The sequence below is a fragment of the Methylorubrum suomiense genome, from assembly GCF_022179765.1.
Classification (GTDB): domain Bacteria; phylum Pseudomonadota; class Alphaproteobacteria; order Rhizobiales; family Beijerinckiaceae; genus Methylobacterium; species Methylobacterium suomiense.
Genome location: NZ_BPRE01000007.1, coordinates 171,824 through 281,044, shown reverse-complemented (window position 1 = coordinate 281,044; position 109,221 = coordinate 171,824). Strand labels below are relative to the sequence as shown.

At 67.2% G+C, this 109,221-nt stretch carries 116 protein-coding genes and 1 tRNA gene (2 of these 117 only partly in view); 50 read left to right on the top strand and 67 right to left on the bottom strand.

The annotated features are described in order from the left end of the window. The 6 genes from MFF26_RS13560 to MFF26_RS13535 form a co-directional block, all read right to left on the bottom strand. Positions 1–661, bottom strand: partial view of a CpaE/TadZ family protein gene (locus MFF26_RS13560; RefSeq protein WP_137829974.1) — the 5' portion only. Its footprint begins 584 nt before the window's first position; only the first 661 of its 1,245 coding nucleotides appear in the window; it begins with the start codon at positions 659–661; its stop codon lies off the left edge, out of view. A 64-nt stretch (positions 662–725) separates the two neighbouring features. Continuing rightward, on the bottom strand, positions 726–1,466 hold the full coding sequence (locus MFF26_RS13555; protein ID WP_137829975.1) for a CpaD family pilus assembly protein: 741 nt from the start codon (positions 1,464–1,466) through the stop codon (positions 726–728). A 92-nt stretch (positions 1,467–1,558) separates the two neighbouring features. Continuing rightward, the gene (locus MFF26_RS13550; RefSeq protein ID WP_137829976.1) at positions 1,559–3,049 is read right to left on the bottom strand and encodes a type II and III secretion system protein family protein; all 1,491 of its coding nucleotides are present in this window, start codon (positions 3,047–3,049) and stop codon (positions 1,559–1,561) included. Positions 3,050–3,054: 5 nt separating this feature from the next. Further along, entirely contained in the window at positions 3,055–3,837 is a 783-nt protein-coding gene (gene cpaB, locus MFF26_RS13545) for a Flp pilus assembly protein CpaB (protein WP_137829977.1), read from the bottom strand. A gap of 231 nt (positions 3,838–4,068) precedes the next feature. Beyond that, positions 4,069–4,587, bottom strand: coding sequence for an A24 family peptidase (locus MFF26_RS13540; protein WP_137829988.1), 519 nt, complete (start codon positions 4,585–4,587; stop codon positions 4,069–4,071). 236 nt (positions 4,588–4,823) lie between these two features. After that, on the bottom strand, positions 4,824–5,018 hold the full coding sequence (locus tag MFF26_RS13535; RefSeq protein ID WP_137829978.1) for a Flp family type IVb pilin: 195 nt from the start codon (positions 5,016–5,018) through the stop codon (positions 4,824–4,826). A 350-nt stretch (positions 5,019–5,368) separates the two neighbouring features. Here MFF26_RS13535 and MFF26_RS13530 point away from each other — a divergent pair, with 350 nt between their 5' ends. Further along, a complete protein-coding gene (locus MFF26_RS13530; protein ID WP_137829979.1) occupies positions 5,369–5,842 on the top strand; it encodes a pilus assembly protein N-terminal domain-containing protein in 474 nt (157 codons plus the stop codon). Between the two features lie 27 nt (positions 5,843–5,869). Here the strand turns inward: MFF26_RS13530 and MFF26_RS13525 are convergent, their stop codons facing one another. Next, on the bottom strand, positions 5,870–7,372 hold the full coding sequence (locus MFF26_RS13525) for a phosphomannomutase/phosphoglucomutase (RefSeq protein ID WP_238308103.1): 1,503 nt from the start codon (positions 7,370–7,372) through the stop codon (positions 5,870–5,872). Between the two features lie 103 nt (positions 7,373–7,475). Beyond that, positions 7,476–8,144, bottom strand: a complete 669-nt coding sequence (locus MFF26_RS13520) for a DNA-binding protein (protein WP_238308102.1) — start codon at positions 8,142–8,144, stop codon at positions 7,476–7,478. A 179-nt stretch (positions 8,145–8,323) separates the two neighbouring features. On the opposite strand from MFF26_RS13520, the gene MFF26_RS13515 reads away from it, so the two are divergent. Both MFF26_RS13515 and MFF26_RS13510 read left to right on the top strand, forming a co-directional pair. After that, positions 8,324–8,992: a response regulator gene (locus MFF26_RS13515; RefSeq protein WP_137830036.1), complete on the top strand. Its 669-nt coding sequence runs from the start codon at positions 8,324–8,326 to the stop codon at positions 8,990–8,992. Further along, positions 8,992–10,323 carry an ATP-binding protein gene (locus MFF26_RS13510; RefSeq protein WP_137830037.1) on the top strand — a complete coding sequence of 444 codons (1,332 nt, stop codon included), beginning with the start codon at positions 8,992–8,994 and terminating at the stop codon, positions 10,321–10,323. Before MFF26_RS13515 ends, MFF26_RS13510 begins: the two co-directional genes overlap by 1 nt. A 57-nt stretch (positions 10,324–10,380) precedes the next feature. On the opposite strand, the gene MFF26_RS13505 is transcribed toward MFF26_RS13510, so the two are convergent. Continuing rightward, positions 10,381–11,397: an SDR family oxidoreductase gene (locus tag MFF26_RS13505; protein WP_137830038.1), complete on the bottom strand. Its 1,017-nt coding sequence runs from the start codon at positions 11,395–11,397 to the stop codon at positions 10,381–10,383. 310 nt (positions 11,398–11,707) lie between these two features. Here MFF26_RS13505 and MFF26_RS13500 point away from each other — a divergent pair, with 310 nt between their 5' ends. From MFF26_RS13500 to nfi, 4 genes are all read left to right on the top strand, one after another. Further along, positions 11,708–12,406 carry a 50S ribosomal protein L25/general stress protein Ctc gene (locus MFF26_RS13500; protein ID WP_137830039.1) on the top strand — a complete coding sequence of 233 codons (699 nt, stop codon included), beginning with the start codon at positions 11,708–11,710 and terminating at the stop codon, positions 12,404–12,406. 90 nt (positions 12,407–12,496) lie between these two features. After that, the gene (gene pth, locus MFF26_RS13495; RefSeq protein ID WP_137830040.1) at positions 12,497–13,135 is read left to right on the top strand and encodes an aminoacyl-tRNA hydrolase; all 639 of its coding nucleotides are present in this window, start codon (positions 12,497–12,499) and stop codon (positions 13,133–13,135) included. 79 nt (positions 13,136–13,214) lie between these two features. Beyond that, complete coding sequence (gene ychF / locus MFF26_RS13490) at positions 13,215–14,312, top strand: redox-regulated ATPase YchF (RefSeq protein ID WP_137830041.1); 1,098 nt, start codon at positions 13,215–13,217, stop codon at positions 14,310–14,312. 7 nt (positions 14,313–14,319) lie between these two features. After that, positions 14,320–14,982, top strand: coding sequence for a deoxyribonuclease V (gene nfi, locus MFF26_RS13485; RefSeq protein ID WP_137830042.1), 663 nt, complete (start codon positions 14,320–14,322; stop codon positions 14,980–14,982). A 61-nt stretch (positions 14,983–15,043) separates the two neighbouring features. On the opposite strand, the gene MFF26_RS13480 is transcribed toward nfi, so the two are convergent. The 8 genes from MFF26_RS13480 to MFF26_RS13445 all read right to left on the bottom strand — a co-directional run bounded on the left by MFF26_RS13480 (position 15,044) and on the right by MFF26_RS13445 (position 22,807). Then, positions 15,044–15,532, bottom strand: coding sequence for a GAF domain-containing protein (locus MFF26_RS13480; protein WP_238308101.1), 489 nt, complete (start codon positions 15,530–15,532; stop codon positions 15,044–15,046). 155 nt (positions 15,533–15,687) lie between these two features. Continuing rightward, the gene (locus MFF26_RS13475; RefSeq protein WP_137830044.1) at positions 15,688–16,575 is read right to left on the bottom strand and encodes a tetratricopeptide repeat protein; all 888 of its coding nucleotides are present in this window, start codon (positions 16,573–16,575) and stop codon (positions 15,688–15,690) included. Then, on the bottom strand, positions 16,562–18,292 hold the full coding sequence (ilvD, locus tag MFF26_RS13470) for a dihydroxy-acid dehydratase (RefSeq protein WP_137830045.1): 1,731 nt from the start codon (positions 18,290–18,292) through the stop codon (positions 16,562–16,564). Before ilvD (MFF26_RS13470) ends, MFF26_RS13475 begins: the two co-directional genes overlap by 14 nt. Before the next feature lie 612 nt (positions 18,293–18,904). Further along, on the bottom strand, positions 18,905–19,690 hold the full coding sequence (gene eutC, locus MFF26_RS13465) for an ethanolamine ammonia-lyase subunit EutC (protein ID WP_238308100.1): 786 nt from the start codon (positions 19,688–19,690) through the stop codon (positions 18,905–18,907). After that, complete coding sequence (locus MFF26_RS13460; RefSeq protein WP_137830047.1) at positions 19,687–21,069, bottom strand: ethanolamine ammonia-lyase subunit EutB; 1,383 nt, start codon at positions 21,067–21,069, stop codon at positions 19,687–19,689. Before MFF26_RS13460 ends, eutC begins: the two co-directional genes overlap by 4 nt. Before the next feature lie 178 nt (positions 21,070–21,247). Continuing rightward, on the bottom strand, positions 21,248–21,841 hold the full coding sequence (locus MFF26_RS13455) for a DsbE family thiol:disulfide interchange protein (protein ID WP_171015487.1): 594 nt from the start codon (positions 21,839–21,841) through the stop codon (positions 21,248–21,250). Positions 21,842–21,843: 2 nt separating this feature from the next. Further along, positions 21,844–21,996 (bottom strand): heme exporter protein CcmD, encoded by a 153-nt coding sequence (gene ccmD, locus MFF26_RS13450; RefSeq protein WP_137830049.1) that lies wholly within the window; start codon positions 21,994–21,996, stop codon positions 21,844–21,846. A 10-nt stretch (positions 21,997–22,006) separates the two neighbouring features. Further along, positions 22,007–22,807 (bottom strand): heme ABC transporter permease, encoded by an 801-nt coding sequence (locus MFF26_RS13445; RefSeq protein WP_137830050.1) that lies wholly within the window; start codon positions 22,805–22,807, stop codon positions 22,007–22,009. 212 nt (positions 22,808–23,019) lie between these two features. Between MFF26_RS13445 and MFF26_RS13440 the strand changes: the two genes are divergently transcribed. Beyond that, entirely contained in the window at positions 23,020–23,859 is an 840-nt protein-coding gene (locus MFF26_RS13440) for a transglutaminase-like domain-containing protein (RefSeq protein WP_238308099.1), read from the top strand. A gap of 58 nt (positions 23,860–23,917) precedes the next feature. Here the strand turns inward: MFF26_RS13440 and ilvD (MFF26_RS13435) are convergent, their stop codons facing one another. Together ilvD (MFF26_RS13435) and MFF26_RS13430 are read right to left on the bottom strand one after the other, a co-directional pair. Next, complete coding sequence (gene ilvD / locus MFF26_RS13435; protein ID WP_238308098.1) at positions 23,918–25,753, bottom strand: dihydroxy-acid dehydratase; 1,836 nt, start codon at positions 25,751–25,753, stop codon at positions 23,918–23,920. A 198-nt stretch (positions 25,754–25,951) separates the two neighbouring features. Next, on the bottom strand, positions 25,952–27,508 hold the full coding sequence (locus MFF26_RS13430) for a 2-isopropylmalate synthase (RefSeq protein ID WP_137830053.1): 1,557 nt from the start codon (positions 27,506–27,508) through the stop codon (positions 25,952–25,954). Between the two features lie 408 nt (positions 27,509–27,916). Between MFF26_RS13430 and MFF26_RS13425 the strand changes: the two genes are divergently transcribed. Continuing rightward, positions 27,917–28,246 carry a hypothetical protein gene (locus tag MFF26_RS13425; protein ID WP_137830054.1) on the top strand — a complete coding sequence of 110 codons (330 nt, stop codon included), beginning with the start codon at positions 27,917–27,919 and terminating at the stop codon, positions 28,244–28,246. A gap of 68 nt (positions 28,247–28,314) precedes the next feature. Here MFF26_RS13425 and MFF26_RS13420 read toward each other — a convergent pair whose 3' ends face one another. Genes MFF26_RS13420 through pdxY form a run of 3 tightly spaced genes read right to left on the bottom strand, consistent with a single transcriptional unit; the run spans position 28,315 to position 30,831 of the window. Continuing rightward, positions 28,315–29,046 carry an NUDIX hydrolase gene (locus MFF26_RS13420; protein ID WP_137830055.1) on the bottom strand — a complete coding sequence of 244 codons (732 nt, stop codon included), beginning with the start codon at positions 29,044–29,046 and terminating at the stop codon, positions 28,315–28,317. Further along, positions 29,036–29,962: a PhzF family phenazine biosynthesis protein gene (locus MFF26_RS13415; RefSeq protein WP_238308097.1), complete on the bottom strand. Its 927-nt coding sequence runs from the start codon at positions 29,960–29,962 to the stop codon at positions 29,036–29,038. Before MFF26_RS13415 ends, MFF26_RS13420 begins: the two co-directional genes overlap by 11 nt. Positions 29,963–29,979: 17 nt before the next feature. Continuing rightward, positions 29,980–30,831, bottom strand: a complete 852-nt coding sequence (gene pdxY / locus MFF26_RS13410) for a pyridoxal kinase PdxY (RefSeq protein ID WP_137830057.1) — start codon at positions 30,829–30,831, stop codon at positions 29,980–29,982. Between the two features lie 132 nt (positions 30,832–30,963). Here pdxY and MFF26_RS13405 point away from each other — a divergent pair, with 132 nt between their 5' ends. The 3 genes from MFF26_RS13405 (at position 30,964) to MFF26_RS13395 (ending at position 32,936) form a co-directional block, all read left to right on the top strand. Continuing rightward, positions 30,964–31,485 carry a DedA family protein gene (locus MFF26_RS13405; protein WP_137830058.1) on the top strand — a complete coding sequence of 174 codons (522 nt, stop codon included), beginning with the start codon at positions 30,964–30,966 and terminating at the stop codon, positions 31,483–31,485. A gap of 1 nt (position 31,486) precedes the next feature. Further along, on the top strand, positions 31,487–32,263 hold the full coding sequence (locus MFF26_RS13400; protein ID WP_137830059.1) for a cobalamin-binding protein: 777 nt from the start codon (positions 31,487–31,489) through the stop codon (positions 32,261–32,263). Positions 32,264–32,435: 172 nt separating this feature from the next. Further along, positions 32,436–32,936 carry an MmcB family DNA repair protein gene (locus MFF26_RS13395; protein ID WP_137830060.1) on the top strand — a complete coding sequence of 167 codons (501 nt, stop codon included), beginning with the start codon at positions 32,436–32,438 and terminating at the stop codon, positions 32,934–32,936. A gap of 34 nt (positions 32,937–32,970) precedes the next feature. On the opposite strand, the gene MFF26_RS13390 is transcribed toward MFF26_RS13395, so the two are convergent. From MFF26_RS13390 to fumC, 4 genes are all read right to left on the bottom strand, one after another. After that, on the bottom strand, positions 32,971–34,680 hold the full coding sequence (locus MFF26_RS13390) for a methyl-accepting chemotaxis protein (protein ID WP_137830061.1): 1,710 nt from the start codon (positions 34,678–34,680) through the stop codon (positions 32,971–32,973). 342 nt (positions 34,681–35,022) lie between these two features. Further along, entirely contained in the window at positions 35,023–35,268 is a 246-nt protein-coding gene (locus MFF26_RS13385; protein ID WP_137830062.1) for a ribbon-helix-helix domain-containing protein, read from the bottom strand. After that, entirely contained in the window at positions 35,265–35,453 is a 189-nt protein-coding gene (locus MFF26_RS13380; RefSeq protein WP_137830093.1) for a DUF4169 family protein, read from the bottom strand. The genes MFF26_RS13385 and MFF26_RS13380 overlap by 4 nt, the downstream gene beginning before the upstream one ends. Before the next feature lie 59 nt (positions 35,454–35,512). Beyond that, a complete protein-coding gene (fumC, locus tag MFF26_RS13375; protein WP_137830063.1) occupies positions 35,513–36,943 on the bottom strand; it encodes a class II fumarate hydratase in 1,431 nt (476 codons plus the stop codon). A gap of 122 nt (positions 36,944–37,065) precedes the next feature. On the opposite strand from fumC, the gene MFF26_RS13370 reads away from it, so the two are divergent. The 5 genes from MFF26_RS13370 to MFF26_RS13350 all read left to right on the top strand — a co-directional run bounded on the left by MFF26_RS13370 (position 37,066) and on the right by MFF26_RS13350 (position 42,824). Beyond that, entirely contained in the window at positions 37,066–38,472 is a 1,407-nt protein-coding gene (locus MFF26_RS13370) for a cytochrome P450 (protein WP_238308096.1), read from the top strand. A gap of 58 nt (positions 38,473–38,530) precedes the next feature. After that, complete coding sequence (copM, locus tag MFF26_RS13365) at positions 38,531–38,920, top strand: CopM family metallochaperone (protein WP_137830065.1); 390 nt, start codon at positions 38,531–38,533, stop codon at positions 38,918–38,920. Between the two features lie 106 nt (positions 38,921–39,026). Then, positions 39,027–39,536, top strand: a complete 510-nt coding sequence (locus MFF26_RS13360; RefSeq protein WP_137830066.1) for a (2Fe-2S)-binding protein — start codon at positions 39,027–39,029, stop codon at positions 39,534–39,536. Further along, positions 39,533–40,588 (top strand): FAD binding domain-containing protein, encoded by a 1,056-nt coding sequence (locus MFF26_RS13355; RefSeq protein ID WP_238308095.1) that lies wholly within the window; start codon positions 39,533–39,535, stop codon positions 40,586–40,588. Before MFF26_RS13360 ends, MFF26_RS13355 begins: the two co-directional genes overlap by 4 nt. Further along, the gene (locus tag MFF26_RS13350; RefSeq protein WP_238308094.1) at positions 40,581–42,824 is read left to right on the top strand and encodes a xanthine dehydrogenase family protein molybdopterin-binding subunit; all 2,244 of its coding nucleotides are present in this window, start codon (positions 40,581–40,583) and stop codon (positions 42,822–42,824) included. The genes MFF26_RS13355 and MFF26_RS13350 overlap by 8 nt, the downstream gene beginning before the upstream one ends. A 203-nt stretch (positions 42,825–43,027) precedes the next feature. On the opposite strand, the gene MFF26_RS13345 is transcribed toward MFF26_RS13350, so the two are convergent. The 12 genes from MFF26_RS13345 to MFF26_RS13290 all read right to left on the bottom strand — a co-directional run bounded on the left by MFF26_RS13345 (position 43,028) and on the right by MFF26_RS13290 (position 54,292). Beyond that, a complete protein-coding gene (locus tag MFF26_RS13345) occupies positions 43,028–44,023 on the bottom strand; it encodes a MaoC family dehydratase (protein ID WP_137830069.1) in 996 nt (331 codons plus the stop codon). 280 nt (positions 44,024–44,303) lie between these two features. Further along, positions 44,304–44,750, bottom strand: a complete 447-nt coding sequence (locus MFF26_RS13340; RefSeq protein ID WP_137830070.1) for a hypothetical protein — start codon at positions 44,748–44,750, stop codon at positions 44,304–44,306. Between the two features lie 3 nt (positions 44,751–44,753). Further along, positions 44,754–45,083, bottom strand: coding sequence for a flagellar protein FlgN (locus tag MFF26_RS13335; RefSeq protein WP_137830071.1), 330 nt, complete (start codon positions 45,081–45,083; stop codon positions 44,754–44,756). Between the two features lie 6 nt (positions 45,084–45,089). Then, positions 45,090–45,566 (bottom strand): rod-binding protein, encoded by a 477-nt coding sequence (locus tag MFF26_RS13330; protein ID WP_238308093.1) that lies wholly within the window; start codon positions 45,564–45,566, stop codon positions 45,090–45,092. Positions 45,567–45,695: 129 nt separating this feature from the next. Next, positions 45,696–46,109 (bottom strand): hypothetical protein, encoded by a 414-nt coding sequence (locus MFF26_RS13325; RefSeq protein WP_137830072.1) that lies wholly within the window; start codon positions 46,107–46,109, stop codon positions 45,696–45,698. Between the two features lie 4 nt (positions 46,110–46,113). Continuing rightward, the gene (gene fliR, locus MFF26_RS13320; RefSeq protein WP_373324472.1) at positions 46,114–46,881 is read right to left on the bottom strand and encodes a flagellar biosynthesis protein FliR; all 768 of its coding nucleotides are present in this window, start codon (positions 46,879–46,881) and stop codon (positions 46,114–46,116) included. Continuing rightward, positions 46,881–48,962, bottom strand: coding sequence for a flagellar biosynthesis protein FlhA (gene flhA / locus MFF26_RS13315; RefSeq protein ID WP_137830074.1), 2,082 nt, complete (start codon positions 48,960–48,962; stop codon positions 46,881–46,883). The genes fliR and flhA overlap by 1 nt, the downstream gene beginning before the upstream one ends. A gap of 113 nt (positions 48,963–49,075) precedes the next feature. Beyond that, positions 49,076–49,975: a cell wall hydrolase gene (locus MFF26_RS13310; protein WP_137830075.1), complete on the bottom strand. Its 900-nt coding sequence runs from the start codon at positions 49,973–49,975 to the stop codon at positions 49,076–49,078. Positions 49,976–50,115: 140 nt separating this feature from the next. Continuing rightward, positions 50,116–50,373 (bottom strand): hypothetical protein, encoded by a 258-nt coding sequence (locus MFF26_RS13305; protein WP_137830076.1) that lies wholly within the window; start codon positions 50,371–50,373, stop codon positions 50,116–50,118. 185 nt (positions 50,374–50,558) lie between these two features. Continuing rightward, a complete protein-coding gene (gene ppdK / locus MFF26_RS13300) occupies positions 50,559–53,225 on the bottom strand; it encodes a pyruvate, phosphate dikinase (protein ID WP_137830077.1) in 2,667 nt (888 codons plus the stop codon). A 229-nt stretch (positions 53,226–53,454) separates the two neighbouring features. After that, positions 53,455–53,607 carry a DUF3096 domain-containing protein gene (locus tag MFF26_RS13295; protein ID WP_137830078.1) on the bottom strand — a complete coding sequence of 51 codons (153 nt, stop codon included), beginning with the start codon at positions 53,605–53,607 and terminating at the stop codon, positions 53,455–53,457. Between the two features lie 28 nt (positions 53,608–53,635). Beyond that, positions 53,636–54,292 carry a L,D-transpeptidase gene (locus MFF26_RS13290; RefSeq protein WP_137830079.1) on the bottom strand — a complete coding sequence of 219 codons (657 nt, stop codon included), beginning with the start codon at positions 54,290–54,292 and terminating at the stop codon, positions 53,636–53,638. A 187-nt stretch (positions 54,293–54,479) separates the two neighbouring features. Here MFF26_RS13290 and MFF26_RS13285 point away from each other — a divergent pair, with 187 nt between their 5' ends. Then, the gene (locus tag MFF26_RS13285) at positions 54,480–54,923 is read left to right on the top strand and encodes a VOC family protein (RefSeq protein WP_137830080.1); all 444 of its coding nucleotides are present in this window, start codon (positions 54,480–54,482) and stop codon (positions 54,921–54,923) included. A 12-nt stretch (positions 54,924–54,935) separates the two neighbouring features. Here the strand turns inward: MFF26_RS13285 and MFF26_RS13280 are convergent, their stop codons facing one another. Further along, on the bottom strand, positions 54,936–55,382 hold the full coding sequence (locus tag MFF26_RS13280; RefSeq protein ID WP_137830081.1) for a Crp/Fnr family transcriptional regulator: 447 nt from the start codon (positions 55,380–55,382) through the stop codon (positions 54,936–54,938). Positions 55,383–55,475: 93 nt separating this feature from the next. Beyond that, complete coding sequence (locus tag MFF26_RS13275; protein ID WP_373324471.1) at positions 55,476–55,670, bottom strand: hypothetical protein; 195 nt, start codon at positions 55,668–55,670, stop codon at positions 55,476–55,478. A 208-nt stretch (positions 55,671–55,878) separates the two neighbouring features. On the opposite strand from MFF26_RS13275, the gene MFF26_RS13270 reads away from it, so the two are divergent. Beyond that, positions 55,879–56,067: a con-10 family general stress protein gene (locus MFF26_RS13270; protein ID WP_091950803.1), complete on the top strand. Its 189-nt coding sequence runs from the start codon at positions 55,879–55,881 to the stop codon at positions 56,065–56,067. Between the two features lie 66 nt (positions 56,068–56,133). On the opposite strand, the gene MFF26_RS13265 is transcribed toward MFF26_RS13270, so the two are convergent. After that, positions 56,134–56,646 carry a MarR family winged helix-turn-helix transcriptional regulator gene (locus MFF26_RS13265; RefSeq protein ID WP_238308091.1) on the bottom strand — a complete coding sequence of 171 codons (513 nt, stop codon included), beginning with the start codon at positions 56,644–56,646 and terminating at the stop codon, positions 56,134–56,136. A gap of 119 nt (positions 56,647–56,765) precedes the next feature. Here MFF26_RS13265 and MFF26_RS13260 point away from each other — a divergent pair, with 119 nt between their 5' ends. Then, the gene (locus MFF26_RS13260; RefSeq protein ID WP_137830084.1) at positions 56,766–57,545 is read left to right on the top strand and encodes a DUF1499 domain-containing protein; all 780 of its coding nucleotides are present in this window, start codon (positions 56,766–56,768) and stop codon (positions 57,543–57,545) included. Position 57,546: 1 nt separating this feature from the next. Here the strand turns inward: MFF26_RS13260 and MFF26_RS13255 are convergent, their stop codons facing one another. Both MFF26_RS13255 and MFF26_RS13250 read right to left on the bottom strand, forming a co-directional pair. Then, positions 57,547–58,488: an MBL fold metallo-hydrolase gene (locus MFF26_RS13255; protein WP_137830085.1), complete on the bottom strand. Its 942-nt coding sequence runs from the start codon at positions 58,486–58,488 to the stop codon at positions 57,547–57,549. An 83-nt stretch (positions 58,489–58,571) separates the two neighbouring features. Then, positions 58,572–59,441, bottom strand: a complete 870-nt coding sequence (locus tag MFF26_RS13250; protein ID WP_238308111.1) for a DUF2865 domain-containing protein — start codon at positions 59,439–59,441, stop codon at positions 58,572–58,574. 889 nt (positions 59,442–60,330) lie between these two features. Here MFF26_RS13250 and MFF26_RS13245 point away from each other — a divergent pair. Then, positions 60,331–60,507 carry a DUF1328 domain-containing protein gene (locus MFF26_RS13245; protein ID WP_003599466.1) on the top strand — a complete coding sequence of 59 codons (177 nt, stop codon included), beginning with the start codon at positions 60,331–60,333 and terminating at the stop codon, positions 60,505–60,507. A gap of 140 nt (positions 60,508–60,647) precedes the next feature. Here the strand turns inward: MFF26_RS13245 and MFF26_RS13240 are convergent, their stop codons facing one another. Beyond that, positions 60,648–61,085 (bottom strand): DUF3429 domain-containing protein, encoded by a 438-nt coding sequence (locus MFF26_RS13240; protein WP_137830087.1) that lies wholly within the window; start codon positions 61,083–61,085, stop codon positions 60,648–60,650. Between the two features lie 255 nt (positions 61,086–61,340). On the opposite strand from MFF26_RS13240, the gene MFF26_RS13235 reads away from it, so the two are divergent. The 3 genes from MFF26_RS13235 to MFF26_RS13225 all read left to right on the top strand — a co-directional run bounded on the left by MFF26_RS13235 (position 61,341) and on the right by MFF26_RS13225 (position 63,773). After that, a complete protein-coding gene (locus tag MFF26_RS13235; RefSeq protein ID WP_137830088.1) occupies positions 61,341–62,666 on the top strand; it encodes a chloride channel protein in 1,326 nt (441 codons plus the stop codon). Between the two features lie 70 nt (positions 62,667–62,736). After that, the gene (locus MFF26_RS13230; RefSeq protein ID WP_137830089.1) at positions 62,737–62,916 is read left to right on the top strand and encodes a DUF1328 domain-containing protein; all 180 of its coding nucleotides are present in this window, start codon (positions 62,737–62,739) and stop codon (positions 62,914–62,916) included. 17 nt (positions 62,917–62,933) lie between these two features. Beyond that, positions 62,934–63,773, top strand: a complete 840-nt coding sequence (locus MFF26_RS13225; protein ID WP_137830094.1) for an SDR family oxidoreductase — start codon at positions 62,934–62,936, stop codon at positions 63,771–63,773. A 65-nt stretch (positions 63,774–63,838) separates the two neighbouring features. Here MFF26_RS13225 and thiL read toward each other — a convergent pair whose 3' ends face one another. The 3 genes from thiL to ribH are packed head-to-tail and all read right to left on the bottom strand — an operon-like array spanning position 63,839 to position 65,866. Further along, the gene (gene thiL / locus MFF26_RS13220; RefSeq protein WP_137830090.1) at positions 63,839–64,816 is read right to left on the bottom strand and encodes a thiamine-phosphate kinase; all 978 of its coding nucleotides are present in this window, start codon (positions 64,814–64,816) and stop codon (positions 63,839–63,841) included. Between the two features lie 7 nt (positions 64,817–64,823). Next, positions 64,824–65,360, bottom strand: a complete 537-nt coding sequence (gene nusB, locus MFF26_RS13215) for a transcription antitermination factor NusB (protein ID WP_137830091.1) — start codon at positions 65,358–65,360, stop codon at positions 64,824–64,826. Continuing rightward, positions 65,357–65,866: a 6,7-dimethyl-8-ribityllumazine synthase gene (gene ribH / locus MFF26_RS13210; protein ID WP_137830092.1), complete on the bottom strand. Its 510-nt coding sequence runs from the start codon at positions 65,864–65,866 to the stop codon at positions 65,357–65,359. Before ribH ends, nusB begins: the two co-directional genes overlap by 4 nt. Positions 65,867–66,021: 155 nt before the next feature. Between ribH and MFF26_RS13205 the strand changes: the two genes are divergently transcribed. The 3 genes from MFF26_RS13205 (at position 66,022) to MFF26_RS13195 (ending at position 68,581) form a co-directional block, all read left to right on the top strand. Next, the gene (locus tag MFF26_RS13205) at positions 66,022–66,432 is read left to right on the top strand and encodes a hypothetical protein (protein ID WP_137831215.1); all 411 of its coding nucleotides are present in this window, start codon (positions 66,022–66,024) and stop codon (positions 66,430–66,432) included. Positions 66,433–66,626: 194 nt separating this feature from the next. Beyond that, on the top strand, positions 66,627–68,147 hold the full coding sequence (locus tag MFF26_RS13200; protein ID WP_137831216.1) for a UbiA family prenyltransferase: 1,521 nt from the start codon (positions 66,627–66,629) through the stop codon (positions 68,145–68,147). Next, positions 68,147–68,581 (top strand): GtrA family protein, encoded by a 435-nt coding sequence (locus tag MFF26_RS13195; protein WP_137831217.1) that lies wholly within the window; start codon positions 68,147–68,149, stop codon positions 68,579–68,581. Before MFF26_RS13200 ends, MFF26_RS13195 begins: the two co-directional genes overlap by 1 nt. Here the strand turns inward: MFF26_RS13195 and MFF26_RS13190 are convergent. From MFF26_RS13190 to MFF26_RS13135, 12 genes are all read right to left on the bottom strand, one after another. Further along, entirely contained in the window at positions 68,569–69,834 is a 1,266-nt protein-coding gene (locus MFF26_RS13190; RefSeq protein WP_137831218.1) for a hypothetical protein, read from the bottom strand. The two genes, MFF26_RS13195 and MFF26_RS13190, sit on opposite strands and share 13 nt — an antisense overlap. A gap of 120 nt (positions 69,835–69,954) precedes the next feature. Further along, positions 69,955–70,593 carry a riboflavin synthase gene (locus tag MFF26_RS13185; protein ID WP_137831219.1) on the bottom strand — a complete coding sequence of 213 codons (639 nt, stop codon included), beginning with the start codon at positions 70,591–70,593 and terminating at the stop codon, positions 69,955–69,957. A gap of 1 nt (position 70,594) precedes the next feature. Then, a complete protein-coding gene (gene ribD, locus MFF26_RS13180) occupies positions 70,595–71,671 on the bottom strand; it encodes a bifunctional diaminohydroxyphosphoribosylaminopyrimidine deaminase/5-amino-6-(5-phosphoribosylamino)uracil reductase RibD (RefSeq protein ID WP_137831241.1) in 1,077 nt (358 codons plus the stop codon). A 44-nt stretch (positions 71,672–71,715) separates the two neighbouring features. Beyond that, positions 71,716–72,267: a transcriptional regulator NrdR gene (gene nrdR, locus MFF26_RS13175; protein WP_137831220.1), complete on the bottom strand. Its 552-nt coding sequence runs from the start codon at positions 72,265–72,267 to the stop codon at positions 71,716–71,718. Positions 72,268–72,424: 157 nt separating this feature from the next. After that, positions 72,425–73,729, bottom strand: a complete 1,305-nt coding sequence (gene glyA, locus MFF26_RS13170; RefSeq protein ID WP_137831221.1) for a serine hydroxymethyltransferase — start codon at positions 73,727–73,729, stop codon at positions 72,425–72,427. 245 nt (positions 73,730–73,974) lie between these two features. Continuing rightward, on the bottom strand, positions 73,975–74,460 hold the full coding sequence (locus tag MFF26_RS13165) for a F0F1 ATP synthase subunit B family protein (protein ID WP_171015567.1): 486 nt from the start codon (positions 74,458–74,460) through the stop codon (positions 73,975–73,977). 94 nt (positions 74,461–74,554) lie between these two features. Next, the gene (locus tag MFF26_RS13160) at positions 74,555–75,157 is read right to left on the bottom strand and encodes a F0F1 ATP synthase subunit B (protein WP_137831223.1); all 603 of its coding nucleotides are present in this window, start codon (positions 75,155–75,157) and stop codon (positions 74,555–74,557) included. 116 nt (positions 75,158–75,273) lie between these two features. Continuing rightward, a complete protein-coding gene (locus MFF26_RS13155; RefSeq protein ID WP_012455237.1) occupies positions 75,274–75,501 on the bottom strand; it encodes a F0F1 ATP synthase subunit C in 228 nt (75 codons plus the stop codon). Between the two features lie 57 nt (positions 75,502–75,558). Then, entirely contained in the window at positions 75,559–76,314 is a 756-nt protein-coding gene (locus MFF26_RS13150; protein ID WP_137831224.1) for a F0F1 ATP synthase subunit A, read from the bottom strand. 87 nt (positions 76,315–76,401) lie between these two features. Next, positions 76,402–76,779: an AtpZ/AtpI family protein gene (locus MFF26_RS13145; protein ID WP_137831225.1), complete on the bottom strand. Its 378-nt coding sequence runs from the start codon at positions 76,777–76,779 to the stop codon at positions 76,402–76,404. A 165-nt stretch (positions 76,780–76,944) separates the two neighbouring features. Beyond that, entirely contained in the window at positions 76,945–77,598 is a 654-nt protein-coding gene (locus MFF26_RS13140) for a DsbA family protein (RefSeq protein WP_137831226.1), read from the bottom strand. Positions 77,599–77,742: 144 nt separating this feature from the next. Continuing rightward, positions 77,743–78,222: a DUF721 domain-containing protein gene (locus MFF26_RS13135; RefSeq protein ID WP_137831227.1), complete on the bottom strand. Its 480-nt coding sequence runs from the start codon at positions 78,220–78,222 to the stop codon at positions 77,743–77,745. Between the two features lie 266 nt (positions 78,223–78,488). Here MFF26_RS13135 and mutY point away from each other — a divergent pair, with 266 nt between their 5' ends. From mutY to MFF26_RS13085, 10 genes are all read left to right on the top strand, one after another. After that, on the top strand, positions 78,489–79,709 hold the full coding sequence (gene mutY / locus MFF26_RS13130; protein WP_137831228.1) for an A/G-specific adenine glycosylase: 1,221 nt from the start codon (positions 78,489–78,491) through the stop codon (positions 79,707–79,709). 358 nt (positions 79,710–80,067) lie between these two features. After that, positions 80,068–81,780, top strand: a complete 1,713-nt coding sequence (gene rpsA, locus MFF26_RS13125) for a 30S ribosomal protein S1 (protein ID WP_137831229.1) — start codon at positions 80,068–80,070, stop codon at positions 81,778–81,780. A 263-nt stretch (positions 81,781–82,043) separates the two neighbouring features. Next, positions 82,044–83,381 (top strand): class I SAM-dependent methyltransferase, encoded by a 1,338-nt coding sequence (locus MFF26_RS13120; RefSeq protein ID WP_238308088.1) that lies wholly within the window; start codon positions 82,044–82,046, stop codon positions 83,379–83,381. 263 nt (positions 83,382–83,644) lie between these two features. Beyond that, positions 83,645–84,613: a signal peptide peptidase SppA gene (gene sppA, locus MFF26_RS13115; RefSeq protein ID WP_137831230.1), complete on the top strand. Its 969-nt coding sequence runs from the start codon at positions 83,645–83,647 to the stop codon at positions 84,611–84,613. A gap of 46 nt (positions 84,614–84,659) precedes the next feature. Then, a complete protein-coding gene (gene ihfB, locus MFF26_RS13110) occupies positions 84,660–84,968 on the top strand; it encodes an integration host factor subunit beta (RefSeq protein WP_137831231.1) in 309 nt (102 codons plus the stop codon). 204 nt (positions 84,969–85,172) lie between these two features. Beyond that, positions 85,173–85,538 (top strand): LapA family protein, encoded by a 366-nt coding sequence (locus tag MFF26_RS13105; RefSeq protein ID WP_137831232.1) that lies wholly within the window; start codon positions 85,173–85,175, stop codon positions 85,536–85,538. A gap of 20 nt (positions 85,539–85,558) precedes the next feature. Beyond that, positions 85,559–86,224 (top strand): phosphoribosylanthranilate isomerase, encoded by a 666-nt coding sequence (locus MFF26_RS13100; RefSeq protein ID WP_137831233.1) that lies wholly within the window; start codon positions 85,559–85,561, stop codon positions 86,222–86,224. A gap of 295 nt (positions 86,225–86,519) precedes the next feature. After that, complete coding sequence (trpB, locus tag MFF26_RS13095; protein WP_137831234.1) at positions 86,520–87,761, top strand: tryptophan synthase subunit beta; 1,242 nt, start codon at positions 86,520–86,522, stop codon at positions 87,759–87,761. A gap of 122 nt (positions 87,762–87,883) precedes the next feature. Then, a tRNA-Met gene (locus MFF26_RS13090) sits at positions 87,884–87,960 on the top strand. A 938-nt stretch (positions 87,961–88,898) separates the two neighbouring features. Continuing rightward, positions 88,899–89,804 carry a glycine betaine ABC transporter substrate-binding protein gene (locus MFF26_RS13085; RefSeq protein ID WP_171015566.1) on the top strand — a complete coding sequence of 302 codons (906 nt, stop codon included), beginning with the start codon at positions 88,899–88,901 and terminating at the stop codon, positions 89,802–89,804. Positions 89,805–89,942: 138 nt separating this feature from the next. Here MFF26_RS13085 and MFF26_RS13080 read toward each other — a convergent pair whose 3' ends face one another. Next, complete coding sequence (locus tag MFF26_RS13080) at positions 89,943–90,821, bottom strand: SDR family oxidoreductase (protein ID WP_137831236.1); 879 nt, start codon at positions 90,819–90,821, stop codon at positions 89,943–89,945. A gap of 103 nt (positions 90,822–90,924) precedes the next feature. On the opposite strand from MFF26_RS13080, the gene MFF26_RS13075 reads away from it, so the two are divergent. The 3 genes from MFF26_RS13075 (at position 90,925) to MFF26_RS13065 (ending at position 93,002) form a co-directional block, all read left to right on the top strand. Next, positions 90,925–91,575 carry an SOS response-associated peptidase gene (locus MFF26_RS13075; protein WP_137831237.1) on the top strand — a complete coding sequence of 217 codons (651 nt, stop codon included), beginning with the start codon at positions 90,925–90,927 and terminating at the stop codon, positions 91,573–91,575. 40 nt (positions 91,576–91,615) lie between these two features. Then, on the top strand, positions 91,616–92,311 hold the full coding sequence (locus tag MFF26_RS13070) for a hypothetical protein (RefSeq protein ID WP_238308087.1): 696 nt from the start codon (positions 91,616–91,618) through the stop codon (positions 92,309–92,311). Between the two features lie 61 nt (positions 92,312–92,372). Further along, on the top strand, positions 92,373–93,002 hold the full coding sequence (locus MFF26_RS13065; protein ID WP_137831238.1) for a hypothetical protein: 630 nt from the start codon (positions 92,373–92,375) through the stop codon (positions 93,000–93,002). A 92-nt stretch (positions 93,003–93,094) separates the two neighbouring features. Here MFF26_RS13065 and MFF26_RS13060 read toward each other — a convergent pair whose 3' ends face one another. Together MFF26_RS13060 and MFF26_RS13055 are read right to left on the bottom strand one after the other, a co-directional pair. After that, positions 93,095–93,424, bottom strand: a complete 330-nt coding sequence (locus MFF26_RS13060; protein ID WP_137831244.1) for a YnfA family protein — start codon at positions 93,422–93,424, stop codon at positions 93,095–93,097. A 49-nt stretch (positions 93,425–93,473) separates the two neighbouring features. After that, positions 93,474–93,764, bottom strand: coding sequence for a hypothetical protein (locus MFF26_RS13055; protein ID WP_137831239.1), 291 nt, complete (start codon positions 93,762–93,764; stop codon positions 93,474–93,476). Positions 93,765–93,877: 113 nt separating this feature from the next. Here MFF26_RS13055 and MFF26_RS13050 point away from each other — a divergent pair, with 113 nt between their 5' ends. After that, the gene (locus tag MFF26_RS13050; RefSeq protein ID WP_238308086.1) at positions 93,878–95,005 is read left to right on the top strand and encodes an SPL family radical SAM protein; all 1,128 of its coding nucleotides are present in this window, start codon (positions 93,878–93,880) and stop codon (positions 95,003–95,005) included. Positions 95,006–95,139: 134 nt separating this feature from the next. Here MFF26_RS13050 and MFF26_RS13045 read toward each other — a convergent pair whose 3' ends face one another. Together MFF26_RS13045 and MFF26_RS13040 are read right to left on the bottom strand one after the other, a co-directional pair. Then, the gene (locus MFF26_RS13045) at positions 95,140–95,898 is read right to left on the bottom strand and encodes an endonuclease III domain-containing protein (protein ID WP_238308085.1); all 759 of its coding nucleotides are present in this window, start codon (positions 95,896–95,898) and stop codon (positions 95,140–95,142) included. Between the two features lie 50 nt (positions 95,899–95,948). Next, the gene (locus MFF26_RS13040; RefSeq protein ID WP_373324470.1) at positions 95,949–96,716 is read right to left on the bottom strand and encodes a GyrI-like domain-containing protein; all 768 of its coding nucleotides are present in this window, start codon (positions 96,714–96,716) and stop codon (positions 95,949–95,951) included. A 180-nt stretch (positions 96,717–96,896) separates the two neighbouring features. Here MFF26_RS13040 and dapF point away from each other — a divergent pair, with 180 nt between their 5' ends. Further along, positions 96,897–97,787: a diaminopimelate epimerase gene (gene dapF / locus MFF26_RS13035; protein WP_137828914.1), complete on the top strand. Its 891-nt coding sequence runs from the start codon at positions 96,897–96,899 to the stop codon at positions 97,785–97,787. Next, positions 97,784–99,001, top strand: a complete 1,218-nt coding sequence (mtaB, locus tag MFF26_RS13030) for a tRNA (N(6)-L-threonylcarbamoyladenosine(37)-C(2))-methylthiotransferase MtaB (RefSeq protein WP_137828913.1) — start codon at positions 97,784–97,786, stop codon at positions 98,999–99,001. The genes dapF and mtaB overlap by 4 nt, the downstream gene beginning before the upstream one ends. Before the next feature lie 208 nt (positions 99,002–99,209). Here mtaB and MFF26_RS13025 read toward each other — a convergent pair whose 3' ends face one another. After that, complete coding sequence (locus MFF26_RS13025; RefSeq protein WP_137828912.1) at positions 99,210–99,950, bottom strand: RluA family pseudouridine synthase; 741 nt, start codon at positions 99,948–99,950, stop codon at positions 99,210–99,212. Between the two features lie 46 nt (positions 99,951–99,996). On the opposite strand from MFF26_RS13025, the gene ftsY reads away from it, so the two are divergent. Further along, the gene (gene ftsY / locus MFF26_RS13020; RefSeq protein ID WP_137828911.1) at positions 99,997–101,436 is read left to right on the top strand and encodes a signal recognition particle-docking protein FtsY; all 1,440 of its coding nucleotides are present in this window, start codon (positions 99,997–99,999) and stop codon (positions 101,434–101,436) included. Further along, positions 101,433–102,083, top strand: coding sequence for a septation protein A (locus MFF26_RS13015; RefSeq protein ID WP_238308084.1), 651 nt, complete (start codon positions 101,433–101,435; stop codon positions 102,081–102,083). Before ftsY ends, MFF26_RS13015 begins: the two co-directional genes overlap by 4 nt. 10 nt (positions 102,084–102,093) lie before the next feature. On the opposite strand, the gene MFF26_RS13010 is transcribed toward MFF26_RS13015, so the two are convergent. Beyond that, positions 102,094–102,990: a carotenoid 1,2-hydratase family protein gene (locus MFF26_RS13010; RefSeq protein ID WP_171015447.1), complete on the bottom strand. Its 897-nt coding sequence runs from the start codon at positions 102,988–102,990 to the stop codon at positions 102,094–102,096. Continuing rightward, on the bottom strand, positions 102,948–104,483 hold the full coding sequence (crtD, locus tag MFF26_RS13005) for a 1-hydroxycarotenoid 3,4-desaturase CrtD (protein WP_137828909.1): 1,536 nt from the start codon (positions 104,481–104,483) through the stop codon (positions 102,948–102,950). The genes MFF26_RS13010 and crtD overlap by 43 nt, the downstream gene beginning before the upstream one ends. A 105-nt stretch (positions 104,484–104,588) precedes the next feature. Between crtD and MFF26_RS13000 the strand changes: the two genes are divergently transcribed. The 5 genes from MFF26_RS13000 to bchY all read left to right on the top strand — a co-directional run. Beyond that, positions 104,589–105,458: a polyprenyl synthetase family protein gene (locus MFF26_RS13000; RefSeq protein WP_137828908.1), complete on the top strand. Its 870-nt coding sequence runs from the start codon at positions 104,589–104,591 to the stop codon at positions 105,456–105,458. Between the two features lie 12 nt (positions 105,459–105,470). Then, on the top strand, positions 105,471–106,619 hold the full coding sequence (locus MFF26_RS12995) for a methyltransferase (protein WP_137828907.1): 1,149 nt from the start codon (positions 105,471–105,473) through the stop codon (positions 106,617–106,619). 103 nt (positions 106,620–106,722) lie between these two features. Continuing rightward, on the top strand, positions 106,723–107,661 hold the full coding sequence (gene bchC / locus MFF26_RS12990) for a chlorophyll synthesis pathway protein BchC (RefSeq protein ID WP_137828906.1): 939 nt from the start codon (positions 106,723–106,725) through the stop codon (positions 107,659–107,661). Beyond that, on the top strand, positions 107,658–108,662 hold the full coding sequence (locus tag MFF26_RS12985) for a chlorophyllide a reductase iron protein subunit X (RefSeq protein ID WP_137828905.1): 1,005 nt from the start codon (positions 107,658–107,660) through the stop codon (positions 108,660–108,662). The genes bchC and MFF26_RS12985 overlap by 4 nt, the downstream gene beginning before the upstream one ends. A 3-nt stretch (positions 108,663–108,665) precedes the next feature. Next, positions 108,666–109,221: the 5' portion of a chlorophyllide a reductase subunit Y gene (gene bchY / locus MFF26_RS12980; protein WP_137828904.1), read on the top strand. It continues 974 nt past the right edge of the window; the window shows 556 of its 1,530 coding nt (coding positions 1–556); it begins with the start codon at positions 108,666–108,668; the stop codon falls past the right edge of the window.

Sequence of the window (109,221 nt, the reverse complement as noted above, 5' to 3'; positions counted from 1 at the left end):
CGAGCAGGTTGGCGTCGAGGCGTTCGGGAGCGAACACGGCCTCGGCAATGCCCTGGGGCGGGTCCTGGTTGAAGTTGAGGCTCGCGGTTCCGAAGGCGATGTCGAGATCGGCGATCACGGTCGCGGTGCCGTGCTCCCGGGCGACTGTCCATGCCAGGTTGTGGGCGATCGTCGAGGCACCGACCCCGCCCCGAGCACCGTAGACGGCGATCGTGCGACCGACGGGCTTGGCTCCCGGCGCTGCAAACAGATCCGACACCGCCGTGATCAGCACGACGGGCTCTACCGGTGCAATCAGGTACTCGCTCACGCCACGTTGCATAAATTGCCGATAGAGCAACACATCGTTGACATGTCCGACCACGAGCACTTTCGTGCCCTCGTCACAAACCTCTGCGAGTTGGTCCAGGCATTCGAGCGGACGCGATTTCGGCCCAACAAATTCGATCAGGATCACGTTCGGCGTCGGAGCGTGGCGATAGGCTTCGACCGCGGCGGCGCCACCGCCCATCTGCACCTTCACATGCGCTTTCTGCATCCGCCGGTCGGAGACGATGCTCTCAATCATCGCCGCCGTCTCGGACGTTTCACAGAAGGCCTGGATCGTGATCCGGGGCACCGGGGCGATCGTCCGCTCTGTAGCCTCGTGAATGTCCGGCATGACGCGTGTTTCCGGTTCGATAATCGCACATCACAGGGGGGGCGAAGCGCGGGGGTGCCGCTGCTCAGTTCTTCACCTCGTTCGCGACGTTCGTCTTCCCATCCTGCCGCCAAGCGGTTGATGGATCCTTGCCATTGCGCAGATCGTCGATGTCGCGAGTGCGCCGGACGGTGTCGATGCGGCCTTCGGGGCGACCGCGGACGAGGTCGATCGGATCGGCGATTTGAGAGGCGACGTTCGATTGCATCGAGCAGCCCAGATTCCAGTGCGGCTCGTTTGACCAATCGGCACGAAGGTCGCTCGTACCGAGATCCCGGGGCCATAGCCCGCATTTGCTCGATACCTTGGCCTGCATGCGCTGGAAGGTGAGGCGGATTGGGGACGCGAGGGCGGGGTTGGCGATCGGATAACCACCGATCAACCATCCGCCCGGCGGCACGCCTAGATTCCCACCGACGCGACGAATTGCTGCGCCGGTGCGCTCAACCGGTCCGACCAGGGCCGGGGCAACGCCGCGCGGGAGTTCGAGAGTGATCAATCCGCGTCCGTAGCGGCGATACTCGACGAGAAACGCCTCGAGATCGGCCGATTGGCGGGGATCAAGATGGCCGATGCCCGTGGGAAAGACGTCGAGGGTTCGATCGGAATCCGCCAGCACGATCGGATGGCGGGTGCGAACGTCGATCGGGTAAGTCGAGCCGGTGGTGGCAACGCGGTCGGCCCGACAGGCGCTGAGCAACCCAGCGACCATCAACACCGCGACCGCGGATATCGGGCGAACAGGGAAGTGAGCGGGGAAACGCATCGGTCTCTCGATTCTGCTGAAGCGGCTCTGCGCCCGCGATCCGACTGGTCCGGCAGGGCCTTGAGTGGCCCGGCGCCGGTGCTCGCATCGACCTAGTCGGCGATGAAGCCGACACGGCCACGATAGGAGGGTCCGAGCGTGCCGCCCCCGACCGTTCCGTAGAGTTTGTTGAATCGTCCGAGCAGCACGGCCTGACCATCCGGCGCATCGACGAAGTTATCGTCCGGCCGTTGGACTTGGCGCGCTTCCATCGCCTGCGCGATGTAGGGCGTAACCATGATCATCAGCTCGGTCTCATCGCGCTGATAGTCGCGCGAGCGGAACAGAGCGCCCAAAATCGGCAGGTTCATCAGCCCCGGCAGGCCGCCGATGGCAGCGCGGTTCTTCTGCTGGATCAGACCCGCCGTCATCATCGTCGCGCCGGAAGCGAGTTCGACCGTCGTTTCCGAACTGCGCTTGGTCGTCGCAGGAATCGCCGTCGACCGCCCGTTGCCGGCGAAGGCGAAGTTGAAGCTGTTCTGCCGGTCCAATTCTGTCACGTCGGTCGCGACACGAATGGAGATGCGGTTTTCCGCCAACACAACCGGGGTAAAGGATAGGCTGACACCGTAGGGCTTGTAGACAACAGAGATTTGACAGCCCGTCCCAAGAGCGTTCGCGGCGCAGGCACCTGGGACGGGGATCTCACCGCCCGCTGTGAACTTGGCGGCTTCTCCAGAAATCGCTGTCAGCGTCGGCTCGGCGAGGATGCGCGAAACGCCAGCCTGCTCGAACGCTTTGAGCGTCGCTTTGAGCGAGAATCCACCCGCCCGCACGGAAGCGGTCAGAGCATTTCCATCCGGCGAGTAAGAGCCAGTGATTGGAAACGGCGTCGCATTGCTCAAAAAACTCCCCGGCGCTGATGCGACTGAATCGACAGGATTTAATGCCGCCCAGTTACCGGATGTACTGATGCCGAACTGCTTGATGATGGTACGCGAGACTTCCACAACAGTGACGCGCAGCATCACTTGATCTTTATTTCGCACAGTTAAGTTGTTAATGACGGCACCGCGCACACCACCGACTCCACCCGCGATGCCAACAAAGGCATTGGCGATATCAACGGCTTGCTGCGCTTCCGATGCCGACCCGACATTTCCGGATAGTACGATCGAATCGCCAACCGCTTTCACATCGAAGCGACCATTCGGCAAGCTTTGGTGAAGCGATTGCCTCAAGACGTTGATGTCACGAGCGATGGTGACATCGAGAGCAGCAATCTGGCGGCCTTCGGCATCCATGACGAAGATTGAGGTGGCGCCGTTCTCGATACCAATGAGGAAAAGTTTGCGACTCGATCGCACCACCGCGTTGGCGACGGCGGGATTTGCTACGAACACTTCTTTCGCGTCGCGGGGTAAGTCGACGATCAGGGAACGGCCCTTCGTCAGCTCAATCCTGCGCGATACATTGGCCTCAGCGGCGCCGATGGTCAGAACGGGTGAAGACGGCGCAGCTGATTGAGCGATAGCTGCAGAGCAACAGCCAGCAACAACGGTCAACGCACAGGCTTGGCTGTGAAATCGAAGGGACATCGGCATCGTCCTCACCGGCGCTGTTGCTTGGCGACGCCAAACCGAACCACCGTCATGGTTCCATCGGGCTCGGCATCCGCGACCGTGGCGGTCTGATTGGCATCCTGGACGCTGCGCAACACAAGCGAGAGCTGTCCGATCTTCTGCGCAAGCGTCACAGCCTCAGCTTGGCCTGGCGTAAGCGCCAGAGTCGCAGTCTCGGCGGTCACGACATTCGCGCCACCTTTTTCTTGGACGATCTGACCGACTGCCAGGACTCGGATGTCCGTTAACAGCGTCTCGGCGAATTGATCATTACCGCTACCGCTCTCGTCCCGGGCGGTCTTAATCACATCGACCCGATCGTTTGGCAAAATGAAACCGCCCGCTGAACTCGAACCGCGGTTATCGGTGGTGATGGCCACAGCTCGCATGCCCGGAGGTAGGATCGCCGACATGAAACCGCTGCCGGCTTTGACCAAACGTTCGGGGCGGATCGGCTCGTTGGCAGAGAACGGGGTCCGTACGATCGACCCAACTGCGTCCTCAAGACCGTGGGGAGCGGCTTTGCGCTCGACATAGGTAGACGACAAGGCCTGCTCGGGCCAGGACATCCAACGGAGGTCTTCGGGCTTCAGGGTTTGACCCATCGGGAGATCGGCCGCCGCGACGAGCACCTCGGCAAGCTGAATCTGCGGCGCGGGCTCCGCGCGAAGGACCGGTTCTGGAGGCTTCTCTTCACCGCTCATCAGTAGAGCAGCGCCGCAGCCCGCGACGATCGCGATGGCCAGTACGGCGAGACGGGCTGGTTTCATGACGAGTGCGGACCATTCGACGGCCTTACCGCCGTCCGATTCCGACCCTGAACCAAGATTCGTGTCTTTATGGTTAATTATCTATCGTCACGACGACATAGTCTGTTTCCCGCGCCGACGATCACGCAGATGATGACGGCGGACCTATCTGGCAAACACAGTCTCGTGCGTGGAATTTTATGTCAGCGCGAATTACATCTCAAATAAAAATACATATTTGCAATGCATATGCTATGTATATGCAAGCCTCTCCCAGCCAAGTGCATTTGGCATCACAATCAAGGCTGCCGTTGCCAGAGCGATGCCATAGGGAATTCCAGATGTTGAATCGTGTAGCTTGACTACAAAAGGGATGCGTAGTGTGATTTTTGGGAGCGGAAAAGTGCGAAGATACACTATCGCAAGCGTCAAGGCGCCCCCAATGATTGCTGCAACAACTAAATAGTCGACAAGACTTGACAGCCCAAGCCATAATGCTGTCGTAGCCGCGAGTTTTGCATCGCCACCCCCAACCCAACCGCGAGCAAACATCGCGAAGGCTGCTATCAGCGTCAATACTCCTGCCGCGACGTGCCAACCCATATCCTGGAACGACATATTCGAACTCAACGCATAAACGGCAAAACTCGCCGCAAGAAAGCTCGTGACCCGATTTGAGATACGCATCGTGAGCAAATCGCTTGCAGCTGCATAAGCCATGATAAATGGGAACAGCATACAGACCAAAATATAATCTAAGCTGAATGACATCACCATTTCCCCTTCATGCAGAAATTTGGGAGTTATATAGCTGTAAATGAAATATTGATCTGTACTGCATCGGCACCCTTAGATCTCGAGTGATGATTTATGTTTTACACATCGACCTGGCTACCACACTTCAAACAGTCGTAAGGGATGGAGGGCGGCCAATACGGCCTTCCACTCCATCCCATCAGACTTCCTTATACTATATAATACTGATACAGCGTAGCTGGAAATGATGCTTATTGTGCGGAAGAGATACCGCTAGCCTTAGTGTTGAGAGCCGCGCCCATCGTCGAGAAAGCAGAGGTAAGGCTTGTCTTGAAAGCCGTAAAGATCGTCACGACAGCGATGCCCATCATCGCAGCAACCAGGCCATATTCAATCGCGGTGGCGCCGGACTCGTCGGCGACGAAACGCTTGGCGATAGCTTTCATGGTACTCTCCACTTGACCTTTGTTTGACGTGTCGGTCGAAAATCTGTTCATGCACCGATCGGCGACGGGCTTAGAATTAGCTCCCATGAGTTGCTTTTGAGTTAAACCATTCGATGAACCTTGAGAAACGGGGCCCGTTTGAAAGCTGCGTTAACGGTCGGTTTCACCAATTGCATAGCGACGGAAGATGCGAAGAGGCAGCACCGCAAACGAGCCTTAGCAGTTCTTTCACCACTTTTCGGTTGTGCTGTGGGTCGCGCGCTGCCCGCTCGCCCCGCTCGTTCTTGGGGTCTGGCAGGCGGCGCATCCCGGCAATGACCCGCCGGCTCACCGGACCGGACCGACCGCCCATGCCCTGCTCGCGCCTCGCCCGCTCGACCCTTCTCGCCGCCGGTCCGGCGCTGCTCGCCCTGTTCGGTCATGCCGTCGCGAACGAGGCGGTGCCGCAGAACGTGGTGTCCGTCTCGGTGGACAACGCGAAGGTGATCCGGTTGCCCGAGAAGACCGCGACGGTGATCGTCGGCAATCCGATGATCGCCGACATCACGCTCCAGCGGAACGGGGTCGTCGTGCTGACGGGCAAGAGCTTCGGCAGCACCAACCTGATCGCGCTGGACCACAAGGGCACGATGCTGGCCGAATCGACGATCAGCGTGCAGGCGCCTCAGGCTTCGATCATCACCGTGCAGCGCGGCCTCGATCGCGAATCCTATTCCTGCACGCCGAACTGCCAGCCGTCGGTGCAGCTGGGCGACGCCCAGAAATATTTCTCGGACACCAGCGCCCAGGCCGAACAGCGACGCTCGATGGCGGCGGGCAAATAGCCCACCGTCGACGCAGCGCGGGGGACGTCAGATCGTCTGATTGTAAGCGCCCACTTCCGGGTGCTGCCGCAGCACGCCGTCGACGGCTTTGAACATCGCGTGCAGCCGCGCCTCGGAGACCGGGCTCTCCACCACGACGACGAGTTCCGGCTTGTTCGAGGAGGCGCGCACCAGGCCCCAGGTGCCGTCCTCGGTGGTGATTCGGACGCCGTTCACCGTCACGAGGCTGGTGATCGCCTGACCCGCCACCGGCTCACCTCCCGCCTGCATCGACCGGAAGCGCTCGGTCACCGCGTCGACGACGCCGTACTTCACCTCGTCGGCGCAGTGGGGCGACATGGTCGGCGAGCCCCAGGTCTTGGGGAGGGCCCGGTACAGGTCGGCCATCGTTTGGGTCGGATTGCGATCGAGCATCTCGATCACCGCGATCGCGGTCAGCAGGCCGTCGTCGTAGCCGCGGCCGACCGGCTCGTTGAAGAAGAAGTGCCCCGACTTCTCGAACCCGGCCAAGGCGCCCAACTCGTTGACGCGGCGCTTGATGTAGGAATGCCCGGTTTTCCAGTAATCGGTCTGGACCGCGCGCGATTGCAATTCCGGATCGGCCGCATAAAGCCCGGTCGATTTTACGTCGACCACGAAGGTGGCGCCCGGGTGAAGCTTCGACAGGTCGCGGGCCAGCATGACCCCGATCTTGTCGGCGAAGATCTCCTCGCCCTCATTGTCCACCACGCCGCAGCGGTCGCCGTCGCCGTCGAAGCCGAGGCCGACATCGGCGCCGGTCTCCTTCACCTTGGCCGCGATCGCATGAAGCATCTCCATGTCCTCGGGGTTCGGGTTGTAGCGCGGGAACGTATAGTCGGGCTCGACATCGAGCGGAATCACCTCGACGCCGAGGCGCTCCAGGAGGGCCGGGGCGAAGGCGCCCGCCGTCCCGTTGCCGCAGGCCGCGACGACCTTGAGCTTCCGCGAGATTGGCTTGGCCCGCGCGACCAAGTCCGCGAGGTAGACCTCTGCGAAGCCCTCGATAAACGCGTAGGTACCGCCGTCGCGGTACTGAAAGGTGCCGCCGGTGACGATCTCCTTGAGGCGGCCCATCTCCTCTGGGCCGAACGTCATCGGGCGGTTGGCGCCCATCTTCACGCCGGTCCAGCCGTTGTCGTTGTGGGATGCGGTGACCATGGCCACGCAGGGACAGTCGAGGGCGAACTGGCCGAAATAGGCCATCGGCGAGAGCGCGAGACCGATATCCTTCACCCGCAAACCGGCTGCCTGCATCCCGGCGATGAGCGCGAGCTTGATCGAGGACGAGTAGCTGCGGAAATCGTGTCCGGTGACGATCTCGGGGCGCACCCCGAGTTCGTGCACCAGCGTGCCGAGTCCCAAGCCCAAAGCCTGGACGCCCATCAGGTTGATCTCCTGCGGGAACAGCCAGCGGGCGTCGTATTCGCGAAACCCCGTCGGCTTGACCAACGGCAGCTGCTCGAACGCGAAGGTGTTCGGATCGAGCTTCGGCACGGGCTTGGGGAACATCGCGGGCCCTTCGCGTCGGTGGGTGCGGAACCGCCGATGCATGTAGCCCGCGCTACCGGCCAGGGAAAGCGCGGCGGCTCTCCCTGGCCGGGCCCTCAGCCGGTCAGAATACGCGCTTCTCGCGGATGCTGCCGTCGAAGCCGACATGGAGCAGGCGCTCGCGTCCGTCCGTGCCCTTGGCGGCCACATCGAGATGGCGCGGTCCGCGCCCCGCGATGCGGACATCCGTGTAACCGGCCGCCTCAACCTTCGCCTTGAGGCCCGGGACGTCGATCTCAGGGCCGAGACCGACCTTGTCCTTCATCCAGTCGACGCCGCCGGGGGGCGGGCCGCCCGCGGGCTTGAGACTCGTCGTGGTGCCATCGGCCCGGACCAAGGCAGCGGCGTGGAGGAAGCCGTTCTCGAAGCGGCCGCGCACCGTCACGGTCTCGCCCTTACGGACGAGATCGCCGCCTTCGCCCTGACGGCCGGTCTCGATCAGCGCCCGGCCAGACGTGTCCTGCAGGATGAACTTGTTGCCGAAGATCTCGGCCACCTCGCCCTTGGCCGCCACGGCGCCGGACGGAGCCAGCGCCGAGATCGCCACGGGCTCCAGCGGGGTCGTCGCGACGTCGCCCTTCTGGGCGAAGGAGAGGCCGACGGCGCCGAGCGCCAACGGAACGGCCAGGGCACCGACGACGAGGCCGCGGCGGGCGCCGGAGCGGCGCGCTGCACGGGCGGGCTCGGCCTCGGTGGGGGTGGTGACGGGGGTGGGGATGGGCTGCTCGGTCATCGTTCTCGTCTTTCCTCTGGGATCTCGAACATGCTCCGGCGACCGCTTCGCCGCCGGGATGCAGCGTGTTTAGGAGACGGCCCGAAATCCGGCCTGAACCTGCCGGTTCAGTTCCCGTTAAAGGTCAGCGCCTACAGCGCGCCGCCCTTCGAGATCCCGCGGGAGGCCCTTGGACGCCGATGAAGCTGCTGCTCGCCGAGGACGATGCCGCTTTGGCCGCGGAGCTGTTGCGGGCCCTGCGCGCCGAGCACTTCGCCGTCGACCACGCGGTGAACGGCGAGGATGCGCGCCATCTCGGCGAGACCGAACACTACGATGCCGTCATCCTCGATCTCGGACTTCCGGTGGTGGACGGCGTCACGGTCCTCCGCGACTGGCGGACGGCAGGGCTCACGCTTCCGGTCTTGATCCTGACCGCGCGGGACGGCTGGAGCGACAAGGTCGCGGGATTCAAGGCGGGCGCTGACGATTACCTGGTCAAGCCGTTTCGTGTGGAGGAACTGGTGATCCGCCTGCGCGCGCTGGTGCGGCGCGCTAGCGCCAACGGCGCGACGCGGATCACCTGTGGCCCCCTCGTCTACGATTCCGGTCTCGGCAGCTTCGAGCGGGACGGCCTGCCGCTGCGCCTCACCGGCCTTGAATGGCGCGTGCTGTCCTGCCTGATCCTGCGCAAGGACGTGGTGGTGCCGCGCGATCAGCTGATCGAGCGCGTCTATGACGGCGATGCCGAGGTCGATTCGAACTCGGTCGAGGTCATCATCACGCGGCTGCGCCGCAAGATCGCCCCGGCCCGAATCGAGAGCGTGCGGGGTCACGGCTGGCGCCTTCATGCGGAGCCCGACGCGTGATGGGACGGCGCAGAGGTGCCTCGCTGCAGCGGCGCCTGTTTCTCGGTGCCCTCGTCTTCGTCACGCTGGCCCTCGTGGTGGCGGGCCTCGCCATCGGTCTCGTGCTCTACCGCTTCGCCCGCGGGCAGATCGATGCACGGCTCGATGGCGAGATTTTCGCGATATCCGCTGACCTGAAGACCGGCAAAGACGGTCCCGTTCTGTCGTACGCCCATGACGGGCCGCCCTTCGATCGCCCACGCAGCGGGTGGTACTGGCAGGTTCGGACGGGGGAGGGGATCCTGCGCTCCCCCTCGCTCGGCGAGGCCGAGCTCACCGTGCCGCGCGGCCCCGAGCGGGAGGATGGCCGACCCGCTCCTGCGGACGGAACGGGGCCACGGGGTGAGGGACTGATCCTGCGCGTGCTGCGCCTAGCCGGTCCCCGCGATGCGCCCGAGACGGTGATTGTTGCCGCTGCTCCAGCGGCAACCCTGCACGGCCCGCTGCGCGAAGCGGGCAAGACGCTGACGCTGGCGCTCGGACTCCTGGGCATCTGTCTGCTGGCGGGCATTGCCGTGCAGGTGCGGCTCGGCCTGCGCCCCCTCGATACCTTGCGCCGCGAACTCGCGGCGGTGCGGGCCGGCCAACGGGACCGCGTGCCGGAGGAACAACCACAGGAGATTCGGCCGCTGGTGACCGAATTGAACCTGCTGCTGGACCAGAATGCAGCCAATCTCGAGCGTGCCCGCGCCCATGCCGCCAACCTTGCCCACGGTCTGAAGACACCGCTCGCGACCTTGGCCATGGCGGCGGAGCGCAGTGCCGAGCCCGGCCTCGCCCCGCTCGTCGCCGCCATGGACCGGCAGGTCCGCCATCACCTGCGCCGGGCCCGGGCAGCGGCCTTGGGCGGGCCCTCGCGTGCCCGAGCCGATCTCGCCGGGCAGACCCGCGATCTGGCCGCCGCCCTGGCCCGGCTGCACGCCGAGCGCGGCTTGGCCATCGAGACGGAAATCGCGCCGGGTACGAGCGTGGCCTGTGATGCCCAGGATCTCGACGAGATGCTGGGGAACCTGATCGACAATGCCTGTCGCTGGGCACGCAGCCGCGTTCGCATCGGAGCAGCGCGCAGCGGAGCCCTGATCGAGTTGCGCGTCGAGGATGACGGACCCGGCCTCTCGACCGATCAGGTTGCCCATGTCCTTCAGCGCGGTCGTCGCCTGGACGAGAGCGTGCCGGGTGATGGGTTCGGGTTGCCGATCACGCTGGAACTCGCCGAACTCTACGGCGGGGATTTGAGCTTGGAGCGCTCGGACCTGGGCGGTTTGCTGGCGCGCCTGCGCCTTCCGGTGTGAGGAAGAATCGGTTCGACCCGCCGCCGCACCCAAGCGGCGGTGGGTCGATCGGAGCCCCTACGGCAGACCGTTTCCGCCCGCGGCGCCGTAGACCTGCCCGGTCGCGTAGCTGCCATCGGAGGCGGCAAGCTGCACGTAGATGCCCGCGAGCTCGACCGGCTGACCGGGCCGGCCGAACGGTGTCTTCCCCCCAAACGTCTCGAGCTTGTCCATTGAAGCGCCACCGGACACCTGCAGCGGTGTCCAGATGGGACCGGGCGCGACTCCGTTGACCCGGATGCCCCGAGCGGCGAGCTGCTTTCCGAGGGAGCGCACGAAGTTCGTCGTAGCGGCCTTGGTCTGCGCGTAATCATAGAGGTCGGGCGTCGGGTCGGTCGCCTGCTCGGAGGTGGAGGCGATGATCGTCGAGCCGGGCTTGAGGTGCGGAAGCGCGGCCTTGATGATCCAGAACGGGGCGTAGATGTTCGTTTTCATCGTCCAGTCGAACTGCTCACTGGAGATGTCGAGAATCGAATCGTGTGCCTGTTGGCGCGCGGCGTTGCTGACGAGAATATCGAGCCCGCCCAGGCCCTGAACGGCCCGCTCGACCAGAGAACGGCAGAAGCCTTCGTCGCGCAGGTCGCCAGGGATGGCGATGCCCTTGCGCCCCGCCTGCTCGATCAGGCGGATGACCTCCTGAGCGTCCGGCTCCTCGTCGGGATGGTAGTTGATCGCGACGTCGGCGCCCTCGCGGGCGAAGGCGATGGCCGCGGCCCGGCCCATGCCCGAATCGCCGCCGGTGATGAGCGCCTTCCGTCCGGCGAGGCGGCCCGAGCCGCGATAGCTCGTCTCGCCGTGATCGGGCTTCGGATCCATGCGGCTGGCCAGACCCGGCCAGGGCTGCGACTGCTTCTTGAAGGGCGGCTTCGGGTATTTGTCGATCGGGTTGATCAACGGGTTCGATGCGGGCTCCTGCGCCGCCGCTGGCCCGGCGGCAGCGACCGTTGCGGTCGCCGCCATGGCGAGACCGCCACCGACGCCTCCCACAAGTTGGCGTCGGGAAAGGGGAATTCGGTTATGGTCGTCCGTGGCCATGGTCGCTCCTCGTGCAATGCCGATGGGAACGGCACCACCCGGTGATCGTTTCGGAGCGCGTTGCCGCAGGGCGGAGGCAAAGTCCGGATGTCCCGGGGGACACGAGCCCCGCTTGTGAACGGTGGACGCGCGATGGCGGGGGGCGGTTCGACCGGCCCGCCGTTGCCAGAATGGGTGTTTGCGTGTAAGCGCGCCTCGCGCCCTTGAGACACCCTTGGAGGCACGGGCGCGCTGGGAACGGTCGGGCCGTCCGCTTCGGGCGGCCTTTGTCGTTGGGCCCGGCTCCATTTTTTATCAGAAGGATCACGCCATGAGCGCTTCCAAGTCGCTTGAGGCCGTGGCACGCGACCGGGTCGGCAAGGGGGCCGCCCGGGCCGTTCGTCGCCAGGGCCAGATTCCCGCCGTCATCTACGGCGGCAACCAGGCTCCGCAGGCCATCGCCGTCGACCTCATCCGCACCCGCACGCTGATCTATGCAGGCGGCTTCAAGACCACGCTGTTCGACATCAGCGTCGGCGGCAAGAAGGTCCGTGCGATCCCGCGCGACTACCAGCTCGACCCGGTCTCCGGCGTGCCAATGCATGTCGACTTCCTGCGCGTCGTGGCCGGCCAGACCGTGACCGTCGAGGTGCCCGTGCACTTCGTGAACGAGGACGAGGCCCCCGGCATCAAGCAGAGCGGCGGCACGCTCAACGTCGCGCTGCACACCCTCTCGCTCGACGTGGCGCCCGACCAGATCCCCGAGGCCGTCGAGATCGATCTGACCGGCCGCCAGATCGGCGACGTGATCCACGTCTCCGACATCAAGATCCCGGCGGGCACCTACACCGGCGAGGCCACCGACACGGTCGCCAACATCCTGCCGCCGACCGTGCTCGGCGCCGAGGTCGAGGCCGAGGAGGCCGCGATCGCCGAGGCGCAGTCCGCCGAGGCCGCCGAGGAGAAGGCCGAGGCCGAGGAGACCGAGGGCGGCGAGGACGAGAAGTCCGACGCGTCCGACAAGGAGTGATCCGGTCCGGGCGCGGCAGCGCGCCCGGTCGATCAGAGAGATGCCTCGGCCGCCCGGCCGGGGCATTTTCATGTGTAACGGGGCATTCGCATGCGGCTCATCGTCGGCTTAGGCAATCCCGGCCCGCGCTACGCACGAAATCGCCACAACATCGGCTTCCTGGCGGTCGACGAGATTGCCCGCGTCCACCGAGCGAGCCCGTTCCGGCGCCGCTTCCAAGGCGAGGCGGCGGAAGTCGTGCTCGGTTCCGAGCGCGCCATTTTGCTCAAGCCGCAGACCTATATGAACGAATCCGGCCGCTCGGTCGGCGAGGCGCAGCGCTTCTTCAAAATCGCGCTGGCCGACGTCATCGTGCTGCACGACGAGCTCGATCTCGCCCCGGCCAAGCTTCGGGTGAAGCTGGGAGGCGGCAATGCCGGCCATAACGGCCTGCGCTCGATCACGGCGCAATGCGGCAACGATTACCGCCGCGTGCGCCTCGGCATCGGCCATCCCGGTGACAAGGCGCAGGTCCATGCCTACGTCCTCAACGACTTCGCCAAGGCGGAGGAGCCCTGGGTCGAAGATTTGTGCCGGGCCATCGCCGACCACGCCGCCGTGATGGCCGCCGGAGAAGATGCGAGCTTTCAGAACAAAGTGCATCTCGCCATGGTCGGACGCGGATGGGACGCGGTGAAGACGCCCGCCGAGGCCGGCAAGGCGAAGGCCGCGTCCAGGGACGCGAATTGACACGACGGCACCAGACCCCGATGGAGCCCACAACCGGGTGCGGCTCCCGACCGATCACGACGGACCTTTAGGACCAGCCATGGGCTTCAAATGCGGCATCGTCGGCCTGCCGAACGTCGGCAAGTCGACCCTCTTCAACGCGCTGACCCAGACGGCGGCGGCGCAGGCCGCCAATTATCCGTTCTGCACCATCGAGCCGAATGTCGGCGAGGTCGCGGTGCCGGATCCGCGCCTCGACAGCCTCGCCAAGATCGCCGCGTCGAAGGAGATCATCCCGACGCGGCTCACCTTCGTGGACATTGCCGGCCTCGTCCGCGGCGCCTCGAAGGGCGAGGGGCTCGGAAACCAGTTTCTCGCCAATATCCGCGAGGTCGATGCCATCGCTCACGTCGTGCGCTGCTTCGAGGACGGCGACGTGACCCACGTCGAGGGCAAGGTCGATCCCATCGCCGATATCGAGACGATCGAAACCGAGTTGATGCTGGCCGATCTCGACAGCTTGGAGAAGCGCGTGGTGGCGCTGGAGAAGCGCGCCAAGGGCTCCGACAAGGAGGCCAAGGAATTCCTCGACCTCGTCAACCGGGCGCTCCCGCTGCTGCGGGACGGCAAGCCGGCGCGCCTCGTCGAGCGCAAGGATGACGAGGAACGCCTGTTCCAGCAGCTCGGCCTGATGACGGCAAAGCCCGTGCTATACGTCTGCAACGTGGACGAGGGCGATGCCGACAAGGGCAACGCCCATTCCCAGGCGGTGTTCGATCGGGCGAAAGCGGAGGGCGCGGTGGCGGTCGTCGTTTCGGCCAAGATCGAGAGCGAGATCGCGGTGATGCCGGTAGCCGACCAGGGCGAATTCCTGGAAGCGGTCGGCCTGACCGAGCCCGGCCTGAACCGGGTGATCCGCGCGGGCTACGATCTGCTCGGCCTCGTCACCTACTTCACCGTCGGCCCCAAGGAGGCTCGCGCCTGGACGATCACCAAGGGCACCCGCGCGCCCGCCGCCGCCGGGGTGATTCATACCGATTTCGAGAAGGGCTTCATCCGGGCGGAAACCATCGCCTATAAGGACTATACCGCCCTCAACGGCGAGTCCGGCGCGCGCGATGCCGGCAAGCTGCGGCTGGAAGGCAAGGAATACGTGGTGCAGGACGGTGACGTCCTACATTTCCGCTTCGCCAACTGAAGCCGCCTTGCACCTCTATCCGCGCCACGCCTGGGACCTGACGCCGTCCGAGGCGGTGGCGCTGCAGAAGCGCCTGCGCGGGGAGGTGGCGATCGACCGGCCGATCGATCTCTCGTCCGTCCATCTCGTGGCGGGCGTCGATGTCAGCGTGAAGAACGAGCGCTCCCGTGCTGCGGTCGTGGTCGTGACGTTTCCGGGTTTTCTCGTGGTCGAGATCGCCACCGCCGAGCGCCCGACACCCTTCCCCTACGTGCCTGGGCTCCTCAGTTTCCGTGAAGGGCCGGTGCTGGAGGAGGCGTTCGGACGGCTGAGGGCCGAGCCCGACGTGTTCCTCTTCGACGGCATGGGCACAGCCCATCCCCGTCGCATCGGCATCGCCTGCCATATGGGCCTGTGGCTGGAACGCCCGACCATCGGCGTCGGCAAGACGCGCCTCGTCGGTACGCACGGACCGCTTGCCGAGGAAAAGGGTGCCTCCACGCCGCTGATCGACCGCGGCGAGACCATCGGCGCCGTCCTCCGCACGCGAACGGGCAAGCACCCGCTCTTCATCTCGCCGGGACACCGGGCCGATCTCACGAGCGCGGTGGCTCTCGTGCTTGCCTGTACGCCCCGATACCGCCTACCGGAGCCGATCCGGCTCGCTCACCGGGCGGCGGGAGATTTCTGAGGTATTCGAGAGATTTACTTCGGGCTCGAACCGGTCGTGGACCCCGCAGCGGCATCCCGCCCTACGAGGCATCCTCGGTCAGCTTTCTCCGCCCGGCCCGGACAGGTTCGATCTGCGAGGCATGACGCACCCGCGCCAACGCTTCCCCCGCCTGTCGGGCCAGAGCTTCGATGCGTGCGAGCGCGGTGGGATCCAGCCACACCATGGCGCACCAATAGGCCCCCAGGGCCGCTACGGGGTTGGGCGAGCCGATCGGAACCATCACGAGGCTGCAGATGGCCTTGTTCACGTAGCTGGCATGGGGCACGCGGGAATCGGACGCGATATCGGTGATCACCACCATCTCGTCGTTCAGCATCGCCCAACCCGAGATGCAGGCGTCGAGCGGGAAGCGGGAACCGCACCAGAGGGGTTCAATCGCGTCCTCCGCGACGTAGCGGCACGACGTACCCTCGCGCAGGACCACGGCAATGCCATCGGAACCGGCGATCCACCGGGCCGTGAGCCGCAGCACGTCGATCACCTCATCCTCGGATCCGGCTTCCGCCATCAGGGCGGCGGTTCTCGTCAGCGCCGGATCGTGCCTGTCATACGCATTCACCATGTTGGCACGCTAGCGCGCTTAGCGCGGGGCGTACAGGCGACCCCAGGCCGCCGGAACCATCCGTACGGTCCGGCACAGTGTCGATCCGCTCTCGGGTCGAGTCAACGGCGACGCCGGGTCGAGCCCGTCGAGAGCGACTGGGCCTGCGCCATCGCATCCGCCCGATCCCCCTCGCTCGCCGAGGCCCAGGCCTTGTCGTAGAGATCGACGATCCAGGCATCGGACGAGCCCTGCACGCCCGCGCGGGCCAGCGCGAGCCATGTCAGGCCCTTGACCGTCTGACGCGGCATGCCGGTGCCGTTCACCAGCAGGTCACCCAGCAGCGCCTGGGCCGGGCGATGGCCCTTCTCCGCAGCGAGATTGAACCAGCGCGCGGCTTTGCGCGGATCCTGCTCTACGCCCGTGCCTTCGAGGTAGAGCCGGGCGAGATTGTACTGCGCGTTCGGATCACCGAAATACGACGCCGCGTAGTTGAACATCTCGTAGGCACGCTCGGGGTTCGGGCGCACGTAAGTGCCCTTAATTCCCTCGAGGAAGTAGGTCCCGAGCGCGTTGAAGGCGCTCGCCAGCACCCCGGAATTCGGCGTGTCGGGCGCATCGTCGGTGGTGTCGTCGGCGATCCGCGTGAAATACTCGAACGCCTTCAAGTCGTCCTGAGGCACCCCGTCGCCCGACGCGTACATGCGGCCGAGTTTCCATAGGGCCAGGGTCTGGCCCTGGTCGGCGGCATATTCCAGCGCGCGAACAGCGCCCTGCTTGTCACCCGCATTGTAATCGCGCACGCCCGAGCGCAGGGCGTCACGGCCCGACCGGAACCCCTTCTCCGGGACCGGGGTGCGGACGGTGGCATCGAGTGCGGTCGTCGGACCATTGGCGGCGAGCATCAGCGTGAAGCCGAGGAAGCCGGCGAGAAGGGCCGCACGAAGCCGACCTGGATCGGCCCCGGCCGGCCACATGGGCCGGAACGAGACAGTCCTAGATATCGGCATAGATGTGCGTCTCCTGGGCACCGCCCGGATGCGTGACGGCGCCATTCACGGCGGGCCCCACGGTCTGCGCGTATTTCCAGAGATAGCCCGAGGTCGCGGCATTGCCCCGCGGTGTCCAGGCGGCACGACGCTGGGCCAGTTCCTCGTCGGAAAGGGCGACGTCGAGAGTGCCCTGGATCGCATCGAGGGTGATGATGTCGCCGTCGCGCAGGAGACCGATCGGACCGCCGATGGCCGCCTCGGGACCAACATGGCCGACGCAGAAGCCGCGGGTTGCGCCGGAGAAGCGCCCGTCAGTGATGAGCGCCACCTTGTCGCCCATACCCTGTCCGTAGAGGGCGGCGGTGGTCGAGAGCATCTCGCGCATGCCGGGGCCTCCCTTCGGGCCCTCGTAGCGGATGACCAGAACGTCGCCCGGCTTGTAGGTGCGGTTCTGCACCGCCTCGAAGCAGGCCTCCTCGCCGTCGAAGACGCGGGCCGGCCCGGTAAAGACTTGGCTCGAGGCCGGCATGCCTGCGACCTTCACGATGGCCCCCTCCGGCGCGAGGTTGCCCTTGAGGCCGACCACACCGCCGGTGACGGTGATCGGCTTGTCGGCCGGGCGGACTACGTCCTGATCGGGATTCCAGGCGACCTTGGCGAGGTTCTCCGCGATCGTGCGGCCGGTGACGGTAAGGCAATCGCCGTGCAGGTAGCCGTGGTCGAGCAGTGTCTTCATGAGGAGCGGGATGCCGCCGACCTCGAACATGTCCTTGGCGACATAGCGGCCGCCGGGCTTCAGATCGGCGATGTACGGCGTCTTGCGGAAGATCTCCGCGACGTCGAACAACGTGAATTCGATCCCGCATTCGTGTGCGATTGCGGGCAGGTGGAGCGCCGCGTTGGTCGATCCGCCCGAGGCCGCCACCGTCGCCGCGGCGTTCTCGAGGCTCTTCCGGGTCACGATGTCCCGTGGGCGGATATTCTTGGCGATGAGTTCCATCACCTTCTCGCCCGCCGCGGCGCAGAATTGATCGCGGATCTCGTAGGGAGCCGGGGCGCCGGCGGAATAGGGCAGGGCGAGGCCGATGGCTTCGGACACCGTCGCCATGGTGTTGGCGGTGAACTGCGCGCCGCAGGCGCCCGCCGACGGGCAGGCCACCCGCTCTAACTCGTCGAGATCGTCGAGGCTCATGTCCCCGACGGCGACCTTGCCGACCGCCTCGAACAGATCCTGCACGGTGACCGGCCGACCGCGGAACGAACCGGGCAGGATCGAACCGCCATAGATGAAGATTGACGGCACGTTGAGGCGCACCATGGCCATCATCATGCCGGGCAGGGACTTGTCGCAACCCGCGAGCCCGACGAGCGCATCGTAGGAATGGCCGCGGATCGTCAGCTCGACCGAATCGGCGATGACCTCGCGGGAGGGCAGGGAGGCGCGCATGCCGCCATGGCCCATGGCGATGCCATCCGTGACCGTGATGGTGCAGAATTCGCGCGGCGTGCCCTTGGCGGCGGCGACGCCCTTCTTCACCGCCTGCGCTTGGCGCATCAGCGAGATGTTGCAGGGCGCGGCCTCGTTCCAGCAGGAGGCCACACCGACCAGCGGCTGGTGGATCTGCTCGGTGGTCAGGCCCATGGCATAGAGATACGAGCGGTGGGGTGCCCGCTCGGGTCCCTCCGTCACGTGCCGGCTCGGCAGCTTCGACTTATCGGTCTGACGCGCGTCCATCGCTGATTGATCGCCGATCTCTGCCCCGGTCCCTGTACGCATCCGAGGTCGCGGCGCCTCCCGAGAGAGGTCTCGCGAAAACGTCGTTCGACGTCCTCGAAACTCCGCGATAAAGCGTTGGAGCGACAGCACTTACCGCGACCCCGGAAGTCGTCCCGGTTTATGGTGGGATTGCGGCGCTCGAAGGCACGCCCCAAGGCAAAGTCTGGTTGGTTTCGCGGTGTGTCGGGCCCGCAACAGCTACGCTTGCTTCAATTCACGTCCTGAAATTTCGTATCGAGCTTCATCCGCCTGCACGTTGAGCGCTCATCACTTGAAACCGCTGTGCGGCTTCATCCGGTTTTTCGGGTGATCAAATCCAGTCACACCGAGCATCAACTCGACGATTCGCCCCATCCCTGACGGATCGACCGATCGCGCGGTGACTGTGAGGATCTAGGCTCGGTCTTGGCTATCCGTTGTCGACGACGCTGAGGTCATAGGCAGGTCGCACCCGCAACGACCGACGAGCGCTGTCAACTGCCATGAAAGCTGGAGGACGAGAAGGGAGGCCGATCGGCCTCCGTTCCGATGCGGTTCCGACGCGGGACGCTGCGGCGTCGGAGCGATATGTCAGCTCGGCGGCGCCAGGGCCTCGGGTGAGTCGGCGGCCTCGATCAGCCGGTCGCTCTCGTCCTTCAAGCCGACCCCGGTCAGCCCGCGGGAGAAGGCTTGAGTCAACAACCAGTTCAGCTTGAAGGCGGCGAGGTCGTGCGAGAGACCGGCCGGACGCACATTCGAGATGCAATTGCGCTCGGCATCCGAACGGCCAACCTTGGGATCGAAGGTAACGTAGAGGCCAAGACTGTCCGGCGAGGACAGGCCCGGTCGTTCCCCGATCACCACCGCCACGGCGCGGGCCCGCAGGGCTTCCGCCGCCTCGTCGCCGAGGGCGACCCGTGCCTGCGTCGCGATCACCACCGGGGCGAGCCGCCAGCCAGCGTTGTCCGCGTGCGGTTTGAAGGCCCTCAGCATGGCGGCAGCCCCCTCATGAACCGCCCGGGCTGACAGACCGTCGGCCACGACGAGGGCGAGATCGACCGATTCATGGGTCGCCTCGGCAAGGCTGGTGCGACCCTCCGGCGAGAGGCGGCGCCCGTAATCGGGCCGGCGAAGATAGGTCGCGCGATCCTCGGCGCGGGATGTCACCGTGACGGTGGGCAGCCCGAGCGCTTCGATCTCGGCGGCAACCTCCGCCGCATCCATCGCGGTGTGCACCGCGTCCCGTGCCTGCGCATGGGCGAGACCGAACTTGAGCACTTCACGGGTCGGCAGGCCTGCGCCGGCGCGACCCAGCCCGATGCGGGCCGGCGTCAGCGCGCCGAGGCGACGCCAGAGATCGTCGGTATCCCCGATCATGCGGCGAGCTCCGGTGCGACGGATATCAATCGGGATGCCGCATTGCCGGGCAAAAGGGTGCCGGTGGCATCGGTGAGCCCGATGCGGGCCAGCCATTCCTCGAATTCCGGGGCGCGCTTCAGGCCCAGGACCTCGCGGATGTAGAGTTGATCGTGGAACGAGGTGGATTGGTAGTTCAGCATCACGTCGTCGGCGCCGGGAATGCCCATAACGTAGGTGCAGCCAGCCGCCCCGAGCAGGGTGAGCAGCGTGTCCATATCGTCCTGATCGGCCTCGGCGTGATTGGTGTAGCAGACGTCGACACCGAGCGGCACGCCCATCAGCTTGCCGCAAAAATGATCCTCGAGGCCGGCACGGATGATCTCCTTGCCATCGTAGAGGTATTCGGGCCCGATGAAGCCCACCACCGTGTTGACGAGGAGCGGCCGGTAGCGTCGCGCCACCGCGTAGGCCCGGGCTTCGAGCGTCTGCTGATCGATGCCGTGATGGGCATCCGCGGAGAGGGCCGAGCCCTGTCCGGTCTCGAAATACATCACGTTGTCGCCCAAGCTCCCGCGCTTGAGGGCGAGCGCAGCCTCGTGCGCCTCCTTCAGGATCGGCAGCGTGACGCCGAAGCTCGCATTGGCCTTCTGGGTGCCGGCGATCGACTGGAACACGAGATCGACCGGCAGACCTCGGTTCATCGCGTCCAGTGTCGTGGTCACGTGGGTCAGCACGCAGGCTTGCGTCGGAATTTCGAGGCGGTCGATGATTCCGTCGAACAGGCGCAGCAGGCCGGCCATCGTCTGGATCGAGTCGGAGACCGGATTGATGCCGATGACCGCATCGCCGCAGCCGTAGCTCAATCCGTCGAGAATCGAGGCGGTGACGCCGGCGGGATCGTCGGTCGGGTGGTTCGGCTGGAGCCGCACGGCCAGCGTTCCCGGCAAGCCGATGGTGTTGCGGAATTTCGTCACCACCCGGCACTTGCGGGCGACGAGGATGAGATCCTGATTGCGCATGATCTTGGAGACGGCGGCCGCGATCTCCGGCGTCACGCCGGGCGCGATGCGGGCCAAGGTCTCGGACGTGGCGGTGAGCAGAAACTCGCGAAAATCGCCGACCGTCAGGTGAGCGATGTCGGCGAAGGCCGCCTCGTCGTGATCGTCGAGGATCAGACGGGTGACGTCGTCGTCCTCGTAGGGAATGAGCGGGCGTGCCAGGATCTCCTTCAACGGCACGTCGGCGAGGCACCAGCGCGCGGCCATGTTCTCCTCGGCCGATTCCGCGGCGATGCCCGCGAGGCAATCGCCGGAGCGGATCGGCGTCGCCTTGGCCATCAGCGTCGCCAAATCGGCAAAGACATGGGTCCGCGGGCCGACGGTATGGCGATAGGGCATTCAGTGGCTCTCCTGCTCCGATCCCAGGATGCAAGGATCGGGGGAGATGTCGAGGCGCGATGCCAGAATGGGCATCGGGCCGCCTGTCAACGACAGGCTCACCGGATTTCAGGTCGTATCCCGCGAGGAGACGCGAGCCGCGGGTTTTATGAAACCGTTTGGGCGAAGGGCGCCGTCGTCAGTTCGTCGCGGGTGCGGCGCGCCCCGCAGCACGGATGCGCTCCAGCACGCTCGCGTAATTCTCTGGCGTCAGGATACCGACGAGCTTGTCGCGAATGATGCCGTCCGGACCGATGACGAAGGTCTCGGGAACGCCGTAGACGCCGAGGTCGATGCCGGCGCGACCCGTCACGTCGGAACCGACCGCGGAGAACGGCAGTCCGTGACGTTCCAGCCAGCGGCGACCGGCATCCCCCGGATCCTTGTAGTCGATGCCGACCAGCCGGATGCCGGGTTCCTGCGCGAGCCGCATCAGCATCGGGTGCTCGACCTGGCAGGGTGCGCACCACGAGGCGAAGATGTTGAGGACCGTGACCTGACCCTTGAGGTCGGTGCTGCTGAGCCCCGGCACCGATATGCCTTTGGCTTGCAGGCCCGGCACGGGACCGAGCGCGAAGGTCGGCACCGGCTTGCCGATGAGGGCGGATGGCAGGGCCTGAGGGTCGGCCCCCGAGCGCAGGCGGACGAAGAAGACCACCGCAAGCACGGTGAAGACCACCACCGGCAGCAGGACGAGGAGCGAGCGCCGGGGGCGCTCCACCGTCGGATTCACGCTCACCGGTTGCTGCTCCGCTCGTCCTGGAGTTCGGCCAATGCGCGGAGCTGAGCCCGCCCGTCGCGCCAGCCATTGAGAATCAGGGCGCCGAGCACGAGCGCCGTGAAGCCGAACGCGCCCGCGATGAACGCTGTGTAGGGTCCGAACGCCATCGCTGGTCTCTCAGATCGCTTGACCGACGGGCAGCGATACCGCCGCCCGGGTGACGGGCGCCTGCACGCCCGCATCCAGCCGTTCGGCCTGGCGGATCAGCAGCGCCCGGACTCGGCGCCGGTAGATTTCGGTACGCATCGCCTGGAGATGCAGCGTCACGCCGAGAAGCGTCATGGCCAGGATCATCTCGAGGAGCGGGTAGAGCATCGACGCATGCAATGTCGGGCCGCCCATCCGGAGGATCGAAGCCGGCTGATGCAGCGTCGACCACCAGTTCACCGAGAACTTGATGATCGGCAGGTTGACTGCGCCGACGAGGGTGAGGATCGAGACCGCACGCGCGGCCCGGTTCGGATCCTCGATGGTGCGCCACAGGGCGATGATGCCGCAATAGAGAAGGAACAGCACCAGCATCGAAGTCAGTCGTGCATCCCAGACCCAGTAGGTGCCCCACATGGGCTTGCCCCAAAGGGAACCGGTGACAAGGCAGATCAGGGTGAAGGCCGCTCCGATCGGCGCGGCAGCGCGCTGCGAAACGTCAGCGAGGGGATGGCGCCAGACCAGCGAGCCAACGGCCGACAGGGCCATCGCTCCGTAGAACCCCATTCCGAGGACCGCCGCCGGCACGTGGATGTACATGATCCGCACCGTATCGCCCTGCTGGTAATCCGGCGGTACGGTGAAGAAGGTCAGGAACAGACCGACCGCGATCATCACGGCCGAGAGTCCAGCGAGCCAGGGCAAAGCGGCGCCCGACCAGCGCAGGAAATGGCCCGGTTGGGCGAGGCGGTTCCAGAGAGCGGTCCACATGCCACTCTCCATACCGCTTGCTGCGGCGCACCAGCAATGCGCGCGTTTCGCGCGGGTGGGATCACAAAGGCTTGTGTGCGATGCGCAACATTTGAGCAGCGTCGTTCGGAACGACAAGTCCGTCAAAGGATTGTGGGCTCACTCGCGCATCGATCGCAATGTCCGTTGTCGATCGAGCGCCCGTGTTGCAGTCCAAACCTCAAGGCACGGCCATGCTGATCCGCACCGGCTACGACATCGCGTTCGAAACCTTCGCCCCAACTCCGATGACGTTGCTGCTGAACGTGCATCCTTCCCGCAGGAAGGATCTGCGCAGCCCCGAGATCATCACGACCGATCCGCAGGTGCCGCAGCGGCAATCGCTCGACGCGTTCGGCAATGTCTGTACTCGGCTTCTGGCGCCGGCCGGACGCATCACGCTGTCGGCCGATTTCCTCGTCGAAGACTCCGGGTTGCCTGACATCGTCGAGCCGACGGCGCGGCAGCTCCCGGTGCACGAGTTGCCCGACGACGTGATGCCGTTTCTCCTCGGCAGCCGCTATTGCGACACCGACAAGCTGTGCCCGACGGCGTGGCAGCTCTTCGGCCAAACCCCGGAAGGCTGGGCCCGCGTGCAGGCGATCGTCGACTACGTGCACGAGCGCATCCATTTCGACTACCAGCAGGCCGACGCCACCCGCACGGCCTTCGACGGCTACACCCAGCAGGTCGGGGTCTGCCGCGACTTCGCCCATCTGGCCATCGCCTTCTGCCGCTGCATGAACATTCCGGCACGCTACTGCACCGGTTACCTCGGCGATATCGGCGTGCCGGCGGTGCCCGATCCGATGGACTTCTCGGCGTGGTTCGAGGTGTATCTCGATGGGCGCTGGTATACGTTCGACGCGCGCCACAACACGCCCCGCATCGGCCGGATCGTGATGGCGCGTGGGCGCGACGCCACCGATTGCGCGATCTCGACGAGCTTCGGCTCGGCGCGCCTCGTCCGATTCGACGTGCACACCGACGAGGTGACGCAGTCGGATGCCGTTCGCATCGAACAGGCGGCGTGACCCGCAATCCGCTCCCCTCCTGAACGGGAGGGGAGCGGCCCACGGCCTCTTCGGATTTCTACTCTTCGAGCCGACGCACGGCGCCCTTCGCCGCGCTGGTCGCCAGCATCGCATAGGCCCGCAAGGCCGTGCTGACCTTGCGCTTGCGCGGTGATGCCGGGCGCCACCCCTCCCGTTCGCGCAACGCACGGCGCTCCGCCAAGACGGTCTCGTCCACCGCCAAGTGAATGCGGCGGTTCGGGATGTCGATCTCGATCCGGTCCCCCTGTTCCACGAGGCCGATCAGACCGCCCTCGGCGGCCTCCGGCGACACGTGTCCGATGGAAAGACCCGACGAGCCGCCCGAAAAACGTCCATCGGTGACGAGCGCGCAGGCCTTACCGAGCCCCTTCGATTTCAGGTAGCTCGTCGGGTAGAGCATCTCCTGCATGCCCGGCCCCCCACGGGGGCCTTCGTAGCGGATCAGCACCACCTCACCGGCTTTGACTCGACCGTTCAGAATGCCGTCGACGGCCGCATCCTGGCTCTCGAAGACATGGGCCGTTCCGGTGAAGGTGAGGATCGATGCGTCGACCCCAGCGGTCTTCACGATGCAGCCGTCCTCGGCCAGGTTGCCGTAGAGCACGGCCAGGCCGCCATCCTTGGAATAGGCATGTTCCGCATCACGGATGACGCCGCCCGCCCGGTCGAGGTCGAGGTCGTCCCAGCGTGATTCCTGGCTGAAGGCGACCTGGGTCGGCACGCCGCCCGGGGCCGCGCGGAAGAATTTCTGCACCGATTCGCTGCGGGTCACAGTCACGTCCCAACGATCGAGCGTCTCGCCGAGGTTGCCGGCGCCGACATTGCCGACATTGCGGTCGATCAGGCCGGCGCGGTCGAGTTCGCCGAGGATCGCCATGATCCCACCGGCACGATGGACGTCCTCCATGTGGACGTTGGCCACCGCCGGGGCGACCTTGCACAGCACCGGCACGCGGCGCGACAACCGGTCGATATCCGCCATGGTAAAGGGCACCTCGCCCTCATGCGCGGCGGCAAGCAGGTGCAGCACCGTGTTGGTCGAACCGCCCATGGCGATGTCGAGGGTCATCGCGTTCTCGAAGGCCGCGAACGAGGCGACCGAGCGCGGCAGCACGCTGGCATCGTCCTGCTCGTAGTAGCGGCGGGCCAGATCGACCACGAGGTGCCCGGCCTCCACGAACAGGCGCTTGCGGTCGGCATGGGTCGCCAGGGTCGAGCCGTTGCCGGGGAGGGAGAGCCCCAGTGCCTCGGTGAGGCAGTTCATGGAATTGGCCGTGAACATCCCCGAGCAGGAACCGCAGGTCGGGCAGGCGGAGCGCTCGATGACGGCGACATCCTCGTCCGACACCCGGTCGTCGGCCGCCGCCACCATCGCATCGACGAGGTCGAACTTGCGGGTGATGCCGTTCATGACGACCTTGCCGGCCTCCATCGGCCCGCCGGAAACGAACACCGCCGGAATGTTGAGGCGGAGCGCCGCCATCAGCATGCCGGGGGTGATCTTGTCGCAATTCGAGATGCAGACCATGGCGTCCGCACAATGCGCGTTGACCATGTACTCGACCGAGTCGGCGATGAGTTCGCGAGACGGCAGCGAGTACAGCATCCCATCGTGACCCATGGCGATGCCGTCATCGACCGCGATGGTGTTGAATTCCTTGGCGACACCGCCCGCCTTCTCGATCTCGCGGGCGACGAGCTGACCCAAATCCTTCAGGTGGACATGGCCGGGCACGAACTGGGTGAACGAGTTCACCACCGCGATGATCGGCTTGCCGAAATCCGAGTCCTTCATGCCAGTGGCACGCCACAGGCCGCGGGCGCCGGCCATGTTGCGGCCATGGGTGGTGGTGCGGGAGCGATAGGCGGGCATTTTTGCTGATCGACTTTTCCAGCCGGATCGGCCGATGGGCCGGTCCTCCAAGACACGCCCTCATCCTGAGGTGCGAAGCGAAGCGGAGCCTCGAAGGAGGGCTCCAGAAGCCGCCGTGATCCCTGGAGCCCTCCTTCGAGGCCCCGTAAAGGCGGGCACCTCAGGAGGAGGGGTTCGGGTGGGACAACGCGGCTAGTGTCAGACCACCGCGGCGTGCTGCGCGTGCAGCCGGACGGAGGCCGCCGAGAGCTTGTTGAGGGCCGACAGATAGGCCTTTGCCGAAGCGACCAGGGTATCGGGATCCGCGCCGCGAGCCGTCACCGAGCGCTCGCCGGCCTTCAGCCGCACCGAGACCTCGGCCTGTGCATCGGTCCCCTCGGTGACGGCGTGGACCTGATAGAGCTCGAGGGTCGTGTCGTGCGGGACCATGGCGTGGATCGCGTTGAACACCGCGTCCACCGGCCCATTGCCGTCGGCCTCCTCGGTGAACGTGCGCCCGTCCATCTCGATCTTCATCGTGGCGCGCTGAGGCCCGCGGGTGCCCGCGATCACCGAGAGCGAGACCAGCCGGATCCGGTCATGCGCGGTCGCGAGATTCTGATCCACCAGCGCCTCGATGTCCTCGTCGTAGACGTGCTTCTTCCGGTCGGCCAGATCCTTGAAGCGCTCGAACACGTCCTGCATCTGGTTGTCGGACAGCGAGATGCCGAGTTCGGACAGCTTCGATTTGAACGCGGCCCGGCCCGAATGCTTGCCCATCACCAGGGAGGTCTTGGACAGACCGACGGAGGCCGGCGTCATGATCTCGTAGGTCTCGGCGTGCTTGAGCATGCCGTCCTGATGGATGCCGCTCTCATGGGCGAAGGCGTTCCGGCCGACGATGGCCTTGTTGTACTGGACCGGGAAATTGGCCGCGTGGCTGACGAGCTTGGAGGCGCGCGTCAGCATCGTGGTGTCGATCGCGGTCTCGTAGGGCATCACATCGCCCCGGGTGCGGATGGCCATCACGATCTCTTCGAGAGCCGCGTTGCCCGCCCGCTCACCGATCCCGTTGATCGTGCACTCGATCTGACGCGCGCCGCCCTCCAATCCGGCCAGCGAGTTCGCCACCGCCAATCCCAGGTCGTTGTGGCAATGCACCGAGAACACCGCTTTGTCGGCGTTCGGCACGCGCTCGCGCACCTGGCGGAACATCGCGCCGTATTCCTGAGGGGTCGCGTAGCCCACCGTGTCGGGGAGGTTGATGGTGGTGGCGCCCGCGCGAATCGCCGCCTCGACGCAGCGGCAGAGATAGTCGATGTCGGTCCGGGTCGCGTCCATGGCCGACCATTCCACGTCCGCGACGAGGTCGCGGGCCTGGGCCACGGTCTTCAGGATGATCTCGATCACCTCGTCCTGCGTCTTGCGCATCTGGTGGGCGAGATGGATCGCCGAGGTCGAGACGAAGGTATGGATGCGCCCGTTCTGCGCATGGCGCACCGCCTCGCCCGCGCGGGCGATGTCGGCGGGGATCGCGCGGGCGAGCCCGGCGATGGTGGCGCGCTTCGTGCGCCGGGCGATCTCGGAGACGGCCTCGAAATCCCCGTTCGACGCGATGGGGAAGCCTGCCTCGATGATGTCGACGCCCATCCCGTCGAGGAGCTCGGCAACGGCCAGCTTCTCGTCGAGGGTCATGGTGGCGCCGGGGCATTGCTCGCCGTCGCGCAGCGTCGTGTCGAAGATGACGACGCGGTCCTTCGGGGTGGTGTTCGTCATGGGTCTGTCCTCGCGGTCGGCGCGCTCGACCTCGTGAGGAGCGGCGCCGGAAAAGCCTGTATCCGGGTTGGCGCGGCATCCCCTGAGAGCCCAGGCGCCCACGCCCGGACGGCCCTCAGGGGCGGCTAAGAAGCAGGCCGACGAGGATGAGCGCGCGCGACGATACGGCCGCGGAAGCGGCGCCGTCACTCGTCTGCGCGGAGCGGCCAGGGGCCACGCTCTCTCTCCTCAGGGGCTGACTCGCCGGCAGACCGCCCGCGACCAGGGTTCGCGTGTGTATCGATTGGTGGGGAGTGTGACAAGCACAGCCGCGCCGAGCGATTGACCCGTCTCTTCGAGCACCGCACAAGTTCGCTCGACGAAAGCTTGGCCTTTCTCGAACGCGCCGCCCCCGAAGGGAGACACGCCTTGACCCTGCCTCGCTCCGCCGCTCTCCTCGCCGGCCTCGGTCTGTCGCTCGGCGCTTGCCAGTCGAGCGCGCCGCCGCCGATTGCGGCGGTGGCCGCCGCCCCGGCACCGGTGATCGCCGATCTGGCGCCGGGCGCCGGTTGTGCCCCGACCATCGCCCGCACCCAATCCATCGTCGCCGGCGACGTGCAGACCGGCGATCTGTCGGAGGCGGTCGGCAAGCGCTTCGGTGCCGATCTCGGCAAGGCGGCCGATGCCTGCGCCGCCGGACGCGACGCCGAGGCCTTGCGCCTGCACGCCGCGGCCAAGGCGCGCTACGGGTACCGGTAAGTCTCCGCCCCCGGCGCAAACCCTCCGGGTAGGAGCGAAAGGAAGCCGGGTTCCGACTCGGTCCTCTCTCAGTCCGGAAACACGCTCGCCAGATAGGCCTGAACGAAGCCGGGCATTCGCGCGGCGTCGATATCGGCGCGGGAGCGGGCGATGACGCTGTGGGCGAGTTCCGGCTCCGCCTCCTCGCCGCGATGGGCGTCGATGCGGGCCTTCAGCGATTCGGCATCGAGGTCGAACCGTACCGGGCGCAGGAAGGCGAGTTGTCCGTCGCCCCGCAGGAGAACCCAGTCTCCGGCCGCGTCCTCGGGCAACGAAAGGCCCGTCTCCTCCAAGAACTCGCGCTCGGCGCTGCCGGCCAGATCGACCGTATCGTCGTCGCGCCGATCGCCCGGATCGGGCGTGCCGCAGGGGAAGTAGATCTGACCGGCATTGGCGGTCTGCGCGCCCATCACGCCGAGCACCACCGCGCCATCGGCGCTGAGCGGCACGATCGCGGCAAAGGCGTTGGCGACGAGCGCATCCGGCACGCCCGCATCGCGAAAGGCGATGAAGCGCGAGTACCGCACCTCGAAGAACGCTGCCTCGCAGGCACCGTCCTCGATGGCGCAGCCGCTCGCCAAGTAGACCGGGCCGTCGAACAGCTCCGGCGTGGCTTCCAAACGGCGTTGCCAATTCCGCTCGATCGACGCCTCGTTGTCCCTGGCCCAGACCCATTCGTAGGGTACGAGACGAGCGGCGATGCGCGTCAACGGCGTCAGGGTAAAGCCGGGAGCCGGCAGGCTCGACCCGTCAATCGACATGCAATGTTCCCTCGGCGATCAGAACCGCGGCGCCACCGATCTCGGCCGAGCGCAAAGCGCCCTCGGTGATGACGAGTTGAAGCGCGATCGCGCTCGGGCGACCCATGGCGATGCCCTGGCGGATGAGCACGTCGTGGGTCCCGTCACCCAAGGGCTCGAATTGCATCAGCACGCTGGCGAAGGCCGCCGCGGCGCTGCCCGTGGCCGGATCCTCGCGCACGCCGAGCCGCGGAGCGAACATCCGCGCCTGATACTGATGGCCGATGCCCTCGGGATCGAGAGCGTAGAGATAGAGCGCGTCCGCCTCCCTCCTAAAAAGCCGGGCAAGACCGGCTTCGTCGATCCGTGCCCGGTCGAGAGCGTCACGGCTTGCCAGGGGAACGAAGGCGAAAGCGGGCCCCGCGGAGTGGCGGCTGGGATGATGTCGATGGAAGCCGATCTCCGAGTGACTCAAGCCAAGCGCAGCGGCCAGCGCCTCCGCCTTGGGAGCCTCGCCGAGATAGGTCGGCAGAACCGGCAGCTTGAAGCGCGCGCGGCCGGAGCGCCCATCCGCATCCGCCTCGACCACGCAGGAAACGGTGCCGATGCGCTCTTCGAGACCGAACGCTACGGCGTCCGCCGCCTCGACCTCGGCCCGCTCGGAACGGTCGCGCAGAGCGAGGAGCAAAGCCGTCCCGACGGTCGGATGACCGGCGAAGGGGAGTTCGCGGGCCGGCGTGAAGATCCGCAACGCCGCCCTGTGGCGCCCCTCCGCGGGAGCGGAGACGAACACCGTCTCGGACAAATTGAACTCGCGGGCGATGGACTGCATCGTCGCCTCATCCAATCCATCGGAGTCCAGCACCACCGCCAGCGGGTTTCCGGCAAGCGGCGTGCCGGTGAACACGTCGAGGATGGCGTAGCGGCGTTTGGGCATCCGGAATGTCCTCGTCCTCAAACGGCTTCGACCGGGAAGGCGCTCGTCGGCGCCACGAACTCGTCCTGCGCCTCCACCGTCAGCAACTCCTCCGCGCCCGCCTCCGCCGTGCGGCGCAGGAGACCGTGGATCGACGCCGCCGCCATGCCGAGGGCCAGAGCCGCCGAGCGTGTGCGCCAGTAATGCACGAGATAGAGCGCGGCGACCGCGTCGCCCGCGCCCGAGACCGCCTTCAGATCGAGGCGCGGAGTCCGCACCCGCCAGAATGCCCCGCCTTCGCCCGCCATCATGTCGATGGTCTCCGGCGGCGTCTCGGCGGTGGTCAGCGAGGTGACCAGCACGACCCTCGGGCCCAAAGCCTGGACGGCATTCACAGCCGCCTTGGCGGCGGCCAGCGTATCGGTCGGTCGCCCGGCGATGAGATCGAGCTCGAACTGGTTGGGTGTGAGGATGTCGGCCGCCGGTACCGCTTGGCTCCGCATGAAATCGGCGATGCCCGGGCGAACATAGACCCCGGAATAGGTGTCACCGATCACCGGATCGCAGCAATAGATCGCCTCGCGATTGGCCGCCCTGACGGCGGCGACCGCCCGCAGGATCGCCGTGCCGATATCGGCCGATCCCATATAGCCGGACAGCACCGCGTCACAGTGCTTCAGCGCGCCGCGTTCGGCCACGCCCTGGATCACCTCCTCGACCGCCGGTCCATCGAACACCCGACCGCGCCAAGCCCCGTAGCCGGTATGGTTGGAGAACTGCACGGTGTGCACCGGCCAGACCTCCACCCCGAGCCGCTGCATCGGGAACACCGCGGAGGCGTTGCCGACATGGCCGTAGGCAACGTGCGACTGGATCGACAGAACCTTCATGCAGGGCGTTCTCGGCGCTCCGGGTTACGGCGTCCACTGCGTTCGTAACCCGATTGGCCCTCCGGTGCATCCCGTGCCCTTGCTGCCGCGTTGCGGACCGGACAAGGGACGCCCTGAGGCACCGGAGACGGCATGGACTTCGAGACGATCAAGCAGACGGTGCTCACCTTCGTGGAGACCCACAAGGCCTGGGCACCGGTCGTGACGGCGGTCATCGCCTTCTGCGAGTCGCTGGCGTTCCTGTCGCTGCTCGTACCCGCCACCTTCATCCTGCTCGCCATCGGCGCGCTGATCGGATCGAGCGACCTGCCGTTCTGGCCCATGGTGATCGGGGCCGGCATCGGCGCCGGCATCGGCGATTGGGTGTCCTACGAGGTTGGCCATTACTTCAAGGACGACGTGAAGCGGGTCTGGCCGATGAAGCGCTATCCTGAGATGACCGACAAGGCCGAGGATTTCCTCCGACGCTGGGGTGCGGGCGCAGTGGCGATCGGGCGCTTCATCGGTCCGGCCCGCGCAGTAGTGCCGCTGGTGGCGGGCTCCTTCGGGGTCAATCGCATCCCGTTTCAGGTCGCAAACTGGCTATCGGCCTTCGTCTGGGCCTTCCTGATGCTGGCCCCCGGAGCCGGTTTGCTGACATGGTTCAAGCATTGAGATGCGCCGCTTCCCGCCCGAACGGATCGTCTGCCTGACGGAGGAGACCGTCGAGACGCTGTATCTGCTCGGCGAGGAGCATCGCATCGTCGGCGTCTCGGGCTACGCGGTGCGCCCTCCGCGGGTGCGCAAGGAGAAACCGCGCGTCTCGGCTTTCACGAGCGCGGACATCCCGAAGATCCTCGCCCTCGACCCAGACCTCGTCCTCGCCTTTTCCGACCTCCAGGCCGGGATCGCCGCCGACCTCGCCCGTGCGGGGATCGCCGTTCACCTCTTCAACCAGCGCGACGTGGCCGGCTGCCTCGCGATGATCCGCACGCTGGGCGCCCTCGTCGGCGCCGCGGAGCGGGCCGACGCCCTGGCCCGCTCCTACGAAGCGCGTCTGAGGGACGCCGCTGCGGCAGAAGCCGAACGGCCACGCCTTAAGGTCTATTTCGAGGAATGGGACGAGCCGATGATCTCCGGCATCGGCTGGGTCTCCGATCTGATCGGACATGCGGGCGGCTGCGACGTCTTTCCGGATCTGAGCCGGGCCCAAGCCGCCAAGGACCGCATCGTCACGTCGGAGCAGGTGATCGCCGCGGCACCCGACGTGATTCTCGCCTCTTGGTGCGGAAAGCGCGTCAATATCGAGCGCATCCGCGCGCGGCCGGGCTGGCACGACATCCCCGCGGTGGCGGCCGGGCGTATCTATGAGATCAAGTCGCCGCTGATCCTCCAACCGGGCCCGGCGGCGCTGAGCGACGGGTTCGATGCGATCCGCGCGGCCCTCGGATGAGCGTGGTCGGAAATTACCGGTGGATGCGTAGCGTCCCCCCGGGCCCAACCCGGAAGCGCGGGAGCGACCCGCATCAGAAGCCTGAAACATTGCCGCAGGTGACAGCGGCGGCTGGCGCCTGCCAGGATAGGCCGGTCACGATTCGGCCTCACCCGCAAGCCATCGCCCCGCCATGTCCACAGCCCTCGCGTCGCCCGCCCTCGCGCACGTGGTTCTCCCGCCCGATCGGCGGCAATCGCCGACGGCGCTCAACATCCAGCGCGGGGTCCGTCGCCTGTTTGCCGAAATGGGCTGCGTAACCTTGCCGGAATTCTCTCTCGCCAATGGGCGTCGGGCCGACGTGATCGCCCTGTGCGGAGCGGGAAAGCTCACCATCGTCGAGATCAAGTCGAGCGTGGCCGATTTCCGTGCGGACCGGAAATGGCCGGATTACCGCGATTACTGCGATCGGTTCTACTTCGCGATTCCCGAGAGCGTACCCGAAAGCCTTATCCCGGAGGATTGCGGCCTCATCGTCGCCGATGCCTTCGGCGCTGCGATCCTGCGTGCGCCCCCGGATCATCCCCTGAGTGGACCGCGACGCAAGGCCGTGACCCTGCGCTTCGCCCATCTCGCCGCCGGATTGCTGCACGCTTTGGCCGATCCCGGAGCGATCCGCGAGGGCGCGCTCTGAGATCGATTCGATGCGGTCACGCTTATGGGGCGCCTCAGGCCGCGCGGACCGTGTCGAGGAAGCGCTGAACCTCGGTACGCAGGTGTTCGGATTGCTGAGACAGGCCGGAGGCCGCGCCGAGCACTTCGTTCGCCGCCGTGCCGGTCCGCTCCGCCGCCTGGGCGACCGTTACGATGTTGGCGGTCACCTCACCGGTTCCGGCCGCCGCCTGGGCCACGTTGCGGACGATCTCCTGCGTGGCCGCGCCCTGCTGCTCGACGGCCGCGGCGATCGAGGTGGCAACGCCGCTGATCTGGCGGATCCGGTCGGTGATGCCGTCGATCGCGCCGACCGCCCTGCCGGTCGAGTCCTGGATCCGGCCGATCTGATTCGAGATCTCGTCGGTGGCCCGCGCGGTCTGGTTGGCGAGTTCCTTGACCTCGGCCGCGACGACGGCGAAGCCGCGACCGGCGTCGCCGGCGCGCGCCGCCTCGATCGTCGCGTTGAGCGCCAGCAGATTGGTCTGTCCGGCGATCGTCGAGATCATCGCCACCACGTCGCCGATCCGGGTCGCAGCGCCGCTCAATTCCTGTACCAGGACGGCGGTTTCGCTCGCTTCGGTCACGGCGCTCCCGGCGAGCAGCGCCGAGCCGTCGACCTGTCGACCGATCTCCTGCACGGAGGCCCCGAGTTCCTCCGCCGCTGCGGCGACAGTGCCGACATTCGCGGCGGCTTCCTCGGCGGCGGCCGCCACCGACGTCGATTGTCCCGCCGTCTGCGACGCCGTACCGGCCATGCTCCGCGCGGTCGCTTGGAGCTGCGTCGCGGCCGCTCCCACAGAGGCGACGATCCCGCTCACAGCGCGCTCGAAGCCGTCGGCCATGGCCAGGGTGGCGGCCTTGCGCTGGGCTTCCGCACCGGCGCGGGCGAGAGCGGATTCCTCTTCGAGAGCGCGGCTGCGGATGAGATTGTCCTTGAACACCTGAACGGCGGCGGCCATCGCACCGATCTCGTCACGACGCTCCTGGTACGGTGTCACGGCGGTGGCATCGCCCGAGGCGAGGCGGTCCATCGCCGCCGTCATGGCGGTGATCGGTCGGGCGATGCGCAGCATGGCCATCATCGAAGCGGCGACGGCGACCGCGACGGCAAGGGCCATCGCCACGTAGGACGCGACGCTCGCCGCCTCCGCCTCGGCCACGCTGACAGCAGCGCTGTGTTTCGCGCCGCGCTCGTTCAATAGGACGTCCTGCATGATGACCTCGCGCATCGCCGCGTAGGTCCGGATGTTCTCCGCTGCGACGAGAACCGTCAGCGCCTCGTCGAACTTGCCGGCCTCGACCAGTGACTCGATCGGCCGGTTCATGACGAGATACTGTTCCCACAAGCGCAGGAAGGGCGCGTAGACGCTGCGCTCTTCCTCGGAGGAGATCAGCGGCTCGTACCGGTTCCGGGCGGTCGACACGGCCCCGAGCGACGCGAGGTAGTCGGTCCGATGCGTGGCGCGGCGCTGAGGATCAGCGGATGCGGTGATGTAGCGGTATTGGAGGATGCGGACCTGATCGATTTCGCTGCGCAGCCCCGCGAGTGCGGTCATCGATGGCAGCCAATTGGTCGATACCTCATTGGCCTCGTAGCGGATCCCCGACAGCTTGATCGTCGAGAGTATGCCCTGCCCGCAGGCTATGGCCGCCATCAGGGCGAAGAGGCCGGCGAGGGTTGTCTTGAGAGATATCCCTCGGCGCGTTCCCGAACCCGAACCCATGACGATTCTCCCGACACGCTCGTCACGGCCGCGGCCGGTCTGGCGCGCCGTCGGAGCTCTCCCCCGCGGCGAGACGACAATACCGGGACGCTCAACGATTGATGAAGACGGCGACTGACGACCCGTGTGATTTCGAGCCGGGATGCGCCAGAAAATGCGCGCTCATCGAGCAACTTTCGACGTATTAATACAAAAACGCCGCATCTACATTAAATTAACTGCCTTATTCATTTCTAGGTAGTATCTGTATACATAATTTTGCAGCGACGGGTTGTTCGGAGGTGGGTAGCGGCGCCAAATTTTGCCTCTTCACGTCTCCGTGACAGGTCAAATTCTCTCGGACTAATCCGTCCGGCCAGTCGTGGCCGTCTGACAGGCTTCCAGGACAAAAACCCGGATCGCCGAAGAGAGATTGCGCCCTTCGCGCGCCGCATCCACGGCGCCGACGAGGGCCTGGACCGATTGGCCCCGGGTTCGAGCCAGGGCCTGGAGGGCCTCCCAGAACTCGGTCTCGAGCGAGATGCTGGTGCGATGGCCCGCGATACTGACCGAGCGCTTGACGATGCCCGGCTGCGGTGCCGCGCTCATTCCTTGTCGGGATCGGTCAGACGGTGGCCTTCGTGGCGGGCGGTCTCAATGGACTTGCGCGTCTCGGCCAGGGTCTTGGCCTTCTTGGGACGGCCGAACAGAACCCGGTTCTCCGCAGCCTTCGCCTCCCGCTCGGCCTTCTCGCGCGCCTTGCGCACCTGCCGCAGGTTGATGATCTCGGCCACCCCGTCCTCCGTCATCGCCCGGCGCAGGGTATCGCCCGCGCCGGGCCGGAAGTTTGCGCTTATTCGGCGCCCGGCGCCAGCATGGTTTCCGGCCGCACCACGCGCTCGAATTCCTCTTCGGTGACGTAGCCCAGTCGCAGAGCCTCGTCCTTGAGCGTGGTGCCGTTCTTGTGCGCGGTCTTGGCGATCTCGGCAGCCTTGTCGTAGCCGATCGACGGGGCGAGGGCCGTCACCAGCATCAGCGAACGGCTCATCAGATCCGCGATGCGATCCTCGTTGGCCTTGATGCCGACGACGCAATTGTCGGTGAAGCTCACTGCCGCATCCGCGAGCAGCCGCACCGATTGCAGCACCGCGTTGGCGATCACCGGCTTGAACACGTTGAGTTCGAAATGGCCCTGGCTGCCGGCGAAGCTCACCGTCGTGCCGTTGCCGATGACCTGCGCGCAGACCATCGTCAGCGCCTCGCACTGCGTCGGATTGACCTTCCCCGGCATGATCGACGAGCCGGGCTCGTTCTCCGGCAGCGAGAGTTCGCCGAGGCCGGAGCGCGGGCCGGATCCGAGCAGGCGGATGTCGTTGGCGATCTTGAACAGGCCCGAGGCCAGAGCCGAGAGGGCGCCCTGGAGGAAGACGAGGGCGTCGTGGGTCGCCAGCGCCTCGAACTTGTTCTCGGCGGAGGTGAAGGGCAGCCCGGTCAACTCGGCGACCTTGGCGGCGAAACGATCCGCGAATTCCGGATGGGCGTTCAAACCGGTGCCGACGGCGGTACCGCCCTGCGCCAGCGCCAGCACGCCGGGCAAAGTCGCGGCGATCCGGGCGCCGCCGAGGGCGACCTGCGCGGCGTAGCCCGAGAATTCCTGGCCCAGCGAGACCGGCGTCGCATCCTGGAGATGGGTTCGGCCGATCTTCACGACGCTCTCGAACGCCTTCGCCTTGGCGTCCAGCGCCCCGTGCAGGTGCGTCAGGGCCGGCATCAGGCGCTCCTGCACCTCACGGGCGACCGCGATGTGCATGGCCGTGGGGAAAGTGTCGTTCGAGGATTGGCCGCGGTTGCAATGGTCGTTGGGGTGAACCGGCGATTTGCCGCCGCGCTTGCCGCCGAGCCGCTCGTTGGCGAGGCTGGCAATGACCTCGTTGGCGTTCATGTTGGACTGGGTGCCCGAGCCGGTCTGCCAGACGACCAGGGGGAACTCGTCGTCGTGCTTTCCGGCGACGACCTCGGCGGCCGATTCGGCGATGGCGTCGGCGACCTTGGCGTCGAGCCCGCCGAGATCCTTGTTCACCAGCGCGGCGGCCTGCTTCACGATGCCCAGCGCATGGACCAGGGGCGCCGGCTGCCGCTCGGTGCCGATGCGGAAATTCTGGATCGAGCGCTGGGTCTGCGCGCCCCAGTAGCGGTGGGCCGGCACCTCGATCGGACCGAAGGTGTCGGATTCCGTGCGGGTCTCGACGCGGGACTCGGCAGCTGGGGACTCGTGCGGCGACATCGTGGCCTCTTCGTTGGCTCGGGCGTGCCCCTACTTAACGAAGCCGAGGCTCGAGCGCGATGGCGCCCCGCGGAGGGGCGTGACGCATCTCCCGCTCCGTCACCGCGAAGGTTGTTCGGCCGATGCAGGACACGATTTCCCTTACGGCCGAGACCCTCACGGCGCGCCCGCCGTTCCGGCCGCAAGTGCCGCCACCGCTAACCCGGCCGCTCGGTCTGTTCGCCTTCCTCAAGGCCGTGCGGGAGAACTCCATCGCGACCTGGATGGAATCGCATTTCGAGGATTTCGTCGTAGCGGGCGAGGGCGCGATGGGGCGCATCACGGTGGTGAGCGAGCCCGATCTCGTGCGCTACCTCCTGGTCGAGAACGGTGCGAATTACCGCAAGGACGACCTGCAACGCCGCGTGCTCGCTCCCGGTCTCGGAAACGGCCTGCTGACCGCCGAGGGTGACGAGTGGCGCCTGCAGCGCCGCACCATGGCGCCGATCTTCTCCGCGCGCCACGTCGCCGGCTTCCTCACACAGATGGATGCCGCCGGCGCCCGGGTCGCCAAGCGCCTCGCCCGCCGCGACGGCGCCAGCATCGATGTCGTGCTGGAGATGACCCGCACCACCCTCGACGTGCTGGAGCGGACGATCTTCACCCAGGGCCTGCCCGGCGATCCCGATGCTCTCGGCCGCGCCCTGACGCGTCTTCTCGAATCGATCGGGCCGATCGACCCGCTCGACGTGTTCGGCGTCCCCGGCTTCGTGCCCCGGCTCGGGCGGCTCAAGGCGCGGCCGTCATTGCGATACTTCGCCGAAGTCGTCGACGAACTTCTGGATCGTCGCAAGGCGGCGCTGGCCAGGGGCGAGGCGCCCCACGATCTGATGACCCTGCTTCTGGCGGCGCAGGATCCCGAATCCGGCAAGGGCCTCTCGGACCTGGAGGTGAAGGCCAACATCGTCACCTTCATCGCCGCCGGACACGAGACGACCGCCAACGCCCTCACCTGGGCGCTCTACTGCATCTCGCAGGACGAGGCGGTGCAGTCCCGACTCGAGGCAGAGGTCGATGCCGCCGTCGGCGGCGACGGCACCATGCGGCTCGACCGCCTTCCCTTCACGAAGGCGGTGATGGAAGAGACCTTGCGGCTGTTCCCGCCGGTGCCGTTCCTCAGCCGCCAAGCGCTGCGCGACGATCGCATCGGCCGTGTGAAGATCCCCCGCAACTCGACCGTGATCATCGCGCCCTACGTGATGCAGCGGCACAAGAAGCTGTGGGAGGCGCCCGACGCGTTCATCCCGGATCGGTTCTTCGGCGAGCGGCGGGACGCGGTCCGACGCTTCTCCTACCTGCCGTTCGGTGCCGGCCCCCGGATCTGCATCGGCCAGAGCTTCTCGCTGCACGAGGCGACCCTCGTCCTTGCCCGCGTCATCCACGCGGTGCGGCTCACCCTGCCGGAAGGGCATCCGCCGGTCACGCCACTCCATCGCGTGACCTTGCGCCCGAAGAACGGCTTGCGAATGGTCGTCACGCGGCGTCATTGACGCCGATGTGGCACCGCTTCCGAATGCCCGCGATGCCGACTGAAGAGTTTGCCTGCCCATGAAAAGCCTGCCGATCCTCGCCGTCCTCGCCGCCGCCTGCGGTGTGGCTACTCTCGCTCTCGCCGAGGGCTCCCATCACCACGATCACGGGACGACGTCCTCATCCAGCAAGGAGGTCGAGACCTCCGCGACCCGTGCCTTCCGGAAGGCCGACGCGCAGATGCACGGCGAGATGGCGATCCGCTACACCGGTGATGTCGACGTCGATTTCGTGCGCGGCATGATCCCCCATCACCGGGGCGCCGTCGCCATGGCGAAGGTGGCCCTGGAGCATTCGAAGAACCCGGAGATCCGCAAGCTCGCGGAGGAGATCGTTCGTTCGCAGGATGGCGAGATCGCCTGGATGGAGAAGTTCCTGAAGGAGCGAGGCGTCACCCAACCGCGCTGACCGCCGCGGACGGGATCTCGCCGGCCGGCCTGCGACCGTTTCGCACTGCACTGGCCGAGTTCCTCACATGGGCTAATTGAAATGCTTCCAGATTGGGAGCCGACCCATGGGACAGCACGACAGCCTCACCGTTTCGCTGCGCGTCAACGGCGAGCCTCACGACATCGCCCTCGACGACCCGCGGGTGACCCTTCTCGACCTGCTGCGGGAACGCCTCGGACTCACCGGATCGAAGAAAGGCTGCGACCGCGGCCAGTGCGGTGCCTGCACCGTGCTGGTCGATGGACGGCGGGTGAATTCCTGCCTCAGCCTCGCGATCAGCCTCGACGGCTCCGAGATCACCACCATCGAGGGTCTGGCTCAGGGTGACACCCTTCATCCGGTCCAGGCCGCCTTCATCGCGCATGACGGCTTCCAGTGCGGCTTCTGCACGCCCGGCCAGATCATGAGTGCCGTCGGCCTCATCCGCGAGGGACATGCGGGCGACGATCCCGAGCGGGTGCGGGAAGCCATGAGCGGCAATCTCTGTCGCTGCGGCGCCTATATCGGCATCACCGAGGCCGTGCTCGACGCGCAGGCCAGGATGGCATCCGACCGCCAGGGAGAAGCCGCGTGAACCGCTTCGACTACGTTCGCGCCCAGACCGTCGCGGAAGCCGTGTCGGCGGCGTCCGAGCCGGGTGCGGCCTACCTCGCCGCCGGGACCAACCTCCTCGACCTGATGAAGGGCGGTGTCACGCGACCCAATCGGCTCGTCGATGTTACGCACCTGCCCGATCTCGATCGGATCGAGCGCCTGCCCGACGGTGGGTTCCGCGTCGGCGCCCTCGTGCGCAACAGCGACCTCGCCTACGATCCGACCTTTGCGAAGGCCTATCCCTCCGTGGCCGAGGCCTTGCTGTCGGGGGCGTCGGCGCAGTTGCGCAATGCCGCCACCGTCGCCGGCAATCTGATGCAGCGCACGCGCTGCCCGTATTTCTACGACCCGGCCAGCGCCTGCAACAAGCGCGAGCCCGGCGCGGGTTGCGAGGCGCGGGGCGGCGAGACCAGGCTCCACGCCATCCTGGGCTGGAGCGAGCACTGCATCGCGACCCACCCGTCGGATTTCTGCGTATCTTTGGTGGCCCTCGATGCCGAGGTCGAGATCGCGGGCCATGAAGGAACGCGCAAAGTCTCGCTCGACGCCTTCCATCGCCTGCCGGGCGATGCACCGCAGCACGAAAGCGTGCTGACGCCGGGCGAATTGATCGTCGCCCTTCACCTGCCGGCCGCTTCGGCAGCGTTCGCCGACCATTCCCGATATATGAAGATCCGCGACCGGACCTCCTACGCCTTCGCCGTCGTCTCGGCCGCCGCATCCCTACGCCTCGATCACGGACGGATCGTGGAAGGCCGTCTCGCTCTGGGCGGCGTCGCCTTGAAGCCCTGGCGGGCCCGGGAGGCGGAAGTCGTGCTGGCCGGGGCCGAGATCTCCGAGACCCTGTTCCGGCAGGCGGCGGACGCGGCGCTGGTCGCGGCCAAGCCCTCCGGCGACAATGCCTTCAAGATCGAACTCGCCCGCCGGCTGATCGTGCGCACCCTCGCGCGCGCCGCCGCCGGGACGCCGGCGCGCATGCCCGCGCTGCCGGCCTCCGCCTTCGCCTCCGAGAAGGACACGCTCCATGCCTGATATCGCTTACGAGCAGGCCCGGCACGGGTCGAGCATCGGCCAGCCGCTGACCCGACGCGACGGCTTCCTGAAGGTCACGGGCGGCGCGACCTTCGCCGCCGACAATCGTCCCGAGGGGATGCTGCACGCGGTGCTGGCCGTGAGCCGGATCGCCAAGGGGCGCGTTGCGCATCTCGACGTCGCGGCGGCCGAGGCCCATCCCGGCGTCGTCGCGGTGATGACGCCGCAGAACGCCCCGAAGCTCGCCGCCGATCCGGACGCCAAGAACGATCCCTTCACCTTCCGGCTCGATCTCCTCCAGAACGATCGGGTTCGCTATGCGCATCAACCGATCGCCGTCGTGATCGCCGAGACGCTGGAAGCCGCCACCGAAGGCGCCGAATTGCTGGCCCCCCGATACGAGACCGAAGCGCCCCGCATCGGTCTCGATACCGCCGAGCCTCATAAACCGCAGGCTGTCGGAGCGGGCGACAAGACGGCCGCCACAAAGGGCGATATCGAGGCCGGTCTCGCGGGAGCCGCGCGGCGGATCGAAGCCGTGTACGAAACGCCGGCGCAGTACCACAACGCCATGGAACCCCACGCCATCGTGGCGCAATGGGACGGCGACCGCTTGACCGTGGACACGCCGAGCCAGGGCATGACGATGGCGACGATGCGGCTCGCCGGTCTCTTCGGGATCGATCCCAAGAACATCCTGGTCCGTTCGCCCTTCCTGGGCGGTGGCTTCGGTTCCAAAGGTTTCCTGTCGGGCCCGCAGGTTCTGGGCGTGATGGCGGCCAAGCTCGTCGACCGGCCCGTCAAACTCGTGCTGCGCCGGGAGCAGATGTTCGGCCCCGTCGGCCATCGGGCCGAGACGCGTCAGACCCTGCGCCTCGGCGCAGACGGGTCCGGCGCCCTGACCGCCCTCGACCACCATACGCTCACCGCCACCAGCAGCCACGACGATTTCTACGAGCCGGCGAGCGCGCTCTCGCGCTATCTCTATGCGGCACCGACGCTCTCGACGACGCATTCGGGTGTGCGCGTCGATACCGGGACGCCGCTTTTCATGCGCGCCCCGGGTGAGGCGTCGGGGAGCGCGGCCTTGGAAGCCGCCATCGACGAGATGGCCGAGGCCTGCGGCGTCGATCCGCTGGTCTTCCGCCAGATGAACTATGCCGAGGCCGAGCCGATCTCCGACCGGCCGTTCTCGTCGAAGGCCTTGCGCGAGTGCTACGAGCAGGGAGCCGCGCGTTTCGGTTGGGAGCGCCGCTCGGCGGCGCCGCGCTCCATGCGCGACGAGGCCGGGCGATTGATCGGGTGGGGCGTCGGCACCGCCCTGTTCCCCGCCCTGATGATGCAGGCGGAAGCACGCGCCGAGATTCGTGCGGATGGCAGCGGTGTTGTCGCCATCGGCGCCCACGACATGGGACAGGGGGCCTGGACGGCGCTCGCACAGATCGCGGCGGATGGACTGGGTCTCGATCTGGATCAGCTCGATTTCCGCAGCGGCAGCTCGGATCTACCGAACGGCGGGATCGCGGGCGGCTCGGCCCATACCGCCACGGCGGGTTCGGCGATCCACGCCGCCGCCGCCGCCGTGCTGGCGCAGCTCTCGGACTTGGCCACCAACGACGAGAACTCGCCCCTCTTCGGTGCCGGCAATGCCGGCGTCTATGCCAGCAAAGGCCGCTTGATCCGTCGCGACGACGAGAGCCGCAGCGAATCGTTCACGGATATCCTCGCGCGTGCGGGGCGCGCGTCGATCTCGGCGTCCGGCAAGGGTGCGCCCGATCCGGCCGCCCGGGAATCCTATGCCATGCATGCCCACGGGGCGGTCTTCGCGGAGGTCAGCGTCGATCCCGATCTCGGACAGATCCGGGTGACGCGGCTCGTCGGGGCCTTCGCGGCGGGACGGGTCGTCAATCCCCGGCTGGTGACCAGCCAGTATTACGGCGGCATGATCTGGGGTGTCTCGTTCGCGCTCCACGAGAACGCGGTGGTCGATCCTCGCACCGGCCGGGTGATGAATCCCAATCTCGGTGAGTACCACGTGCCGGTGAATGCCGATGTGCCCTCGATCGAGGCGATCCTGGTCGAGGAGAACGATCCGCACGTGAATCCGCTCGGGATCAAGGGTGTCGGCGAGATCGGCATCACGGGAACGGCCGGCGCCATCGCCAATGCGGTCTATCATGCGACCGGCGTGCGCGTCCGCAAGATGCCGATCACTCTCGACAAGCTACTGGGGTGAGATTCCGACCATAGCATTGGCCTAAGAGGTCGGAGACAACGTCAAGAAGTTGTTTCGAAGAATATTTCAGAGCACCGTACCGTATGAAGTATCCGGTACGGTGCTCTCAATACGGCCGTTCCAACGGGCCGCGCGCCTTCGACAGGGCCTGACGGGACAAATTCGGCGAACCCGTCAATCAACGCGCAGCCGCCCTGCGGCCTTCAGCGAGGCCGTTCCCATTGCCAGAACACCGATCCGGTGAACTCGAAGACCGGTTCGCCGCGCTGATTTTTTGCTGTGTTGTGGTGCGTGGCGATGCCCCAACCGGGTCGTGAGGCCAAGGCGCGCCGGTCGGTCAGTTGGCAGGCATAGGAAATGGTGTCGCCGGCATAAACCGGGCGCAGCCAGCGCATATCCTTGAAGCCCGGCGAAGGACCGAGTTGCGGCACCGGACCGGAGCGGGCGGTGAAGGCGACATCGCGGGCGAAGGTCGCGTGCAACCGCTTCATCCAAACGGCCGCTGTCTGCCAGCCTGACGCACAGAGACCACCGAAATGCGTGGCGCGGGCGGCTACGGGATCGAGGTGGAAGACCTGGGGATCGTACTCCTTTGCGAAACCGATGATGGAACCGGCCCCGAAACGATGGGCACCGAGATCGCGCACGTCGCCGATCTCGGCCTCGGCGAGAAATGGGAAGTCCCGAGCCTCCTCGGCCTCAGGCAAGGGCGTCACCTCCACGTCCGTTGTGACCGCCCGCGGCTGCGGCACCGCTCCCGCGCGGGCAAACATCACCGCGAAGGCCTGGGTCATCACCCGGTCGCCGGACGCATTCGTGAGCGTCATCGACAGGCGGGCGAAGCCGCGATCCGGTTTCGAGGCCGAGGCTCGGACATCCTCGACACGAACGACGGCGCTCAACTGGTCGCCCGGCAAGACCGGCCGGATCCAGCGGAGGGCGTCGATGCCCGGCGAGCCCATCGAGGTGGAGCGCGAGATCAGCGCCTCGGCGAGCAGCCGCATCCCAAAGGCCGCCGTCTGCCAGCCGGAGCCGATCAGGGTGCCGACGAAGGTGTCCCTCGCCGCCGCCTCATCGAGATGAAAGGGCTGCGGATCGTAGTCCCGCGCGAAGGCGACCATCGCCTCGCGGGTCACGGTGATGGGACCGGCCGTATATTCCTGACCGGGAGCGAGATCGTCGAAGGTGAGAAGAGCCATGGCCTGCCGTGCGGCGTAACGGGTCCGCGCCGGGCTACCATGCCGCGTCGGATGGGTGCCAGTGCGCCGAGCTGTGCCGCGAGAAGCCCGATCCATGCCGCCCATTCGCTAGACCGATTGGGAGTTCCAGGAGCAACTCTGGGACGGAGCGTATTCCGCCCGCCGATCAAGACGAACCTCGCAGGCTGAAACCTCAGCCCGATACTGTCAGGAGCCAGTCAAAGAGGGCCGTATCGTCCGGGCCGATCTGCTCCGCGCGCACCATCGTGGCAACAGGCCCCTACGAGCGCACCTCGCGCTTGGCGACGAAATTCAGCTCATCGACCAGCACATCCTTCACCACATCGGAACCCAACCGCTCGTTGACCTTGCTGCGGATCTGGGCGAGGCGCCCATTGATGTCGTACCGAGCCAGCTTTCTGAAATCGATCGTGGTGTCGCCGTAGATCTGGCGGAACGTTTCGTCCACGACGAAGGCGTTCGGCGAGACGGGCAGCGTGTGCATCAGCTTGGCATCCGCCGTGAAGACCAGCACGGCGACGATGTAGCCTTGGACCTTCCCATCGGTCACCATCGGAATGTTGATGGGGGCAAGCTTCTGGTACTGGAGGCCCTCCAGATACGGCTCGGTCGACTTCTTGAAGAAGCCTCCGCCGTAGGTCACGGCCGCGTAGCAGGAGGCGATGGTGACGGCGCAGATCCACAGGCCGCTGACGAGGACGCGCATGGTTCAGCGTCCGGGATGCGCCGAATAGGTGCCGTCGGAATCCGCCGCCCGCAACGTCGCGGCCAGCGTGTCGCCGATCTCCTCCACCGCCCGCAGATGCCGGGCCACAGCCTCCTGGTTGCGCGCCAGCTTGTCATGGAGCCGGGCCAGGACGATGCCGGTGGCGCCGTCGATCTCCTCCGCCGGAACCGAACGGGCGAGACGCGTCAATTCAAGGAGGCTTTGGCTCTTGGCGCGATTGACGGCTTCCAGATCGATCGCGGCGTTGAGCGTGAGGGCCTCGGTCTCCGCCTCGATGGTGGCTTCGAGGCGCTTGAGGGATTCGAGCAGCATGGCGTGTCAGACCTTTCCGGCGACGCCCGTCGCCGCGGGAGAAAGCGTCGGTGCCCGAGTCGGTTGGGAGGCCTCCAGCATCCGGGCGATCCCGATGCCGCCGGATTTGGCGATCTGCTGACCGATTTGCTCGGCGAGCATGGATTTCCAGAGATTGCCGGTATGGCCCTTGCCGTAGACCGCCTCGGCCTTGTCCGGCAGCATCGTCTCGATGAATTGCTGAAGAACCTGCCCCTCGAACTTGCGGTAGGGATCGGACGCTTCCTTTAGCGTCGTGTCGTTCTTGAGGTTCGTGAGCGTGCCCCTGGCATCGAGAGGCATGTGGAGGCTGTAGCCTACGTCACGGGCCGCCTCGGCCGCGATGCCGGCGAAGGCCGCTGGATCGCCGGGTTGCGAGAGCTTGGCCGCGGCCTCCTGATACCGCGCCGGATCGGCGGCACGGGCGACGTCCATCACGATGTCGGAGGGAGGGGTGATGCTCATCGCGGCAAAGTCCCTGGCACCTGTCTCGAATCTGCGCCCTATCGCGGGCCTGCTGCCCGCCGCGTGCTGTCGTCGCCACCCCTCGAAGCGGGGAGGGGAAAGCACGCGGACGACTCTAGCGCCGCTGGCTTACGGCAGGCTTGCGTCGCGGCGTTGGGCCAGCCCGTCGAGGCGCTCGATACCTTCGACCCGCTCGCGCTCCTGCCGCAGCAATTCGGCGACGCGCTCGGCGCCGCGTTCCGCCCGCTTCTGGGCGAGGCTCTGTTCACGCACGGCCTCGGTCTGTCGGGCAGCGGCCTCCTCCAGTTCGGTGGCGCGGGCAGCGAGCGACCGCAGACGGCGATTAGCGGCTTCGAGGAAGAGATGACCGTGGCTGTCTCCGCCGAGGGCTGCGAGCAGGGCGGCGCGATCCACCTCCAAGGCCGCGGCATCGCCCTGGATCGCCGCCAGCTCCCATTCGGCCGCGCGGCGCATCTGCGCCTGAACGGCGCTGAGACGCTCGGCGCGCTTGAGACGCTTGGTCAGATCCCCGGTCGCGGCCATGGCCTCAGCCGCGCCTCAGCCAAGCGGCGTATCCCGCCAGGAACTGGGTCACGAGTTCGTCCGCGACGCTGTAGAGCAGGATCAGCGCACCGAACATGATGAACGGCGTGGCCACGAAGTAGACGGGAATCGTCGGCGTCAGCTTGTTCACGAAGCCTGCCGCGAGGTTCACCGCCACGGCGTAGATGACGAACGGGGCCACGATGCGAAGGGACAGGGTGAAGGCTTCGCCGATCTGATCGGTGATGCGGACCAGCGCCGTCTGCGTGCCGAGACCCTCCCCGGGTGGGATGCGGGAATAAGAATCGACCAGCCCGCGAAACAGCTCCCAATGCAGATCGGCGGCGAACATCAGGGCGACCGCCGAGAAGACGATGAACGACTCGACCGCCGGAACTGCCTCGGTGCCCTCCACCGGCGTCCCCGGCATGCTGCCGAAACCGACCATGGTCGAGGCGGCGTTCAGGACGGTCTCCAGCACGAAGACGAAGATGCGGCCGAGAAAGCCGATCATCAATCCGGTGAAGGTCTCGCTGGCGATCCAGGCCAAAGTCTCGGTCGGCGCATGGCCCGTCACCTTGGTCTGGAACAGCGGCAGCAGCAGCGGCGTCACGGCGAGGGAGACGCCGCCCGCCACCAGTAGCCGCACCTGCGCCGGCACCCGCGGGCTCGACAGGCCGGGTACGATCAGCAGGCAGGCGCCGACGCGGCAGAAGATCAGGAAGGTCGCGAGAAAGGCCTCGCCGCCGACGAGGCTTCCCGCCAGGGCCATCATGAGATGGTGCCCAGGGATTTGATCTCGACGCCGCGGGCGATCTCGAGATGCGAGAGCACCGGCAGGGTCGGGAAGATGCGCTCGACGATCATGCGGATATAGGGCCGCGCATCCGGTGCCACGACGAGGGCGAAGCTGTGGACTTGGCGCATCCGCTCGCGGATCGCCTCGCCGGCCTCGGTGCCGAATTGCTCGACGAGGCGGGGATCGATGTCGAACTCGATGACCTCGCCCTTCGCGTCGCGCTTGAGGGCTTGATGGAAGGTCAGGTCCCAATTGGCCCCGAGGCGCAGCACGTGCAGCGTGCCGTCCTCGGCGAGATCGCCGCAGATCTGCTGCGCCACCCGCATGCGCACATGCTCGGCGATCTGCTCGGCCCGGCGGGCATGGGGGGAGATTTCCGCCACCGCCTCCAGAATGAGGTGCAGATTGCGGATCGAGACGCGCTCGGACAGCAGCAATTTCAGAACCGCCTGCAGACTCGAATGCGAGATCTGCGATGGGCTGATCTCATCGAGCAGGCGCTTGTATTCGGGATCGAGCCGATCGAGCAGCGCGCGCATGTCCTTGTAGGACAGGAACTGGGGCAGGTTGTTGCGGATGACCTCCGAGAGATGGGTCAGCAACACCGAGGCGCCGTCGATCGCCTCGAAACCAGCGCGGCGGACCTCGGCGGCATAGGCATCGACCACCCAGAGCGCCTTCATGCCGAAGGCGGGCTCGCGCACCTCCTCGCCGGGCACGTCCGGGCGCGGTCCCTCGCCCACGACCACGAGGAGTTCGCCCGGCCGCATTTCCTGGGTCGCCGCGACGGTCCCGTGGATGCGGATCTGGTAGTGTTTCGCCGGCAGGGTCAGGCTGTCGGTCAGCTTGATCTCGGGGACGACGAAACCGTACTGGCGCGCAAACTTGCGGCGCATCTTGGCGACGCGGTGCTGCAACTCCGTGTGGCTCGTCTGAATCTGCGCCGAGACCTGACGGCCGAGACACAGCTCGATTTCCGGAGTCTTGAGCTGCTCCTTGACCGAATCCTTGGCCTCGGCCTGCTTCGCCTCGGCCTCGAGTTGGGCCTTGGCGGCGGCGAAGGCGGTGCGGGCGGCTTGGCGCTTCGGGATGGTGATCGCCACGAAGCCCATCAGGCCCGACAGCGCGACGAAGGGGAGGAACGGCAGGCCGGGGACGAGGGCGAACATCAGCATCAGGGCGGCGGCCACCATCAGGGCGCGGGGATAGGCGCTGAGCTGACCGAGCACGGCTTCTTCCGCAGTGCCGCGGGTGCCCCCCTTCGAGACGAGAAGACCGGCGGCGAGGGAGACGATCAGCGCCGGGATCTGCGACACGAGGCCGTCGCCGACCGACAGCTTCACGAAGACATCCGCCGCCTGACCGAGCGGCATGCCGTGGCGGGTGGTGCCGATGATGACGCCGCCGAACACGTTGACCGCAATGACGATGAGCGACGCCACCGCCTCGCCGCGCACGAATTTCGAGGCACCGTCCATGGAGCCGAAGAACGCGCTCTCCTCCTCCAGTTCGCGGCGGCGGCGCTGCGCCTCCTTCTCGTCGATCAGCCCGGCATTGAGGTCGGCGTCGATCGCCATCTGTTTGCCGGGAATGGCATCGAGCGTGAAGCGAGCGCCCACCTCGGCGATACGGGTTGCCCCCTTGGTGATGACGAGGAAGTTCACCGTGATCAGGATCACGAAGACGACGATTCCGATGACGAAATCGCCGCTCATCACGAATTGCGAGAAGCCCTGGATGACGTGGCCGGCGGCGTCGACCCCCTTCTGACCGTTCGCCAGGATCAGGCGCGTGGTGGCGATGCCCAGGGCGAGCCGCAGCAGGGTCGCGATCAGGAGGACGGTGGGGAAAGCCGAGAATTCGAGGGGCTTCTGAATCCAGAGCGCCACCATCAGGATCAATACCGACAGGGCGATCGAGAAGGCGAGGCCGATATCGATCAGCACCGCCGGCACCGGCAGGAAGAGAACCGCCAGGATCGCGACGATACCGGCCGCGAAACCGAAATCCCGCCGTGACCGCTTCTCCGGGACGAGCGCCTCGCTCACCGCCATGTCGACACCGCTGCCAGCCTCATGGAGCGGTCATGGCCGAGCAAGCTTGCGTGGGGATGGGGGGCGGACCCGGCGAACGGGAGGCGCTCAGCCCAAGTTTTCGTCGCGGTTCGTCAGGTCTGGTTCGGCTTCAATTGGTAGAAGATGTGCCGGCCGATCATATCCTTGCGCTTGAGGCGACGGGACCAGCCCGGCTTCACGTAATCGGCGTGGTAATGCGTCGCCCCGCCGACTTCGCTGAGATAGGTCCGGCCCTCGATCACGGCGCTGGCGATGCGGGTCGCCGTCTGCCACGAGCCGGCATCGGTGATGCGCAGCGACTTGCCTTCACAGGCGAACGAGAACTGGCACCCCATGAAACGGTGGCGGTTCTGATAGACGACGCCGCAGACGCTCTGCGGATAGAGGCCGCTCTTGACGCGGTTGAGCACCACTTGGGCGACCGCGGCCTGTCCCTCCTCGGGCTCGCTGCGGGCTTCGAAATAGACGGCCTCGGCGAGGCAGCGCTGCTCCTTGTCCATGGCCTCCGGCCCGATCAGATCGGCGTAGCGATGCTTGGCGTCGGGGGCGGCATCTTCCGGTTCGGTCACCGGCGCACGGTCGAGGCGCGGCGAGAAGCCCGGCATGACAAGGCTGCCGGCGGCGACCTCGATCGGTGTCGCGTCGGCCGGCGCGGGCGTGACGGAGGAAAGGGCGACCGCGCGGGGCACGGCAGGGGTCGATCCGTCGGAATCGGCCAGGGACGGCTGAGTGCCATCGTCCGGATCGCTGTCATGCGTCGAATCCGGCGTGGCGACGATGCCCGCGGCGATCATGTCGGAAGTCCAGGCCGAAGGGAGACCGCCTGTCGTGGTGACGTCGTGATCGTAGAGGCGCTCCGGCGGCATGGTCGCGTCCGTGCCGGCTGTGGCCGTGAACGAAATCAACAGGCCGCTCGCGAGCATCCACGGCACGACGGCCGAGACGATGAAGCGCGGCCCAAGGCCCAGTCCTCGCACGCGTCTCGTACGCAACGCCGACATCCCACGCTCATGCCAGGCCCGAGGATCGCAGCGTAGCGCACGCAGCAATCACCGTTCCCCATCAGCGTCAGTTTAATCGCGAACGTGGTTGCCGGACGGTTAAGTCCTGGGCTCCATGCGAGGAGAACCTGTCAGCGGGACGGCTGTCCGTGCCGCGCGGCAAAGCCGCCGACGACGATCGTCAGGTAACCTACCTGCCCCTGCGCTTCGACGATCATCCGTCCAGCCTGGCGCTCGCTGCGGTCCGCCAACGCGAAACCGAGCCCGAGCAGCCCTGAAGCGGTGACGAGGCTTGCCAAGATCCAGAGGAAGGCGTGCTGCATGGCCCGCGGGGACGGCGCAACGGCGCGCGCGTCGAGAAGGGCGATGGGGGAATCGGGATGGGGCATGTGGCAAGTCCCGCGAGGACCCGGACCAAACGACAGGCCGGCGCTCCCGCGCGTGGACTCCCGCTAGCATTGAACGCGCCAGCACGACACGGGTTCAGGCGGTCATCCGCAAAAATATTGCGTAGCTTCGCGACCCTAGGCCAGTAGAGGCGCCCCGGAGGCTCCACTCCGGGACGCCGAGCCTCTTACTCGGTCTTGCCGAGCGCCGATTGCGCCGCGGCGAGGCGGGCGATCGGCACGCGGAAGGGCGAGCAGGACACGTAGTCGAGGCCGACTTCCTGGCAGAAGCCGATCGAGGCCGGATCGCCGCCGTGCTCGCCGCAGATGCCGAGCTTGATGTTCGGACGCTGCGCGCGGCCGCGCTCCGTCGCAATCTTCACGAGTTCACCAACGCCTTCCCGGTCGATCGATACGAACGGGTCGACGGCGAGAATTCCCTTCTGGGTGTAGGGCCCGAGGAAGGTCGCGGCGTCGTCGCGGGAGATGCCGAGGGCCGTTTGGGTCAGATCGTTGGTGCCGAAGGAGAAGAACTCCGCCGTCTCCGCGATCTCGCCAGCCTTCAGCGCCGCCCGCGGCAGCTCGATCATCGTGCCGACCTGATACTCGAAGGTCGCGCCCGTCTCCTCGGCGACCGCCTTGGCCATCGCGTCGATGCGCGATTTGACGATGTCGAACTCCATCCGGGTGAAGACCAAGGGAACCATGACCTCCGGGGTCACCGGGGCGCCGGTATCCTTGGCAGCCTGCACCGCGGCCTCGAAGATGGCGCGGGCCTGCATCTCGGCGATCTCCGGGAAGGCGATGGCCAAGCGACAGCCGCGGAACCCGAGCATCGGGTTGTGCTCGGACAATTCGCGAGTGCGGTGGCGGATCTTATCCTCGCTCACGCCCGTCGCGGCCACGACCTCCTGCACCTCCTCGTCGGTATGCGGCAGGAACTCGTGCAGCGGCGGATCGAGCAGGCGGATTGTGACGGGCAGGCCCGACATGATCGTGAACAGCTCGACAAAGTCCTGGCGCTGATAGGGAAGAAGCTTCGCCAAGGCGGCGCGGCGCCCCTCCGCATCGTCGGCCAGGATCATCTCGCGCACCGCGACGATGCGGTCGCCCTCGAAGAACATGTGCTCGGTGCGGCACAGACCGATCCCTTCCGCGCCGAACTTGCGGGCGGCCCGAGCATCGGCGGGGGTGTCGGCATTGGTTCGCACCTTCATGGTGCGGACCGCGTCGGCCCATTCCATCAGCGCGGCGAAGTCGCCCGACAACTCCGGCTGGAGCATCTTGACCTCGCCCTGGATCACCTGACCGGTCGAGCCGTCGATGGTGATGACGTCGCCCGCCTTCAGGGTGACGCCGCCGACCGTCATGGTCTGCGCCTTGTAGTCGATGCGGATCGAGCCGACGCCGGAAACGCAGGGCTTGCCCATGCCGCGGGCGACGACGGCCGCGTGGCTGGTCATGCCGCCGCGCGTCGTCAGGATGCCCTCGGCGGCGTGCATGCCGTGGATATCCTCCGGCGAGGTCTCGATGCGCACGAGGATCGACTTGCGCTCGGCCTTGCGGGCGGCCTCGGCGGCTTCGGAGTTGAACACGATCTCACCGACCGCCGCACCTGGCGAGGCGGGGAGACCCGTGGCGATCACCTTGCGCTCGGCATCCGGGTCGATGGTGGGGTGGAGAAGCTGATCGAGGGCACCGGGCTCGATGCGCTTGATCGCCTCGTCCTTGGAGATCAGACCCTCGCCCGCGAGTTCGACGGCGATGCGCAGGGCCGCCTTGGCGGTGCGCTTGCCGTTGCGGGTCTGGAGCATCCAGAGCTTGCCACGCTCGATGGTGAACTCCATGTCCTGCATATCACGGTAGTGCTTCTCCAGCACGCCGTAGATGCGGGTCAGTTCCGCGAAGCTCTCGGGCATCGCCTTCTCCATCGAAGGCTTATCCGAGTTGGCCTCGATGCGGGCCTTCTCGGTGATGTCCTGCGGGGTGCGGATGCCCGCCACCACGTCTTCGCCCTGCGCGTTGATCAGGAACTCGCCGTAGAGCGCGCTCTCGCCGGTGGAGGGGTTGCGGGTGAAGGCAACGCCGGTCGCCGAGGTGTCGCCCATGTTGCCGAACACCATGGCCTGGACGTTCACCGCCGTGCCCCAGCTCTCCGGGATGCTGTTCAGCTCGCGGTACTTCTTGGCGCGCGGAATCATCCACGAATCGAACACGGCGCCGATGGCGCCCCAGAGCTGGTCCTCGGGCTTCTGCGGGAAATCCGAACCGTGCTCGTCGCGGACGATCTTCTTGTAGACGCCGATCAGGTGCTTCCAATCGTCGGCCTTCAGCTCGGTATCGAGGCTGAGATTCTTGCTGTCCTTGTAATGCTCCAGGGCCTCCTCGAAGGCGTGGTGCTCCACGCCGAGCACGACGTTCGAGTACATCGTGATGAAGCGACGGTAGGAATCGTATGCGAAGCGCTCGTCGTCGGCGTCCTTGGCCAGGGCCTCGACGGTCTCATCGTTGAGGCCGAGATTCAGCACTGTGTCCATCATGCCCGGCATCGAGGCGCGTGCGCCCGAGCGGACCGAGACGAGGAGCGGCTTCTCGGCATCGCCGAAGCGGCGGCCGGTGAGGGCACCGACCTTCTCGAGCGCGGCCTTCACCTCCTCGGCGAGTTCCGACGGATAGGTCTCACCGTGCTGATAGTAGTAGGTGCAGACTTCCGTCGTGATGGTGAAGCCGGGCGGCACCGGCAGGCCGAGGTTCGACATCTCGGCGAGGTTGGCACCCTTGCCACCGAGGAGGTTGCGCATCGACGCCTCGCCCTCGGCCTTGCCGTCACCGAAGGAATAGACCCATTTCGTCATCAGGCTCTCCGCTCGACGGATGGCGCGAACGCTCTTCCAATTCCCGTTCCGTCTGGCTCATATCGCCCGAACAGAACATGAAGGCCGCCAACGGGGCGCCCGAGAAGCATTCTAACGCATCGTTCCCGCGGGCGTGGCGCATCTGATCCCGCAGCGCAAGAAGAAGCTTTGCACTGCGCACAAGCGCTGGTGACGAAGAGAGCCGTCTGTCAGAGGCACGACCGGTAGGTCAGGTGAAGGACTTCAGCACGCCGAGCCCGATCAATCCGACCGCGATCAGGTAGATCGCCACGATGTAGTTCAGGAGCCGCGGCGCGATCAGGATCAGCACGCCGGCCAGGATGGCGATGATGGGCTGAACGTGGGAGATCGTGATCGTCATGGACATCCTTCGCTGGTCGTAAGGCCGATCACGCGCGGTACTTGCCGCCGCGCTTCACCAGCACCCGTGTCCCCACCGGCACCCGCTCGTAGAGATCGACGATGTCCTCGTTGAGCATGCGGACGCAGCCGGACGACATCTGTTCGCCGATGCTCCAGGGCTCGTTGGTGCCGTGGATGCGGAACAGCGTGTCGCGGCTGCCCTGGTAGAGATACAGGGCGCGGGCACCCAACGGATTGTCGACGCCACCCTTGCGAGAGCGGTCGATGTCGGGATTGAGCGACACCATGGTGGTGGTCGGCGTCCAGTCGGGCCACACCCCCTTGCGGGCCACGCGCGCCTCCCCCTTCCACGAGAAGCCGAGCTTGCCGACGCCGACCCCGTACTGGATCGCACGCCCCCCTTCCTGAACCAAGGCGAGCTGGCGCTTGTCGATATCCACCACGATGGTGCCCGGCGCCTCGGGACCGGCATAGGCGACCTCCTGGCGGCGGTATTTCGGATCAAGCCGGGAGGTATCGACCAGCGGCACGTCGTGCGGCTTGTCCGGCATGGTGCCGATATACCAAGCGGATTCGTCGTCCAGGGCCGCCATCGAGCCGGGGGCCGTGGATTTGCAGGCCGCGAGCGGCAGGAGGCAGAGGGCGGCGAGCAGGGTCCGGCTGTTGGACAGGCGGGCGGTCATGGCCACTCCGTTGCGGGCACCGGGGAACGGGCGTCGAGGAAACGTCATGTTTCATGACTAGCCCCAGCCGGGCCGTTCGGGTGTGACCTCCGGGCCGCATGGCGGCGGGAACGCGCCCGACCGGGCGCCTCGCCGAGGGACGGCCTCGCATTATTTGATGGCCGATCGCTTGCCGGAGTTGCGCGTGATGCCCGAAACCGAGACCCTGACCGTCGAGGATGCCCCGGCCGACGCCCTCGCCCTCGCACCCGCGATCCATCTCGATCACTGCGTCATCCACGTCTCCGACTGGGAACGCGCGACCGCTTTCTACCGCGACGTCCTCGGCGCGGAAGTGATCCCTGCGGGAAAGGGCATCGCCTTCCGCTTCGGCGGCGTACAGCTCAACGTGCATGGTCCCGGCCAGATCGGAACGCCGCGGGCGGAGAAGCCGGTCATGCCCGGCGGCAGCGATCTGTGCTTCCGTTGGTCGGGATCGATCGAGGAGGCGATCGCGCATCTGACCGCCCAAGGCGTGGCGGTCGAACTCGGGCCGGTCGAGCGCCAGGGGGCGGCGGGGGCCGGCATCAGCGTGTATTTCCGTGATCCCGACGGTTCGCTGATGGAGTTCATCACCTACCCGACGCCGTGAGCGGCTCGGCGCCTAGCCGCCGCCGCGCTCGGCCAGCCGCTGATTGGTCTGTTCCAGGCGCAACGCCAAATCCCGCATCACCGCGATGCCGATCTGGGGGAACTGGGCGAGCAACTCGAGAAACACGTCGCGGTCGATGCGCAGGGCGGTCGTCGCGCTGTTCGCGGTGACCGTGGCGGAACGGGGCTGATCGGCCAGGATGCCCATCTCGCCCACCAGCGCATTGGCGCCGAGAAGGGCGAGCGGGACCGGTCCGTGCGGGCCGTCGATCGTCACAGCCGCACCCCCTTCGAGGATGAGATAGGCGGCGTCCGCCGCCTCGCCCCGGGCGAAGACGAGCTGTCCCTCTTCGAAATGCACTCGCTCGCTGGTGAAGGCGAGGAGCTTGAGGCGCGCAGTCTCGACCTCGCGGAACAGCGGAACCTGCCGCAGCGACGTCACCTCGTTGTCGAGGGTCATTGCTTCCTCCGATCCGCCGCAAGAAGCGGCGTAGGAAAGCGCCGCGCCTAGACGCGTGCGCAGACCCTGTCAAAGCCGACGCTCCCGCACACCCTAGTCGCGCCGTTTCGTGGCAAGCCCGATCTCACCCGGCGCGGGCGGCTCGCGCTTGGCGCTGGCATTGGGCTGGGGCGAGTCGATCGGCTCCTCGCGGGTCGTCGGGGTGCGGCTGTCCTCCGGGGCCGGCCTCGGTGTCGAGGGTGCCGGTTGCGCCCGCGAGGGCTTGGCCGCAGCGTCAGGCTTTACCATATTCCGATTGGTCATTTCTGGTGTCCTCCGGAGGTGATGGGGCCTGTGCAAGGCCTGTTCACAAGTCTGCGCAAATTCTCGTCTCAGCGCTCGTAACGTCTGGACTGGACTGGGGTTTCGCACTCGACCGTGATCGATACGGCCAAGGAACCATCGATTGCGCTGAAGGTTGAGAAACGTGTGAAGAATCGAGCCTGAGGAGGCGTCAATGGCAACTGGAAACTCGACCTCGAAGCGAGGTTTCGCGTCGATGAACATCGAGCGTCAGCGCGAGATCGCCAGCAAGGGCGGCCGTTCCGTCCCGGCGGAGAAGCGGTCTTTCTCGCAGGATCGCGAACTCGCTTCGTCGGCTGGCCGCAAGGGCGGACAATCGACCGGCCGCACCGGCGAAGCCTGATCCGGCAGGGGGGCGCGCAGCGCGCGCGACGCGCCGTGCCACCCCGGTCGACGATAACCAGAAACGTCAGTGATCTTCGACAGGCGCCCCCGGCGTCTGTTTTTGTTTGTCCGGCCCCTCGGCATCGGCACGTGCCAGTGCCCGCCATTTCAGAACCAGAGCTTCGAAGCTCTCGAGTTCCCGCCCCGTGAATTGCCCCAGGGTTCGCGCCACGTAAGCCGCCTGCGCTTCGATGCCGCGGGTGGCGAGAGTGGCGCCGGCAGTCGTCAGATGGAGGGCGTGCGAGCGCCGGTCACCCGGTATCGGCCTTCGCTCGACGAGGCCGGCTTCGACCAGCCGATCGATCAGGCCGGAGACATTGCCCTTCGTCACGTAGAGCCGTCCGGCCAATTCCTGCTGGGTCAGACCCTCCCGCTCGGACAAGGTCGAGAGCACGTCGAATTGCGGAATCGAGAGACCGGTCTCACGCAGCTCCGCCGCGACCGCCGCGGTGACGCGACGGCCGAGGCGGATGAAGCGAAACCAGACGCGCAGCGGATCGGGCTCGCCGCTCGGCTCGGGACGGGGGGGCTGCGACATGCTGCGTCAAGCTATAGCAGAGCGAAGTCCGGCGGGCAGCCGAGTGGCGCGGTCCGCCCCCAGGCGATACAAGTCGACTTCGACCACAGCCTCCTGAATCCAAGGTCACGCTCCCGGCGATGCGCCGTCACATCCTCGACGAACCGGTGACGCGCGCGGGGCGCTACGCCCGCACGCTCGCGATCTTCTCGTTCCTGGTCACCGGCATGGCCGTGCTGATCGTGCGCAGCCCGTCCGCCGACGCGATGCCGGCCCTCGCCGTTCTCGGCAGCGGCGTGGCTCTCTCGCTCCTGGCGGTCGCCTTCGCCCTGTTCGCCTTCGTGCGAGTATGGCGGGAGGGCGCGGGCGGCCTCGGCGCGGCGCTGGGTGGGCTGTTCGTCGCGAGCCTCGTGCTGGCCTACCCGGCCTACGCGGCCCTCAAGGGTGTGCGCCTGCCGGCGATCACCGACGTCTCGACCGACACCGAGCGTCCGCCGAGCTTCTCCCGTTCGCGGCAGGCCTTCGCGGCGCGCGAGGGCCGCTACCCGCCCGATCCCGGCGCGAAGGCCAGGGAGCTGCAGCGGGCGGCCTATCCGCAGATCGCGCCGCTGACACTCGACGTCGAGGCAGATCAAGCCTTCGAACTGGCGCGCAAAGCGGCGGTGAATCGGAAGTGGCAGATCGTCGAGGCGATCCGCCCCGGCGGCCGCATGGGCAATGGCCGGATCGAGGCCGTAGCCCGCTCCCGCCTGCTCAACTTGGCCGCCGACATCACCGTCCGGGTGCATCCGCGGGCGGACGGCGCGCGGATCGATGTGCGCTCGGCCTCGCGGATCGGAACGCGCGATCTCGGCGACAACGCCGATCGCATCCGTTCCTACCTGGATGAGGTCGCCAACCTCGCCATCGCGCTCAAATAGGTCAGGCGGGCCGGAAACGGGCATCGATGAGCGGTGCCCCGTCGGTGACCACCAAGCCGCGCTCCACCAAATCCTCGAGATGGGCGAAGACCGAGAGCCCGGCTGCGCCCAGCAGCTTGGGGCTGAGTCCCTGATAGATCGCCCCGACGATGGCGCGGATGTCCTCGTCGCCCGCAGCCAGTCGTGCCCGGATCGCCGCCTCCCGCTGGCGCCGATGGGCCGCGAGGCCGCGAACGAACCGGCGCGGATCCCGGACCGGCCCGCCATGGCCGGGCCAGTAGATCACCTCGTCGCGCGCGCGCAGGCGATCCAGCGACGCCATGTAGGCGCGCATCGAGCCATCCGGCGGCGCGACGATCGAGGTCGACCACGCCATCACATGGTCGCCGGAAAACAACGCTCGCTCCTGCGGCAGAGCGAAGGCGAGATGGTTCATGGTATGGCCGGGGGTCGCGATCGCCGTCAGTGTCCAGCCGTCGCCCTCGTAGCTCTCGCCGTCCGCCAATTCGCGATCCGGGCGATGATCCCGGTCGGCGCTGGCGTCGAGCATCGGCAACTCGTTCTCCGCCAGGTCCCGCGCCGCACGGTGAGGTCCGCAGCCGATGATCGGCGCGCCGGTCGACGCCTGGAGCAGGCGTGCCCCCGGAGAATGGTCGCGGTGGGTATGGGTGACGACGATGACGTCGACCCGCTCGGGACCGAGATCGGCGAGCAATGCCGCGATGGTCCCGGGATCGGCCGGTCCCGGATCGATCACCGCAACACGACCCCGTCCGACCACGTAGCTGCAGGTCCCGCTGGCCGTGAACGGGCCGCCATTGGGGCAAATCCGCCGTCGCACCAGCGGGCTCACCGATTCCATCCGCCCGGCGGCGGGCAGGGCGGCATCGAAAGCGGGGGAGGGGGCGGACGCGTCCGGCGCCTCTTCGTCGTGTCGGCTCATCAGGGGCTTCGGCGAGATTCGGATCGCGGGGACTCGGAGATGCCGCCTACGATAGCCGGCGGCATTCGCCAAATGCGATACTTTCACTGACCGTACGGAGAGGGGGCGACCACCCGCACCGATGTGAAGCCTGTGCCCGCTCCGGGCAGTTCCGAGAAGCCGGTGACGGATTCATGCGCGCCGGAACGGTCGATCCGAACCTCGGCAATCTGGATTCGGCGGGCGCGCTGATCGGCAAGCCGCAGAACCTGTCGGAAGGCAGCGGCCTCGGCATCCCGGCGGATCGCGCCGACCCGCCCTTCGATCGAGCGACGCCGCTTCTCGGCGATCTCCGCCTCGCGGTAATCGGTCAAAACCGGACCGTTCGGAGTGAGGGCCGTCACGACATCGGCGCTGTCCTCGGTGGCGAACACGTCCCCTTCCCGCACGGTGCGATCGTCGCCCGGACCGAGCAGGCTGCCCGATGCGGCAGCGGGGCGGCAGGCGCATTCGGCCACGCGGGTGCGCCGGTAGAGACCCGCGTAAGCAGCCGAGCGATACGATTGGCCAGTCAGGCTGACGGCCTGTTCGTAATCTGCCCGGCCCGAGGCCAGGGTGAAGAGCTCCGTACGGGCGCCGGGACAAGCGGCGGCACAGGCCGCTTGGTGGATCGGCAAATCGGCAGCGGCACGAAGCCGACCGACAGGGAAAGGGAGGCCATCGCAGAGGCGAACGCAGACCGTCTGCGTGCCTTTCAGCGCCGGGGGGCCGAACCCATGGGTCGCTGCGGTCAGCACAGGGCGCGGCGTACGGGCGCGAACACGCTGCGTCCGTTGCGCGAGCGAGGGTCCGGTCCGAAGCGTCCGGGCATCGGGTAACGACGCGTAACGCCGCTGTGCTTTCGGCGAGATCGTAACGGGCGCCGCGGCCACGGGGGTCGGCGTTTTCGGTGCTCCGAACAACGCATCGAACATCTCGGTCAAAAGACTGCGCTCGGAGGCCCGCACCAACGAGGTCGTTGCGCCTAAGCCCATCATCCCCAACGCGAGACCGATCACGGCGCGTCTGGACACAAGACGGAGCCTGCTCGGAAGCCGCGAACGGGAAGGCGTCCGGCCCCACGCTCCGGGCGCACGTTTGCCGAAAGCCATGTCTGTCCCGCTCCCGATGCCGCGCGTCGGTGGCAAATCTTCACGCGCCGGGACAGCTATGAACGCCCGCGCACGAGGGACAATTGCGGGAAATCACCGAGTTTTCCGCCCGAGAGGTCGCATCGGTGAGACCCACACAACGCGCCAGTGCCAAGCTCCTGTTCCGGCACAGCTAACGGGATCGCTGCACGAGCGGTCCACTCGACATCGAAGACAATCGAATGTGGATGATGACCCTCAAATGCGAAACGCCGCCCGGTGGGGCGGCGCCTCAGATCTCCGTGCCCGACGTAGGCCGATTTAACGCCGCCGGCCGGTCTTGACGCGTACGGGGATCGGCTGAAGTACCGGCTGTGGCGTGAGAGACGAGAGCCGCTCAATGGCGGCATGCACGGCTTTCGCGAGAGCGGTCTTGAGAGATCCCGGCTTGGTCTGTGCAGGCACGCCGAACGCCTCCTTCGGAAATCCTTGAGGGCCATCGCCCCTGAGGGCCATCGACAAATACTTGGTGACGAACGGCCCGTCACGCCACCCGGTTCCGCCCGGCATTCCGCCGCAGCCCTCAACCGCCGGGTACCGACGTGGCCCCGGAAAATCGTGTGGGCGGAGACGGAACCCGCACCGCCAAAAGGAACTGATGGCGAAACCTTGACGTTATTGCGGTCATGAGGCTGCTGCAGATGCCGCGCCAGTTCTTGGAAGGAAATCTAAAATGCTCGGTTGGGCCGTTACATTCCTCGTAGTCGCCCTGGTTGCCGCCCTGCTGGGATTCGGCGGCATTGCCGGCACTGCCATGGAAGCCGCGAAACTCGTGTTCTTCGTCGCGATCGTGTTGTTCGCCATCTCTGCCGTGATCGGCCTGATGCGCGGCCGCTCGCCGACGCTTTAAGTACACCTGATCAAGTGCTGCCGCGGTCCGATCTCCGCGACGCAATTTGATTGATGGAGCCCTCGGCGGACCCGAACCCGGGTCAGGCCGGGGGTTTTTCTTTGAACGCTTGCGGTCGTCTTGCATTCCGCAGACCGCCGTCACGCCGCCACGAGCAACGCCGCTCCGGCCACGCCGGAAAGCGCCAAGCGCAACCGGCTCATCCAGTTCGGCACCATTCCTCGGCGGGCGAGATCCTGGTCGACGAAGCCCCAAAGCAGCACCAGCGCGCCGAGCATGCGCAGGTCCCAAGGGCTGGGGGCAGCCAGGGCCGCCCAGGCCAGGAGGGACGGGACGATCGCCAGAAGATAGTCCGGCCAACCGGCGCCGCGGGCCGCGGCGACCCCCCAACGGATACCGCCGAGAAACGACGCGATCACGGCTCCGTAGGCCGACAGGATCGTGCGCGGCGAAAGGCCGATCGTACCGAGCCCGCCGTCGGACCCACTGACGGCGAGGGCCGAAAAGCCGATGAAGGGAATCAGTCCGGCAATACCGAGGAGAACTGCGCTCATCGGAACCGTCGTCAGCCGCGACATGCCGTCTCCCGGTTGTTGCTCGTACATCGCATTGCCGACCCGTTCGCTCGCGGGTCCATCTCGGAAGCGCAGCGCCTACTCACGCAGATCGGACCGCGTCCCGCAACCGGGACCATTTGCTGCACCGCAAGAGATGGGCTGTGAGTCCGCGACGCATCCATCCCCTTTTCGCGTACCGAAGCATGGCGGTGGATGAAGCAGCACGGCAAGATCGCCGCGAACCAGAAAGTGACGTGTTCCTGATACCGGATCTCGATGGTGCTGCGTCCCTCCGCCCTGCGTTCCGCCCTCCGCCGCCTGCGCAGGCCCTCGGCGGATGTCTGGACCATCTGGCGCCGTCGCGCTCTGTTCTTGGCGGGCGGCATCAGCGTCGGGCTTGCCGCCGTCTTGATGGCCTGGGCCGCGGATGCCGCTCAGGCGGGATTCCACGGCCTTCTCGACCTGTCCCCATGGCTCGCCCTGATCATCTGCCCGGCAGGCTTCGGTTTGGCGGCTTGGCTGGCGCGGGCGGTTTTCCCCAACTCGCAGGGATCCGGCATCCCTCAAGTCATCGCCGCCCGCGCCCTCGATGATCCGGAGGCCCGCCACGCCCTGGTCTCGCTCAAGGTCGCGGCCGGCAAGGTGACCGTGATGGTGCTGGGTCTGCTGTGCGGCGCATCGATCGGCCGAGAGGGGCCGACCGTGCAGGTTGGAGCGGCGATCATGGCGGCCTTCGGGCGGCTCAGCCCGGAACGGGCGCGCGTCCTGTTGCTCGCGGGCGGCGCAGCCGGCGTCTCGGCAGCGTTCAATACCCCGCTCGCCGGTATCGTCTTCGCGATTGAGGAATTGGGTCGCGCCTATGACAGCCGCGGCAGCGGGCTCATCGTCGCCGCCATCGTGACCGCCGGCCTGACTTCCTTGGCGATCCTGGGCGACTATACGTATTTCGGGACGAGCGAGGCGAAGCTCTCGCTGGCCACCGGCTGGCTCGCCGTGCCGCTCGTCGGTGGGGCAGGGGGATTGCTGGGCGGATTGTTCAGCCGCACCGTCATAGCCGTCGCCCGCGGCCTTCCAGGCAGGGTCGGGGCTGGAATCGCCCGCTACCCGATCGCCTTCGCCACCCTCTGCGGACTCGGCGTCGCTCTCTGCGGGCTCGCCTCCGGTGGCACCGTCTACGGCACCGGCTACGAGGAGGCGCGGGCGATCCTGCACGGCGAAAGCCAAGCCCAAGCCGATTTCGCGCCGCTCAAGTTTCTGGCGACGCTGCTCTCCTCGATCAGCGGGATCCCGGGCGGCCTGTTCGCGCCGTCCCTCGCCGTGGGTGCCGGGCTCGGTGCGGAGGCCGGTCTTCTCCTCCCCCAGGTCCCGATCGGGGCGCTCGTGCTGATCGGCATGGTCGCCTACCTGACCGGTGTGCTCCAAGCTCCGATCACGGCCTTCGTGATCGTCACCGAGATGACCCAGAACCACGCGATGATGATTCCGCTGATGCTGGCAGCGCTCATCGCCGATGCAGTGTCGAAGTCGGTATGCCGCGGCGGCCTCTATCACGCGTTGGCCGAGGTGCTGGTGTTACGGGCCGCGACCGTGCCGGAACGATAATCGGCGGCGGACGGAACGCCGCAGGCTCTGCGACGATTATCGCGACGCTTACGCTTCGGAGTTTCGCGTCATGACCCTTCTGAAATGGGCCCTCATCGCCTTCGTGATCTCGCTGGTCGCGGGTGCCCTCGGCTTTACCGGCATCGCCTCCGGCGCCAGCTCGATCGCCCGCATCCTGTTCGGTCTCTTCCTCGTCCTGGCGATCGTCATCGTGGTCATCGCCCTCGCCGTCGGCCAAGCGGTGTTCTGATCCCCGTGAGCGCCGCTCTGCGCGGGCGCGTCGCCCTCGTCACCGGCGCCACCTCCGGCATCGGGGCCGAAACAGCTCTCGGCCTCGCTCGTCTCGGGGCGCGGGTCGGGATCGTCGGCCGCGATCCCGACCGGACCGAGGCCGTGGTTGCCCGTATCCGCCGCGAAGCGGGCGCCCAGGCCGACGCGTTCGTTGCCGATCTTTCCGAGCAGGCAGCGATCCGTCGTCTCGCGACGGAGGTCAAAGGCCGCTATTCCGCCCTCGATATCCTCGTGAACAACGCGGGCGCGATCTTTTCCGATCGCCACGTCACGGCGGACGGACTCGAACGAACCTGGGCGCTCGATCATCTGGCCTACGTGCTGCTGACGCACGAATTGAAGCCATGCCTGTCCGCCGCGTCGGCGGCCCGGATCGTCAATGTCGCCTCGGCCGCCCATACCCGCGGGCGTATCGATTTCGACAATCTGGACGGTGCCCGGCGCTACGCGGCGATGCGATCTTACTGTCAGGCCAAGCTTGGCAATTTGCTGTTCACCTATGCCCTGGCGCGCCGTCTGAGCGGGACGACGATCACCGCCAATGCAGTCCATCCCGGCGTCGTGGCCAGCGGTTTCGCGGGCAACACACACGGTCTGCTGCGCCTCGCCTGGGGCCTGATCCGCCCCGTATTGATCACACCGGAGAAGGGCGCCCGCACTTCTCTCCATGTCGCGTCCTCACCCGCGGTCGCGGGCGTGAACGGTCGCTACTTCGTGCGATGCCGCGCAGTCGCATCATCGGCGATGAGCCGGGATGAGGTGCTGCAGGAAAGGGTCTGGACGCTGAGCCGCCGGCAGGTCGGCATAACGGACTGATTGGCGGCGGCTCCGCGGGGCCGCGCCCCCTTACGGGCTGGAGCGAGAACCCCGAGCCGTCGCGCTCAGAAATGGCTGAACGATTCCGCCGTGAAGGTCATCGCTGCACCGGACGCATCAAGCACCCGCGGCGGCGCCTCACCCGGTTCCACAGACCCGATTTCGGTCGCCCGCACACCGGCCTGGTCCGCCTCGTCGAGAAAGGCCGCAAGCCTCTCCGGCGGCACGGCACAGAGAATCTCGTAATCGTCGCCACCAGTCAGCGCGATGGTGAGGCGTCCGGCATCGCCTCCGATCACGGCCCGTGCGGCCGACGACAGCGGCACCCGTGCGGCTTCGATCTGGGCGGTGAGGCCCGTCCCGGCCAGCATCTTGGTGAGATCGCCGACGAGACCGTCGGACACGTCCATGGCGGCGCGGGCGTGGCGCCTGAGAAGCGGGGCGAGGGACAGGCGCGGCCGCGGATGCAGGTAGCGATCGCGCAGCGCGTCGAGAGCGACGGCGTCGGGCGTCGTCACCGTCGAAAGCCGTAGCGCCAGTCCCAGAGCCGCATCACCGATGCTGCCGCTCACGCAGAGGCGGTCGCCGGCCCGGGCCGTCTGCCGACGCACCATGCAGCCCGCCGGAACTTCGCCGAACGCCGTGATTCCGATGAGCGCGGGCCCGCCGGATCGGACGGTATCGCCGCCGAGAAGCGGGCATGCGTGATGGCGCGATGCCGTGCCAAGCCCTTCCGCGAAGGCGGAGAGCCACGCCTCGGTCCAGTCGTCGGGCAGGGCTAAGGTCAGCAGAAAGCCGCGGGGGGAGGCACCCTTGGCCGCGAGGTCCGAGAGATTGACGCCGAGCGCCTTGATCGCGATCGAACCCGGCGGATCATCGGGAAAATAATGCACCCCGGCGACGACGGCGTCGGCGGTCACCACGAGATCATGGCCGGGGGAGGGGGTCAGGCTGGCCGCGTCGTCGCGCAATCCCTCCGCACCGGGGCCGCTCAGCGGTGCGAAGTAACGCGCGATCAGAGCGTCCTCGCCCGCGCGCGCCACGACGGCGTCAGGCCTTCTTCGGCGCGGCCGGGATGCCGAACTCGGTCGATCGCGTCTCCCGGCCGACCCGGTCGAGCACCGCGTTGACCAGGCCGGGCTCGTCGCCGGAATAGAAGCTATGGGCGACGTCGACATATTCGGAGATCGCCGCGCGGGCAGGTACGTCGCGGCGGAACATCAGCTCGTAGGCGCCCGCTCGCAGGATCGCGCGCAGAACCACTTCGAGGCGGCGCAGCGGCCAGCCCTTGGTCAGGGCAGCGTCGAGCTTCGGATCGATGGCACGCTGCTCTTCGACCGCGCCGCGCAGGACGTCCCGGAAGAAAGCCGTCTCGGCCGGCGGGTGGACGACGCCGTCGACCTCCTGCCCGATCCAGAACGCCTCGAACTCGGCCAGGGCCTCGATCACGCCCTTGTCCGAGATCTCCATCTCGTAGAGCGCCTGCACGACGGCAAGACGGGCCCCCTTGCGAAGGCTCAGGGGAGCGGACTTCGGCTCGGGCTTGGCGGCCTCCGGCACGGCCGGGGTCTCGGCGGGCTGACTCATCGGGTGGGTTCCAGATTGGCGGCGCGCTTGATCGCGACGAGGCTCAAGGCCGCCTCCGCCGCGCCGCCGCCCTTGTTCATCTGCGAGACCCGAGCGCGGATAAGCGCCTGCTCCATGGTCTCGACGGTGAGAATGCCGTTGCCGAGCGGCAACCGCTCCGCGACGGAGAGATCCATCAGCGCACGGGCGCTCTCTCCCGCGACGATGTCGTAGTGGCCCGTCTCGCCCCGGATGACGCAACCGAGCGCCACCGCCGCGTCGTAGGGCTCGCCGCGCCGCTCGCCGGCCTTGAGCAGGATCGCCATGGCAGCGGGAATCTCAAGCGCCCCCGGCACGGTGAAGACCCGCGCCTCGGCGCCGACCGCTTCGATCGCGGCGCGGGCACCGGCCAGCAATTCGTCGGCGATGTCCTCGTAATAGCGCGCCTCGACCACCAGCACGCGGATGCCCGCGAGGCTCTCGAGAATGGCTTTTGGCGCAGCCGCGTCGCGGTTCTGGGCTACCATGGCGTCGGACGGGTCCGGGGAGGGGGTGGGGCCGGAGGGTTAGCCCAGAAGCCTTCCACACCACAAGCGGTGCCAACGCTCATGCGGCGATGCGCAGGGTGCCACCCTGAGCCAATTGTGAGAGCCTGGGCGAGATCGGAGGATCGGGAGGCGACATGAGCGAGGAGCTTGAAGCGGCACTCGCGACGATCAGCGCGGAACTGAGTGCCACGCAGCAGCTCGTGACGATGCTGCCGGTCCAGCATTCGCTCGATCGCTCCCGTACGGAGCCGTCCCGTGCCATCGATGAATTGGAACGCGAGTTCGCACGGATCCTGGCGGAGCTTTCGGACGGTGCGGCGAATGCCGTCGACAAGCAGCATTTCCCCCCTGGTTCGGGAAGCGCTCGAAGCGCAGCTCGACAGCGCCCGCCAGCTCGCGCACGCGCTGGCGGTCAGCGCGTCCCAAAACGTGACGCGCTGAAGAAAGGAACGCCGCGCCATTCTCTTCGGAGATCGCTTTCCGTTCAGAAAGGGCGATCAACGATTTCGGACCGGCGCCCCCCAGAAGACGCGCGGGATCACTGAATAAGGTTAACTAGACGCAAGCCAATCGAATTATCTGTAAATATCGCCGAATCATCTCATCATACCGTCCCGGTGGCGTGCAGACAGGCGTTGTTCCGCCTTTGATTTAACCGAAATGAAGTTCTAATTGTCGGAAGCTCCAGCCACGAGACGGCGGTCGCGCGGCGGCTGCGCCTTCGGAACAGGCTGTCGGCATGGGCTTCGCGAGCGTTCGACGGGCGGAACTTCCCACCCCCACTCCGGTATGCGCGCCCAGCCCACGGCCTGTCCCATTGGTGATCGATCTCGACGGCACGCTGCTGCGCACCGATTTGCTGCTCGAAGGCGCCGTCTCGATCCTTCGGCGCAACCTGTTCATGGTCTTCGCCATGCTCCTGTGGCTGCCGCGGGGGCGCGCCTACTTCAAGCGGAAGGTTGCCGAGCGAGCCACCCTCGACATCGCGACGATGCCGTCCCACGCGGAATTGCTTGCGCATATCGAGGCCGAGCGAGCGACGGGCCGTGAGATCGTCCTCGCCACCGCCGCCGACGCGCTGATGGCTCTCAAGGTGATGCAGGCGTTTCCGGTCTTCGACCGCGTGGTGGCGAGCGACGGGATCCGCAATCTGAAGGGCGAGGCCAAGGCCCTGCAACTCGCCGCCCTCTACCCGCAAGGCTTCGATTACGCCGGCAACGCCGCTGCCGACCTCCCGGTCTGGGTCAGGGCGCGGGCGGTGATCGCGGTGGAAGCGCCGACCAGGGTGACGCTTGCGGCGCGGGCCCTCGGCAAGCCGATGCAGGAATTTCCCGCCGCTTCGCGAGCCCGCGCCCTGGTCAAGGGTTTGAGACTGCACCAATGGGCCAAGAACGGCCTCGTCTTCCTGCCCCTCGTCCTCGGCGGCAGGGCGGGCGACCCGGCCGCCTGGGGGTTGGCTCTGGCGGCCTTTCTCGCGCTCGGCCTCGTCGCCTCGGCGAGCTATCTTCTCAACGACTTGCTCGATCTGCCGCATGATCGCGCCCATTGGTCGAAGCGCGAGCGTCCGCTGGCGAGCGGACGTCTGCCGCTGGCCACGGGCATTGCCGCCCTCATCCTCGGACTGGCAGGCGGCCTGGCCGTCGCGTTCGCGGCGGGCGCGGCGGTCCTCGCCGGTGTTCTCGCCTATCTGGCGCTGACGCTGACCTACTCCGCTTGGCTCAAGCGCGTGCCGATGCTCGATGCGCTGACCCTCGGCAGCCTGTTCACCCTGCGCATTGCCGTGGGCGTCGCGGCGATCGCCGTGGCTTGGTCACCCTGGCTCCTGACCTTCTCGATGTTCCTGTTCACCTCCCTGTCCTTCGCGAAGCGCCATACCGAACTGCGCGGAGCGGCCAAACGCGGGCGCTTCGGCAAGCTCTCCGGGCGCGGCTATCAGAGCGCGGACGAGCCGGTCGTGCTGGCCTTCGGGATCGCGGCGGGGCTCGCCAGCATCGTCATCTTCATTCTCTACCTCGCCAACGAGGCGTTTCGGCACGCGGCTTTGGCGGCGCCCCTCGCACTCTGGATGTTCCCGATGGTCCTGGTCCTGTTCATGGGCCGGGTCTGGTTGCTGGCCGGCCGCGACGAGCTGCACGACGATCCGGTCGCCTTCGCCGTGAAGGACCGCCCGAGCCTTGCTCTGGCCGGGATCGCCGGCCTCGCTTTCGGCATCGCCGCCTTCGGATTGCCCCAGGGTCTTCTGCCGGCCTGGGGGCTTTGATGCGGCTCGCGCAAAACCGCGAAATCCTTCGCTTCCTGCTCGCCGGGGGCTTGGCCGCGGCGCTCAACTGGATCGCGCGCATCCTCCTGTCGCTCGTCATGCCGTTCGAGGCGGCCCTGCTCCTCGCCTACGTGATCGGCATGGCCGCGGGCTTCTGGCTCTACCGCCGCTTCGTGTTCCATGGAGCGCGCGCCGGCTCGCTGCGTGGACAACTCGCGGTGTTCGTCGCGGTGAACATGGCGGGCGCCGGTGTGGTGCTGACCGTCAGTGCCGGCCTCGTGGCCGGGCTGACACCGTTGCTGCCGCGAGTGCCGCTGGCCCTGGTTGAAGCCTTCAGCCACGGGGTCGGCATCGCGGTGGGGGCGGGGGCGAACTATCTCGGCCACCGCCTCTTGACCTTCTCGGCGCGGTCGAGCGAGCCTCAGACCCTGTAGACCGACAGCACCGCGAGGACGGCGAGGTTCGCGGTCACGCCCCAGGTGACGAGGAGCGGCAGCGCCGCGAAGGCCGCCGGGCGTCCCGTTCCGAAGCCCTGCCCGTCCCCTGCGCGCGAATGCGGCCTCGCCATCAGGACGATCAGGATCGGCAACCAGTCGAGGGCGTAGCGCTGGGTCGCGATCTGCTCGGCGCCGTTCGAATGGTAGAAGAGGGTGATGCAGGCGATGGTCGCAATCACCGCCGCGCCGGCGAGGAAAACCCGATCGACCTTGGCGTAGAAGGCCAACAGAACCCAGGGGCTCGTGACCAGAAGAGCCGTTCCGGCCTTGTCGAAGCCGGTGAGCGCCGTGAGCTGCGGACCTCCGAATTCGAAATGGAAGCCCTGCAGGAACAGGTAGAGCGTGTTGAACAGCAGATAGTCGCGGGAGAACAGACCCGTCTCGCTGATGCGCCGCCAGATGAAGGTGGTCTGATCCGGATTGTTGATGAAGGCGTAGCCGGTTTCGGTCGGACTGCCGAAGCGGGCGATATTGTAGGTGAAATAGACCGCCAGCGCCGCGGCGACCGGTATCGCGGCGAGGATCGCCGGCTTCGCCAATCCTGTAAAACCGCTCATAAGCGGTCGCTCCCTTGGGAGGCACAGGAAGAGGAGAAACAGCGGGTAGAAGATCGCCATCTGCCGGCACAGGAAAGCAAGGCCGATGAAGAGCCCGGCGAGCGGCAGCGAAGCCCGGCAGATCGCGGCCCAGAGGCTGAGGCTGACCATCAGGAAGCCCACCGCCTGCGCGTAGAACCAGACACCGTCGGCGCGCAAAGTGACTTGGTAGAGGGGGCTCGCGAAGGCGAGGGCGGCGAGGAGCCATAGCGTGTCGCTCGGCGCCGTGCCGAGGCCGCGCAGGATCGCGCGCCAGACCAGCAGACTGAGTGCGCTCAGCGCGAGTCCCAGGATAACGAAGCCCTTGAAGCCGGGAAAGCCGAACACGGCCACGAACGGCATCGCCAGAACCGCCGGCAGCGGCGGAAAGATGACGTAGGTCCGCCCCTGAAACAGCGCGCAGTCGATCTCCGGGCAGGTCTCGATCCAGAGCCGCCCGTGCAGGAACGCGTCGGCCAGCGCGCCGTGCGAATTGAGGCCGGGATCACGCAAGGCGCCGCGCAGGAGGATCAGGGCCAGAAGAGCCGCCCCGGCGAGGCCGGTCATCACGGCCAGTAGCCGGTCGCGCCGCGCCTCGAACCCGTTCGCCGTCATCGCCGCTGCCCTTCGCTCGCGAATCGCGGAAGTCAGCTTCCGTGACGAAGGGTTAAGGACGATTCACCGTGCTGCCCACGACCGTAGCGGGGCGGAACCGCCGGCCGCGGGTATCTTCGGTCAGGCGCGTGTCAATCCGCGCGCTTCGGCAAGGCGCGCGGCGTAGCGGGCGATCAAATCGACTTCGAGATTGACCCGGTCCCCGGCCCGACGCTCTTCCCAGGTCGTCACCGACAGGCTGTGCGGGATCAGCAGCACGGAGAAGTCGCTGCCCGCGACCGAATTGACGGTGAGCGAGGTGCCATCGAGGCAGACCGAGCCCTTCTCGGCAATGAACCCGGCAAGCGCGGCCGGGGCCCGGAGCGTAAAGCGCTCGCTCGCCCCCCAGGGGTTGTCCTCTCCGGTCACGGTCTCACGTGCCACGATCTCAGCCACGCCGTCGACATGGCCGGTGACGAGATGGCCGCCCATCTCGTCGCCGAGCTTGAGCGAGCGTTCAAGATTGACCCGGGTGCCGTCGCGCCACGCTCCGACGGTGGTACGGGCGAGCGTCTCGGCGGCGGCATCGACGGCGAAGCGGCATCCCGTGCCGTGCGGTTCGATCGTCACGGCGGTCAGACAGGGGCCGGAACAGGCGATGGAAGCCCCGAGCGCGATGCCGGCGGGATCGTAGGCGCTCTCGATCACGATGCGCCGCAGCCGATCCGTGCCGTCGATCGAGACGACGCGGCCGACATCCGTGACGAGCCCGGTGAACATCTCAGTGCCTCTCGTAGGTGATCGCCTCGTCCTCGCCATAGGCCTGCGCTTCGACTTGGCGCAGCGTGCCTTCGGCCAGGCGGCGGGCGAGGCTCGGTCCGATCGCCGGCAGGCCACCCGCGCCTCCGAGATCGATCGGGCCCGTGATGAGCGTGCAGGCATCGACGAGATCGTGCGCGGCGAGGGCGTCCGCAAGCGCGGGCCCGCCCTCGCTACAGATCCGCGTCAATCCGGTCTCGGCCAGGGCGATGAGCGCCGCGCGCAGATCGATCCGCCCATTGGCATCGGCGGCGACGGGCAGAAGCTCGACGCCGAACGAGGTGAGCATGCGCCGCGCATGGGCCGGGCTGTTGGGACCGGTGACGACGAGGGTCGGAATATCGCGGGCGCCGCGCACCAGATGTGTGGATGGTGTCAGCCGGAGCGTCGAGTCCAGAACGATCCGCACCGGCGACCGGTCTGATAGGCCCGGCAAGCGCACCGTCAGCGACGGGTTGTCGGCCCGCGCCGTGCCGATCCCGACCATGATGGCATCGGCATGGGCCCGCCAGAGATGCACGGCGCCATCGGCGATTGCACCGGTGATCTTCAGCCGATCGCCGCCCGAGGGGGCCGCGAACCCGTCGCGGGTTCGGGCGAGCTTGAGATGTACGCTCGGACGCCCGCGCGTGATGCGGGAAACGTGACCGCGATGATCCCGAAGCGCCTCGTCCCGCAACAGCCCCGTTTCGACCGTGATCCCGGCCTCCCGCAACAGGGCATGACCGCGGCCCGAGACCCGCGGATCCGGATCCTCCATTGCGGTGACGACGCGAGCGATGCCCGCACGGATGGTCGCGTCGGTGCAGGGCGGCGTCCGGCCGTGATGCGAGCAGGGCTCGAGGGTGACGTAGAGTGTGGCCCCCCGCGCCGCCTCGCCCGCCATGGCGATGGCCAGCGGCTCCGCATGCGGGCGACCGCCCGGCGCAGTCGCCGCTTGACCGACGATGCGGCCATCCGCGACCACGACGGCACCGACGCTGGGGTTCGGCCATGTCAGACCGAGATGGCGGCGCCCGAGGGCCAGGGCGAGGCGCATGGCGCGGTGGTCCAGGGCGTGCGTCGCGCTCACAGCCGACCTCGTCAACTTCGCGCCCGCGCCGAACGGCGACGCGGGGCCGCCACAGCCTCCGGCGTCCCCTCGACCGGGGCGGCATCGGCGACCGGGTCGCCTTCACCGGCAAGACGCCCCCCCAGGGTCCCGAGGAGATCTTGGAAGTCCTGGGCTTCGCGAAAATTCTTGTAGACGGAGGCGAAGCGCACATAGGCCACGTCATCGAGGCCCTTGAGCCCTTCCATCACCGCCTCGCCGATGGCTTCGCTGGTGACCTCGCCGTCACCGGTGCTCTCCAAGCGACGGACCACCCCCGAGACGAGACGCTCGATCCGCTCGGGCTCGACAGGCCGCTTCCGCAGAGCCACATCGATCGAGCGTTGCAGCTTGTCCCGGTCGAACGGCATCCGCTTGCCGGACCGCTTGAGCACGGTGAGTTCGCGCAATTGCACCCGCTCGAACGTCGTGAAGCGCCCGCCGCAATCCGGGCAGATGCGACGACGGCGGATGGCCGCGGAATCCTCGCTCGGCCGCGAATCCTTCACCTGCGTGTCGGGACCCCCGCAGAACGGACACCGCATCGCGCGTCTTCAAACCCTTGCTCTCTCCCGGTCGTCCGGGACGCCTCTGTGCCCCAGCCAGGACCGGATTGCCAGGATGAGAATGTCTCATCGCAAACGAGAGCGGCCGCGGATCGCTAAGATCCGCGGCCGCGCCGGCATCCGTTGCCGGAAACGATTACTGGTAGATCGGGAAGCGGTCCGTGAGGGCGTGGACCTTCTGCTTCACGGCCGCTTCAACCGCCGCGTCGCCACCATCACCCTTGGCCCCCAAACCGTCGAGCACCTCGACGATGAGCGAGCCGACCTGCTTAAATTCCGCGACGCCGAAGCCGCGGGTGGTGCTGGCCGGGGTGCCGAGGCGGATGCCGGAGGTGATCGTCGGCTTCTGCGAGTCGAACGGAACGCCGTTCTTGTTGCAGGTGATGTCGGCCCGCGACAGCGCGGCTTCCGCCGCCTTGCCGGTGAGACCCTTCCGCTGCAGATCCACCAGCATCAGGTGGTTGTCGGTGCCGCCCGAGGTGATGTCGTAGCCGCCGGAGATGAGGGTATCGGCCAGCGCCTTGGCGTTGTCGATCACCTGCTTGGCGTAGATCTTAAACTCGGGCTTCAGGGCCTCGCCGAAGGCCACGGCCTTGCCGGCGATGACGTGCATAAGCGGGCCGCCCTGCAGGCCGGGGAAGATCGCCGAGTTGAACTTCTTGGCCAGGGCCTCGTCGTTCGTCAGGATCATGCCGCCGCGCGGACCGCGCAGGGTCTTGTGCGTCGTCGTGGTGGCGACATGGGCGTGGGGGAACGGCGACGGATGCAGACCGGCGGCGACGAGGCCGGCGAAATGGGCCATGTCGACCATGAAGTAGGCGCCGACGGAATCGGCGATCTCACGGAACTTGGCGAAATCCCAGTGACGCGGATAGCCGGAGCCGCCCGCGATGATGACCTTCGGCTTGTGCTCCTGAGCGAGCTGGGCGACCTGCTCCATATCGATGCGCTGATCGTCGCGGCGCACGGTGTAGGAAACCGGCTTGAACCACTTGCCCGACACGTTCGGCGGGGCGCCGTGCGTGAGGTGACCACCGGCGGCGAGGTCGAGACCGAGGAACGTATCGCCCGGCTGCATCAGGGCCATGAACACGCCCTGGTTGGCCTGCGAGCCCGAATTCGGCTGCACGTTGGCGAAGCCGCAATCGAACAGGCGCTTGGCGCGGTCGATCGCCAGTTCCTCGGCAATGTCGACGAATTGGCAGCCACCATAGTAGCGGCGGCCCGGATAGCCTTCCGCGTACTTGTTGGTCAGCACCGAGCCCTGCGCCTCGAGCACGGCCCGCGAGACGATGTTCTCGGAGGCGATCAGCTCGATCTCGTGCTGCTGGCGGCCGAGTTCCTGGGCGACCGCCTTGGCGATCTCGGGATCGGTCTGGGCAAGGTTGGCAGAGAAGAACGTATCGAGGGCGGTGTGGTCGGTCGCGGTACCGGCGCTCATGTGAGGAGCCTCTTCTGATGTTTCCTGATTAAACCCGCCCGTTTGTCGTCGGCATGCACGGGGGTGTTTTTCGAGTCCATTCCTACACGGCGGAGCATGACAGGCCAAGCGCAGCTGATTTTGCGACTTCCGTCAAAAATTTTCACAGGAGCGTCATCGAATGCAGCACCGCATAGGTTCTTGCACACAGCAAAACGCCCGGCACCGGGCCGGGCGTTCGCCGAAACGGTTTCTTGCGAGACGGTTCAGGCAGAAAGGCGGCTCTTCACGTCGCCGAGGCTGGCACGGAGCAGGTCCTGTGCGGCAGCCCCCTGGAGCCGCTCGCGGAGGATCGTCTCCGAAACCCTCACCGCGGCATCGGCTGCGGCGGCACGGACCTGGGCGGCGGCCTGGACTTCCGCCTGCGCGATCTTGGATTCGGCGGACTTGGTGCGGCGGGCGACGAAATCGTTCAGACGGGCTTGACCCTCGGCCGCGAGGCGCTCGGCCTCCTCGCGGGCGCTTGCAACGATCGCCTCGGCATCCTTCTCGGCCTGGGCGCGACGACGCTTGTAGTCGTCGAGAACGGCGGCGGCCTCTTCCCGAAGGCGGCGCGCCTCGTCGAGTTCGTGACGCACGCGCTTGGCGCGGGTATCGAGCCCGCCGGTCATCATGCCGAAGCCACCGACCTTCCACACGATGGCCAGGAACGCCACGAAGGCGACGGCGACCCAGAATTCTGCGGTCAACAGCATGTCGGTCTCAAACCCTTGGTCGGCCTGTCCCGGTGCGTCGGCCCGGGTCCGGTTCGTCGAGCGGGGCCGGCACCATGGCCGGCCCTCGGGATCAGTTCAGCGCGGGCGTGGCGTCGAGGGCCCGGTTCAGGGTCGCCGGATCGGGCGCCTGACCGGTCAGCCGCTCGACGATCGCGGAGGCGGTCTCACCGGCGATGGAGCGGACATTGCCCATCGCCTCGGCGGTGCGGGCGCGGATCGTGGCGTCGGAGGCGGCCAACCGCTGGTTTAGCTCGGCCTCGAGCGTCTTACGCTTGGCATCGGCTTCCGCCGAAAGGGTATTGCGGGTGTCCTGAGCGATGCCCTGAGCCTTGGCCTGCGCCTCGCGGAGGGACTTCTCGTAGGCGGCGCCGGCGGCGTCGGCCTCGGCCTTCATGCGTTGCGCCTGGTCGAGATCGGCGGAGAGCCGGTTCGAGCGGTCGTTGAGGATCGCCTCGATGCGGGGCAGCGCCACCTTGGACATGAGGTAGTAGAGCAGGCCGAAGGCCAGAGCGAGCCAGATCAGCTGCGAGAGAAAGGTATGGCTCTCGAAGGGCGGGAAGGCCGCGCCGTGCCCGCCGGGCGCATGCTCGGTATGGGTCTGGGTGCTCCCGGGCGGAACGATCTTGGTATCCGCATTCGGGGAGGGGGTCGTGAGGGGATTCTTCTCGGCCATGGCCCTGTCCGGTGACGTCGGAAGGCCGGCTCCGCGGGCGGAGCGGCCGGATCAGCGAGCGGGGGAGGGAAGATCGGCTGAAGGCGCGACCTCCCGCTCCCCCGATAATCGACGCGTCAGACGGCGAAGAGCAGCAGCAGGGCGACCAGCAGCGAGAAGATGCCCAGCGCCTCGGTGAGCGCGAAGCCGAGGAGGAGGTTGGTGCGCTGGCTATCGGCGGCCGACGGGTTGCGCAGGGCGCCCGAATAGAACTGGCCGAACAGGTTGCCGAGGCCGATGCTGGCGCCCGCCATGCCAAGGCAGGCGAGGCCGGCGCCGATGTACTTCGCAGCGACGGGATCCATGAAACACTCCTGAGGTTCGAACGAGGGTTCTCGGGGGAAGGGTCCGACCGATGAGGATCAGTGGCCGGGGTGAAGGGCGTCGGCGAGATAGACCGCCGTGAGCGTCGCGAAGACGTAAGCCTGGAGGGCCGCGACGAGGAACTCGAGAGCCGTCAGCGCGATGGTCAGCGCGAGCGGCAGGGGCGAGAGCACGCCCCAGGCGCCGGCCACCAGTAGCTGGACCACGAAGAAGGCGAAGATCTTCAGCGCGATGTGACCGGCCAGGATGTTGGCGAAGAGACGCACCGAGAGGCTGATCGGACGCGACAGGAACGACACGATCTCGATCGGCACCATGATGAGGAGCAGCGGCTTCGGCACGCCCGACGGGACGAACACGCCGAGGAAGTGGGTGCCGTGCTTGGCGACGCCGTAGATCACCACGGTGAGGATGACCACCAGGGCGAGGCCGAAGGTGACGATCAGATGGCTCGTCACCGCGAAGGCGTAGGGGATCATCCCGAGCAGGTTCAGGATGAGCACGAACATGAACAGGGAGAACACCAGCGGCAGGAAGCGTTTGCCCTCGGCGCCGGTCGCCTGGTGAACCGTATCGGCGATGAATTCGTAGAGGGTCTCGGCCAGCGCCTGCAGGCGACCCGGCACCACGGAGCGGCCCGAGGTGGCCACGATGGTGAGGAGCGCGATGATGCCCACCGCAACGAACATGTAGAGAGCCGATTGCGTGAACGCGATCTGCTGGTTGCCGATATGCCCCAGCGAGACGAGCGGCTGCAGCTCGAACTGGTGGATCGGGTCGACACTGACCGCCATGTGCTCGCTTCCGCCCTTCTTCGAGTCGCGCCGGGCGCCTGGCGGCTCCCGTGTTGCGCGTCGCCCTTACACGATGCCGGGCGAGTCTCAAGACCCTTCCGGTCGATCTTTCTCAGCTTTCTGGCCGCTGAAGCCGCTCACCCGCATGACGTTGTAGATACCGGTCACGAAACCGAGCATCAGCAACACGATCATTCCCCAGGGCTTGGTGCCCAGAAGATGATCGAACAGGTATCCGAGAATTCCTCCGGCGATCACGCCCGCGATGAACTCGGTCGAGAGGCGCATGGCCTGCCCAAGCGGAGCCGATCCGCCGGGCGCACCGTTGCGCGCAGGCCCGCCGGGAGCGGCTTTCGGCCGCCTGCCCTCGAGCTGCGTCTCGAGACGTCTGAGCCTCGCGGAGAGATCGCCGTCGTCGGGAGCCCCACCCGGCCCACTCCCGCTGCCTGAAGGATCGCCGCTCACGGGCGACCCCACATGTCGTCGGGAGCGGAGGGAAAAGGCTCGCCCCCTCGGCGCGGCGCACCATAGTTTCGCCATCCTGACGAGTCAAGGCGCGGCTGGCTCAGCTTAAGCCGTTGATTTTGCATAGCAATCCGAGTTTTTCCGCACCTTTTCGAGGCCGATCGGCTACGCGCCGATGATCGGCTTGATGATCTTCTCCATCTCTTCGATCGACAACGCGCCGTTATGCTTGGTGCCGTTGATGAAGAACGTCGGTGTGGAATCGACCTTGAAGGTTTCGAGGCCGCGGGTCTTCACCGCATTGATGGCCGCGTAGGTGTTCTGATCCTTTAAGCAGGCTTCGAACTTCTCTTTCGAGAAGCCCGCCTGCCGCACGATCTGCTCGAGGGCATCGACCGGAGACTGCGGCTTACGCACGAAGGCCCAGTTCTGCTGCTGATCGAACAGGAGATCGGAGATCGGGTAATACTTGTCGTTCCCGTCGCAGCGGGCGAGCATGAAGGCCGCCGTCGACAGCGGGTCGAGCGGGAACTCGCGGAGCGTGAAGCGCACCTTGCCCGTATCGATGTAGCGCTCCTTCAGGACCGGATACGTGGTCGCGTGGAAATGGGCGCAGTGCGAGCAGGTCAGCGAGGCGTATTCGATGATCGTGCACTTGGCATCCGCCGGCCCGAGCCAGACGTCGCCGAGCGGACCCGGCTGCATCAGGGCGGCCGTGTCCGCCGATTGCGCCACCGCATCGGCAATGAGGCGGGGCATGAGGATGGCCGCGCCGAGGGCGAGACCGGTGGTCTTGAGGGCGTCGCGCCGGGTGATCATGGCAGGGACGGGCTCCTTGGGGGCCCAATCCGGGCCCGGGACATGCGAGGTATAGGCGGAACGGCGTCGCACGGGCCGCGGACGCGTCGCCGCACGGGTCGAGCGCCCCTTACCACGGCGAGCGCGCGCGAGGCAGCCCCGGTCTCAGGTGCGTCCGGCCACCACGGCGATGCCGAGCCGGTCCAGGGCGTCGCGCAGGGGATCGTGCTCGATGCGCGAGACCGCCAAGGCCACCTCGCCGCGCCGGGCGGGATCCAGGGGTGGGACCGGTCGGCGGCGGAGGGGCCGGCGCAGGCGGTCCTGCCGGAGCACGATCTTGCCGATACAGGCCCAGCCGTAATGCGCATTGACCCGCTCGATCACCACCGGGGCGAGATGCTGGAGTTCGAGAGCGAAGGCGCCCTCCACCCGAACCACCAGGGTGCCGGGCTCCGGACGCCCCTCGGCGTCGCGGCGGGCGCGGCGGGGCCATTCGAGCTTGACGGGCTGGCAGGCATCCGCGAGGCGCGATCCGACGATGCCGGGCCAGACCGCCAGGATGTCCGCCGAGGCGAAACCCTGCGCGGCGAAGGCGGGACCGACACAGTCACCGATCAATTCGGCCAGGGGTTTCGCGCGCGCCATCGGAGATCCGGTGGGTGAGGGAACGGGATTGTAGCCCAAGGTCGTGCGCGTCGGGAGTCGCGCGGGGCCGGGACGCCTGTGTGACCGATCTTCCCTACCGGTTCCTCTCGATTTGCAGTTCGCGCGCCGATCACGACGCGAGCCCGGCGCCCTGCGCGGCGAGCCGCCGATTCTTCCGGAAAGACGGTGCGTCGCGGATTTTTGTCGTCCCGGTGGATAGCCCGACCGCTTTTGCGGTCGGCGCGGCCCGGCTAAGGGTTCGCGCCATGTCCGCGCCCGCCGCCTCGGCCGACGACCTGCTCGCCTGGTACGACCGGCACCGCCGCGCGCTGCCCTGGCGCGCCCTGCCGGGACAGCGCTCCGACCCCTACCGCGTCTGGCTCTCGGAAGTGATGCTGCAGCAGACGACGGTTGCGGCGGTCAAACCGTATTTCGAGAAGTTCCTGACGCTCTTTCCTAGCGTCGATGCGCTCGCCGCCGCCCCGGAGGAGTCGGTGATGTCCGCCTGGGCCGGGCTCGGCTACTATTCCCGAGCGCGTAATCTCCATGCCTGCGCCAAGGCGGTGGCCACAGCCGGACGCTTCCCCGATACCGAGGAGGGCCTGCGCAAGCTCCCCGGCATCGGCGCCTACACGGCGGGCGCCATCGCGGCCATCGCCTTCAATCGCCCCGCGGCGGCGGTCGATGGCAATGTCGAGCGGGTGATGACGCGCCTCCATGCGATCGAGACGCCGTTGCCCGCGGCCCGTCCGCAGATCCGCGCGCTCACGCAAGCGCTCGTGCCGTACGACCGACCGGGCGATTTCGCGCAAGCCGTGATGGATCTCGGGGCGACGCTCTGCACGCCGCGACGCCCCGCTTGCGCACTGTGCCCGTGGATGCGCCCCTGCCACGCCCGCGCCGAAGGTTTGCAGGAGACCTTTCCGCGCAAGGTGAAGAAGGAGAAGGGGACCTTGCGCAAGGGCGCCGCCTTCGTCGCCCTCAGGGCCGGCGACGAGGCGATCCTCCTGCGCACGCGACCGGCAGAAGGTCTGCTCGGGGCCATGGCCGAACCGCCGGGCAGTCCATGGCTGCCCGATTACGATCCGGCCAAGGGCCTGCTCGACGCACCGCTGGATGCCCGATGGAAGCGTCTTCCGGGCGTCGTGAAGCACGGCTTCACGCATTTCCCGCTGGAACTGACGGTGTTCTTCGCCCGCGTCGCGGCGGGCACGGTGGCCCCGGACGGCATGCGCTTCACGCCCCGCGAGAAGCTCGATACGGAGCCGTTGCCAGGAGCGATGAAGAAGGTGCTGGCCCATGCACTGACCGGCCCGGCCCCGGTCACCACGGCATCGGTGCCACCCCCGCGAGAACCGGATCTCGCCACCCCGCCCGAGCCCGAACCGGCCAAGCGTCGCGGACCGCTGCCGAAGCCGCCCTCATCCCGGCCGTCCGACCTGGCGCGGATCGTCAAGAAGGCGCCCAAGCCCCTCAAGACGCGCTGAGCCAAGAACCAATGGTGCCGCCCCGACCGGGACTCGGATCGCGCGCGTGCATGCCGATCCGCGGGAGCACGGCAGGAGCAGGCCAACCCGGCGTTGCGCCCAGGCGCCGGATCGGTTATCCGTCCCGCCGATTTCCCTTTCGGAACCGTCAGGATCGCGGTGCCCTGCGCACCCCGATCCGTCTTTCGTTCCCGCCGGGGATGTCGGCCCTCGACCATCGCTTGTTTCAGCATGCGTCGGCCCTCCGAGAGGAGGTTGGCTCGACCGGATCGTTCCATCCGGCGGCCGGCGATGACGGGGGTCCTTGCCACACTTGCCGTCGACGCGGCCTCCCGCGGGAGGCCATCTAGGAGAGAGAATGTCCGCTGGTCTGAACGTTTTCCAGCCGAGCCGCGAAGATTTCGCGAGCTTGCTTGAGGAGAGCTTCCTCAATCACGAGATCACCGAAGGTTCGGTCGTCAAGGGTCGCGTCGTCGCGATCGAGAAGGACGTCGCCGTCATCGACATCGGCGCCAAGACCGAAGGTCGCGTCGCCCTCAAGGAGTTCAACGGCCCCGGCCGCGACGGCGATCTGGCCGTCGGCGACGAGGTCGAGGTCTATGTCGACCGCATCGAGAACGCGCTCGGCGAAGCCGTCATCTCGCGCGACAAGGCGCGCCGCGAGGAGAGCTGGGTCAAGCTCGAGAAGGCCTTCGAGGCCAATGAGCGCGTGACCGGCACGATCTTCAACCAGGTCAAGGGCGGCTACACCGTCGATCTCGACGGCGCCGTGGCGTTCCTGCCGCGTTCGCAGGTCGATATCCGCCCGGTGCGCGACGTGACCCCGCTGCTCGGCACACCCCAGCCGTTCCAGATCCTCAAGATGGATCGCCGTCGCGGCAACATCGTCGTGTCGCGCCGCACCGTTCTCGAGGAGAGCCGCGCCGAGCAGCGTTCGGAGCTGGTGGCCAACCTTGAGGAAGGTCAGGTCATCGACGGCGTCGTCAAGAACATCACCGAGTACGGCGCCTTCGTCGATCTCGGCGGCATCGACGGCCTGCTGCACGTCACCGACATGGCATGGCGCCGCGTGAACCACCCGTCCGAGGTCGTGACCATCGGCCAGACGGTGAAGGTCAAGATCATCAAGATCAACCACGAGACGCACCGCATCTCGCTCGGCATCAAGCAGCTGCTCGCCGATCCGTGGGAGGGCATCGCCGCCCGCTACCCGGAGGGTGCCAAGCTCAAGGGCCGCGTGACCAACATCACCGATTACGGCGCCTTCGTGGAGCTGGAGCCGGGCATCGAAGGCCTGATCCACGTCTCCGAGATGAGCTGGACCAAGAAGAACGTCCATCCGGGCAAGATCGTCTCTACCTCTCAGGAGGTCGAGGTGCAGATCCTGGAAGTCGATTCGGTCAAGCGCCGCATCTCGCTCGGCCTCAAGCAGACCCTGCAGAACCCCTGGGACGCCTTCGCCGAGAAGCACCCGGTTGGCTCCGAGGTCGAGGGCGAGGTCAAGAACAAGACCGAGTTCGGCCTGTTCATCGGCCTCGAGGGCGATGTCGACGGCATGGTTCACCTGTCGGATCTCGACTGGAACCGTCCCGGCGAGCAGGTGATCGAGGAGTACAAGAAGGGCGATATCGTGCGCGCCCAGGTTCTCGACGTCGATGTCGAGAAGGAGCGCATCTCGCTCGGCGTGAAGCAGCTCGGCGGCGATCCCTTCGCGGAAGCCGGCGAGATCAAGAAGGGCCAGATCGTCACCTGCGAGATCGTCGAGGTGAAGGATTCGGGCCTCGAAGTGAAGCTCGTCGACACCGACATGCAGACCTTCATTCGTCGCGCCGAGCTCGCCCGCGACCGTGCCGACCAGCGCCCCGAGCGGTTCGCCGCCGGTGAGAAGGTCGATGCCCGCGTGGTGCAGTTCGACCGCAAGGCCCGCCGCGTGCAGGTCTCGATCAAGGCCCTCGAAGTCGCCGAGGAGAAGGAAGCGATGGCCCAGTTCGGCTCGGCCGATTCGGGTGCCTCGCTCGGCGACATCCTCGGTGCCGCCTTCAATAAGAAGAAGGGCGGCGACGAAGAGTAAGGCGAAGTGCCCCGGGCCATCGGCCCGGGGAACCCTTCGGCTCACGCGACGTCCCGTACCAACGGCCCGAAAAGCTCCGCTTTTCGGGCCGTTTCCGTTTGCGTTGTCCGCCTCTCTTGGCGATGCCGCCTTGATCGTCCCCCGTGCCCTTCGGAGCAGGAGGGGCATGCCAGTCACCCTCCGGGCGAGTACGGTCGCGTCGTTCGAGCGGGTTGTTGTGTCATCGGGAACCGCCCGCCACGCGCGGCGTGAGTGAGGATCGCGTGTCGAAACCCTCTCAGGACGATGGCCCGGTCGATCGGATGCGAATCGGCATTCGCAGGCGGCTTGACGGCCTCTTGCGCGGCCGACGACGCAGCGACGCTCTCCCGATCGATTTCGACCCGGACCTCTATCTCGATCTCAACGCCGATGTGGCCATGGCCGTCGAGGCTGGCCACATCGCTTCGGCCGCCGAACATTGGCGCCATTTCGGTCGCCGCGAGCGTCGCGCCTACCGCTTGCCGATCCCGACGGCGGCCCTTGGCGGGGATATCGTCGGTGCGGGGACCTTCCGCTATCCGTATCGGGCGGTCGGCAGCCTGCCGCGGATCGAGTTCGCCGAACCCGCCATCGGTGGGGATGACGAGGCAATTGCGCGTCGCCTCATCGCCGCTTGGCGTCACTCCGCCGCCGCTGCGCCGGACGCCGTCGAGGAGGGAATGTGGGCCGCCCGCACACAGGGCTTCTCGGCCTTCCACACGGCGTTGCACGGCGGGGACGCGCCGGCTTTGGCCGCGATGCTCGTTGACCTGTTCCAGTCGCACCTCGCGCACGGCATCGCCATGGGCCGTACCACCGCGACGCTCGCCCGCCACGCGCCCGACACCTTCGCCGCTGGATGGCACGATCGCCTGCTGAGGTTTGCCGAGGCCCTCGCGGTCGAGCCGGTCCGCTGCCCCGAACAGGGCGACTTCACGCGACCGTTGGAATCCATCGCGGGACTCGAACGCATCGAGGCCGCGCTCGGATTTCCGCTGACCTTTCCGAATGTCGGTGCGCCCTACGGCGTGCGCCTCGGCGGGAGCATCCTGCCCGAGCACGCCTTCAGCCATGCCTACGCTGCCCGGCGCATCCGTGATCTTCGGCCCGGTCCGCGACTGGCCGAGATCGGCGGCGGATTCGGCGGCCTCGCTTGGTATCTGCACGATGCCGCGCAGAGCTACACGATCCTGGATCTGCCGTTCACCAACGTGATCCAGGGATGGTTCCTGCTCAAGGCCGGGCTCCCCGTCTCCCTCTCCGGCGAGACCGATGCGCGGATCAGGATCCTGCCGTGGTGGGAGATCCATCGCGACGAGCGATACGACCTCGTCATCAACCAGGATTCGATACCGGAGATGCCGCCGGATACGGCCGAGATGTATGTGGGCCGGATCCGCGAAATCGCGCCGCTCTTCTACTCGATCAACCAGGAAGCGGCGGCCGTGAACACGGATGCGTTCCGGCAGGGTGTCGTGCCCGACCTCGTTGCCCGAGACGGCGGCTATCGCCGCCTCAGCCGGAATCTCTTCTGGCTGCGCGACGGCTATGTCGAAGAGGTCTACGCCCGCCGCGGGTAAAGAGCCCGCGCTGACACGCCCCGCGGCATCAACCCCTTGCCGCCCCGCCATCGGCGGGTCTAAACACGGCCGCAAGGTCGAGCGGCCTGCGCGAATCCAGATGCGTCAAGGACTTGGCCGCGAGTCGGGCCAGGGTGACGCCCAGGCTCGGACGCAGGTTGCCCGAATGGACAAGTGTGGTTCGCCATCCCGCGGCGCATCCTGCGGCGGGCGAATCGCGAGGCGGCCCGAATGAGGCCGAACGCCAGGGAGTGGACCGTCGGATGGCCGCAGACGCCGAGTTTCTGATCGACCGCCGTCGTCTGCGCCGCAAGCTGACCTTGTGGCGGGTGATCGGCATCGGCGCGCTCATCGTTGCCGTGGGCGCTGTCGGCTACCGGGCCCGGATCGGCGAGGGACGATTCTTCGCGCCCAAGCGGGATCAAATCGCGCGCATTTCCATCGGCGGCTTCATCGCCGGCAGCGAATCCACCCGCAAGCTGATCGAACGCGTCGGCAAGGCCGACTCGGTCAAGGGCGTCGTCCTCTCGATCTCGTCGCCCGGTGGGACGACGACGGGTTCGGAGGAACTGTACCGCAACATCCGCGCCCTCGCCGACAAGAAGCCGGTCGTCGCTTTCGTGGACGGCACGGCAGCCTCGGGCGCCTACATCACGGCCATTGCCGCTGATCACATCGTCGCCCGCGAGACCGCCCTCGTCGGCTCCATCGGCGTCCTGTTTCAATATCCCGAAGTGTCCGGCCTGCTCGATCGGGTGGGCGTGAAGGTCGAGACGGTCAAGTCATCGCCGTTGAAGGCCGAGCCCTCGGGCTTCGCTCCGACCTCGCCGGAGGCCCGCGCTGCCCTCTCGGCGATCGTGATGGACACCTATGGCTGGTTTCGCGGGCTCGTCGCCGAACGTCGCGGCATGAACGAGCAGCAGCTCGCGGCGGTGGCCGATGGACGCGTGTTCAGCGGGCGCCAGAGCATTCCGCTCAAGCTCGTGGACGAGCTCGGCGACGAGCGTCAGGCGGTGGTTTGGCTCGAGCAGAAGCGGGACGTGCCGAAGGACCTGCCGGTGAACGACTGGAAGCCAAAATCCGAGGGCGGCTTGACCCTCTGGTCATCCCTCGGCGGTGCTGCGGACTTCGCGGGTTTCGCCGGACTTGCTGCACGGCTTCGGGCGGTCGGCGCCGAGACGGCTGCGTTGGAGCAGGGCGGCCTGCTCGCCGTCTGGCGTCCGGCGCCCTGATCCGCCCCCGCATGCCGCACCTGCCCCGCATCCGGAAGATGGCCGTATGATCAAGTCCGAACTCGTGCTCAAGATCGCCGAGCAGAATCCGCATCTCTATCAGCGGGACGTGGAGACTCTCGTCAACGCGATCCTCGACACCATCGCCGACGCGTTGGCACAGGGCGACCGGGTCGAGCTTCGCGGTTTCGGTGCTTTCTCGGTGAAGCGCCGGGAAGCCCGGCGCGGTCGCAATCCCCGCACCGGCGAATCGGTCGCCGTGTCCGAGAAGGCGATCCCCGTCTTCAAGACCGGCAAGGAGATGCGGCTGCGCCTGAACAAGGCCGGCATCGGCGAGGAGCGGGCCGAGGCGTGAGCCCTCTGTAGAACTGCCCCGTGACGGCGACGGTGTCTCGCCCTAACTCACCCTGAGAACAGCACCCGCCGTTGCCGGTCGGGCGCCAAGGCCCTTCACTCGCGCCGTCCGAGCCGTCCAGGCTCCCGCGGCGGCTCGCACCGGGCGTCGCCCCGGTACGCGCCGGCCGGGTCGGCGAGACCGATCCGTCGGAGACACGTTGGAATGATTCGTTTCCTGAAAGCTCTGGTGCTCCTGCCGGTCGCGATCGTGGTCGTGCTGCTGGCGGTCGCCAACCGTCAGGCCGTGACCCTGTCCTTCGACCCGTTCTCGCCGGAGCCCCTGTTCAGCGCGGTTCTGCCGCTCTACGCGGTGCTGTTCGGCGCCGTCGCCCTCGGCGTCGTATTCGGCGGCATCGGCAGCTGGCTCGGTCAGAGCGGCACCCGCCAGAGGGCCCGCTACCACCGCCGCGAGGCCGACCGTCTCGCCAAGGAAGCCGCCACCCTGAAGACCTTCGGCGCGCCCGGCGTCGAGCCCGGCTACGCGCCGGTTTCCGGCCACACGGCGCTGCCGGCTCCCGCCGGGCGCTGAGCGTTCACCCTCCCGTCCCGATGTCGAACGTGCGCGTCAAGATCTGCGGTCTCTCCACGGAGACGACGCTCGACGCCGCGCTCGATGCGGGCGCCGATCTCGTCGGCTTCGTGCATTTTGCCAAAAGCCCCCGCCATCTCTCCCTTGAGGCGGCGGGCCGCCTCGCAGGCCGGGCGCGCGGTCGGGCGGAGCGTGTGCTTCTCCTGGTCGATCCCGACGACGACCTGCTGGCGGCGGCCATCGAGGCGGTCGATCCGGATTTGATCCAGTTGCACGGCCGAGAATCGCCGGAACGCGTGGCGTTTCTGCGTAGGCACGGTGGGCGGCCAATCATGAAGGCGCTCGGCATCGCGCGCGCCGAAGATCTTGCGGCTTTGGCGGTCTGGTCAGATGTGGCCGACCGGCTGCTCCTGGACGCCAAACCGCCTCCCGGCGCGGCGCTTCCCGGCGGCAACGGGATCGCCTTCGATTGGGATCTGCTGGCGCAGTCGCGTTTGCCGGAGCACACGATGCTGTCGGGCGGACTCGATGCTGCCAATGTCGCCGAAGCACTGGCCCGCACAGGTCTCTCGGCGGTCGATGTCTCTTCGGGCGTGGAGGTTCGCCCGGGCGAGAAGGATCCGGCCCGCATCGCCGCCTTCGTAACCGCCGCCCGTCGCCAGCCGGCAATGAGGCGACGCGGCTAACGACATCCCCACGCAACGAGCCGAGAAGGCTCCGTCGCCGTCGATCCGCGGACCAACGAAAGTAGCCCGTCACTTCGCCGATCGGCAGCTCGCAGCTCGGGGCCCATTCCGGACCGGTGCTAGAGGCTTCCACCTGGTTCAGGCGAGCCGACCGAGAGTACGTCTCTGGCCGGCAAACCCGCCCCGACAGGATCCCGAAGCTCCAGGAAGCACGGGACGTCGCATTGCGGCCGGCCTCCCATGGGTCTAGCACGCGCAATCAGAAAGATTGACGCCTGATCGAGGACTGCCCGTCGTGACCCTGAACCCCGCACCGAACTCCTTCCGCACCGGGCCGGACGAGCGCGGCCGCTTCGGCATCTTCGGCGGCCGCTTCGTGGCCGAGACGCTGATGCCGCTGATCCTCGATCTGGAGAAGGCCTACGAGGACGCGAAATCCGATCCGTCCTTCAAGGCGGATATGGAGAGCTACGGCACCCATTATATCGGCCGCCCGAGCCCGCTCTACTATGCCGAGCGCCTGACCGAGCATTTCCGCGCGCAGGCACCGAAGGGCAACGGCGCCAAAATCTACTTCAAGCGCGAGGAGCTGAATCACACCGGCTCGCACAAGGTGAACAATGTGCTCGGCCAGATTCTCCTGGCCCGCCGCATGGGCAAGCCCCGGATCATCGCCGAAACCGGCGCGGGCCAGCACGGCGTCGCGACCGCGACCCTCTGCGCCCGCTTCGGCCTGAAATGCGTGGTCTATATGGGAGCCGTCGACGTCGAGCGGCAGGCGCCGAACGTGTTCCGCATGAAGATGCTGGGCGCCGAGGTCGTACCGGTGCAGTCCGGCACCCGGACCCTCAAGGACGCGATGAACGAGGCCCTGCGCGATTGGGTCACCAACGTGGCCGACACCTTCTACTGCATCGGCACCGTGGCGGGTCCTCATCCCTACCCGGCGATGGTGCGCGATTTCCAATCCGTGATCGGTCACGAAACCAAGGCGCAGATGCTGGCCCTGGAGGGGCGCCTGCCCGATTCGCTGATTGCCTGCATCGGCGGCGGCTCGAACGCGATGGGCCTGTTCCATCCCTTCCTCGACGACCGCGAGGTCGAGATTTACGGCGTCGAGGCCGCCGGCCACGGTGTCCAGAGCGGCCTGCACGCGGCCTCCCTGACGGGCGGCAAGCCGGGCGTGCTGCACGGCAACCGGACCTACCTGCTCATGGATGCCGACGGGCAGATCGCCGACGCGCACTCGATCTCGGCGGGCCTGGATTATCCGGGCATCGGCCCGGAGCACGCCTGGTTGCACGAGGCCGGCCGCGTCACCTACCTCTCGGCGACTGATTCCGAGACGCTGGAGGCGTTCAAGCTCTGCTCTTCCCTGGAAGGGATCATTCCGGCGCTGGAGCCGGCCCATGCCCTCTCCAAGGTCGCCGAGCTGGCTCCCACAAAGCCGGCCGATCACCTGATGGTGCTCAATCTCTCGGGGCGTGGCGACAAGGATATTCCCCAAGTCGCCCGCATCTTCGGCCAGACGCTTTGACGTCCGCCCGGAGCATCCCGCGAAGAACCTGCAGCTCGAGGGCTGCAGGCCGTTGACACCCCCGCCACCTTCTCCCTATATCGCCGCCCACCGGGGGACGCCGCAGCGCCCCCCGCGACGGTGGCGGGGTAGCTCAGCTGGTTAGAGCAGAGGAATCATAATCCTTGTGTCGGGGGTTCAAATCCCTCCCTCGCTACCAAAATTCTTCGATCAGTTATCGAATGATTCTGCCAAGCCCCGGATCGACTGTCCGGGGCTTTATGCTGTCCGGCCTATCCCTAAGCTGCGACGTCCGCACTTTTTGCCGGTGCATCTCACCGAGATTATGCCGGGTCATGCTTCCGGATCCGATCGTCTCTCACCGTGTTTGGCGGTGGCAGGCCCAAGCACAAAACGGGTTCTCCCGAAGGTCCTGGGGAAGCGCTGGCAGCACCTGGCAGCATGAACCGCCGCTCCTGTTCCTGAGGCCGTAAAGTGCCTGCTGCTGCATCCTGAAGGGGTTCCACCAGGGCCAACATCGGCAGCCGCCCAGGTTTCTCTGTTGCCCCGCCGGCATCATCGCTCGACGGTACCCTCACCCACGACGATCAATGGCAGGGCCGATCGCTTCGTTCAGCTCTCCTGGCGCGGATGAGCCTATAGCAGCCCTCTATCGTCTCAGATCAGCGTCGCGCGCAGGCACCTGCGTTCCCTTCCCCTACGATGGAAAGCGGCCCGGCGAAGGTATCGGTCGTCAAACCTCAAAAGACGCCCCAAGGCAGATCGAGAACGATCTATTGAGCCACGAAGGTGGACGTCATTTCTGCCAAAATCGAATCATGGGGGATACGTGGCCTGCACGTTACATTCTTCACTTGCAGCAACAAGCAATATGAGACCCTGCGCCCACATGTTTGGCCGCAGTAGCAACACAGTTCCTCTTGGATTTTAGCAGAGTTACCACTATCGTAGTTGACGAAAGATAATATTTTTCCGCATCCGTAATGATATCGCCGAACGAGGAAAACACCTCAACGGGATGACACAGGCTGCACCGCATATCACCGACTGCCACCGATGTTGACCATCCGAAATCGGTTTCTTGTGTCGATCCGCTTTTTATAAGAAAATCAGCATGAGCAGATGCGGATGCGACCAATGCTTTCAAAAGTTGTTGCGCGGCATCTGTTGAGCGTTTTCGTTGTTCTCGTCGCCCTGCGCGTTTCGGCTGCTGCCGAACCGATCGTCGTTGTCGGAAAAGATTTTACGGAACAGGGTCTCGTCGCAGAACTGACGCGACAGCTTCTCGCCTCGAAAGGCTTCGATGCCCAAAAGGTCCAAGGCTTGAGCACCTCAGAGATGCACGCGCATATGCGGGCGAGAAGAGGTGACATTTATTGGGAATATACGACCACGCGCCTCTCGCTGGTCTATGGCGACCGGGCGAACTACGACAAGGGCGCGGCCTATGCCCGGCTGCGAGAACTCGATCTGTCGATCGGATACACTTGGCTGAGACCGACGGACATCAACAATACCTATGCCCTCGCGATGCGCACCCAATCGTCGGAGGTGCTGAAGATCGCGACGATCTCCGAACTCTTTGCAGCCATCGGAAGAGGAACGAATCTGATCGTTGGCATCAACAAGGAGTTTGCAGAACGTCCGGATGGGTTGGAGCCGCTCGAACGCACTTACGGCAGTCATTTTCCCCGGGAGATCGTCAGGCAGGTCGACACCGACTATATCTATCAAGCACTCCGGATATCCGGCGTCGATGTCGGCGTCGTTTTTTCCACGGATGGACGTATCAGCGGCTACGATCTTCAAATCCTCCGTGATGACAGAGGCTTCTTCTTCAATTATTTTCTCGCACCGATCATCAAGACCGAGACGGCGCAAGCTCATCCGACGCTAGTGCAGATCTTGGAAGCATTGTCGTCGAAGCTCGATAGCGCGACGATCACGCGGTTGAACGCCGAGGTGGACGTCAAGAGGCGGCTGATCAGGGACGTCGCCGCTGAATTTCTTAGGGACAGCGGTCTCATCCAGGGCAATCGATGAGCGGACAGGCGTTCACCGCATCCCCACATCCCTCCACCGAGCAAAATCATAGCATCGGTCCAGCCGAGCCAAGATCGCCCCCAACCTCGATGGCTGCGATGACAAGGTGCCGTCCACGGACGGCACCCTTCACCACATTCAGTACATCGGAGTGCCGCCGGTGACCGGGACGAGAGCACCCGACATGTAGCTGCCCTCGCGCGAGGCGAGCAGCACGTAGGCGGGAGCGAGTTCCGCTGGCTGACCGGCCCGCCCGAGCGGCGTGTCGGCGCCGAGTTGCTCGATCTGCTCCGGCGTCTTGGCGATCGGCTGGATCGGCGTCCAGACCGGCCCGGGAGCCACGCAATTCACCCGAATACCTTTGGGAGCCAGGAGGTTCGACAGGCCGATGGTCAGGCTGGCGATCGCCCCCTTGGTTGCGGCGTAGATCAGCATCGAGCTGTCCGCGACCTTGGCCTGCTGACTCGTCGAATTGACGATGGCCGAGCCCGGGCGCAGGTGCGGCAGCGCGGCCTGGGCGAGGTAATACATGGCGAAGACGTTGGCGCGGAACGCCCCTTCGAGATCGTGGGACGTCACATCGTCCAGACCCTCGTTGATGGTCTGTGCGGCCGCATTGTTGACGAGGATGTCGAGGCGGCCGAGCTCGGACACGGTGCGCGCGACGATGGCGCGGCAATGGTCCTCGTCGCGCAGGTCGCCCGGCAGCAGCAGCGCGCGCCGGCCGGCCTGCTCGACCCACCGTGCCGTCTCCTCGGCATCCGATTGCTCGACGTCGAGATAAGAGATGGCCACGTCGGCTCCCTCGCGGGCATAGGCGATGGCGACGGCGCGGCCGATACCGGAATCGCCGCCGGTGATCAGCGCGACCTGATCGGTCAGCAGACCCTTGCCCACATAGCTCGTCTCACCGTGATCCGGCGCGGGCGTCATCTTCGAACTGAGCCCCGGCCGCTCCTGCTGCTGCGCTCCTGGGAAAGGGGGACGCGGACCGGCCTCCCGCGGATCGATCGTCATGGTGGCTCCTCGATAGCGCCTGGGGGGCTCCTCGGGAGCGCCGCCTGCGGTATCCGGTAACGTGTCGGGCCCCACTTGGTGGCCGCGACAGAATGGTGCCGAGATGTGCAACCTCTACAGCCTGACGAAGAGCCAGGATGAGATCCGGCGAGCCTTCCGGATCGACGACGACCGCACCGGCAACCTTCCGCCCTTGCCCGGCATCTTTCCCAATACCGCTGCGCCGATCATTCATAACCACGAGGGTCGGCGGGTGCTGGCGATGCATCGCTGGGGCATGCCGTCTCCGGCCTTCGCGCTCGAGGGCAAGCGAGTCGATCCCGGCGTGACCAATGTGCGCAACACCGGCTCACCGCATTGGCGCCGCTGGCTCGGCCCCGAGCATCGCTGCCTCGTGCCGCTCTCCGCCTTCAGCGAGTTCAACAAGGCGGAGGGCGGAGATGTGTGGTTCGCCCTCGGTGCGGAACGCCCGCTCGCGGGCTTCGCCGGTATCAGGACCGAGGGTTGGACCTCCGTGCGCAAGCTCAAGGATGGCGAGACCACGGACGACCTCTACGCCTTCCTGACCTGCCCCCCGAATGAGGAAGTCGGCGCGGTGCATCCGAAAGCGATGCCGGTGATCCTGACCACGGAAAACGAGTGGGAGACATGGCTGCGAGCGCCATGGTCCGAAGCGAAGAAACTCCAACGTCCTCTGCCAGATGGTTCTCTCACCCTGGTCGGGCGTGGCATGAAACACGACGATGCCCGCTGATCGCAGGACCGATGACCCCTTCGGCCGGATGCACGAGCTAGTGAGGCGCGCCACGACCAAGACCGACACCGGCCCTACGCTGTTCGACGAGGTTTCCGCGCGCCTGCCGCTCTTCGACGGCCTCACCGGAGACAGCGTCGAACGTCTCAGTTCATCGGGCTACGGGCGCGGATTGCTGACGGCGTCGCTCCGAGCACGGCTGCGAAAGGCGGGCTTTGCCGATATGGGCGCGCTGGTCCGCGCCTCGCCGACGGATCTTCTGGCCGTGCGAAAGATCGGTCCGCTGCGGGTCGCCGCATTGCGAACCCACCTGCTCGGCGAACTCGCCAGAATGGTGCCGGGCGCCCGCGCCGATCACGACACGGAGGCAACCCAGCGGCGACGGCTCGAGCGCCTGCGCAATGCGCCAACCGCTACGCTTTCCCTCGAACCGTCCCTTCGCGCGCGGCTCGCTCGGGCCTTCACGACCGGGGCCGACTTGGCCCAGCGACGCAGGACCGAGATTGGGACGAACCTCGGGATTGCCTCGGTCGATCTCGACCGGATCGTCGTCGCTCTCATGCGGGCGGTGCAGCCGGCCCCGTCCCCGGCAACCTCGGATATTCGTACACGCGACGATGGGGTGGAGCAGGATGCAGGGGACCGGCTGGATCGAGCCGAATTGCTGAAAGAGCGCGATCGGGAATGGGACGCGGCAGCCCCCGCCGCCGAGGCCCGGCCCCGCGGCAGGTCCTGAACCAAGGTCGGCACCCATCGGCAGCCTGTCCCCGCCGCGTCGTCTCGGCTATCTTGGCCGTATGAAGCGGCATCTCGATTCGTCCACGCTGCGACGCCTCGCGGCAGGCCTCATCCTCGGATCCGGCCTCGTCGGAGCAACACCGGCCCTGGCGCAGAGCGTCCTGCCGTTCGCGGGCTTCGCGCCGCTGCCCACCTTCGCTTGGTCGACACCGAGCGTCGACGGCGTTTCGCGCTGGTCCGGCTCCTACGCCGCCCTGTCGACCGGCTACGCGTTTTCCTCGTCCAAGCATTTCGGCAGCTATGGCGGCCCGACGATCGGGTTCGAGGGCGGCCGAATGTGGCAGGAAGGGCGGTTCGTCTACGGCATCGTCGGCGGGGCCGATCTTCTGATACCCGGCACCGGCGGTCTCACGCCGGGCGTCGGAGGTTTCGGCTACGCGCGAGACTTTGCCGGCGCCTTCCAAGTGCAGGTCGGGACGCTGCTGACCGACAACGTCCTGCTCTACGGCAAGGCCGGGGCGTGGGCGGTGCACGAACGGCTGCGCTTCGGCGGCAATGCCGCCGCACCGCTCTACACCCGCGAGGACATTGCCGTACTTCCCGATGCGCGCGTCGGCGTCGAATGGGCGATCACCGACCGGCTCTCGGTGGCGGTCGAGGCGGGCGTGGTCGGCAACCGATTCCGCTGAGGGTGGGAAGCGATCGCCCGGCGCGCCCTTCATCCTGGGGACGCAGCGAGCAGGCGACGCTATTGACAGGCCGGGCCGCGCCTGTCGCCCGATCAACCGCCCCGTGGGGCGAACAGGATCACCGCCATTCCGACGAGGCAGATTGCACCGCCGGCCAAATCGAAGCGGTCGGGCCGGTGGCCCTCCACGGCCCATAACCAGCCGATCGACGCCGCGACATAGACGCCTCCATAGGCGGCGTAGGCGCGACCGGCGGCTTCGCTTTCCACGAGGGTGAGCAGATAGGCGAACAGAGCCAGCGAAGCGAGGCCCGGCACGATCCATCCCATCGAGCGGCCGAGGCGCAGCCAAGCCCAGAAGGCGAAGCAGCCGCCGATCTCGGCGAGCGCGGCGGCGGAGAAGGCTAGGAGCGAGCGGGTCATGGCGTGCGCTTGCACCGGACCGGGCCGATGGCCAAGCCGGGTTTCGGCGTCACGCATCGTCCTCGGGTGCGAAGACCTCGCCGCGCTCGGCGAGGCGGACATTGTCCTCGTCGGCCCGAAGCTGTCGCGCGGCGCGATAGGCTGCGACGGCCCGGTGGAGCTGAGCTGCCTCCGGATCCGCCGGTTCAATGTCGGCGGGATTGCCGCGGTCGGCCAGTGCCTCCACCTCGCGATCGACCGCCGCCCGATCCTGCGGAGCGAGCTCAATCGGATCGGCGAACCCCATCCGGCGCGCCACCAGAGTCGCCAGAGCCTGCCGCTTCTCTTCCCAATCCGCCATGGCGCCCTCGGCCGCTCCGGTGAGACGATTCCACGCCCCCGGAATCATCGCGCAGCGGCAGGCGCGGTTCCGAACCCGGTGGACCCGCGGGCCGAGTCGATCGTTGCCCTGCCATGATCGAGGCACCCGACAGGTCGAGCGACGCGCGCGAACGCGCATTCCACCCCGGAGCGGCGGCCCGCAAGCCGACCCGGCTGTGGCGACCGCGCCGGGTGCTCGTGACCCCGGCGGCCTTGGAGCATGCTCATGGCCGCGCCATCGCCGAACGGGCGGAAGGGCAGGGATTGCCGGTGGAATACCTAACAAGCAACCGGATCAGCGCGAAGCAGGGCGACCCGGGCCGCCCCTATGCCGAGGCGAAAGCGACGCTGGCGATCGTCGTGGCGCCGCCCTCGAAGCTCAAGCTTCAGCCGATCCCGCCAAGCGCCGATTGGCGCTTCGATCTCGCCGAAGGTTGTCCGGCACATTGCCAGTACTGCTACCTTGCCGGGTCCCTGTCGGGACCGCCGATCACCCGCGCCTATGCCAATCTCGATGCGATCCTGACCAATCTCGATGCTTATGTCGGTCGTGGCAATGTCACCAGCGCGTCCGCAGAGCGCGCGGCGGAGGGCACGACCTTCGAGGCCTCCTGCTACACGGATCCCCTCGGGATCGAGCACCTGACCGGGTCACTCTCGGCAGCGATCCGGCATTTCGGTGCTTGGGAAGCGCCGGTCCAGCTGCGCTTCACCACCAAATTCGCCGCGATCGAGCCTCTCCTCGACCTGCCGCATCGCGGGCGTACCCGCATCCGCTTCTCGGTCAATGCCGCCCCCGCTGCCCGCTACGAGGGCGGCACCGCGCCGCTGGCCGAGCGCTTCGCCGCGCTGGGCGCCATGGCCGGTGCGGGCTATCCGGTCGGCCTCACCATCGCGCCGATCCTCCCCGTGGAGGACTGGCGAGAGGCCTACGATGCCCTGCTCGCCGATGCCGCCGAAGCGCTGGCCGACGTGCCCGCGCCCGACTTGACGCTCGAACTCATCACCCACCGTTTCACGCCCGGGTCGAAGGAGGTCCTGGAAGGCTGGTATCCCGGCTCCGACCTGCCCATGCGCGAGGCCGAGCGCAGCCGCAAATTCACGAAGTTCGGCTCGGTGAAGTACGTTCTCCCGGCGGACGTCATGCGGGAGATGCGGGCCTTCTTCCACGAGCGGATCGGGATGCGGCTGCCCTTCGCGAAAATCTTGTATTGGACGTGAGCTGGTCTGGGATCGTCCCGATCCAAGTGACCCGCGGGCGACGATCGTCTCGCAGTACGTAGCTTTGCTTTCCAGACAATTCGTTCGTGGCACGCCTTCTCCCAGGTCGCGGTCGAAGCGCGAGACCGCTCCGCTTACCGCTGCATGCGCGCCTGTCCGGTTGGGCAGAGTTCCAGCAGCACGCACCGGTCACAGGCCGGCTTGTGGTGGAAGCACACCTTCTGCCCGTGCAGCATCAGCACCTCGTGGTTGTCGTAGAGGGCTTGGGCCGACCAATCGGCGGGCAATTGCGCCCGCAGGATCGGATGGCTCGGCCCGACATCGACGCTCTTGCCGATCAGCCCCGTGCGCTGTGCGACGCGATGGTGATGACTGTCGACGGGCAGCGCGGGCATCCGCAGCGTGCTGAAGGAGAGCACCGCCGCGCTGGTTTTCGGGCCGATGCCGGGGATTGCCTGGAGCCAGGTGCGGGCGTCCTCGACGCTCATGTCCGAGAGGAAATCGAGATTCAGCGATCCCTGGCGCTCGCGGATGGCCGACAACACCGCTTTGATGCGCGGTGCTTTCAGCTCCGGCCAAGTGACGCCGCGGATCGTCGCCTCGATCTCTTCCGTCGGCGCCGCCTCGACCGCCTCCCAATCCGGCCAACGCGCCCGCAGCGCCTTGAAGGCGCGGCCGGAATCGGCGTTGCGCGTGCGATGGGACAGAAGCGAGGAGATCAGCTCGGAGAGCGGATCCAGGCTGTGGAAATACGGGATCGGGCAGTGATAGACGCCACATAACCGGCGGTGAATATCGAGTGCCTTGTCCCGCAGGGCCTCGCTCGGCGCGGGCGGCTCGGCCCGGCGGGCGCGGCGCGGGGAGGGGGTCTCGAATCCGGGCAGCATCGACATGTGAGCCGAATCCACCAATGGAGTCTCCGGTTCCCCCGCGCCGGTGAAGACTATTTCGGCAGGGCGTAGATGTTGATGTCGAGCTTGTCCTCCGAGCCACTCTTGAGGTCGCTGACATATTCCTCGACGAAACGGTCCTGAACGTCGATCTCCTTCACGTCCAGATAGGCGGTGAGGGTCTCGTAGGTGCCGTCGATCTCCTCGTAGGTCCCGTTGTGCTTGAAGCGCAAAGCCCGACCCGAAGGCGTTGACCCGAAGCGCACGCCATCGACTGGGCCACCGCCCGCGGGGGCCGCCTCGATCGGGATCATCGCCTCGTACTGGAAGCCGTCCTCTTCCGTCTTCGTGAAGACCGAGAGCGGGCGACCAGCCGCCTTCAGGCCGGCCTTCGCCAAGGCCGCCTCGATCGTCCTGAACGAGCCCGTCAGGCTCGCGACGGCGTCCTCCCACTTGGTCTGGCCCGAGAGGATCGCCGCCGGCTTGGCCGGCAGGGTCACCTCGTCGACGTCGTTCGCCTCGCCGGAATTCGGCACCAGGGTCGGCAGAGCGGAGGGGCCGGGCTTGGCGATCGGCGCCGGATCCGAGCCGCCGGGATTGCGCACCGGCGCCTGCTCGGGGGCAGGCATCGCCGTTCCGGGGCCGGATTTCGAGGGATCCGGGGATGTGGTGAGGGGCAAGGGGTTGGTTTCCGCCGGTGAGGGCGCATTGGTGGGGGGCGGGGCGCCCTTCGGCGCGTCGCCGGGCGCGGGCGTCTGGGCCAGGGCGGCGAGAGGGCCGAGGACCAGGAGACTGACGGCAACGAGGGTGGAACGGGTCAAGGCGCGAGGCTCCCAAGGGTCCGCGGCGCAAGCGCGGGCCATGGCATCAGGTTAGGGCCGAACGGGCCTTTCCGCGAGGGTGCAGAGCGGATGCGTCTCACGATCCGCGACGCGCCCGCCGGTTTACCCTATAGGGCAACGAACAACCTCCCTTCGCCGCTCCACCTGCAAAGAGGTCGCATGAGCCCTCTCGCAAACCGCCGCTTCCTGAAAATGCACGGCGCGGGCAACGCCATCGTGGTGCTCGACCTGCGCGGCACGAACCTGCGTGTCTCCGCATCCGAAGCGCGTGCGATCGGGGCCGATCCCCGTTCGCGCTTCGACCAATTGATGGTGGTGCACGATCCCGTCAGCCCCGGCACCGACGCGTTCATGCGCATCTACAACACCGACGGCTCGGAATCCGGCGCCTGTGGCAACGGCACGCGATGCGTCGCCTACGCGCTGCACGACGACCCGGCCATGGCGCGACCGGCCGAGGGCGGACGGCTGACGCTGGAGACCAAGGCGGGGCTCGTCGCCGTGCGACGCGTCGGCGAACTCTCCTTCACCGTCGATATGGGCAAGCCGCGTCTCGCCTGGGACGAGATCCCCCTGGCCGAGCCGTTTCCCGACACGCGCCGCATCGAGCTTCAAATCGGGCCGATCGACGATCCCATCCTTCACTCGCCCGCAGCGGTCAGCATGGGCAATCCGCACGCGATCTTCTTCGTCGACCGTGATCCCGACAGCTTCGATCTCGGCCGGATCGGACCGCTGCTTGAAGCGCATCCGATCTTTCCCGAACGGGCCAACATCTCCATCGCCCAGGTCACCGGCCCCGACACGATCACGCTCCGGGTCTGGGAGCGGGGCGCGGGGCTGACCCTGGCTTGCGGAACCGCCGCCTGCGCCACCGTGGTCGCGGCCTCGCGCCTGCGGATGATCGGCCGCTTCGCCCGCGTCGCCCTGCCGGGGGGCGTCTTGTCGATCGAATGGCAGGCCGACGACCACGTGCTGATGACAGGCCCGGTCTTCCTTGAAGGGGAGGGCACCTTCGCCCCCGGCATCTTCGAGAGGGCGGACGGATGAGCGTCGAGACGCTGACCTTCGGCTGCCGGCTCAACATTGTCGAGTCGGAGGTGATGCGCGGTCGCGCGGAGCCCGGCGCCGAGGGCCGAGACCTCGTCCTCGTCAACACCTGCGCGGTCACGTCGGAAGCCGGCCGGCAGGCCCGCAAGGCGATCCGCCGTCTGGCCCGCACCCGTCCCGGCGCCGAGATCGTGGTGACGGGGTGCGGTGCGGAGGTCGAGCGCGCGGCCTACGCGGCCATGCCGGAGGTCGCGCGGCTCGTCGGCAACGCGGTGAAGCTCCGCCCTGAGAATTGGGGCGAGACCGCGGACATCATGGCCCCGCGCGCGGCCGAAGCGAGCGCCATCGATCGGATGGCCGGTCACACTCGCGCTTTCGTCGCCGTGCAGAACGGCTGCGATCACCGATGCACCTTCTGCGTCATTCCGTTCGGCCGCGGGAACTCACGCTCGGTGCCGGTGCCGGATGCGGTGGCGCAGGTCCACCGCATCGTCGAACATGGCGGGCGCGAGGTGGTGCTGACCGGGGTCGATCTCACCGCCTATGGCCGCGACCTCGATCCCGACTTGACCCTGGGACGCCTCGTGCGGACGATTTTGCGGGAGGTTCCGGACCTCACGCGGCTGCGCCTGTCCTCGATCGATTCCGTCGAAGCCGACAGCGATTTGATCGCGGCCTTCGCCGAGGAACCGCGGCTGATGCCCCATATCCATCTCTCCCTTCAGGCCGGGGACGACCTGATCCTCAAGCGGATGAAGCGACGCCATTCTCGCGCCGACGCGATTCGCTTTTGCGCGAGCCTGCGGGCGCTGCGCCCCGGCCTTGTCTTCGGTGCCGATCTCATCGCTGGTTTCCCGACCGAGACGGAGGCGCAGTTCACCCGCTCCCTCGATCTCGTGGCGGAATGCGGGCTGACGCATCTGCACGTCTTCCCCTACTCGCCGCGCCCCGGCACGCCGGCCGCCCGCATGCCGCCGGTCTCCCCGGACGCCGTTCGCACCCGCGCCGCCCGGCTGCGCGAAGCCGGCGCGGCCGCGCTCCGGCACCATCTCGACGGCGCCGTCGGTACGGATCGCCGGGTGTTGACCGAGCGCGGCGGCATGGCTCGGACCGAGGATTTCACCGGAGTGCGTCTCGCCACGGAGGTGCCGTCGGGGGAGATCCGGGACGTGACGATCACCGGCCATGACGGGCAGGTGCTGCTGGCCGCCTGAGACCATCCGCCAAGGGCTTTTCGGACATCTCGCACGTTGCCGCAGGTCTGATCTCGTCTTCGTCCTACGGAGCCGCCGATGCCTCCGACGCGCCTGCATCACCGGATCGGAGCGCGTCCTCGTCCTTCGGGTGAGCGAGGCGGATCGAGCGCTGCCGCCTCACCGAACCGGCACGTTCGCCGCCCAGGGCACCGTCATCGGTGAAGCGCTAGATCAAGGAATTGCTTCCAACGTCTTCGTCCTCCGGCTTGGGGCCGCAGGCGAGAAGGCCGCTGCGCATATGCACCGGCGCGGGCGAAACGACCGTGATCGGGTCGCGTTTCGGATAGAGTGGCAGACTCAGGGCGCGGGCGTGAAGCTGTAAGCCGGTCCGCTCCGTATCGGCGATGCCGTAGATGGCATCCCCCTTTATCGGCCAGCCCATGGCGGCACAGTGGACGCGGAGCTGATGCGTCCGCCCGGTGACCGGCTTCAGTTCCAGCCAAGCCAAGCCATCGGCGCGGCCGAGAACACGAAAATGTGTCAGCGAGGGCAGGCCTGCCGGATCGACCTTCATCCACCAGCTGCGCGGATCGTCGGATCGACGGGCGAGGGGAAGGTCGATACGGCCTTCTTCCGGCGGAGCCCCCTCCACCAACGCCCAGTAGGTCTTCTCGACCTTTCCGTCGGCGAAGAGGCGGTTCAGCCGCGCGAGGGCCTTGGCGTGGCGGCCGAGCACGAGGCAGCCCGACGTATCGCGGTCGAGCCGGTGCGCGGCCTCCGGGCGACGGGGCAGGCCGAAGCGAAGCGCGTCCAATCGATCGGTCAGCGTCGGGCCGCCCTTCGGCCCGGGATGGACCGGAAGGCCCGCTGGCTTGTCGATGACGAGCATCAGGGCATCGCGGTAGAGGAGGGAAAGCCCTATCTGCGGGTCAACGCTGCGGTTCGGCGACGATGCTCGGGGATCCATCCCCGGTGGCTAGTGCGCCGGACCATCGGGAGCAAGGTTTTCGAGGATGAGCGACGACGAGAAGCCCGGCTGGTTCGGGCGCCTGTTCGGGCGAAAAGCTCCCGAGTTGAAGCCGTCCGAGGAATCGGTTCTCCCGGAGCCGACCTCGCCGGCATCCGAATCGGAGGGCGTGCCGGACTTCGCCACAGGTGCCGAAGACGTCTCGCACGTGCCGCCCCCGGTGAGCGAGCCCTCTCCCGACGACCCGAATAAGAATCGCATCCCCGACGAGATCGAGGGCGCCGACCTCCAGCCCGAGCCGCAGCCGCCGGTCGAGGACGTGGCCTTCGATGCACCGTCGGATGAGGCGCCGGAACCGGTGCCGGAGCCCGAACCGGCGATCCCCGAGCCTGCGGCCGCTCCCACGGAAAAGCGCAATTGGTGGTCCCGCGTCACCGGCGGTGAGACGCCGCCGGCGGAGCTGACAGCGCCCGCCGAAGTCGACATCCAGCCCGTCGACAGCGCGGCGGCCCTCGCGAGCGACGCCGTTCAGGGCGCCGTCGAAGGTACGGAGAAGCGCGGTTGGTGGTCGCGCCTCACCGGCGGATTGATGCGCACGTCCACGGCCCTGTCCGACCGGGTGACGGGCCTGTTCACCAAGCGCAAGCTCGACGCGACGACGCTCGAAGATCTCGAGGACGCGCTGATCCAGGCCGATTTCGGCGTCGAGACCGCGACACGGATGGCGGAGGCCGTCGGCAAGGGACGCTACGAGAAGGGCATCTCCCCGGACGAGGTGCGGTCGATCCTGGCGACCGAGATCGAGCGGGCTTTGGATCCCGTAGCGGTGCCGATCACCGTCGATCCGGCGAAGAAACCCTACGTGATCCTCACGGTCGGCGTGAACGGCGCGGGGAAGACCACGACCATCGGCAAGCTCGCGCTCAAGTTCAAGGCGGAAGGGCGCCGCGTCATGTTGGCGGCGGGCGATACGTTCCGCGCCGCCGCCATCGAGCAATTGCGGGTCTGGGGCGAGCGCACCGACGTGCCGGTGATCAGCCGGGCGCAGGGATCGGATGCGGCCGGTCTCGCCTTCGATGCGTTCAAGGAGGCGCGGGAAGCCGGCGCCGACGTGCTCCTAATCGATACGGCGGGCCGCCTCCAGAACAAGGCCGGTCTGATGGACGAGCTTGAGAAGATCGTCCGGGTGATCCGCAAGCTCGATGCGGAAGCGCCGCACGCCACCCTGCTGGTGCTCGATGCCACCGTGGGGCAGAACGCACTGAGTCAGGTCGAGCTGTTCTCGCAGGCCGCCCCGGTCTCGGGCCTCGTCATGACGAAGCTCGACGGTACGGCGCGGGGCGGCATCCTCGTCGCCCTCGCTGCCAAGTTCGGCCTGCCGGTCCATTTCATCGGAGTCGGAGAAGGTATCGAGGATCTGGAGCCGTTCGCGGCCCGGGACTTCGCCCGTGCCATCACCGGCCTGCCCAGGGAGGAGCGCGTATGAGCCTCACCGACACCGGAACCGAGCGGACCGGCCTCAAGGTCGAGGGTGTGCCCCCGCGCCGCCACCTGCCGCCTCTGCTGAAGCTTGCCCTGGAAATGGGCCCGCTCGTCGTGTTCTTCTTGGGCAACGCCTATGCCGAACGCTTCGGCGTGCCGCCCGAGAGCAAGCTGTTCGTCGCGACCGGCGTCTTCATCGCCGCGACCGTGATCGCCCTCGCGGTGCACTTCGCCCTGCTGCGTCGATTGCCGATCATGCCGATGGTTTCCGGCGTCGTCGTGCTGGTGTTCGGGGGTCTCACCCTGGCGCTTCAGGACAAGACCTTCATCATGATGAAGCCGACCATCGTGAACACGCTGTTCGGCCTCGTCCTCCTCGGCGGGCTCGCCTTCGGGAAGCCGCTGCTCTCGGTCGTTCTCGACAGCATGTTCGCCCTCTCCGACGAGGGCTGGCGAAAGCTGACCTTCCGCTGGGGCTTGTTCTTCCTCGCGCTGGCCGCCCTCAACGAAATCGTCTGGCGCACACAGACCGAGGATTTCTGGGTGAACTTCAAGGTCTTCGGCATCATGCCGCTGACCATCGCCTTCGCTCTCGCGCAGACGCCGTTGCTCCTGCGTCATGAGAAGAAGGACGGCACGGAAGCGGCGTAGTTGTCCCGATTCAGGCAATCCGCCGCGGCATCCGGAACGGCAGCATGAACTGCACGGCCGGGTGCCTGAAGCGCCCGAGCGACAGGCTCTCATGCACCGGTCGCACCTGTTCGCCGTCGAGCGTCGAGGCGAGGAGCGAGCGGGCGTAGAACGGCGTGTCCTCGAAGGTCTCGACCACGCGGGCCTGCCCGTCGTCACTGCGGGTCGAGCGCGGCATTTTCCAGAAGTTCGTCCTCGGTAGCGCGGCGGCTAGCGGCGCGGGCATTTCCCGCCGGCGGCCGTCGCCGTCGAAGCGCAATGTGAGGTTCTGGCTGCTGCCGTCCTTTCGACGGACGTCGTAGAGAATCGCCGAGCCGCGCTTCATCGATGCCCGACACCATGTCCAATCGGTGAAGGCGTCCTCCAGCCGTCCGTCGCCGTCATTGGTGTCGAGATAGCCGCTGCCGCGCCACGCGAGATCCGGCGCCGTGAAGGCCGCCTCGACCTCGCAGGACGGCGCCATCGGCCACCAGCGATGCAGCCCTTGGCTGTCCAGGGTGAAAGGCTGCGCCGTGATGGCCTGCGGGCGCACCCGGACGGTGCCGCGTAGCGCCCTCGGGATCGGCGCGGAGCGCTCGTCGAGATGGATCGTCAGCACGCTCCCATCCCACCGGAGTGAGGACGGGCCGATGGCGATGGAGGCGGCGTCGCGCGCCAGGGACCGAGCGTTGCGTTCGGTCATGGCGAAGCGTTTGTCGGCCCCGTAGAGCACGACGTTGATGGCGCAGTGTGCGAAGGGGTCCTGCCGCGCATCCCAGACGTAGTAGGGCGAGAAGACGCTGCCGATGAAGGCAATGATGGTGAGGCCGTTGCGGCCGTCGTCGCTCAGCGCGTCGACGTACCACCAGACATAGCCGCCCCGCGCCACGTCGGCGTCGAAGCGAGGTCCTCGATCAGTGCCGCCGCCGCGAGCCGGCCGGACTGCGCCGCCATCGGCACGCCCGGACCCGGATGCACGCTGCCCCCCGCGAGGTAGAGCCCCGGCACCCGCGTCCGCGCGCCCGGTCGCTTGAAGGTCGCCGTCCAGCCGTGGGACGCCCGACCGTAGAGGGCCCCCCCGGTCCCCGGAAACAGCCCCGAGAACCCGTCCGGCGTGGTCACCGTGGCGGGGGCCGCCGAGTCCAGGCTCAGCCCGCAGGCCGCCAGCTTCCGGGTCCAGCTCGTCTCGCATGCAGCGATCTCCTGCGGTGTGAAGCGGCGCTCACCGCCATCGGCGGGCGCATTGACGAGGACGAGCAGGCGCTCGGGTCCCTCGGGAGCTTGGACCGTTTCATCCCGATCCTGAGCGCAGACATAGACGGTGGGGTCGGGCGGCAGACGCCGTCCGCGCAGGATCGTGTCGAATTCGGCGCGGTAATCGGCGGAGAAGAACACGGTGTGATGGGCCAGCGGGAAGCCTCGCACCCGCGCATGCAGGCAGAATGTCACCGCCGAGAGCGACCGTTCGCGGGGCGGCACGCGATCCCCCGCCGCCGCAACGTCGGGTCCGAGCAATCCCGCGCCGAGCGCCGCCACATCGCCGCCCGCGATCACGGCATCCGCCGCGAGTCTTTCCCCGTCGGCCAGTTGGACACCCGCGACGCGTCCACCCTGGGTCAGGATCCGGGCCACATGGGCCGAGGGGCGGATCCGCGCACCGCGCCGTTCGGCGAGATCGGCCACGGCGCGGGCGAGCTGGCTTAGGCCGCCCTCGACCGTCCAGATACCGGACTGTTCGACATGGGCCACCAGCATCAGGGTGGCAGGCGCCGCGAAGGGCGACGCCCCGCAATAGGTGGCGTAGCGGCCGAACAATTGGCGCAGGCGAGGATCGCGGAAATAGTCGCCCAAGGCCGACCAGAGGGTCGCGAAGGGCTGGATCCGCCAGAGATCGCCGATGCCGCTGAGGCCGACGCGCTTTCCGAGCTCGACCGGGTTCGGTCGATCGGAGCGGATGAAGGGCCCTTCCAGCGTGCGATAGACCTCGGCGGCTCGCGCGCAGAAGCGGCGGTAGCCATCGGCCTCTCGCGGGCCGGCAAAGGCGGAGACGGCCTCGGCCGAGGCATCGATGTCGGCAAACAGATCGAGTCGCTCGCCCGCGCTCCAAGCGTGACGAGCCAGCAGCGAGGCGGCTTGCAAACGAACTTCGGCGGCGAGCGAGGCGCCGGCTTCGAAGAACAATTCCTCGAACACCCAACGCATGGTGAAGACGGTCGGCCCGGCTTCGACCGGTACGGTGCCGACGGCCACGGAGCGCATCTTTCCGCCGACGGTGTCGGCGCGCTCAAGCACCGTCACGTCGAATCCCCGTGCCGCGAGCGTCAGGGCTGCGGCGAGACCACCGATGCCGGCGCCGACGACGATGACGCGCTTCTCCGCCACGACTCCCCCGGTATGCCCTCAGGTCAGCGTTGATCCCGATCCCGGAAAGTGTCAATCTGAGATGACATACAAAGAGACAACATGAGTTGACATAGGGAGAGCGCCATGGATGTCGGCCGGCGGATCGAAACAGCGCTCGACGTGGCGGTCTCGCATCTCGAGGCGCCCGGAGCGCCGCCGCAGCTGGCCGAGGCCATCCGCTACGCCGTCTTCCCCGGCGGCCACCGCATCCGCCCGCGCCTCTGCCTCGCGGTGGCCCTCGCCTGCGGCGACGACGATCCGGCGGCCTCCGATGCGGCCGCAGCGGCGATCGAGCTGCTGCATTGCGCGAGCCTCGTCCACGACGACCTGCCCTGCTTCGACGATGCCGCCGTTCGCCGTCAAAAGCCCTCGGTTCATGCCGCGTTCGGCGTGCCGCTGGCGGTCCTCACCGGCGACGCGCTGATTGTCGCCGCCTTCGAGACCCTGGCCCGCGGCGCCGCGCGCCGGCCGCAGCGGCTCGCCGCCCTGGTCGGTCTCGTCGCCCGCGCCGCCGGCTCGCCGGCCGGCATCGTCGCCGGTCAGGCCTGGGAATCCGAGGCGCATGTCGACTTGAGCGCCTACCAGCAGGCGAAGACCGGCGCGCTCTTCGCAGCCGCGACCGTCGCCGGGGCTGCTGCCGCCGGGGCTGCCCCGCTGCCCTGGCGCCTCCTCGGCGAATGTCTCGGCGAGGCCTATCAGGTCGCCGACGATCTGCGCGACGTTGCCTGCCGCCAGGAGGAAATCGGCAAGCCGGCCGGACGCGATGCCACTCTTGGGCGACCCAACGCGGCGGCGCTTCTCGGCTTGGGCGGTGCGCTCGACCGCCTCGCGCGACTCACCCGCGAGGCCATCGAGGTGATTCCGGCCTGCCCCGGCCTGGAAGCGATCCGGGCCGAGATCGAGTCGCAGAGCCGACTGTTCCTGCCCGCCTCCCTCCGCCCTGCCATGGCCTGAGGCGACGAACCCATGACCGCCGCGACGGCCCGCACCGAACCGCCGGCGGCGCCCCGACACGGCTGGCGCGAGCGATGGCTCGCCTTCCGCAACGGACTTGTGGCGCGCCCGGCCTTCCAACGGTGGGCGGCGGGCTTCCTATTGACCCGCGGAATCGCGCAACGGAACACGCGAGCGCTGTTCGATCTCTGCGCAGGATTCGTCTACGCGCAGGTTCTGTTCGCCTGCGTGCGCCTCGACCTCTTTGGTTTGCTGCGGCCCGGACCGCTCGCGCCCGAAATCATCGCGCGCCGGCTCGACCTGCCGCCCGAACGCGCTCTGACGCTCCTGAAGGCCGCCGTCTCCCTGAAACTGCTGTCCCGACTTTCGGATGGCCGCTTCGGCCTCGCCGACCTCGGGGCCGCGATGATCGGCAATCCTTCGATCGCCGCGATGGTCGAGCACCATGCCATGCTCTACGCCGACCTCGCCGACCCCGTCGCGCTGCTGCGCGGCCCGTCCGATCAAACGCGCCTCTCGCGCTACTGGCCCTATGCCGAGGGCGTCGAGGCCATTCGACCCGACTCGGTCGCGGCATACAGCGGCCTGATGGCGGCCTCCCAGGCCTTCATCGCGGGCGACGTTCTCGACGCGCTGCCGCTGAGCGGGCGCACCTGCCTCATGGATATCGGGGGCGGCGAGGGCGTGTTCCTGAGCGAGGCGGGTCGGCGACATCCGAACCTGTCCCTGTGCCTGTTCGACCTGCCGCCTGTTGCGGAACGCGCGCGCGTCCGCTTCGCCGCTGGCGGTCTCGCCTCGCGCGTCACGTGCCATGGCGGCAGCTTCTTGGACGGGAACCTCCCGACCGGCGCCGACGCGATCTCGCTGGTGCGGGTCGTTCACGATCACGACGACGACGTCGTCGAAGCCCTCCTGCGCGCCGTCCACGCGGCACTTTCCCCCGGCGGGCTCGTCGCCATCGCCGAGCCTATGGCCGGGACCCCCGGCGCTGAGCCGGTCGGCGACGCCTATTTCGGCTTCTACCTCTTGGCCATGGGCAGCGGGCGCCCGCGCCGAGCGGACGAACTCACCGCAATGCTCACCCGCGCCGGCTTCACCGACATCCGCGAGCGCCCGACGCGCCGCCCCCTGCTCGCCCGGATGATCACGGCAAAGCGCTGATCGGTGTGTAAAGATAGCTTGACGCACATCAGTGTAAGTCTAGGATGACACTAAGCGCTCTTCCAATCGGCAGAGTCGCAATGATCGGGGCGGAGGCGGGGACATGGAGGCTTTGGCCGTCGTCCTTGAGCGACCGGAGCACTTGGCGCTCAACCGCCTCGCGCTGACGCCCGCGGCCGGAGGTGACGCAGTGGTCGCCGTGTCCTGGAGCGGGATCAGCACCGGCACCGAGCGCCTGCTCTGGTCGGGCCGGATGCCGCCCTTTCCCGGTATGGGCTACCCCCTCGTCCCCGGCTACGAATCCGTCGGTACCGTGATCGCGGCCGATCCGGCTTCCGGGCTCGCTCTCGGCCAGACCGTGTTCGTGCCCGGTGCCCGCTGTTTCGGCGAAGTGCGCGGCCTGTTCGGCGGCGCCGCCTCCCATCTCGTCGTCCCTGCGGCGCGCCTGGTCCCAGTCGATGCCGGCCTCGGCGACCGAGCCTGCCTGATCGCGCTCGCCGCCACCGCCTATCACGCCTTGTCCGGCGTCACGCCCGGCACCGCCAACCTCATTGTCGGTCACGGCGTGCTCGGGCGTCTTCTGGCCCGGCTGACCCTGCTGGCGGGCGGCCAGCCCGTGGTGTGGGAGCGCGATGCCGTGCGGCGAGAGGGTCGCTTCGGCTACCCGGTCCTCGTACCCGAGGACGACACGACCCGCGACTACGCCACCATCACCGACGTGAGTGGCAGCGGCGGACTTCTGGACACGCTGATCGCCCGCCTCGCGCCGCAGGGCGAGATCGTGCTCGCCGGCTTCTACGAGGCGCCGCTCGCCTTTGCCTTCCCGCCTGCCTTCATGCGCGAGGCCCGCATCCGCGTCTCGGCCGAATGGCGCCCGGACGACCTCGCCGCGGTGAGTGCTCTGATCCGGAGCGGCAGCCTGTCGCTCGATGGGCTGATCACCCACCGCCTGTCCGCGGACCGGGCCCAGGAGGCCTATCGCACCGCCTTCACCGATCCGGCCTGCCTCAAGATGATCCTCGACTGGAGGGCCTGCTCATGAACGTCCAGCTGAACAAGGCGTCGCTGAACGCCGCGGAGCGGCTGCGCGAGGAGGCCGCCCGCGAGCCGGATCCCGTCGCCACCGGACCCGTGAAGCGCGAGACCCAGATCGTCGCGATCTATGGGAAGGGCGGCATCGGCAAGTCGTTCACCCTGGCCAATCTCAGCTACATGATGGCCCAACAGGGCAAGAAGGTGCTGCTGATCGGCTGCGATCCGAAGAGCGACACGACCTCGCTGCTGTTCGGCGGCAAGGCTTGCCCGACGATCATCGAGACCTCCACTCGCAAGAAGCTCGCGGGCGAGCCCGTGGCCATCGGCGACGTCTGCTTCAAGCGCGACGGCGTCTACGCGATGGAGCTGGGTGGACCTGAGGTCGGGCGCGGCTGCGGCGGCCGCGGCATCATCCACGGCTTCGAACTGCTCGAGAAACTCGGCTTCCACGATTGGGGCTTCGACTACGTCCTGCTCGATTTCCTCGGCGACGTGGTCTGCGGCGGCTTCGGCCTGCCGATCGCCCGCGACATGTGCCAGAAGGTCATCGTCGTCGGCTCCAACGACCTTCAATCGCTCTACGTCGCCAACAACGTCTGCTCGGCGGTGGAGTATTTCCGCAAGCTCGGCGGCAATGTCGGGGTCGGCGGCCTCGTCATCAACAAGGATGACGGGACCGGCGAGGCGCAGGCTTTCGCGGAGGCTGCGGGCATTCCGGTTCTGGCCTCGATCCCGGCCAACGAGGACATCCGCCGCAAGAGCGCGAATTACGAGATCATCGGCCGGCCCGACGGGCGCTGGGGTCCTCTCTTCGCGGAACTCGCGCAGAACGTCGCCGAGGCCGCGCCGCATCGACCGACCCCGCTCACGCAGGACGGCCTGCTCGGGCTGTTCTCCAGCGCGACGACCGGACGGGACGTGGTGCTGGAGCCCGCGACGCTCGAGGACATGTGCGGGGTCTCGACGCTGGTGAAGCCGTCCCTCGAAGTCGTCTACGACGAGGTCTGAGGCATGGCCGTCTCCCTCGACATCGCAGCCCTTCGCGCCCGCAGCCCGGCGGAAGCCGTCAACCTGGACGCCACCAAGGGCGACGGGCTCGGCTGCCACGCGGGGAAGGACGCGATGCGGGCGGCTGCCGAAGCGGCCGGCATGTCCGAGACACTGGAGCAGCTGCGCCAGGATTATCCGGCGGGACCCCACGACCAGCCGCAGAGCATGTGCCCGGCCTTCGGGAGCTTGCGCGTCGGCCTGCGGATGCGGCGCACGGCGACGATCCTGTCGGGCTCGGCCTGCTGCGTCTACGGGCTGACCTTCACCTCGCATTTCTACGGCGCCCGCCGCTCCGTCGGCTACGTCCCGTTCAATTCCGAGACGTTGGTGACCGGCAAGCTGTTCGAGGACATCCGCGAGGCGGTCCACGCCTCGGCGAGACCCGAGGATTGCGACGCCGTCGTCGTCATCAATCTCTGCGTCCCCACCGCGTCGGGCGTGCCCCTCCGTCTGCTGCCGAAGGAGATCGATGGCGTCCGCATCATCGGCATCGATGTGCCGGGCTTCGGCGTGCCGA

Excerpts from the sequence above, each read along its gene's own strand:
- MFF26_RS13555 (WP_137829975.1), bottom strand. The coding sequence starts at position 1,466 with ATGCGTTTCCCCGCTCACTTCCCTGTTCGCCCGATATCCGCGGTCGCG.
- MFF26_RS13550 (WP_137829976.1), bottom strand. The coding sequence starts at position 3,049 with ATGCCGATGTCCCTTCGATTTCACAGCCAAGCCTGTGCGTTGACCGTT.
- cpaB (WP_137829977.1), bottom strand. The coding sequence starts at position 3,837 with ATGAAACCAGCCCGTCTCGCCGTACTGGCCATCGCGATCGTCGCGGGC.
- MFF26_RS13540 (WP_137829988.1), bottom strand. The coding sequence starts at position 4,587 with ATGTCATTCAGCTTAGATTATATTTTGGTCTGTATGCTGTTCCCATTT.
- MFF26_RS13535 (WP_137829978.1), bottom strand. The coding sequence starts at position 5,018 with ATGAAAGCTATCGCCAAGCGTTTCGTCGCCGACGAGTCCGGCGCCACC.
- MFF26_RS13530 (WP_137829979.1), top strand. The coding sequence starts at position 5,369 with ATGCCCTGCTCGCGCCTCGCCCGCTCGACCCTTCTCGCCGCCGGTCCG.
- MFF26_RS13525 (WP_238308103.1), bottom strand. The coding sequence starts at position 7,372 with ATGTTCCCCAAGCCCGTGCCGAAGCTCGATCCGAACACCTTCGCGTTC.
- MFF26_RS13520 (WP_238308102.1), bottom strand. The coding sequence starts at position 8,144 with ATGACCGAGCAGCCCATCCCCACCCCCGTCACCACCCCCACCGAGGCC.
- MFF26_RS13515 (WP_137830036.1), top strand. The coding sequence starts at position 8,324 with ATGAAGCTGCTGCTCGCCGAGGACGATGCCGCTTTGGCCGCGGAGCTG.
- MFF26_RS13510 (WP_137830037.1), top strand. The coding sequence starts at position 8,992 with ATGGGACGGCGCAGAGGTGCCTCGCTGCAGCGGCGCCTGTTTCTCGGT.
- MFF26_RS13505 (WP_137830038.1), bottom strand. The coding sequence starts at position 11,397 with ATGGCCACGGACGACCATAACCGAATTCCCCTTTCCCGACGCCAACTT.
- MFF26_RS13500 (WP_137830039.1), top strand. The coding sequence starts at position 11,708 with ATGAGCGCTTCCAAGTCGCTTGAGGCCGTGGCACGCGACCGGGTCGGC.
- pth (WP_137830040.1), top strand. The coding sequence starts at position 12,497 with ATGCGGCTCATCGTCGGCTTAGGCAATCCCGGCCCGCGCTACGCACGA.
- ychF (WP_137830041.1), top strand. The coding sequence starts at position 13,215 with ATGGGCTTCAAATGCGGCATCGTCGGCCTGCCGAACGTCGGCAAGTCG.
- MFF26_RS13480 (WP_238308101.1), bottom strand. The coding sequence starts at position 15,532 with ATGGCGGAAGCCGGATCCGAGGATGAGGTGATCGACGTGCTGCGGCTC.
- MFF26_RS13475 (WP_137830044.1), bottom strand. The coding sequence starts at position 16,575 with ATGCCGATATCTAGGACTGTCTCGTTCCGGCCCATGTGGCCGGCCGGG.
- ilvD (WP_137830045.1), bottom strand. The coding sequence starts at position 18,292 with ATGGACGCGCGTCAGACCGATAAGTCGAAGCTGCCGAGCCGGCACGTG.
- eutC (WP_238308100.1), bottom strand. The coding sequence starts at position 19,690 with ATGATCGGGGATACCGACGATCTCTGGCGTCGCCTCGGCGCGCTGACG.
- MFF26_RS13460 (WP_137830047.1), bottom strand. The coding sequence starts at position 21,069 with ATGCCCTATCGCCATACCGTCGGCCCGCGGACCCATGTCTTTGCCGAT.
- ccmD (WP_137830049.1), bottom strand. The coding sequence starts at position 21,996 with ATGGCGTTCGGACCCTACACAGCGTTCATCGCGGGCGCGTTCGGCTTC.
- MFF26_RS13445 (WP_137830050.1), bottom strand. The coding sequence starts at position 22,807 with ATGTGGACCGCTCTCTGGAACCGCCTCGCCCAACCGGGCCATTTCCTG.
- MFF26_RS13440 (WP_238308099.1), top strand. The coding sequence starts at position 23,020 with ATGCTGATCCGCACCGGCTACGACATCGCGTTCGAAACCTTCGCCCCA.
- ilvD (WP_238308098.1), bottom strand. The coding sequence starts at position 25,753 with ATGCCCGCCTATCGCTCCCGCACCACCACCCATGGCCGCAACATGGCC.
- MFF26_RS13430 (WP_137830053.1), bottom strand. The coding sequence starts at position 27,508 with ATGACGAACACCACCCCGAAGGACCGCGTCGTCATCTTCGACACGACG.
- MFF26_RS13420 (WP_137830055.1), bottom strand. The coding sequence starts at position 29,046 with ATGTCGATTGACGGGTCGAGCCTGCCGGCTCCCGGCTTTACCCTGACG.
- MFF26_RS13415 (WP_238308097.1), bottom strand. The coding sequence starts at position 29,962 with ATGCCCAAACGCCGCTACGCCATCCTCGACGTGTTCACCGGCACGCCG.
- pdxY (WP_137830057.1), bottom strand. The coding sequence starts at position 30,831 with ATGAAGGTTCTGTCGATCCAGTCGCACGTTGCCTACGGCCATGTCGGC.
- MFF26_RS13405 (WP_137830058.1), top strand. The coding sequence starts at position 30,964 with ATGGACTTCGAGACGATCAAGCAGACGGTGCTCACCTTCGTGGAGACC.
- MFF26_RS13400 (WP_137830059.1), top strand. The coding sequence starts at position 31,487 with ATGCGCCGCTTCCCGCCCGAACGGATCGTCTGCCTGACGGAGGAGACC.
- MFF26_RS13395 (WP_137830060.1), top strand. The coding sequence starts at position 32,436 with ATGTCCACAGCCCTCGCGTCGCCCGCCCTCGCGCACGTGGTTCTCCCG.
- MFF26_RS13390 (WP_137830061.1), bottom strand. The coding sequence starts at position 34,680 with ATGGGTTCGGGTTCGGGAACGCGCCGAGGGATATCTCTCAAGACAACC.
- MFF26_RS13385 (WP_137830062.1), bottom strand. The coding sequence starts at position 35,268 with ATGAGCGCGGCACCGCAGCCGGGCATCGTCAAGCGCTCGGTCAGTATC.
- fumC (WP_137830063.1), bottom strand. The coding sequence starts at position 36,943 with ATGTCGCCGCACGAGTCCCCAGCTGCCGAGTCCCGCGTCGAGACCCGC.
- MFF26_RS13370 (WP_238308096.1), top strand. The coding sequence starts at position 37,066 with ATGCAGGACACGATTTCCCTTACGGCCGAGACCCTCACGGCGCGCCCG.
- copM (WP_137830065.1), top strand. The coding sequence starts at position 38,531 with ATGAAAAGCCTGCCGATCCTCGCCGTCCTCGCCGCCGCCTGCGGTGTG.
- MFF26_RS13360 (WP_137830066.1), top strand. The coding sequence starts at position 39,027 with ATGGGACAGCACGACAGCCTCACCGTTTCGCTGCGCGTCAACGGCGAG.
- MFF26_RS13350 (WP_238308094.1), top strand. The coding sequence starts at position 40,581 with ATGCCTGATATCGCTTACGAGCAGGCCCGGCACGGGTCGAGCATCGGC.
- MFF26_RS13345 (WP_137830069.1), bottom strand. The coding sequence starts at position 44,023 with ATGGCTCTTCTCACCTTCGACGATCTCGCTCCCGGTCAGGAATATACG.
- MFF26_RS13340 (WP_137830070.1), bottom strand. The coding sequence starts at position 44,750 with ATGCGCGTCCTCGTCAGCGGCCTGTGGATCTGCGCCGTCACCATCGCC.
- MFF26_RS13335 (WP_137830071.1), bottom strand. The coding sequence starts at position 45,083 with ATGCTGCTCGAATCCCTCAAGCGCCTCGAAGCCACCATCGAGGCGGAG.
- MFF26_RS13330 (WP_238308093.1), bottom strand. The coding sequence starts at position 45,566 with ATGAGCATCACCCCTCCCTCCGACATCGTGATGGACGTCGCCCGTGCC.
- MFF26_RS13325 (WP_137830072.1), bottom strand. The coding sequence starts at position 46,109 with ATGGCCGCGACCGGGGATCTGACCAAGCGTCTCAAGCGCGCCGAGCGT.
- fliR (WP_373324472.1), bottom strand. The coding sequence starts at position 46,881 with ATGGCCCTGGCGGGAAGCCTCGTCGGCGGCGAGGCCTTTCTCGCGACC.
- flhA (WP_137830074.1), bottom strand. The coding sequence starts at position 48,962 with ATGGCGGTGAGCGAGGCGCTCGTCCCGGAGAAGCGGTCACGGCGGGAT.
- MFF26_RS13305 (WP_137830076.1), bottom strand. The coding sequence starts at position 50,373 with ATGCCCCATCCCGATTCCCCCATCGCCCTTCTCGACGCGCGCGCCGTT.
- ppdK (WP_137830077.1), bottom strand. The coding sequence starts at position 53,225 with ATGACGAAATGGGTCTATTCCTTCGGTGACGGCAAGGCCGAGGGCGAG.
- MFF26_RS13295 (WP_137830078.1), bottom strand. The coding sequence starts at position 53,607 with ATGACGATCACGATCTCCCACGTTCAGCCCATCATCGCCATCCTGGCC.
- MFF26_RS13290 (WP_137830079.1), bottom strand. The coding sequence starts at position 54,292 with ATGACCGCCCGCCTGTCCAACAGCCGGACCCTGCTCGCCGCCCTCTGC.
- MFF26_RS13285 (WP_137830080.1), top strand. The coding sequence starts at position 54,480 with ATGCCCGAAACCGAGACCCTGACCGTCGAGGATGCCCCGGCCGACGCC.
- MFF26_RS13280 (WP_137830081.1), bottom strand. The coding sequence starts at position 55,382 with ATGACCCTCGACAACGAGGTGACGTCGCTGCGGCAGGTTCCGCTGTTC.
- MFF26_RS13275 (WP_373324471.1), bottom strand. The coding sequence starts at position 55,670 with ATGGTAAAGCCTGACGCTGCGGCCAAGCCCTCGCGGGCGCAACCGGCA.
- MFF26_RS13270 (WP_091950803.1), top strand. The coding sequence starts at position 55,879 with ATGGCAACTGGAAACTCGACCTCGAAGCGAGGTTTCGCGTCGATGAAC.
- MFF26_RS13265 (WP_238308091.1), bottom strand. The coding sequence starts at position 56,646 with ATGTCGCAGCCCCCCCGTCCCGAGCCGAGCGGCGAGCCCGATCCGCTG.
- MFF26_RS13260 (WP_137830084.1), top strand. The coding sequence starts at position 56,766 with ATGCGCCGTCACATCCTCGACGAACCGGTGACGCGCGCGGGGCGCTAC.
- MFF26_RS13255 (WP_137830085.1), bottom strand. The coding sequence starts at position 58,488 with ATGAGCCGACACGACGAAGAGGCGCCGGACGCGTCCGCCCCCTCCCCC.
- MFF26_RS13250 (WP_238308111.1), bottom strand. The coding sequence starts at position 59,441 with ATGTTCGATGCGTTGTTCGGAGCACCGAAAACGCCGACCCCCGTGGCC.
- MFF26_RS13245 (WP_003599466.1), top strand. The coding sequence starts at position 60,331 with ATGCTCGGTTGGGCCGTTACATTCCTCGTAGTCGCCCTGGTTGCCGCC.
- MFF26_RS13240 (WP_137830087.1), bottom strand. The coding sequence starts at position 61,085 with ATGTCGCGGCTGACGACGGTTCCGATGAGCGCAGTTCTCCTCGGTATT.
- MFF26_RS13235 (WP_137830088.1), top strand. The coding sequence starts at position 61,341 with ATGGTGCTGCGTCCCTCCGCCCTGCGTTCCGCCCTCCGCCGCCTGCGC.
- MFF26_RS13230 (WP_137830089.1), top strand. The coding sequence starts at position 62,737 with ATGACCCTTCTGAAATGGGCCCTCATCGCCTTCGTGATCTCGCTGGTC.
- nusB (WP_137830091.1), bottom strand. The coding sequence starts at position 65,360 with ATGAGTCAGCCCGCCGAGACCCCGGCCGTGCCGGAGGCCGCCAAGCCC.
- ribH (WP_137830092.1), bottom strand. The coding sequence starts at position 65,866 with ATGGTAGCCCAGAACCGCGACGCGGCTGCGCCAAAAGCCATTCTCGAG.
- MFF26_RS13205 (WP_137831215.1), top strand. The coding sequence starts at position 66,022 with ATGAGCGAGGAGCTTGAAGCGGCACTCGCGACGATCAGCGCGGAACTG.
- MFF26_RS13200 (WP_137831216.1), top strand. The coding sequence starts at position 66,627 with ATGGGCTTCGCGAGCGTTCGACGGGCGGAACTTCCCACCCCCACTCCG.
- MFF26_RS13195 (WP_137831217.1), top strand. The coding sequence starts at position 68,147 with ATGCGGCTCGCGCAAAACCGCGAAATCCTTCGCTTCCTGCTCGCCGGG.
- MFF26_RS13190 (WP_137831218.1), bottom strand. The coding sequence starts at position 69,834 with ATGACGGCGAACGGGTTCGAGGCGCGGCGCGACCGGCTACTGGCCGTG.
- MFF26_RS13185 (WP_137831219.1), bottom strand. The coding sequence starts at position 70,593 with ATGTTCACCGGGCTCGTCACGGATGTCGGCCGCGTCGTCTCGATCGAC.
- ribD (WP_137831241.1), bottom strand. The coding sequence starts at position 71,671 with ATGCGCCTCGCCCTGGCCCTCGGGCGCCGCCATCTCGGTCTGACATGG.
- nrdR (WP_137831220.1), bottom strand. The coding sequence starts at position 72,267 with ATGCGGTGTCCGTTCTGCGGGGGTCCCGACACGCAGGTGAAGGATTCG.
- glyA (WP_137831221.1), bottom strand. The coding sequence starts at position 73,729 with ATGAGCGCCGGTACCGCGACCGACCACACCGCCCTCGATACGTTCTTC.
- MFF26_RS13160 (WP_137831223.1), bottom strand. The coding sequence starts at position 75,157 with ATGGCCGAGAAGAATCCCCTCACGACCCCCTCCCCGAATGCGGATACC.
- MFF26_RS13155 (WP_012455237.1), bottom strand. The coding sequence starts at position 75,501 with ATGGATCCCGTCGCTGCGAAGTACATCGGCGCCGGCCTCGCCTGCCTT.
- MFF26_RS13150 (WP_137831224.1), bottom strand. The coding sequence starts at position 76,314 with ATGGCGGTCAGTGTCGACCCGATCCACCAGTTCGAGCTGCAGCCGCTC.
- MFF26_RS13140 (WP_137831226.1), bottom strand. The coding sequence starts at position 77,598 with ATGATCACCCGGCGCGACGCCCTCAAGACCACCGGTCTCGCCCTCGGC.
- MFF26_RS13135 (WP_137831227.1), bottom strand. The coding sequence starts at position 78,222 with ATGGCGCGCGCGAAACCCCTGGCCGAATTGATCGGTGACTGTGTCGGT.
- mutY (WP_137831228.1), top strand. The coding sequence starts at position 78,489 with ATGTCCGCGCCCGCCGCCTCGGCCGACGACCTGCTCGCCTGGTACGAC.
- rpsA (WP_137831229.1), top strand. The coding sequence starts at position 80,068 with ATGTCCGCTGGTCTGAACGTTTTCCAGCCGAGCCGCGAAGATTTCGCG.
- sppA (WP_137831230.1), top strand. The coding sequence starts at position 83,645 with ATGGCCGCAGACGCCGAGTTTCTGATCGACCGCCGTCGTCTGCGCCGC.
- ihfB (WP_137831231.1), top strand. The coding sequence starts at position 84,660 with ATGATCAAGTCCGAACTCGTGCTCAAGATCGCCGAGCAGAATCCGCAT.
- MFF26_RS13105 (WP_137831232.1), top strand. The coding sequence starts at position 85,173 with ATGATTCGTTTCCTGAAAGCTCTGGTGCTCCTGCCGGTCGCGATCGTG.
- MFF26_RS13100 (WP_137831233.1), top strand. The coding sequence starts at position 85,559 with ATGTCGAACGTGCGCGTCAAGATCTGCGGTCTCTCCACGGAGACGACG.
- MFF26_RS13085 (WP_171015566.1), top strand. The coding sequence starts at position 88,899 with ATGCTTTCAAAAGTTGTTGCGCGGCATCTGTTGAGCGTTTTCGTTGTT.
- MFF26_RS13080 (WP_137831236.1), bottom strand. The coding sequence starts at position 90,821 with ATGACGATCGATCCGCGGGAGGCCGGTCCGCGTCCCCCTTTCCCAGGA.
- MFF26_RS13075 (WP_137831237.1), top strand. The coding sequence starts at position 90,925 with ATGTGCAACCTCTACAGCCTGACGAAGAGCCAGGATGAGATCCGGCGA.
- MFF26_RS13065 (WP_137831238.1), top strand. The coding sequence starts at position 92,373 with ATGAAGCGGCATCTCGATTCGTCCACGCTGCGACGCCTCGCGGCAGGC.
- MFF26_RS13060 (WP_137831244.1), bottom strand. The coding sequence starts at position 93,424 with ATGACCCGCTCGCTCCTAGCCTTCTCCGCCGCCGCGCTCGCCGAGATC.
- MFF26_RS13055 (WP_137831239.1), bottom strand. The coding sequence starts at position 93,764 with ATGGCGGATTGGGAAGAGAAGCGGCAGGCTCTGGCGACTCTGGTGGCG.
- MFF26_RS13050 (WP_238308086.1), top strand. The coding sequence starts at position 93,878 with ATGATCGAGGCACCCGACAGGTCGAGCGACGCGCGCGAACGCGCATTC.
- MFF26_RS13045 (WP_238308085.1), bottom strand. The coding sequence starts at position 95,898 with ATGTCGATGCTGCCCGGATTCGAGACCCCCTCCCCGCGCCGCGCCCGC.
- dapF (WP_137828914.1), top strand. The coding sequence starts at position 96,897 with ATGAGCCCTCTCGCAAACCGCCGCTTCCTGAAAATGCACGGCGCGGGC.
- mtaB (WP_137828913.1), top strand. The coding sequence starts at position 97,784 with ATGAGCGTCGAGACGCTGACCTTCGGCTGCCGGCTCAACATTGTCGAG.
- MFF26_RS13025 (WP_137828912.1), bottom strand. The coding sequence starts at position 99,950 with ATGGATCCCCGAGCATCGTCGCCGAACCGCAGCGTTGACCCGCAGATA.
- ftsY (WP_137828911.1), top strand. The coding sequence starts at position 99,997 with ATGAGCGACGACGAGAAGCCCGGCTGGTTCGGGCGCCTGTTCGGGCGA.
- MFF26_RS13015 (WP_238308084.1), top strand. The coding sequence starts at position 101,433 with ATGAGCCTCACCGACACCGGAACCGAGCGGACCGGCCTCAAGGTCGAG.
- MFF26_RS13000 (WP_137828908.1), top strand. The coding sequence starts at position 104,589 with ATGGATGTCGGCCGGCGGATCGAAACAGCGCTCGACGTGGCGGTCTCG.
- MFF26_RS12995 (WP_137828907.1), top strand. The coding sequence starts at position 105,471 with ATGACCGCCGCGACGGCCCGCACCGAACCGCCGGCGGCGCCCCGACAC.
- bchC (WP_137828906.1), top strand. The coding sequence starts at position 106,723 with ATGGAGGCTTTGGCCGTCGTCCTTGAGCGACCGGAGCACTTGGCGCTC.
- MFF26_RS12985 (WP_137828905.1), top strand. The coding sequence starts at position 107,658 with ATGAACGTCCAGCTGAACAAGGCGTCGCTGAACGCCGCGGAGCGGCTG.